88 protein-coding genes, 6 tRNA genes, 2 rRNA genes and 4 pseudogenes are annotated in these 115,343 nt (G+C 34.3%); 29 read left to right on the forward strand and 71 right to left on the reverse strand.

The features are described from left to right. The 3 genes and pseudogenes from OUY_RS06870 to serS form a co-directional block, all read right to left on the reverse strand. Nucleotides 1-547: pseudogene (locus tag OUY_RS06870) on the reverse strand (transposase); the annotation flags it as partial. Between the two features lie 295 nt (nt 548-842). After that, nucleotides 843-2,114 carry a phosphoribosylamine--glycine ligase gene (gene purD, locus OUY_RS02215; RefSeq protein ID WP_010402350.1) on the reverse strand — a complete coding sequence of 424 codons (1,272 nt, stop codon included), beginning with the start codon at nt 2,112-2,114 and terminating at the stop codon, nt 843-845. Between the two features lie 31 nt (nt 2,115-2,145). Further along, complete coding sequence (gene serS / locus OUY_RS02220) at nt 2,146-3,426, reverse strand: serine--tRNA ligase (protein ID WP_139686633.1); 1,281 nt, start codon at nt 3,424-3,426, stop codon at nt 2,146-2,148. A gap of 127 nt (nt 3,427-3,553) precedes the next feature. On the opposite strand from serS, the gene OUY_RS02225 reads away from it, so the two are divergent. Both OUY_RS02225 and dusB read left to right on the forward strand, forming a co-directional pair. After that, complete coding sequence (locus tag OUY_RS02225) at nt 3,554-5,008, forward strand: hypothetical protein (protein ID WP_179949518.1); 1,455 nt, start codon at nt 3,554-3,556, stop codon at nt 5,006-5,008. A 12-nt stretch (nt 5,009-5,020) separates the two neighbouring features. Then, on the forward strand, nt 5,021-5,971 hold the full coding sequence (dusB, locus tag OUY_RS02230; RefSeq protein ID WP_010402373.1) for a tRNA dihydrouridine synthase DusB: 951 nt from the start codon (nt 5,021-5,023) through the stop codon (nt 5,969-5,971). 34 nt (nt 5,972-6,005) lie between these two features. Here dusB and OUY_RS02235 read toward each other — a convergent pair whose 3' ends face one another. The 12 genes from OUY_RS02235 to carA form a co-directional block, all read right to left on the reverse strand. Then, the gene (locus OUY_RS02235; RefSeq protein WP_139686581.1) at nt 6,006-14,525 is read right to left on the reverse strand and encodes a DNA-directed RNA polymerase subunit beta/beta'; all 8,520 of its coding nucleotides are present in this window, start codon (nt 14,523-14,525) and stop codon (nt 6,006-6,008) included. 58 nt (nt 14,526-14,583) lie between these two features. Continuing rightward, nucleotides 14,584-14,985 (reverse strand): 50S ribosomal protein L7/L12, encoded by a 402-nt coding sequence (gene rplL, locus OUY_RS02240; RefSeq protein ID WP_007301986.1) that lies wholly within the window; start codon nt 14,983-14,985, stop codon nt 14,584-14,586. Nucleotides 14,986-15,011: 26 nt separating this feature from the next. Then, nucleotides 15,012-15,530, reverse strand: a complete 519-nt coding sequence (gene rplJ, locus OUY_RS02245) for a 50S ribosomal protein L10 (RefSeq protein ID WP_010406822.1) — start codon at nt 15,528-15,530, stop codon at nt 15,012-15,014. A 12-nt stretch (nt 15,531-15,542) separates the two neighbouring features. Further along, complete coding sequence (gene rplA / locus OUY_RS02250; protein WP_139686582.1) at nt 15,543-16,196, reverse strand: 50S ribosomal protein L1; 654 nt, start codon at nt 16,194-16,196, stop codon at nt 15,543-15,545. A 4-nt stretch (nt 16,197-16,200) separates the two neighbouring features. Next, on the reverse strand, nt 16,201-16,641 hold the full coding sequence (locus OUY_RS02255; protein ID WP_010406829.1) for a 50S ribosomal protein L11: 441 nt from the start codon (nt 16,639-16,641) through the stop codon (nt 16,201-16,203). Between the two features lie 2 nt (nt 16,642-16,643). Next, nucleotides 16,644-17,480, reverse strand: a complete 837-nt coding sequence (gene nusG, locus OUY_RS02260) for a transcription termination/antitermination protein NusG (protein WP_139686583.1) — start codon at nt 17,478-17,480, stop codon at nt 16,644-16,646. Further along, complete coding sequence (secE, locus tag OUY_RS02265; RefSeq protein WP_012481857.1) at nt 17,470-17,679, reverse strand: preprotein translocase subunit SecE; 210 nt, start codon at nt 17,677-17,679, stop codon at nt 17,470-17,472. Before secE ends, nusG begins: the two co-directional genes overlap by 11 nt. A 10-nt stretch (nt 17,680-17,689) precedes the next feature. After that, nucleotides 17,690-17,762, reverse strand: a tRNA-Trp gene (locus tag OUY_RS02270). Between the two features lie 12 nt (nt 17,763-17,774). Beyond that, nucleotides 17,775-18,947: an elongation factor Tu gene (gene tuf, locus OUY_RS02275; protein ID WP_010406834.1), complete on the reverse strand. Its 1,173-nt coding sequence runs from the start codon at nt 18,945-18,947 to the stop codon at nt 17,775-17,777. Between the two features lie 77 nt (nt 18,948-19,024). Next, nucleotides 19,025-19,095: transfer RNA gene (locus OUY_RS02280), tRNA-Gly, on the reverse strand. Nucleotides 19,096-19,099: 4 nt separating this feature from the next. After that, nucleotides 19,100-19,181: transfer RNA gene (locus OUY_RS02285), tRNA-Tyr, on the reverse strand. A 109-nt stretch (nt 19,182-19,290) separates the two neighbouring features. Further along, nucleotides 19,291-20,379 (reverse strand): glutamine-hydrolyzing carbamoyl-phosphate synthase small subunit, encoded by a 1,089-nt coding sequence (gene carA / locus OUY_RS02290; protein ID WP_139686584.1) that lies wholly within the window; start codon nt 20,377-20,379, stop codon nt 19,291-19,293. A 203-nt stretch (nt 20,380-20,582) separates the two neighbouring features. On the opposite strand from carA, the gene OUY_RS02295 reads away from it, so the two are divergent. Then, nucleotides 20,583-21,071, forward strand: coding sequence for an SDR family NAD(P)-dependent oxidoreductase (locus OUY_RS02295; RefSeq protein WP_246038621.1), 489 nt, complete (start codon nt 20,583-20,585; stop codon nt 21,069-21,071). A gap of 357 nt (nt 21,072-21,428) precedes the next feature. Next, entirely contained in the window at nt 21,429-21,896 is a 468-nt protein-coding gene (locus OUY_RS02300; RefSeq protein WP_139686585.1) for a hypothetical protein, read from the forward strand. A gap of 773 nt (nt 21,897-22,669) precedes the next feature. Here OUY_RS02300 and fsa read toward each other — a convergent pair. After that, nucleotides 22,670-23,314: a fructose-6-phosphate aldolase gene (gene fsa / locus OUY_RS02305; RefSeq protein ID WP_007302527.1), complete on the reverse strand. Its 645-nt coding sequence runs from the start codon at nt 23,312-23,314 to the stop codon at nt 22,670-22,672. A 365-nt stretch (nt 23,315-23,679) separates the two neighbouring features. Between fsa and OUY_RS02310 the strand changes: the two genes are divergently transcribed. After that, nucleotides 23,680-25,854: a coiled-coil domain-containing protein gene (locus tag OUY_RS02310; RefSeq protein WP_139686586.1), complete on the forward strand. Its 2,175-nt coding sequence runs from the start codon at nt 23,680-23,682 to the stop codon at nt 25,852-25,854. A 361-nt stretch (nt 25,855-26,215) separates the two neighbouring features. Here the strand turns inward: OUY_RS02310 and OUY_RS02315 are convergent, their stop codons facing one another. From OUY_RS02315 to pstC, 3 genes are all read right to left on the reverse strand, one after another. Continuing rightward, entirely contained in the window at nt 26,216-26,557 is a 342-nt protein-coding gene (locus OUY_RS02315; protein WP_010404622.1) for a F0F1 ATP synthase subunit epsilon, read from the reverse strand. A 5-nt stretch (nt 26,558-26,562) separates the two neighbouring features. Then, the gene (gene atpD, locus OUY_RS02320) at nt 26,563-27,999 is read right to left on the reverse strand and encodes a F0F1 ATP synthase subunit beta (RefSeq protein WP_179949519.1); all 1,437 of its coding nucleotides are present in this window, start codon (nt 27,997-27,999) and stop codon (nt 26,563-26,565) included. A 94-nt stretch (nt 28,000-28,093) separates the two neighbouring features. Further along, the gene (gene pstC / locus OUY_RS02325; protein WP_139686588.1) at nt 28,094-29,182 is read right to left on the reverse strand and encodes a phosphate ABC transporter permease subunit PstC; all 1,089 of its coding nucleotides are present in this window, start codon (nt 29,180-29,182) and stop codon (nt 28,094-28,096) included. Nucleotides 29,183-29,289: 107 nt separating this feature from the next. On the opposite strand from pstC, the gene rpmH reads away from it, so the two are divergent. The 3 genes from rpmH (at nt 29,290) to OUY_RS02340 (ending at nt 30,068) form a co-directional block, all read left to right on the forward strand. Beyond that, nucleotides 29,290-29,424, forward strand: coding sequence for a 50S ribosomal protein L34 (gene rpmH, locus OUY_RS02330; RefSeq protein WP_010404613.1), 135 nt, complete (start codon nt 29,290-29,292; stop codon nt 29,422-29,424). Beyond that, complete coding sequence (rnpA, locus tag OUY_RS02335) at nt 29,408-29,785, forward strand: ribonuclease P protein component (protein ID WP_080589533.1); 378 nt, start codon at nt 29,408-29,410, stop codon at nt 29,783-29,785. The genes rpmH and rnpA overlap by 17 nt, the downstream gene beginning before the upstream one ends. A gap of 73 nt (nt 29,786-29,858) precedes the next feature. After that, complete coding sequence (locus OUY_RS02340) at nt 29,859-30,068, forward strand: hypothetical protein (protein ID WP_139686589.1); 210 nt, start codon at nt 29,859-29,861, stop codon at nt 30,066-30,068. 32 nt (nt 30,069-30,100) lie between these two features. Here OUY_RS02340 and OUY_RS06810 read toward each other — a convergent pair. The 3 genes and pseudogenes from OUY_RS06810 to OUY_RS02350 all read right to left on the reverse strand — a co-directional run. Further along, nucleotides 30,101-30,911: pseudogene (locus OUY_RS06810) on the reverse strand (IS66 family transposase); the annotation flags it as partial. 191 nt (nt 30,912-31,102) lie between these two features. Next, nucleotides 31,103-31,209 (reverse strand): 5S ribosomal RNA (gene rrf / locus OUY_RS02345). Nucleotides 31,210-31,276: 67 nt separating this feature from the next. Then, nucleotides 31,277-34,041 (reverse strand): 23S ribosomal RNA (locus OUY_RS02350). A 331-nt stretch (nt 34,042-34,372) separates the two neighbouring features. Between OUY_RS02350 and OUY_RS02355 the strand changes: the two genes are divergently transcribed. Genes OUY_RS02355 through ruvX form a run of 3 tightly spaced genes read left to right on the forward strand, consistent with a single transcriptional unit; the run spans nt 34,373 to nt 37,801 of the window. Continuing rightward, nucleotides 34,373-35,443, forward strand: coding sequence for a methyltransferase domain-containing protein (locus tag OUY_RS02355; RefSeq protein WP_139686590.1), 1,071 nt, complete (start codon nt 34,373-34,375; stop codon nt 35,441-35,443). A 48-nt stretch (nt 35,444-35,491) separates the two neighbouring features. Beyond that, nucleotides 35,492-37,276 carry a ribonucleoside-diphosphate reductase subunit alpha gene (locus OUY_RS02360; RefSeq protein ID WP_010404591.1) on the forward strand — a complete coding sequence of 595 codons (1,785 nt, stop codon included), beginning with the start codon at nt 35,492-35,494 and terminating at the stop codon, nt 37,274-37,276. A gap of 57 nt (nt 37,277-37,333) precedes the next feature. Beyond that, complete coding sequence (gene ruvX / locus OUY_RS02365) at nt 37,334-37,801, forward strand: Holliday junction resolvase RuvX (RefSeq protein WP_010404588.1); 468 nt, start codon at nt 37,334-37,336, stop codon at nt 37,799-37,801. Nucleotides 37,802-37,826: 25 nt separating this feature from the next. Here ruvX and ruvC read toward each other — a convergent pair whose 3' ends face one another. From ruvC to pheS, 12 genes and pseudogenes are all read right to left on the reverse strand, one after another. Next, a complete protein-coding gene (ruvC, locus tag OUY_RS02370) occupies nt 37,827-38,315 on the reverse strand; it encodes a crossover junction endodeoxyribonuclease RuvC (RefSeq protein ID WP_010404586.1) in 489 nt (162 codons plus the stop codon). After that, a complete protein-coding gene (locus OUY_RS02375) occupies nt 38,316-39,143 on the reverse strand; it encodes a cytochrome c oxidase subunit 3 (protein ID WP_029237660.1) in 828 nt (275 codons plus the stop codon). It abuts the gene before it with no gap. Nucleotides 39,144-39,190: 47 nt separating this feature from the next. Further along, nucleotides 39,191-39,850 (reverse strand): TenA family protein, encoded by a 660-nt coding sequence (locus OUY_RS02380; RefSeq protein WP_139686591.1) that lies wholly within the window; start codon nt 39,848-39,850, stop codon nt 39,191-39,193. Nucleotides 39,851-39,865: 15 nt separating this feature from the next. Beyond that, entirely contained in the window at nt 39,866-40,324 is a 459-nt protein-coding gene (locus OUY_RS02385) for a thiaminase II/PqqC family protein (RefSeq protein WP_246038623.1), read from the reverse strand. A gap of 68 nt (nt 40,325-40,392) precedes the next feature. Then, a pseudogene (locus tag OUY_RS06755) lies at nt 40,393-40,566 on the reverse strand (thiaminase II/PqqC family protein); the annotation flags it as partial. Between the two features lie 93 nt (nt 40,567-40,659). Continuing rightward, entirely contained in the window at nt 40,660-41,832 is a 1,173-nt protein-coding gene (gene metK, locus OUY_RS02390) for a methionine adenosyltransferase (protein WP_139686592.1), read from the reverse strand. A gap of 39 nt (nt 41,833-41,871) precedes the next feature. Then, nucleotides 41,872-41,948 (reverse strand) — tRNA-Ile (locus tag OUY_RS02395). A gap of 8 nt (nt 41,949-41,956) precedes the next feature. Continuing rightward, on the reverse strand, nt 41,957-42,226 hold the full coding sequence (gene rpmA, locus OUY_RS02400) for a 50S ribosomal protein L27 (RefSeq protein WP_006012184.1): 270 nt from the start codon (nt 42,224-42,226) through the stop codon (nt 41,957-41,959). Nucleotides 42,227-42,236: 10 nt separating this feature from the next. Further along, nucleotides 42,237-42,539 (reverse strand): 50S ribosomal protein L21, encoded by a 303-nt coding sequence (gene rplU, locus OUY_RS02405; protein WP_007302510.1) that lies wholly within the window; start codon nt 42,537-42,539, stop codon nt 42,237-42,239. A 218-nt stretch (nt 42,540-42,757) separates the two neighbouring features. Next, nucleotides 42,758-43,234, reverse strand: a complete 477-nt coding sequence (locus tag OUY_RS02410) for a hypothetical protein (protein ID WP_139686593.1) — start codon at nt 43,232-43,234, stop codon at nt 42,758-42,760. 59 nt (nt 43,235-43,293) lie between these two features. After that, nucleotides 43,294-44,529 (reverse strand): NTP transferase domain-containing protein, encoded by a 1,236-nt coding sequence (locus OUY_RS02415; RefSeq protein ID WP_010404529.1) that lies wholly within the window; start codon nt 44,527-44,529, stop codon nt 43,294-43,296. Further along, nucleotides 44,530-45,573, reverse strand: a complete 1,044-nt coding sequence (pheS, locus tag OUY_RS02420) for a phenylalanine--tRNA ligase subunit alpha (RefSeq protein WP_010404527.1) — start codon at nt 45,571-45,573, stop codon at nt 44,530-44,532. A gap of 665 nt (nt 45,574-46,238) precedes the next feature. Here pheS and OUY_RS02425 point away from each other — a divergent pair. The 3 genes and pseudogenes from OUY_RS02425 to OUY_RS02435 all read left to right on the forward strand — a co-directional run bounded on the left by OUY_RS02425 (nt 46,239) and on the right by OUY_RS02435 (nt 49,239). Then, a pseudogene (locus OUY_RS02425) lies at nt 46,239-47,957 on the forward strand (hypothetical protein). A 40-nt stretch (nt 47,958-47,997) separates the two neighbouring features. Continuing rightward, complete coding sequence (locus OUY_RS02430) at nt 47,998-48,594, forward strand: riboflavin synthase (protein ID WP_139686594.1); 597 nt, start codon at nt 47,998-48,000, stop codon at nt 48,592-48,594. A gap of 57 nt (nt 48,595-48,651) precedes the next feature. Then, nucleotides 48,652-49,239, forward strand: coding sequence for a CvpA family protein (locus tag OUY_RS02435; RefSeq protein ID WP_029237697.1), 588 nt, complete (start codon nt 48,652-48,654; stop codon nt 49,237-49,239). 130 nt (nt 49,240-49,369) lie between these two features. Here OUY_RS02435 and OUY_RS02440 read toward each other — a convergent pair whose 3' ends face one another. After that, a complete protein-coding gene (locus OUY_RS02440; RefSeq protein WP_010407162.1) occupies nt 49,370-50,695 on the reverse strand; it encodes a phosphomannomutase/phosphoglucomutase in 1,326 nt (441 codons plus the stop codon). Nucleotides 50,696-50,824: 129 nt separating this feature from the next. On the opposite strand from OUY_RS02440, the gene OUY_RS02445 reads away from it, so the two are divergent. The 4 genes from OUY_RS02445 to OUY_RS02460 all read left to right on the forward strand — a co-directional run bounded on the left by OUY_RS02445 (nt 50,825) and on the right by OUY_RS02460 (nt 56,126). Then, nucleotides 50,825-52,702, forward strand: a complete 1,878-nt coding sequence (locus OUY_RS02445) for a coiled-coil domain-containing protein (RefSeq protein WP_139686595.1) — start codon at nt 50,825-50,827, stop codon at nt 52,700-52,702. Nucleotides 52,703-52,872: 170 nt separating this feature from the next. Next, nucleotides 52,873-54,402, forward strand: coding sequence for an actin-bundling T4SS effector WalE1 family protein (locus OUY_RS02450; protein ID WP_139686596.1), 1,530 nt, complete (start codon nt 52,873-52,875; stop codon nt 54,400-54,402). 234 nt (nt 54,403-54,636) lie between these two features. Then, entirely contained in the window at nt 54,637-55,344 is a 708-nt protein-coding gene (locus OUY_RS02455; protein WP_139686597.1) for a uroporphyrinogen-III synthase, read from the forward strand. After that, complete coding sequence (locus tag OUY_RS02460; RefSeq protein WP_010407149.1) at nt 55,344-56,126, forward strand: exodeoxyribonuclease III; 783 nt, start codon at nt 55,344-55,346, stop codon at nt 56,124-56,126. The genes OUY_RS02455 and OUY_RS02460 overlap by 1 nt, the downstream gene beginning before the upstream one ends. Here the strand turns inward: OUY_RS02460 and OUY_RS02465 are convergent. The 6 genes from OUY_RS02465 to OUY_RS02495 form a co-directional block, all read right to left on the reverse strand. Continuing rightward, nucleotides 56,113-57,042: a hypothetical protein gene (locus tag OUY_RS02465; RefSeq protein ID WP_139686598.1), complete on the reverse strand. Its 930-nt coding sequence runs from the start codon at nt 57,040-57,042 to the stop codon at nt 56,113-56,115. The two genes, OUY_RS02460 and OUY_RS02465, sit on opposite strands and share 14 nt — an antisense overlap. A gap of 883 nt (nt 57,043-57,925) precedes the next feature. Continuing rightward, on the reverse strand, nt 57,926-60,454 hold the full coding sequence (polA, locus tag OUY_RS02475; protein WP_139686599.1) for a DNA polymerase I: 2,529 nt from the start codon (nt 60,452-60,454) through the stop codon (nt 57,926-57,928). Between the two features lie 111 nt (nt 60,455-60,565). Then, nucleotides 60,566-62,032: an Asp-tRNA(Asn)/Glu-tRNA(Gln) amidotransferase subunit GatA gene (gene gatA / locus OUY_RS02480; protein ID WP_139686600.1), complete on the reverse strand. Its 1,467-nt coding sequence runs from the start codon at nt 62,030-62,032 to the stop codon at nt 60,566-60,568. Nucleotides 62,033-62,218: 186 nt separating this feature from the next. Next, on the reverse strand, nt 62,219-64,591 hold the full coding sequence (gene gyrB, locus OUY_RS02485; RefSeq protein WP_139686601.1) for a DNA topoisomerase (ATP-hydrolyzing) subunit B: 2,373 nt from the start codon (nt 64,589-64,591) through the stop codon (nt 62,219-62,221). Nucleotides 64,592-64,811: 220 nt separating this feature from the next. Next, nucleotides 64,812-66,044: a hypothetical protein gene (locus OUY_RS02490; RefSeq protein ID WP_010404437.1), complete on the reverse strand. Its 1,233-nt coding sequence runs from the start codon at nt 66,042-66,044 to the stop codon at nt 64,812-64,814. 70 nt (nt 66,045-66,114) lie between these two features. Continuing rightward, entirely contained in the window at nt 66,115-66,981 is an 867-nt protein-coding gene (locus tag OUY_RS02495) for an ankyrin repeat domain-containing protein (protein WP_139686602.1), read from the reverse strand. 218 nt (nt 66,982-67,199) lie between these two features. Here OUY_RS02495 and OUY_RS02500 point away from each other — a divergent pair, with 218 nt between their 5' ends. The 5 genes from OUY_RS02500 (at nt 67,200) to plsY (ending at nt 72,289) form a co-directional block, all read left to right on the forward strand. Next, a complete protein-coding gene (locus OUY_RS02500) occupies nt 67,200-67,883 on the forward strand; it encodes a phosphatidylserine decarboxylase (RefSeq protein ID WP_010404440.1) in 684 nt (227 codons plus the stop codon). Next, on the forward strand, nt 67,880-68,650 hold the full coding sequence (locus tag OUY_RS02505) for a CDP-alcohol phosphatidyltransferase family protein (protein ID WP_010404443.1): 771 nt from the start codon (nt 67,880-67,882) through the stop codon (nt 68,648-68,650). The genes OUY_RS02500 and OUY_RS02505 overlap by 4 nt, the downstream gene beginning before the upstream one ends. Before the next feature lie 22 nt (nt 68,651-68,672). Next, nucleotides 68,673-70,007: an alanine/glycine:cation symporter family protein gene (locus OUY_RS02510; RefSeq protein ID WP_010404445.1), complete on the forward strand. Its 1,335-nt coding sequence runs from the start codon at nt 68,673-68,675 to the stop codon at nt 70,005-70,007. A gap of 2 nt (nt 70,008-70,009) precedes the next feature. Beyond that, on the forward strand, nt 70,010-71,476 hold the full coding sequence (locus OUY_RS02515) for an alanine/glycine:cation symporter family protein (RefSeq protein WP_139686603.1): 1,467 nt from the start codon (nt 70,010-70,012) through the stop codon (nt 71,474-71,476). A gap of 237 nt (nt 71,477-71,713) precedes the next feature. Then, nucleotides 71,714-72,289, forward strand: a complete 576-nt coding sequence (plsY, locus tag OUY_RS02520) for a glycerol-3-phosphate 1-O-acyltransferase PlsY (protein ID WP_029237657.1) — start codon at nt 71,714-71,716, stop codon at nt 72,287-72,289. On the opposite strand, the gene OUY_RS02525 is transcribed toward plsY, so the two are convergent. From OUY_RS02525 to OUY_RS02535, 3 genes are all read right to left on the reverse strand, one after another. Beyond that, nucleotides 72,284-74,167 (reverse strand): hypothetical protein, encoded by a 1,884-nt coding sequence (locus OUY_RS02525; RefSeq protein ID WP_139686604.1) that lies wholly within the window; start codon nt 74,165-74,167, stop codon nt 72,284-72,286. The genes plsY and OUY_RS02525 overlap by 6 nt on opposite strands. Nucleotides 74,168-74,224: 57 nt before the next feature. Next, a complete protein-coding gene (locus OUY_RS02530; protein WP_010404467.1) occupies nt 74,225-75,121 on the reverse strand; it encodes a cation diffusion facilitator family transporter in 897 nt (298 codons plus the stop codon). 28 nt (nt 75,122-75,149) lie between these two features. Next, a tRNA-Val gene (locus OUY_RS02535) sits at nt 75,150-75,222 on the reverse strand. 511 nt (nt 75,223-75,733) lie between these two features. Here OUY_RS02535 and OUY_RS02545 point away from each other — a divergent pair. Then, nucleotides 75,734-79,240 carry a peptidase M2 gene (locus OUY_RS02545; protein WP_246038626.1) on the forward strand — a complete coding sequence of 1,169 codons (3,507 nt, stop codon included), beginning with the start codon at nt 75,734-75,736 and terminating at the stop codon, nt 79,238-79,240. Between the two features lie 299 nt (nt 79,241-79,539). Continuing rightward, nucleotides 79,540-80,292 (forward strand): hypothetical protein, encoded by a 753-nt coding sequence (locus tag OUY_RS02550; RefSeq protein WP_139686605.1) that lies wholly within the window; start codon nt 79,540-79,542, stop codon nt 80,290-80,292. A 90-nt stretch (nt 80,293-80,382) separates the two neighbouring features. Here OUY_RS02550 and rlmB read toward each other — a convergent pair whose 3' ends face one another. After that, on the reverse strand, nt 80,383-81,150 hold the full coding sequence (rlmB, locus tag OUY_RS02555) for a 23S rRNA (guanosine(2251)-2'-O)-methyltransferase RlmB (protein WP_010404482.1): 768 nt from the start codon (nt 81,148-81,150) through the stop codon (nt 80,383-80,385). A gap of 92 nt (nt 81,151-81,242) precedes the next feature. Between rlmB and OUY_RS02560 the strand changes: the two genes are divergently transcribed. After that, nucleotides 81,243-81,734 carry a Smr/MutS family protein gene (locus OUY_RS02560; protein WP_029237658.1) on the forward strand — a complete coding sequence of 164 codons (492 nt, stop codon included), beginning with the start codon at nt 81,243-81,245 and terminating at the stop codon, nt 81,732-81,734. Between the two features lie 11 nt (nt 81,735-81,745). Here the strand turns inward: OUY_RS02560 and uvrC are convergent, their stop codons facing one another. The 14 genes from uvrC to secB all read right to left on the reverse strand — a co-directional run bounded on the left by uvrC (nt 81,746) and on the right by secB (nt 101,722). Then, nucleotides 81,746-83,563 (reverse strand): excinuclease ABC subunit UvrC, encoded by a 1,818-nt coding sequence (gene uvrC / locus OUY_RS02565; RefSeq protein WP_139686606.1) that lies wholly within the window; start codon nt 83,561-83,563, stop codon nt 81,746-81,748. Beyond that, complete coding sequence (gene glyS / locus OUY_RS02570) at nt 83,547-85,655, reverse strand: glycine--tRNA ligase subunit beta (protein WP_139686607.1); 2,109 nt, start codon at nt 85,653-85,655, stop codon at nt 83,547-83,549. The genes uvrC and glyS overlap by 17 nt, the downstream gene beginning before the upstream one ends. Nucleotides 85,656-85,658: 3 nt before the next feature. After that, nucleotides 85,659-86,498 carry a glycine--tRNA ligase subunit alpha gene (locus tag OUY_RS02575; RefSeq protein WP_139686608.1) on the reverse strand — a complete coding sequence of 280 codons (840 nt, stop codon included), beginning with the start codon at nt 86,496-86,498 and terminating at the stop codon, nt 85,659-85,661. 44 nt (nt 86,499-86,542) lie between these two features. Next, complete coding sequence (locus tag OUY_RS02580; RefSeq protein WP_010404500.1) at nt 86,543-87,301, reverse strand: hypothetical protein; 759 nt, start codon at nt 87,299-87,301, stop codon at nt 86,543-86,545. Nucleotides 87,302-87,946: 645 nt separating this feature from the next. Continuing rightward, entirely contained in the window at nt 87,947-88,969 is a 1,023-nt protein-coding gene (gene hemB, locus OUY_RS02585) for a porphobilinogen synthase (RefSeq protein WP_139686609.1), read from the reverse strand. Next, nucleotides 88,962-89,987, reverse strand: a complete 1,026-nt coding sequence (nuoH, locus tag OUY_RS02590) for an NADH-quinone oxidoreductase subunit NuoH (RefSeq protein WP_139686610.1) — start codon at nt 89,985-89,987, stop codon at nt 88,962-88,964. The genes hemB and nuoH overlap by 8 nt, the downstream gene beginning before the upstream one ends. Then, entirely contained in the window at nt 89,971-90,330 is a 360-nt protein-coding gene (locus OUY_RS02595; protein ID WP_246038627.1) for a hypothetical protein, read from the reverse strand. Before OUY_RS02595 ends, nuoH begins: the two co-directional genes overlap by 17 nt. Nucleotides 90,331-90,403: 73 nt before the next feature. Next, the gene (nuoG, locus tag OUY_RS02600; protein ID WP_139686635.1) at nt 90,404-92,452 is read right to left on the reverse strand and encodes an NADH-quinone oxidoreductase subunit NuoG; all 2,049 of its coding nucleotides are present in this window, start codon (nt 92,450-92,452) and stop codon (nt 90,404-90,406) included. 5 nt (nt 92,453-92,457) lie between these two features. Continuing rightward, complete coding sequence (locus OUY_RS02605; RefSeq protein WP_006279675.1) at nt 92,458-92,670, reverse strand: hypothetical protein; 213 nt, start codon at nt 92,668-92,670, stop codon at nt 92,458-92,460. 257 nt (nt 92,671-92,927) lie between these two features. Then, nucleotides 92,928-94,424: a leucyl aminopeptidase gene (locus OUY_RS02610; protein WP_050780608.1), complete on the reverse strand. Its 1,497-nt coding sequence runs from the start codon at nt 94,422-94,424 to the stop codon at nt 92,928-92,930. 96 nt (nt 94,425-94,520) lie between these two features. Further along, on the reverse strand, nt 94,521-95,162 hold the full coding sequence (locus OUY_RS02615; RefSeq protein ID WP_139686636.1) for a protocatechuate 3,4-dioxygenase: 642 nt from the start codon (nt 95,160-95,162) through the stop codon (nt 94,521-94,523). A gap of 166 nt (nt 95,163-95,328) precedes the next feature. Further along, entirely contained in the window at nt 95,329-98,469 is a 3,141-nt protein-coding gene (gene putA, locus OUY_RS02620) for a bifunctional proline dehydrogenase/L-glutamate gamma-semialdehyde dehydrogenase PutA (RefSeq protein WP_139686611.1), read from the reverse strand. A 121-nt stretch (nt 98,470-98,590) separates the two neighbouring features. Beyond that, on the reverse strand, nt 98,591-101,212 hold the full coding sequence (gene acnA, locus OUY_RS02625) for an aconitate hydratase AcnA (RefSeq protein ID WP_139686612.1): 2,622 nt from the start codon (nt 101,210-101,212) through the stop codon (nt 98,591-98,593). Between the two features lie 6 nt (nt 101,213-101,218). Next, on the reverse strand, nt 101,219-101,722 hold the full coding sequence (secB, locus tag OUY_RS02630) for a protein-export chaperone SecB (RefSeq protein WP_139686613.1): 504 nt from the start codon (nt 101,720-101,722) through the stop codon (nt 101,219-101,221). A 133-nt stretch (nt 101,723-101,855) separates the two neighbouring features. Here secB and OUY_RS02635 point away from each other — a divergent pair, with 133 nt between their 5' ends. The 3 genes from OUY_RS02635 to OUY_RS02645 are packed head-to-tail and all read left to right on the forward strand — an operon-like array spanning nt 101,856 to nt 103,869. Then, complete coding sequence (locus OUY_RS02635) at nt 101,856-102,515, forward strand: Tim44/TimA family putative adaptor protein (RefSeq protein WP_139686614.1); 660 nt, start codon at nt 101,856-101,858, stop codon at nt 102,513-102,515. A gap of 14 nt (nt 102,516-102,529) precedes the next feature. Next, the gene (dnaQ, locus tag OUY_RS02640) at nt 102,530-103,234 is read left to right on the forward strand and encodes a DNA polymerase III subunit epsilon (RefSeq protein WP_010404360.1); all 705 of its coding nucleotides are present in this window, start codon (nt 102,530-102,532) and stop codon (nt 103,232-103,234) included. A 35-nt stretch (nt 103,235-103,269) separates the two neighbouring features. Continuing rightward, nucleotides 103,270-103,869: an SCO family protein gene (locus OUY_RS02645; RefSeq protein ID WP_139686615.1), complete on the forward strand. Its 600-nt coding sequence runs from the start codon at nt 103,270-103,272 to the stop codon at nt 103,867-103,869. A gap of 52 nt (nt 103,870-103,921) precedes the next feature. Here the strand turns inward: OUY_RS02645 and rnc are convergent, their stop codons facing one another. The 12 genes from rnc to atpG all read right to left on the reverse strand — a co-directional run bounded on the left by rnc (nt 103,922) and on the right by atpG (nt 115,326). Continuing rightward, the gene (gene rnc / locus OUY_RS02650; RefSeq protein WP_139686637.1) at nt 103,922-104,614 is read right to left on the reverse strand and encodes a ribonuclease III; all 693 of its coding nucleotides are present in this window, start codon (nt 104,612-104,614) and stop codon (nt 103,922-103,924) included. A 92-nt stretch (nt 104,615-104,706) separates the two neighbouring features. Next, on the reverse strand, nt 104,707-105,774 hold the full coding sequence (locus tag OUY_RS02655) for a quinone-dependent dihydroorotate dehydrogenase (protein WP_139686616.1): 1,068 nt from the start codon (nt 105,772-105,774) through the stop codon (nt 104,707-104,709). A gap of 558 nt (nt 105,775-106,332) precedes the next feature. Next, nucleotides 106,333-106,644, reverse strand: coding sequence for a hypothetical protein (locus OUY_RS06395; protein WP_246038633.1), 312 nt, complete (start codon nt 106,642-106,644; stop codon nt 106,333-106,335). A gap of 107 nt (nt 106,645-106,751) precedes the next feature. Then, nucleotides 106,752-106,823 (reverse strand) — tRNA-Cys (locus tag OUY_RS02665). 5 nt (nt 106,824-106,828) lie between these two features. After that, the gene (locus tag OUY_RS02670; RefSeq protein WP_139686617.1) at nt 106,829-107,725 is read right to left on the reverse strand and encodes a class I fructose-bisphosphate aldolase; all 897 of its coding nucleotides are present in this window, start codon (nt 107,723-107,725) and stop codon (nt 106,829-106,831) included. A 58-nt stretch (nt 107,726-107,783) separates the two neighbouring features. Beyond that, complete coding sequence (locus OUY_RS06400) at nt 107,784-108,419, reverse strand: hypothetical protein (protein WP_246038634.1); 636 nt, start codon at nt 108,417-108,419, stop codon at nt 107,784-107,786. A gap of 166 nt (nt 108,420-108,585) precedes the next feature. Then, complete coding sequence (locus OUY_RS06405; RefSeq protein ID WP_246038636.1) at nt 108,586-108,780, reverse strand: hypothetical protein; 195 nt, start codon at nt 108,778-108,780, stop codon at nt 108,586-108,588. 56 nt (nt 108,781-108,836) lie between these two features. Then, complete coding sequence (locus OUY_RS02680) at nt 108,837-111,116, reverse strand: AAA family ATPase (protein WP_139686618.1); 2,280 nt, start codon at nt 111,114-111,116, stop codon at nt 108,837-108,839. A 297-nt stretch (nt 111,117-111,413) separates the two neighbouring features. Next, nucleotides 111,414-112,640, reverse strand: coding sequence for a DEAD/DEAH box helicase (locus OUY_RS02685; protein ID WP_010404320.1), 1,227 nt, complete (start codon nt 112,638-112,640; stop codon nt 111,414-111,416). Between the two features lie 34 nt (nt 112,641-112,674). Further along, the gene (locus OUY_RS02690; protein ID WP_064085705.1) at nt 112,675-112,926 is read right to left on the reverse strand and encodes a cold-shock protein; all 252 of its coding nucleotides are present in this window, start codon (nt 112,924-112,926) and stop codon (nt 112,675-112,677) included. Between the two features lie 174 nt (nt 112,927-113,100). Further along, nucleotides 113,101-114,435 (reverse strand): TldD/PmbA family protein, encoded by a 1,335-nt coding sequence (locus OUY_RS02695; protein WP_139686619.1) that lies wholly within the window; start codon nt 114,433-114,435, stop codon nt 113,101-113,103. Between the two features lie 18 nt (nt 114,436-114,453). Continuing rightward, complete coding sequence (gene atpG, locus OUY_RS02700; protein ID WP_010404313.1) at nt 114,454-115,326, reverse strand: ATP synthase F1 subunit gamma; 873 nt, start codon at nt 115,324-115,326, stop codon at nt 114,454-114,456. Nucleotides 115,327-115,343: the final 17 nt, after the last annotated feature.

Consider the following 115,343-nt stretch of genomic DNA (forward strand, 5'->3'; position numbering starts at 1 on the left):
ATAAGATCACATGCTCCATAGTGGTCAGAATAAACTCCGCCACTGTATTTTGCTGCTATAACTTTTTTGCTACCTATCTCTAGCATTACATGCAGTTTTCTTGTTTGCTCATAGCGGCGATACTTTCTATCTGTACCATTTGCCTTGCTATGACCTGGAATATTATTGTAGATCAGTACTATCTATGGCAATCTCAATATCTTCTGTATTATTTTTATCATGTCTTCGATCATTAATTTTGATGTTAAGTTTTTTTAAGCCTTCTTGAGGCCTGGGAATAGCTAATAACTTGCAAGTTTTTCCTTACTTGCTCAAGGTACCCTGCTATAAATCCCGCTGTTTGTCTCAGACCTATTCTAAATAAATAAGTTATTATGTGAACCAGAATCACGACCTTATCGCTATAAATATAGTTGCCACCAGCCATTTTTGGACCTTTTTCGTACCAATTTTCTATGGCATCATTGACGTAATAAAAAATATTTCCCCTCTCTTGGAGAAATTTGTTATATTCATGGCAGTTACTGACTCTCATTTTTTGTGGCATATTTTTCTTTAGTAGGTTAAATGCTTGTCTTATAGTGAATTTTGTCAGTAACTGCCAGTTCTTTTTATTTGACCTATGCAACAAAGCCCGCTGGAATCCAGTTTTCCATATAATCTCATCGAAAACGTTGTAACCACTTTCTATGCTAGTGTGCTTTCATCAACCTGGATCCCAGTGTCAGCTACTTTCATGACAAGAAAAGAAGCACTGGTTTCACATGAATCTGAACAGATATCATGTTTTTCTTTAGTTTACTGCTTACAAAGTGACTTTTTTTGTTTCTGCATGAGCTAAATTAACTACCAATATCATACCTGAAGAACCCACCTGACCATTCTAGAAAATTTAACGCTGAGTACACTTTACTTTTAGCTTCTTCCACAGTATTTCCTTCTCCTACTATATTTAGCACCCTTCCGCCATCGGAAATCCAATTACCACTTTCATCCAACTTAGTACCAGCATGAAAAACTAGCACACCAGGAATGTTTTCAATTTTATCCAATCCTTTAATTACCTCTCCTTTTTGATAATCACCAGGATAGCCTTTACTTGCAACAACTACACAAACTGTAGTTTTGTGATTAAACTCCACCATTTTTGTATTTAACTTGCCTTCTGCAACTGACAACATCAACTTTAACAAATCACAATTTGGATCAAGTCTAGGTAAAATAGATTGTATTTCCGGATCCCCAAACCTAACATTATACTCAAGAAGCTTTGGACTATCTTTGCAAATCATTAAACCAGCAAAGAGTACGCCTTTATAGGATGTTCCCATGTTAGTCAGTGCTTGAATTGTAGGATATATTATTTTTTGGATAATTTTTTGCTCCATCTCCTTACTTATAATCGAAGGTGATGAGTATGACCCCATGCCTCCAGTATTTTGTCCCTCGTTATTTTCACCAACTCTCTTGTAATCTTTTGCACACCCAAGGGTTACTACCTTCAACCCATCAATAAGAGCAAAAAAACTTACTTCCTCTCCAATTAAAAACTCTTCTATGATTATTTCTTCACCTGACTCACCAAGATTTTTCTCCACTAGCATTGAATCTATTGCTGAAAAAGCTTCATTTTCTGTGTGGCATATTATGACGCCTTTCCCTGCTGCAATTCCATTTGCTTTAATTACAAGCGGAAATTTTATTTTATTACTACGGACAAAATTTTTAGCTAACCTTTCATCAATAAAACGTTCATACTTGGCGGTCGGTATACCATATTGTTTACATAGTTCCTTCGTAAAAGACTTTGATGCCTCAAGTTTTGCAGCTGCTTGACTTGGAGCAAAAACGTTTATCCCCTCCGCAGTTAAATCATCAGCAAGCCCATTAATTATCGGCTGCTCTGGACCAATAATCACTAGCTCTATATTTTCTTTCTTGCAAAATTGTGTAACATCCACTGAATCTTGAATATTTATATTCACAAGAACTCCAAAATTTTCCATGGCCGGGCGACCAGGAGTAACATATAACTTAGTCAAGGTAGGAGACTTCTTTAAAGCCCAAAGTAAAGCATGCTCACGCCCACCAGAACCTATAACCAGAACCTTCATCTTTATTTCCTCGCTTTTCTATATGTCAAAATTATTGTTTGCTTATAACAGTATCATTACTCATGTATCTTTGCAACACGTTTGGTATTGTAACTGACCCATCGGAATTTTGATAGTTCTCCATTATGGCAACAATTGTTCTTCCTATGGCTAAAGCTGAGCCGTTTAAAGTGTGAACGTATTTTTTTGTTTTTCTGTCAGTTTCTAAGAAGTATTTAGTGTTCATTCTTCTTGCCTGGAACGTACCGCAATTTGAGCAGCTTGATATTTCTCTGTACTTATTTTGCTCAGGTAACCATACCTCTATATCATAAGTCTTTTGTGCAGCAAAGCCCATATCACCACTACAAAGCAGCATTATTCTATACGGTAGTTCTAATTTTTTTAATATTTCCTCAGCAGCATTTGTCATGCGTTCAAGCTCATCATTTGACTGGTCTTCAGTTGTGATGCTTACCAACTCCACTTTACCAAATTGGTGTTGCCTTATCATACCTCTTGTATCTCGTCCTGTGCTACCAGCTTCTTTACGAAAACATTCTGAATATGCAGTAAAACGAATAGGCAGTTCTTTTTCTTCTATTATTTTGTCAGCAACTAAATTTGTTAAAACTACTTCACTTGTGGGAATTAATCTTAATTTATCGGTAGTTAAATATGAATCATCAAAAAATTTTGGTAGTTGACCAACATTATACATCGCCCTATCCTTTACTAAAACTGGATGATGCACTTCAGTATAACCAAATTCATTAACATGTGTTTCCAGCATAAAATTTATTAATGCTCGTCCAAGCTTAGCTAACTGTCCTTTTAGTATTGTAAACCTTGATCCAGAAATTTTTGCTGCTTGTTCAAAATCCATCAAGCCTAACCTTTCTCCGAGTTCATAATGAAATTTTGGCATAAAACTAAATTGCCTTTTTTCTCCATATTTTCTGATTTCTACGTTGGAGCTCTCATCTTCACCTATTGGCACGTTTTGTGCAGGGATATTTGGTAAGTTAGATAAGATCTTCATTAAGTTATCTTTCTCCGTTTGCTCGTTTAAGCTGATTGCTTTTATCTCATTTGTTATGTTTCTTGACACTTCTACATCATTTTCACAGGGGCTCTTGCTCATTTTAAGCTTCTTTATTTCCTCTGTGATTTCATTGCGCTGCCTATTTAAATCTTGCAATGTAGTAGTCAGTAATCTTCTTTCATCATCAACATCTAATATTTCTTTTGCAGTAAATTCTTTCACTCCTCTGCTTTTTATTGCTTTTTCAAATCCTTTAGGGTTTTTGCGTATATGTTCTATATCATGCATATGTTGTGCTATTACTAACATCATTACTCTACTTCAAAAGCTTTGAATGCTCAATATTTTTACATATAAATGCTAATATTGATTTTACCTTCATAATTTGCTAGAATTGATAAACGTGAAATATAATATGTTAGCCATCATAGAAAGATACAATAAATCTAAAGAGAGTACTCACTTCACTAAACTTAAGGCTAGTGGAAGATTTGCTGTCTACGCTTTTTGTATATATTTGGCGACTACATTTACCATTGGCTGTTTGGGATTGATAATGGGATCTTTCCTCTTAACCTTACCACTTGCTACGCTCATCTCCAACCCTATAGTTTGGATTTTAATGGGAATAGTGCTTACAGCAACATACAAGATGGTTATTGAACCTTTATTTTACTTGGTAAAAGATTATGTTGATGGAAAAGGAGTTTCAGAGGGAAAAGAAAGCGATGCTAAAACTGATGAGCTATTAAAATCACCAAAGCAAGAGCAAGCTGTAAATAATCAAGGAAATCCAAAAACCCCAGATGGGGATAGTGGTATTGTACCAGGAAGTGAACCTGCCTCAAGTAACAATAGTCGTAGAAATTCTAATGCTTCAGGAGATAGTGGTTTGGGTGGCAAAGAGTTTCATGAAGATTTACAAACTCTTATGCATCAGACAAATAGAGAAAATTACTATTACTGGCTACAAGAACATGATATTTCTCATATTGCAAGAGCTGTATATAACTATTCAGAAAATTCAAGTGGCAATGTACTTTTTTGTATTCCTGGTGATGTGAGTACTTTAAACTCAAAACTGAAAGAGTATAAAATAGAACAAGGGAACACAAAAAAAATCTTTGCCTCGATTATTAATTTAGGAGGAAATCACTGGGTAACACTGATAGTCACATGTAATGGTAACAGACAATTTAGAGCTTATTATTGTGACTCATTTGGTAATAAATTACCAAATGAGATTGAAGGAAAGGTAAAAGACGATATAAGTCTTGCTAATGAGATTGCTGAGAAGTGTCTAGTACCCTTAAATAATGAGGTGGGAAGTTTAATACGGAAAAGAGAAAATAATCCAGATAATGCTAGCCTTAAAGAGAAAAAAGATGATGTTGAAAAAACATTAGGTCATGCAAGAGAATATAGAAATAAGTTAGTTAGTAAGCCAATTGATACTAGTTATATAGTGGGCATATTGCAGGAAACCTTAGAGATAGGAAATGATAGCATAAAGAGTTCTGCGGTTGATCGGCAAAAAGATGGCTGTAATTGTGGAGTATTTGCTTTAGAAAATGCTCATAGGATTACGGAAATGCTCAACGAGGATAAATCATTTGATGAAATTGACAGAGAGTTATCAAAGTACAAGCCTAGGCCAGGACAATTGCACGAGAAGAGAAGAGAGTTCGCAAAAGCACTTATGGAGGATGAAGAGTGGAAAGAATCCATTGCTGAAGGTGGAATTTTACATGATACTATACAGCAGCTCATTTCTGAAGATAGTAAGAAAGAGGAGGCACAATCTACCATAAGTTCGATTATTCAAAATGTTATTACAACGTGTGCAAGACGTTTGGACTTAAGTAATTAATCTATAAAATCTATGTCCCTACAAATAGGAAGTTTGACGATTGATTCTCCAGTTATTTTAGCGCCAATGTCTGGAGTGACCGACTATCCATTTAGGAGTATTGTAAAGAAACTTGGTGCAAGTTTGCTAGTCTCAGAAATGATTGCAAGCAGAGCTATGATCATGCAAACTCGCCAGAGCATGCAAAAAGCAAAAGTCGATGAACTAACCGCTGTACAACTTGCTGGTTGTGAGCCTGATGTTATGGCGGAAGCTGCAAAGTTAAATGAGGGCATGGGTGCAAAAATCATAGATATAAATTTTGGTTGTCCAGTTAAAAAAGTTGTAAACGGTTACGCAGGGTCAGCACTTATGCGTGATGAAAAAAAGGCTGCTGAGATAATAGAAGCTGTAGTCAAGGCAGTGAGTGTGCCAGTTACAGTAAAAATGCGTACTGGATGGAATGACGAAAATCGTAATGCTCCGCGCTTGGCAAAAATTGCAGAAGATTTGGGAGCAAAGATGATTACTGTACATGGAAGGACAAGGGCACAGCTTTATAATGGTCAAGCAGATTGGAAATTCGTTAGAAATGTTAAAGAGCAGGTAAAAATTCCAGTTATAGTAAATGGAGATATTAAGAGTTTGAATGATGTTCAAAGTGCACTTAAAGAATCTGGGGCAGATGGAGTAATGATAGGTCGTGGTGCTTACGGCAAACCTTGGCTGATTAATCAAGCAATAAACTTTTTGAGTGGAAATAAAGTTTCTGAGCCAACAGCCTCAGAGAGATTAAGCATAATACTCAAGCATTATGACAGTATTCTTGAGTACTATGGAAGCGATACAGGAATAAAGATGGCCCGCAAACATATAGGATGGTACAGTAGCGGTCTTCAAAACTCATCTGAATTTCGTGTAAGAGTAAATAACATAATAGACAGCACAGAAGTGAAAGAAAATATAATTGATTTTTTTAGTTAAAAACAGATTAAACATACTACCTCATTAGCTATATTCAATTTGACTGATCATAGTGCGATGCCACCACACTCTCTTCTTCATCAGAATGTAATTGATAACTATTATCACTCAGCAATTTTTCGTCATAAGTCTCAATATCAAAATATTTTTCATATTTATCTATATTTTCACAAAGCGAAAGTGCTTTCACCTTATTCATAATCAGACCCGTACCAGCAGGAATTAACCTTCCTACTATAACATTTTCTTTTAACCCACTCAAAGGATCACTCTTTCCGCAAAATGCTGCTTCCGTAAGTACTTTTGTTGTTTCTTGGAAAGAGGCAGCAGAAATAAAGGAATTAGTTTCAAGGCTTGCTCTAGTAATTCCCTGCAGAATAGGAAGATAATGAGCAGGTCGTTTTCCAGAGTTATTCATAGCATCATTTTCTCTATCAATTTCCAGCCTGTCGATATTTTCTCCAATTAAGTACATAGTATCACCAGGATCGGTAATTTCTACTTTTTGTAGCATTTGCTTTAAGATCACTTCTAAATGCTTGTTATCTATGCGCACACCCTGCAATCTATAAACTTGCTGTATTTCAGAAATCATATAGTGTGCTAACGCTTCTAACCCAAGCACACGTAGAATATCATGAAGATCAGGATCGCCATCCATCAATAAATCACCTTTACGCACAAAATCACCTTCATTGACTATTACATGCTTACTTCTTGATACTAAATACTCAACTTGAGAAGCTTGCTCATCTACAGGTTTAATTACTACACTGCGTTTTCCTCTACGGTCTTTTTCAGAGAACGTTACATAGCCATCTATTTCACTAACGATAGCATGCTCTTTAGGACGACGTGCTTCAAATAATTCTATAACCTTAGGCAAGCCACCAGTAATATCACGAGTTCTAACTGACTCTCTCGGCGTTCTTGTGATAACATCACCTACATGAACCTTTTGGCCATCCTGTACATTAAGCACTGCACCAACTGGTATAAAGTAACATGCTTCCACACCACTTGAAAGTGTTATTACTTTTTCATTATCATCAAGCAGTGCAATACGAGGACGTAAATTAGCTACACCAGAGTGCAATTTCCAATCTTTTACTACTCTATTTGATATTCCTGTAGATTCATCCATCACTTCAGTGATTGAAATTCCATCTTTTAAATCCTGGTAAGATATTGTACCACTCTTTTCCGTAATAATAGGTAGTGTATACGGATCCCATTCCGCAACTTTATCACCAATTTTTACTAACTCACCCTCATTTACATAAAGTTTAGCACCATAAGGCACACTGTGCTTCAATTTTTCACTACCAAGGCTATCAATTAAAACGACTTCACAGGAACGGCTTATCACAATTTTATTTCCGTTTTTATCTATAATTATATTACTATTGTTTAGTTTTATTCTAGCATTAATAGAAGCTATAATATTTGAGGATTCAATACCTCTAGTCATTACCCCACCTATATGGAAAGTACGCATCGTTAACTGAGTACCTGGCTCTCCAACAGATTGAGCAGCGATAACACCAACTGCTTCACCTATTGAAACAATTTTACCAGTTGCAAGGTCTCTTCCATAACACAAAGAACACACACCAGGACTTATTTCACAAGTTAAAGGCGATCTAATTTTTATAGCATCAAGACCTGCAATGTTGATTTGCTTTACTTTACCTTCATCAATTAATTCCCCTGCTTTTAATAATAACTCTTTGGTTACTGGGTTATATATATCATTTGCAGCTGTTCTACCCAGTACAACACTCTCTAGAGATGCAACTATAGTACTACCTTCAACTATAGCTCTTACAATAAGGCCATTTTTCGTTTTACAGTCATGTTTTGTAACTATGCAATTTTGAGATACATCAACCAAGCGACGAGTTAAGTATCCAGAGTTTGCAGTTTTAAGTGCAGTATCAGCTAAACCTTTACGCGCACCGTGAGTAGAATTAAAGTATTCAAATACATTTAATCCTTCGCGAAAATTAGAAATTATAGGTGTTTCTATAATTTCACCAGAAGGTTTGGTCATTAACCCTCGCATTCCTGCTAACTGCTTCATCTGGGAAGTAGAACCTCTTGCACCTGAGCTAACCATCATATATATTGAATTGTACTTACTATTTTCATCATACACAGATATCGCTTTTAACATATCATTCGCTATTATATCTGTGCACTTAGACCACTCATCTATAACTTTGTTATACCTCTCACTTTTAGTGATTAGTCCGTCTTGATACTGTGCAGAAAATTTCTTAATTTCACCCCTTGTATAATCAACGTGTGTAGCTTTAGTTTCAGGTATGACCATATCGCAACGACTAAAAGAAGTACCAGAAAATGTAGCATACTCAAAGCCAAGTGTCATCAATTTATCAGAAAATACCACTGTAGCACTTTGACCGCAGCTACGATATACTAAATCAACAATACTAGTTATTTCCTTAACTGTTAATACCTGATTTATTAAATCGAAGCTTAGATTCTCATGTTTAGGAAAAATCTGCCATAATATTAAACGTCCAGGAGTTGTACAAATAGTTTTATACTGAATGTTTCCATCGCTATTGATGTGTTCCATTTTGTACTTTATATGAGAATGAATATGCAGAGTACCGTTGTTTAAGGAATGCTCAACTTCACAAAAAGCACAAAAAAGTGGTAAATCATCCTTCTTAAGTTGCTGTAAAGTTAGGTAGTATATACCAAGCACTATATCTTTACTAGGAACTATAATCGGTCTTCCATTAGAAGGACTTAAAACGTTATTAATTGACATCATCAACACTCTAGCTTCAAGTTGAGCTTCCAATGAAATTGGCACATGTACTGCCATTTGATCACCATCAAAGTCAGCGTTAAATGCTGTACAAACAAGTGGATGAAGCTGTATTGCTTTACCTTCAATAAGGACTGGCTCAAAAGCCTGAATACCAAGCCTGTGTAGCGTAGGCGCTCTATTTAGTAAAACAGGATGCTCTTTTATTACTTCTTCAAGCATATCCCAGACTTCTGGCTTTTCTGCTCTTATTAACTTACTAGCAAATTTAATAGTTGGAGCGGTTCCATATATTTTAAGCCTTGAGTAAACAAAAGGCTTGAATAACTCAAGAGCCATTCTTTTCGGTAATCCACACTGATTTAGTTTTAAAGTTGGACCAACAACTATTACAGAACGCCCAGAATAATCTACCCTTTTTCCTAAAAGATTCTGACGGAAACGACCTTGCTTTCCTTTCAGCATATCGCTAATAGACTTTTTATACCCAGTAGCGCCAGCTTTATTTACCAGAGCATTACGACGACTATTATCAAAAAGAGAATCAACTGCCTCTTGTAACATTCTTTTCTCATTACGAATCATAATCTCAGGAGGATTCAAACTTAACAATTTTCTCAATCTATTATTTCTATTAATAATAGTTCTATAATGATGATTTAAATCAGAAACTGCAGGTCGACCACTTTCAAGCGATACCAAGGGACGCAAGTCAGGTGGTAAAATAGGTATAGCTGTAAGTATCATCCACTCAGGTCTGTTTCCAGACTTGATAAAATTTTCAACAATACGTAATCTCTTTATAATTTTCTTTCTTCTCATTTCAGAAGCAACAGACTCTAACTCCTGTCTTAAATTCTTCCTAATTTCATGTAAATCAAGGCGTATTAGCAATTCTCTTATAGCTTCAACACCTTGCATAGCTATAAAGCTATCGACCCCATAGCTATCTTTAGCTTCATTATAAGCTTTCTCACTAATAATTTCACCTTTTTCAAAAGAGGAAACAAGAGGATCTATTACAACATAATTATCACTATATAAAATACTTTCGATATCTCTAAGAGACATATCTAATAATGCTCCAATTCTTGAAGGAAGTGACTTCAAAAACCATATATGAGCAACAGGAGATGCAAGCTCTATATGACCCATTCTTTCTCTTCTTACTTTAGAAGATGTAACTTCTACTCCACATTTTTCGCATATACGGCCCCTATGTCTTCTTTTTTTGTACTTTCCACATAAACATTCATCATCATTGACAGGACCAAAAATTTTAGGACAAAATAATCCACCTTTCTCAACTTTGAATGTACGGTAGTTTGCAGTTGAAACATCTGTTATCTCTCCATAAGACATACGTTTAATACTTTCAGGGCTAGCAATGGAAATGCTAACCTCATTAAAAGATTGTGCGATATTAGTGTGAGATATATCTTCAATTACTATGTCATTTTGCTTCAAATCCACATTAAAACACAAGGAACGCAACTCTTTTATCATGACATTAAAGGATTCAGGAATTCCACATTCAAAGTTACTGTCACCTTTTATTACCGATTCATAAATCTTAACCCTGCCATTAATGTCATCAGACTTCACAGTTAACATTTCCTGCAAAGTGTAAGCAGCACCGTAGGCTTGCAGTGCCCAACATTCCATTTCACCAAAACGCTGACCACCAAAATGAGACTTTCCTCCAAGAGGTTGTTGAGTAACCAAACTATAAGGTCCTACTGAACGCGCATGAATTTTACCATCTACTAAGTGATGCAACTTAAGCATGTACATGTAACCAACTGTAACTTTGCGATCAAACTTCTCACCCGAGCAACCATCATATAATACAACTTGCCCAGAGTTATCCAATCCAGCAAGTTCAAATAGCTTTACTATTTGTTCATCTTTTGGACCTTCAAATACAGGTGCAGTAACAGGAATGCCATCACGCAACTTATACGCAAATTCAATGAGGTGATTATCATTAATATCGCGAATGTTATTACAAATAGATAAATTACTGCCACAACTATAAACCTCAATCAGGAAGTGACGTAAACTACTGTGTGCATCTTTACAAGAGTTGAAATAATTCTCTACTAATGTAGTCAATTCATTATTTAATTCATCCTTATTAGGCGTATCTAAAATAGAAGCCGTTATTTCATCATCATTAATATCCTCAAATTTTTTATTATCAAGATATAATGCTGCAAATTTTTCAAAATCATCATCACTGAGAGATCTAATTGCCTCACAAAAAGCACGTTTGATTTTATTGATCTCATCAAGAATATTGCCTACTTTTTCTCCTAATTTTTTACAAGACCAACCTACATGCGTTTCCAATATTTGACCTACATTCATTCGCGAAGGAACGCCAAGAGGGTTAAGAATAATATCAATAGGAGTACCATCTTCTAAATAAGGCATATCTTCTACTGGAACAACTCGAGAAATCACACCTTTATTTCCATGTCTACCAGCCATTTTATCCCCTGGCTGCAAACTATGTTTTACAGCAATAAAAACTTTTACTGACATCGACACACCTTGAGGTAGATCATAGCCTTCATGCAATTTTTCTACTTTTCGCTTAAAGTTTGCTATCGCATGTGATACTTTTTCATCAAAATCTTTTTTTAAGCTCTCAACTTGCTTAGAAATAGATTGGTTTTTCAATCCTATATCCCACCATCCCTCACGTTCAATAAAATTAATACTTTCTCGATCTTGCGAGCCAGAATTAATAAGAATTTTTCTTAATTCATCATAGAAATATTGATTAATAACATTGATTATATGGTCCCGCTCTTTCTCAAAATCATTTACCTCTTTTTGCTTAATAAGAAACGCCCTTTCGTTTTCTTCTTCCCCTCTGCGTGTAAAGACCTGCACATCAATCACTATCCCTTCAATATCTGGAGATGTATATAAAGAGGAATCCACACAATCAAATGACTTTTCACCAAAAATTGTCATTAACAATTTTGTCTCAGGAGGCAATGAAAGAGAATGCTTAGGTGTAACTTTCCCCACCAAAATATAACCTGGACCAACTCTTGTACCAACCTTTACTATACCACTATCATCCAAGTGATAAAGATTTTCTTCATTAACACCGGGTATGGCACGAGTTATTTTTTCCGACCCTAAAGGAGTGTCATGTACAACACATTCAAATTCTTCTATATGAATAGAAGTAAATAGATCTTTTTTAACAACTTCACTAGAAATAATGATTGAGTCTTCAAAATTATAACCTTGCCAAGACATAAAAGCGACTAGCAAGTTTTGGCCAAGTGCCAATTCACCGTTATTAATAGCAGGACCATCAGCTATCACATCACCTTCCTTAACACAATCACCTACATGCACCAGTGGTTTCTGGTTAATACAAGTATTATGGTTAGAACGCTGAAATTTTCTTAGATGATAAATATCTACATCCAAGTAGTTAATTCCTCCTTTGTCAAAAGCACGTATAACTATAGAGTTACTATCTGAGCTGTCAACTATGCCACCACGTTTTGCTAAAACTACAGCACCAGAGCCAGAAGCTACGAAAGACTCCATGCCAGTAGCAACCAAAGGAGCAGTAGGCTTCAATAAAGGTACAGCTTGACGCTGCATATTTGAACCCATTAACGCTCTATTAGCATCATCATTTTCTAAAAATGGAATTAAAGAAGCAGCAACCGATATTACCTGCTTAGGAGATAAATCAATGTAACTTACTTGATTACTATTTACCATTACAAAGGTACCAGCATACCTACAGTATAACATATCATCAACAAAGCAGTTGTTCTCATCAAGCTTTGCGCTGGTATCGGCTATATAATATAAACCTTCATCTATAGCAGACAGATACTCAATTTGATCAGTAACAACCTTATTAACTACTTTCCTATAAGGACTTTCAATGAACCCATATTTATTAATACGAGCGTATATAGCTAAGCTATTAATTAAGCCTATATTCTGCCCCTCAGGAGTTTCAATAGGGCAAATTCTTCCGTAATGAGTTGGATGAACATCACGCACTTCAAATCCCGCCCTCTCTCTTGTTAAACCACCAGGACCTAACGCTGACAACCTTCTTTTATGTGTTATTTCAGATAATGGATTAGTCTGATCCATAAATTGAGATAATTGGGAAGAGTTGAAAAAATCTCTTAAGACATTGGTTAACACTTTTGGATTTATAAAATCAGATGGAGAGACTTTATCTAAACTAGAAGTAGACATAGAATCAACTACTGCCCGTCCCAATTTTAATAATCCAGTTCTAAATTGATTTTCTATAAACTCTCCAACTGAACGGACTCTTCTATTTGCTAAATGATCAATATCATCTACAGATCCTTGACCATCACGTAACAATACTATTTTTCTTATAATTTCAATAATGTCTTCATGTGTTAAAGTAGTTAAATTTTCCTCATAATTTAACCCAAGGCAAGAGTTAAGTTTTAATCTACCAATGTTAGACAAATCATAATATTCCGGACTGAAGAAAAGATTACGAAAAAACTCCTCTACTATCTTTAAAACAGGAACTTCACCAGGACGCAAAACCTTATATATTTCATATAGAGCGTTCTCATAAGACATGTTTTCATCTAAGAAAAGTGTGTTTAATATGTAAGGTCCAACAGAAACATTATCTATGTTCAACACTGATATTTTATCTATAGATAATAATTCAAGCTTTTTTATATCCTCTAATTTTATAGATTCACCAGCAGATAAGACTTTTGTAGAACTAGCACTATCTATTAAATCTTCTGCAAGAAATAAACCACATATAGAATCATAAGGAATTAGATACTCTTTCAATCCGTTATCATATAGATTTTTAGCTAATTTTGAAGTAATACGAACATTAGCTTTAAGTAACACATTGCCTTCAACATTCTTTAAATCAAAAGGAAGCCTCACTCCCTTGAATTTATCAGGGGAAAAAGGTACTCTCCAGCCACTTTTATGTTTTATATACTCTATTTTTTCATAAAATTTATTAAGTATGTCATTATTTGATAAGCCCAAAGCCTTTAATAAAACTGATATTGGCAACTTTCTCTTTCTATCAATACGAAAATACAAATGATCTTTAACATCAAACTCAATATCAAGCCAAGAACCTCTATAAGGAATAACTCTAGCAGAATAGATCAATTTGCCAGAATTGTAAGTTTTTCCCTTATCACTATCAAAAAAGACTCCAGGAGATCTATGCATTTGTGAAACGATAACTTTCTCTACGCCATTGATGATGAAAGTACCTTTATCAGTCATCATAGGCAGTTCACAAAAGCGAACCTCCCGCTCTTCAGCAGATTTTATAACAGTTGCAAGCTTAGAATGATCATCATCTTCTTTAATCTCTTGATATTTTTCAAGAGAAACACCATCCTGCATAATAACAAGACGTATAGAAGCAATAACCTGAGCAGAAAAAGTTATACCACGTTTTATACATTCAGACTCACTATACTTAAGATCATCTACCCTACAATTCAAAAATTCGATAGTAGCCCTATGCAAAGGATCAGATATTGGAAAAATTGTATGAAAGATAGCTTCAAGTCTTTCATTACTTTCATTATTAGGAGTAAAGGAATTATATGACCCCTTTTGGACTTTAACCAAATCCAACAAAGAATCTTTTAAATCAATCGACCTGGAATAAGAAACTCTAGGAACAAAAGCACTAGAAGCACACATATAAGAAGAATCAACCATTAAAATACCTTCACTAATTAAAAGAGCTATATCAACATAAAATTAATATACTAACATTTTATTCAAGCTCAACTTTAGTTGCTCCTGCTTCAATAAGTTTTTGCTTTATTTTTTCTGCTTCGTCTTTAGAAACATTAGCAGTCAAATCTTTGGGTAAAGACTCAACTAATTCTTTCGCTTCTTTTAAATTCAATGTAGAATTAACTTCTCTAATAGCTTTAATCACTCCTATTTTTTTGCTTGCATCAATCTCTTTGATTACAACTTTATATTCAGCTTTTTCTTGAGCAACAGGAGCATTAGCATTATCACTAATAGGCACCCCAGCACCAACAGCTCCACCAAGAAAAGAACCACTAGGCAACCCTATTTTTTCTTCTAGAACTTTTACAAGTTCAGAAGCTTCTAATAGATTTAAAGATAATATTTTATCAACCAAATCACTTGTTACATTATTCATACTGACCACCTTATTTAACAACAAATTTATTTTTTAGAACTATAGTAATCCAAAACTCTCATAAGCCTCATAGAAGATGAATTAACAGACAATGCTAACCGAGCAGGAATATCATAAGATATTAAACGCATAATTTTAATACGCAATTCATCCAGAGAGGGAAGCTTAGCCAATTTGTTAACATCTTCCACTGTTAACAATTCATTTATATGAGCCGCACAAATCACAGACATTTTTTCTTTGTTAGCATTAATAAAATCAACTATTAACTTTGCAGCTTCTACTATAGCACTAGAATATATAATAGCAACAGAACCAGAAAATTTACCTGATAAATAAGAAAATTTACCAGTCCTTTCCAAAGCCAAGCAAGCTAGAGTATTTTTAACTACTAACATCCCACCCATTACAGATTTTAGACTATTCCTAAGAATTAATGAATTGCTAACATTCATAGACTTGAAATTTACCAATATTAAGAAATCATTATTTACAAACACATTCATTATGTTTTGTATAAATTCATCCTTATCTTTACGCTTCACAATTTTGCTCCCTTAAATTATATCTTCTACTTTGTTTATTTTATGAGCTTTACCCATAGTTGAATTTAAAAAAACGCTTTTAAAGTAAACTCCTTTCACAGAAGCAGGTTTATTGTCTCTAATTACTTTAAGAAAGGCTTTTAAATTTTCCAGCAAATCATCAATATCAAATTTAATACTTCCTAATTTACCATGAATAACCCCATTTTTATCCGTCCTGAATTTTATTTGACCAGACTTAATGGTTTTAGTAGCTTCAGCAATATTAGAAGTCACAGTACCAAATTTAGGGTTAGGCATCAGCCCTTTAGCACCCAATACTTTTGCAATAGGAGTGATTTTTGCCATGAAATCAGGAGTAGTGATGCACCAATCAACATTCAACTTTCTACCTTTTTTTATCTCTTCAATTAAATCTTCCCCTCCTGTAATATCAGCACCAGCTTTTTCAGCTTCTAATAAATATTTATCTTGAGCAAAAACAGCTACTTTAATATTCTTCCCGATACCTTTAGGCAACACTACTGTACCACGCACCTGCTCTTCAGATTTACGTGAATCTACACCTAAATTGACTGCGATATCAACTGATTCATTAAATTTTGCTGAAGCAGACTCAACAATCTTCTCCAAACACTGCTTAAAATCATTATTATATGTACTCATTTACCTAACCTTCCACAACTTCTATACCCATAGATTTTGCAGTGCCTATAACCATCTTCACTGCTGAATCTTCATTATCCACTTTCATATCAACCATCTTACACTTTGCCACTTTAATGATAGCAGACATAGATAATTTAGCCACTAATTCTTTACCAGAATTACCAGAACCTTTACTTAATTTAGCTTCCTGCTTAAGCAAATAAGCCACAGGCGGACCGCTGACAGTAAAATCATGAGAGCGATCATCCTTTATGGAAATTCTCACTGTTACTAAATCACCTACTTTATAACTAGCGTTAGCAGCGCTAGTAGCTTTATTAAAAGCTTCACAAAATTTAGGAACAGGTATACCACGCGGGCCAAGTACTGAAGCAATTTTCGGTCCTGGAACTGCTTTTCCAGCTTCCATAAGCAAGTTAATCTTAGCAACTACATTACTCATAATTAATCCTCTATTTTCTCTACTTGAGCCAAATCAAGCTCTATTATTGTTGGCTTACCTAAGATTGATACTTCAATATTAATAATTTTTTTCTCATCATTTACCATATCTACCTTACCAGTAAAATTTTGAAAAAGACCATCATTAATTTTTACTTTTTCACCTTTCTCATAACCATAACTCAACTTTTTCGTTTCTTGAGCATTGTAAAGCGCACTACACATTGAGCGAATCTCATTATCCTCAATCACCTTTGGAACATTACCATTTTTCAAAAATCCATAAACCTTAAGAGATTTTGGTATATTATTAATAAAATTTAATACCTCATCGCATAAATTCATGTATAAAAAGACATAACCAGGAAAGGACTTCCTTCGTTTAGCATTTTTTTTAGATTTTAAATCCATCTCACTTAATTCTTCACAAGGAATAAAAACCCTATTAAAATAATTATTAATATTCAATCTCATAGAATTTTCTAATATATATTGGCGCACTTTCTCTTCATAATTAGAGGCAACTCTTAAAATGTACCACTTATATCTATTAAATTCCTTACGTTTTAAAATTACCCCATCATCTGAAATCATCTCAAAATGACCAGACTCATCACCACAAAACCCAGTCATTTGATTCAAAATATTTTTGCTTTCATCACACAGATGCATACATATATATACTTCACATAACTCTTTTATATCAGATTTTACATCACATACTGTCTGATAAGGAATAAACACCTCCTTAAAGTAAACAGTATTGGTTGCCAACTCGCATATATCCTTCTCATACCCGTAATCGACTTTAATGATATACCATTTATACTTATATTCCATAAATAATTCCAAATAAAGTCTTAATGACGTAAAGAGACATAAAATCTACGAAGCAAAAGAAAATCGAAAAGCATAATATAACAGTTATTACAATAAACAAAGATGACAATACCTGCTGTTTTTTTATCCAAGCAATTCTCCTTATTTCTTGCTTTATATCGCAAAAAAAAACATACAGGTTTTTTAACATTTCTACCATAATATTAATGCAGGAGCGATAGGAATTGAACCTACAACCTCTGGTTTTGGAGACCAGCGCTCTACCAATTGAGCTACACTCCTATAATTCAAAGTTTACTCTAAAATTTCCGAAACAACGCCAGAACCAACAGTTCTACCACCTTCTCTTATCGCAAAACGTAATCCTTTATCCATTGCTATTGGTACTTGCAACTCCACTTCTATACTTACATTGTCCCCTGGCATTACCATCTCCTTTCCATCTAGCAATTTTATGCTCCCAGTTACATCCGTTGTCCTTAAATAAAACTGTGGCTGATAATTTCCAAAAAATGGTGTATGCCTTCCTCCTTCTTCTTTCTTCAATATATACACCTCCGCATTAAATTTCTTATGCGGGGTTATTGTCCCTGGTTTTGCCAATACTTGCCCTCTCTCCACTTCTTCTCTCTTTGTTCCTCTTAGTAGTATTCCTACATTGAGTCCTGCACTTCCCTTATCTAGCAACTTCTTAAACATCTCAACACCAGTACATATCGTCTTTTGCGTCGCTTTCAGACCTATTATCTCTATCTCATCCCCTGCCTTTATCTCCCCCTTCTCTATTCTTCCTGTTACTACCGTCCCTCGGCCCGATATTGAAAATACATCTTCTATTGGCAACAAAAACGGCAAATCTACAGGCCTTGGAGGTACTGCCACATACTCATCTAACTTCTCCATCAATTTATCTATTGATTTCTTTCCATACTCACTACTATCATCCTCTAATGCTTTTAACGCAGACCCAACTATCACAGGCACTTCATCACCTGGAAATCCATACTTACTCAGCAACTCTCTCACTTCCATTTCTACCAAATCTATCATATCAGCATCAGCAACATCAGCTTTATTTATATATACCACGATATATCCAACACCCACCTGTTTTGCCAGCAATATATGCTCTCTCGTTTGTGGCATCGGCCCATCAACCCCCGACACTACCAATATCGCTGCATCCATCTGTGCTGCACCTACTATCATATTCTTTACATAATCAGCATGTCCAGGGCAATCAACGTGTGCATAGTGTCTCTTTTCTGTTTGATATTCAACATGTGCTGTTGCTATTGTTATACCTCTCTTTCTTTCTTCTGGCGCTTTATCTATTTGATCATATGCTACAAAATTACCATAATGCTTTGTTATCGCCGCTGTTAACGTTGTCTTCCCATGATCCACATGTCCTATCGTTCCCACGTTTACATGCGGCTTTCCAAATGCTTCTACTATCGCTGTCATAATCTTAACTCTTCTACCTAAAATACAAATACATCAATAAATAATATGTTGATTTTATATAAATACAACAAAAAAAGAGCGGATAGTGGGAATCGAACCCACGTCACTAGCTTGGAAGGCTAGAGCTCTACCATTGAGCTATACCCGCACAATGGAGGAGGTAGGATTCGAACCTACGTACGCAATGCGGACAGATTTACAGTCTGTTACCTTTAACCACTCGGTCACTCCTCCACAAAAATCTGTTAAGAGAACACTACCTTAACTTAAGTTTTATTATTCCTAATATTAAACATCCAAATCCAAAAGATCAAGTAATAAAAGCTAATCTAACTGAAATCAGTTAGATTTTACTTTTATATAACAAAATATTGTCAATAAAACGCCCAAATAAATAATGTGAATCATGCGTACCTGGCGCTTCTTCTGGATGGTATTGAGTAGAAAAGACTGGGTAATCCTTCATCATTATCCCCTCTACACTATTATCAAATAGAGAAATATGAGTAACTTCAACGTTACTTGGAAGAGAAGCTGAATCAACAACAAAACCATGATTTTGGCTAGTTATCTCAACTTTTTTACTCTCCAGATCATAAACTGGATGATTACTCCCTCGATGACCAATATCCATCTTGACAGTCTTTGCTCCCAAAGTAACTGCAAGTAATTGATGGCCCAGGCATATGCCAAAAACTGGTATTTTAGATTTCACAATAATTTCTATTTCTGAAATTACACTCTCTCCTATCTCTTGTGGATCACCAGGGCCATTTGAAAGCACTATACCATCTGGATTCATGCTTAATATTTTGTGAGCAAAACCTGTATCTGGTTTGACTAATTCAACCGTACAATCAAGCTCTACTAAGCGTGAGATTATACTATTTTTTATACCGAAATCAACAATTACAATCCTATATTTTGCATTAAGAGCGCTTTGAAAGTTATTACTTAAACTGACTTTCTTAGTTATTTCTATTCCATTTACAGATTTGTATTTCTTCAATTCATCTAATATATACGCCTCACTTGACGGACATATCATTCCATTTTGAGATCCATGTTTTCTCAAATATCTCGTCAAAGCTCTAGTATCAATTCCCGATATCCCAACTACATTATTTTTCTCCAACCAATCATTTAAACTAATATATGAAGAAGAGTGAGACATAGGAGAAAGTTCACGCATAACCACACCACTTGCAAAAACTTTTTCTCCTTCATTATCTTTGTGATTTATTCCAACATTACCAATATGAGGAAAAGTGAACGCTATTATTTGATCAGCAAAAGAAGGATCGGTTATAGTATGCTGATAACCTGTCATACCAGTGGTAAAACAAACTTCACCTATACATTTGCCTCTTTTACCTACCGATTTTCCTAAAAAGCACTTGCCATCTTGTAAAACTAAAGCTGCATCCTGCATTTAATTCTCTCAACTCATTTAAAATATTATATAAGAATTTTAAATTACAAGTAAGCAAATACTAAACTTCCCTTTAAGTTTATATAAAATTCAAAATTATAAGTAGCTTTCTTTTTTTTATTATTTAGCAAAATTATAGCAAACTTAACTTGTGTGAATAGGCAATAGTCATTACATTCATACTTCACGTTATGTAAATTCACATGGATAGAAAAACTTGTCTCATTACAGGAGCATCATCTGGCATTGGAGAAAGTCTAGCACGGTTGCTCATTAAAGATGGATGGTTTGTGGTTGGCATTGCAAGGCGCACTGAAAAACTGGAAAAATTAAAAGAAGAATTAGGTAGTAATTTTTTACCTATAACATGTGATGTAAGCAAAAGTGAAAATATTAAAAACTCGTCTGATTTTTTAAAAAAGCAAAATATTATACCAAATCTCTTTTTTCTTAATGCAGGATGTGGCGAAATAGAAGATAAGTTTCATACCAACATTCATAGAAAAACATTTGAAACCAATTATTTTGGCGTTATCAACTGGATTGAAGAATGGATTCATCATAATTCCTTGGCAACTTTTGCGGTTATATCTTCTCTTGTTGCTATGCATGCAACACCACATGCTTCTGCATACTGTGCCAGCAAAGCAGCACTAAAAAGTTGTTTTCAATCACTAAAACCAATATGCTAACAGTAGCACAAAGTTTATCATCATAATGCCAGGGCCAGTAAAAACAGATATGTTTAAGTCTAATAAACCACTTCCCTTCATATGGGAGCCAGAAAAAGCTGCAGCATATATTTTAAAAGTATATTTAAAGGAAAGAAAGTTATAGCGTTTCCAATTTTCTGGCGGTTATTTTTTCATATTTTACAAATTCTTCCCACTAAGATGACTGCAAGAATCTTACGATAATCACCAAATCTACCATCTTGTAAAGCTAAAGCTCTTCAAAACTCAATCGCAAGCTTCTCCACACAAAAACATCTTGACTATCGCATGTTTCATATTATATGAATAAACTGTTAATGAAAGTGGAGGGTTGCAATGCCTAATAATACAGATCAGTCTAAAAAAATAAATGAGAAATGGTTATTTATAGGAGGTGCTTCACTGTTTCTTGTAATAATGCTACCATCAATTTTTCTCTTAGCAAAAGTAGCTATGATGTTTGTTATAATCTCAACTACAGCAATAGCAATAAAAATTGCCTCAAAAGCAATATCAAACGTTTTAGAGGATAAAGAGAATCAATCAACACAAAATAAAATTATAAACCTAGCTATTGGAGCAGTGTCCATACTTGCAGGTGGGATATCATTACTTATTACAGCAAAAGTTGATTTCATCGCAATATGTTCAACTATAGCTATTTTAGCTCTGTATGAATATATTAAAGATGAAAAAATAGGTAAGGATATAAATGATAAATTCGATGAAATAGCTAATAATACAACTGAGTTTTGCGTCAACAGCATTGAAAAACTTATTCCATCACAAAGTTGTGAAGTGTAATCTTTTGTTTATAAATTTTTAGATGCATGGCTAACATATAAACACTGAAATCAGCACTTCCTTTCTTGTTATCCTAGTAATGGCTTCCATCATCAAAAATGTTGTATTACTTTTATACTCGCAAATCTAACTGGATTCCAATGCTGGAATGACATTACCTTGAATGGAAATCGGTGCGTGATGTACATCTGTATAGAGATAAATATGTCATTCAGTTTGTTATCATTCTAGTACTGCCATTCTATAGGTAACAGCTGTACCTGGAGCTCCTCTCTTGTCATTCCAGCACTGGAATCCAGAAAACTTAATTTCAAACCAGTACTTTCCCTCTTTTCATCCCAATTTCCAAAATGTTACTCCAGTACTGAAATCCAGCTTTTTTATAACTATCGAAAACACTGTATTACTTTACAAATTTAACTGGATATAATTACTGGCATGGCAAGTTTGTAAAATTACGATAAAAAATTACTTGACAAACTCTAATAGTTTTGTTACCATGCACAGTGAAGGTGTTCTAGAGCTCGGAATCTATCTTCGTCTGCAGACTTTTCAATTCAATTAATTTATAATCTTCAGTTAAAATATATTTTAGCTATACTTCGGTCGTAGCTGTATACATTTTTCTCAATCTTTTTTATTAGTGGAGGACTATCATGTTTAAAACACTGAATTACGCATATCATTGACCTACATGTCTTTAAAGGACAGATGGTACCTATGTCCTTTTTATATAAATTATTGTGTTTTTATGTCTTTTTTAGCAATGTCATTTATTGTTTTACGCCCCAGTCTTTTTCAAATATTGCGAGCCCTTGATCAGTAAGTGGATGATTAATTAACTGTCTAAGTATTTTTGCTGGCACAGTAATTGAATGAGCACCGAGCCGTGCAGCTTCTATTACATGTGCTGGACTTCTTACTGATGCAACAAGAACTTTTGTCTTAAAATTATAATTAGAATATATAGTGCATATATCTTCTATTAGCGATAAGCCATCATAGCTTATATCATCAAGGCGACCAACAAAGGGAGAAATAAAACAAGCACCGGCCTTAGCGGCAAACAGTGCTTGTCCAGGAGAAAAACATAATGTGATATTAGCAGGTATTTTATGTTCTGTCCACAACTTTTTACAAGAAATTAATCCTTCATGTGTAAGAGGTAACTTTACTACGATATTACTAGCGATTTTCGCTAACTTAAGGCCTTCCTTAACCATATCTTCATGGCTATCTGCAACAACTTCAACACTAACAGGTCCTTTTATAATAGAACATATTTCGCTTACTAAATCTTCGTACTTATCTTTATGTCCAGATTTTGCTATTAAAGAAGGATTAGTTGTTATACCATCAATGAACTCTTTTAGCTCCTTAATTTCATTCAAATCAACACTATCAAGAAAAATTTCCATATTATTGTCCTATTAAAAACCTATTTTTACAAAATATTGTCATCTTTGAAAAGTATTAAATAAAATCGGATTTTTAACTCAACTCAATTTTCAGTCCGTTAGGAAAGAAAATATTGCACTGAGACACAGTATAGCGCTTTCCTTAATTGGTTGCATTTTATTAACAAAATTAGCATAACCAATTTCTGAAGTTTACTAGCTTTACGTTCAATAGAAATTCTTGCATAGCCTAAAACTTAGTGCTACTATTAGTATAGTAACACAAATAGGTAGTGAGGAACAATAAACAAAAAGGTTAATATAAAAGGAGTTAATCACTCCTAAAGTAAATATATTATCAGAACAATAATAATAAGGGGTATACTATGTCAACAAATTTCCCGACATTAAAAAACATATTAGCAGAGCTGAAAAGAAAAAATAGCATTACTGTTTTAGAAGAACATTGTCAGAAAAAATGGGAGGTTTATGACTTGCTCATGGATTTAACAAATGATGAAAATTTTAAGCAAGCATATATAGATCTATCTTTCAACAAGAGCTTTAAAAAAAACTTTATAGAATTAGCAAATCAGGCAAAAAAAGCTGTAAGTAAGTATTTTAGAGACAAAGACATAGACCTTCGAGCTTTTTATGTAAAAACTAACAATTCTGATAAAGTGTTAAACATTAATCTTATTAATTACAATAGAAGTGAGCCAATAAGAATTAGTGATATCTTACAGCAAGAAAGGGATATTAGCACATTGAATATCTATTGCGATAAAAAGCATGACATATACGCTTACCGAAAAGGTAAGGAAAGACATTATGAATTTAAAGAGGGTGCATATTATGAAATGACAAGCACTTGGCCTGTGCAGGACAAGGATGGGAAAACTTTTACCTGTGCTATGGTTATGAATGTAAGTAATTCTGGTATAACTAAAGTACTACAGTTTAATGGTAAAGATTTTGAATCGCCACCTGAGGAGTTTTTGGAATTAATAAGACAAAGTGAAGAATTATATATTCAAGGTCTCTCTCTACATGACGCTGTAAAAGCATTATTGAAAAAGAACAAAAATGCTAACATTGCACCGGCTGTTAGTAATCTGCAAAATAACGAACATATCGTAATCAATCAAGACGAAAAGATGAAAGATCTTGAAAATGATGCTAAAAGCAATCCTATTCTTTCTTTCACTAGCAACAATGTATCAGAGGTTAATCCACAGCAGATTGCAACTCAGGCAATTGCAACTCAAACAGAAGTTAATTCACAACAACTAGATCAAAAGCTTACAAAAGCTGAGCAAGAAATTAGAGAATTAAATGAACTGAGGAACAATTTACATCATAGGCTCGAAGAGGCCAAGCAAGAATTTGAAAAGCATAATAGTGATTTACAGAATGAACTTGGAGAAGAAAAGCAAAAAAATGCAAAATTGCAAGCTGAACTAACACAAAAAAATGAAAAGCTAGCAAATATGTCAACAGAGCTGCAAGAAAGAGCGCAAGAACTTGAAGGTGCATATGAAGAAAAGAAAGACCTGAAGAAAAAGCTGGAAGTTGCTAATGCAGAAAAAGAAGAGTTGACAAGTGAGGTAAGAAAATTGCAAGAGGAATTAGACCAGCTGTTAAGTAATTGCATAATAAAGCAAAAAAAATCAGAACAGGAACTCATGGAGGCTAAACAAGAAATTGAAGAATTAGAGAAGTGCAATAGTGATTTACAGAATAAACTTGAAGAAGAAAAGCAAAAAAACGTAAAATTGCAAATTGGACTAACACAAAAAGATGAGAAGCTAGAAAATATATCAACAGAGCTGCAAGAGAAAATACAAGAACTTGAAAGTGCACATGAAGGAAAGAAAGATCTAGAGAAAAAGTTAACAATTGCTAATACAAAAAATAAAGAACTGGAAAATAAATTGAAACAGTTTAAAAAAGCGGAAGAGGAAACAGAAGATATATTAAATGAAAATTGGAAAAATATACAGGATTTAAAATGTACAATTCTACTCTCATATGATGAGCACAACACAAATCTGAAATCTTATAAACAAGAGGTAGATCAGCTAAAGCAGGAATATGAAGAGTTAAAGAACAAGGTAGAGCTTAAAGATGAGCAAATTAAGAAGTATAAGCAACAGTTGTCGCAGAAGAGAGAAGAAACAAAAGAGAATCAATTACTGACAAAGATTAAAGAATTGGAAGAATGTAATGAGCACTTGACAGAAATAATTGGAAATAAAGCTCTGGAAATTGAAAGAATAACTGGAGAAAGAAAAGAGCTAAAAGGTACAGTGCAATACTTAAATAGCCAAGTAGAACTGTTAAGTCCAGTAGTTGATCAAGTACTTGTTAATAAAAAGGAAGTTTTTGATAATAATTCAAAAATGTTTTACCAGCTTACAGAGAAAATTGATGATTCAGAAAAAAAATCTAGGTCTTTAAGCCTTGATAGCGCATTTCATAGCGATCACTGTAATTCACTTCTAGACTTAACCAGCAGTCCCTTAAAGGTGTGTAGCCAAAGTCAGCGTGGAAATGTTTAAAGATGCACATGAAACCAGCGGCTTCTTTATTCAAGTAGCCCCTCTTGTCATCCGAGTAGTGTAACACATAGCTGTACGAACATTGCAATACGGCACATAATAAACAATGTCATGCCAGTGCGTGACACTGGGATCTAGTTTTTGGACATTGTTTTTGACATATGTCCTTAAGAACTATTGTTTACTGCATAATTTGCAAATACTTTTTATATCTGGATCCCAGTGTCACGCACTGGGATGACAAGAAGGAAGATACTGGAATGACATCTTCCCTGAACCATAATGTTCGTACAGTTGTGTGTCAGCTACTTGAAGTGGGAATGACAAGAGTAAACTCATTTCTTGAACACAAAAAGAGCCCCTAAAGAGATTTGACATCAAGATAACTTAAATATATACCAACTCTCTTATTTTTTAATGATTCCTCATCATGAGTCAAATGATCAAAAACCTGAATTTGATTCGTTATAATGCTACAATTATTATTTGCAACCTCTAATATACCATTATCAATTACAACTTTTTCCTTTGTCTGGTTACTCATTTGAACAGTAATTATACCAGGCAATAAATAAATTAAGTAAGGAGAATGGTAAGCTAAAATCACTAGCTCTCCTTCAAGCCCATTCACTGAAAGCGAAACCACTTCATCGAATGAAATTCGATTATCAGGAGAAAAAAATTGCACCTTAAAAGTGTTCATAATCTTTAATGTCCGGCTCCAACTTCAGCTTTTATTGATTCAGCCTTTTCTATTGCTTCACTTATACTTCCCACCATATAAAAAGCAGCTTCTGGCAGGTGATCATATTTACCTTCAATAATTCCTTTAAAACTAGAAATAGTATCAGAAAGTGAAACAAATTTGCCAGACATGCCAGTAAATACCTCCGCAACATGAAAAGGTTGAGAAAGAAACTTCTGAATTTTACGAGCTCTATCAACAATAATTTTATCTTCATCAGATAGTTCATCCATACCAAGTATTGCGATAATATCTTGCAGCGACTTATAAGTTTGCAATATACGTTTCACTTCAGAAGCCACATTATAATGCTCTTCACCAATGATTTCAGCAGATAAAGACTGAGAAGTTGAGTCAAGTGGATCAACAGCAGGATATATACCCATTTCAGCTATCTGCCTTGACAACACTGTGGTTGCATCAAGATGAGAGAATGTCGTTGCTGGAGCTGGATCGGTCAAATCGTCTGCAGGAACATATATAGCCTGTACAGAAGTAATAGAACCAGCAGTAGTTGAGGCTATTCTCTCTTGCATAGCGCCCATATCAGTCGCAAGAGTTGGCTGATAACCAACAGCCGACGGTATTCTTCCAAGCAAAGCAGAAATTTCAGAGCCAGCTTGAGTAAAACGGAAGATATTATCTACAAAAAATAGAACATCTTGATCTTCATGATCACGAAAATGCTCCGCCATAGTTAGTGCTGTTAAAGCAATCCTAGCCCTTGCTCCAGGAGGTTCATTCATTTGACCATAAACCAAAACGGCTTGAGATTTTTCGTGCTCATTTATATCTATTACATTCGAAGTAATCATCTCGTTATAAAGATCATTACCTTCACGCGTTCTCTCTCCTACTCCAGCAAACACAGAAAATCCTTTATGAGCTTTTGCTATGTTGTTAATCAGCTCCATTATCAGAACTGTTTTACCAACACCAGCTCCACCAAATAAGCCAATTTTTCCTCCTTTAAGATAAGGAGCAAGAAGATCTATAACCTTTATTCCTGTAACTAAAACCTCTTCCTGTATCTTCTGCTCGGTAAAACTTGGAGGTGATCTATGTATAGGTTCTAAATTATACTTTCCTTTTAAAGGACCACACTCATCTATAAGCTCTCCTACAACATTAAAAATCCTTCCTAAAGTTGAGCGCCCAACCGGAACTGATATTGGTGCACCTGTATCAACAAACTCATCACCTCTTGACATACCATCTGTGCTATCCATAGCAATGCAACGAACTATATTGTCACCCATATGCTGTGAAACCTCTAAAACTAGCTCCTTGCCCTTACATTTTAGTTTGCTTTTCAAAGCATTAAATATCTTAGGTAACTCGCCTTCAAATTTTAGATCAACAACTACTTGAGTTATCTTAACCGTTCTACCTATATTCATCTCTTTCATCACCTAACACTATAATTCTATAAAAGAACTTCTAAAAAATAAATCTTATATTATTAACAGAAATTTTGCAATATTAAAACACTTACTAGTTACGTTTCATTATAAATAGTGCAAATGCATTCAATAGCCAAGTAATAACAAACAGCACCAAACTAAGCGCATAAGCAGCAAGAGTTTGCACACTATTGAAATCCTGATCTCCGGTAAGTAATGTAGCAATTTGTACAGTGATAGTAGTAACTGAATTGAGAGGATTAAAGGTCAAATTTGCATTGATTCCCACAGCCATTAGTACAATCATTGTTTCACCTATCACCCTTGAAATTGATAATAAAACTGCACTTAAAATTGTAGGCATTGCATAAGGTATTGTTATATGCCATATAGTTTCCGCTGGTGTTGCACCAAGCGCCATAAAACCATAACGTAAACTTTTTGGAACAGATCTTATAGCATCTTCAAGCAAAGAAATAATAAAAGGAAGAATCATTATTCCAATCGATAAACCAGCAATCAAAGCACTTTCTGAGTGTATACTTAGATTAAAAAAATTCGCTACCTGCTTTATAAAAAAAGACAAAAATACAACTGAGAAGTATCCATATACAACAGTAGGAATAGCAGACAAAACCTGTAAGGCTGTATTAATAACATAACGCACTTTTTCACTCGCATACTCACTAATATATATTGCAGAAAATAAACCAAGCGGCACCGCAACTAACATTGCTACAATAGTTATAAGTAATGTCCCCACTAAAAGTGGCGCTATACCAAAACACCCCACCTCTCCTTCACCAATAATAGCTACATTATACTTCCATTTTAAGCAAAATAAGAATTCTGAAATAGCTACTTTATTAAAAAAAGAAATGGACTGAACAAAAATAGATAGCATTATAAATAAAGTGATAAAAAGTGATATTGCTAAAGCCATAAATAACAAAAATTTTACCATCTTATTTCTTTTACCTTTAAAGATAAAAATCAGCATAAAAAAAAGTAACGCTATAGAAATAGAAGTTATAAAATAACCATCATAGAATGCTAACAAACAAGGTAGCATCCACATACAACTCAAATATATATAAGACTTAACTTTACTTACTGCTTGAAACTTACTCAAACAAAATAAAAGGATTAGTAAAACAGGTACGCCTATAATTAAATTCATTTTTCCATATATCAAATTTTATTCAACAAGAATGCCATAGAAGTTGACCATTATTTGACAATAGAGAAAAATAATTTAAAATAAATAGTTATATTAATATAAAAACAATGAAAAGAACATTTCAACCAAAAAATTTAAAAAAAAAGCACAAACATGGATTTCGTTCACGTATGTCAACAAAAGCTGGAAGAAAAATTCTTAATAAGCGTCGCTCATTAGGGTGTAATAAATTATGCGCATAGTAAGCATAAAAAAAAAGAGTTTTCCTTTGCTTTTAAAAACAGATTAGCACCTGACAGTCTTTTTTATCGGGGGGTATATATATCACTATATGCTATAAAAGAAAGAGAACCTGAAAAGTATATTCATGTTATTAGAGTAGGTCTGGCTATCAGTAAAAAAGTCGGAAAAGCAGCAAAAAGAAATAAAATAAAAAGGCAATTACGAATGCTAGCTAAAGTTAGCATTTCTAATATAAGTAATGTAGGATACTATTACATAATACTAACCCATAAAAACATTATGCAAGCAGGCTATAAAAATTTACAAAAAGACCTCAATATTTGCTTAAAGAAAGATAAAATAAGAAGAAATTTTCACTAAAGTATTTACAGATATATTTTTTATGATAAGATAAATAAACTTTTTAAAATAAATTAATAGATGTGGGTGCTTGATGGTAGAGAGTATAAGAAAAGAAGATAAAAAGCTCGATACAAATAATGCTGAAGAGAGTTTTTATGAATATAGAAAGTCTAGCTATCGTACACAATGGGGAATGGCATTTGAACAAAGCCAATACTTAGAACAAAATAAGGATAATCCTAGAGGGAAGTTGCTAAATTTAAATATAGAAGCAACTTATTACAATAAGGGAATAGTTTGATAAAAGTAAAAGTACCCGTTCAAGGGAGTGGTTCAAGAAACGATAGGCAGGGGATTGTATAGTTCTCTTTGTTTCCATGTTAAGTATAATGAAATTATCCTTTCAAATTCCTAGCTCTGATTACGTAAAATATGAGCTTTTACAGTAAATGATATAATGCCTAATTTGCTGTTCAGCGCGATAGTGGAATACTTTCTGGTTTACTTAAAAAATTTCACATCATTCTTTCAGATTTTAAAATATTTTTCGCAACTTGAAAAGCTCCAGTTGCTTCAGATAGGTAGCTTCAAGTAATACCTTATACGTTTTGCAACTTTCTTACACTTCTGTTTCATTTTTTAATAAAGCTTTTTTTAGCATAAATAATTCAGTGGATGCGTTTTTTAAGTAACAGCCCAGAATTTTAACTTCAATAGTCCAGCTATGTTTCAAAGTACCTGTCAGCGACTATTACAATTGCAACATACACTGTCTTTTAAATCTTCTTTCCCTTTAAAACTTGCAGTATTGCTTCAGCACTAACCAAGTTTACCTTTATTATAACACGTTGATGCGCAAAACCTCACTTTTCTTATTCGATTTGCTCATACACCTTTTTGCATTTTGAGGGAATTCTATATTCACTATTTGATACGCTTTCAATTCACATTAAAAACATCACTTATAATTTTCACGTTTTGAATTTTTATAAAATCCACTGAGTGCTACAATTATCACCTAACTATTGGACCAAATGTATCTGCTTTTTGGTAGTTTGCTACTTCTTCTTTCTCCTCATCTCCAACAACCTAATTAATATTCAATTATATAAAGTTTGATTTTCGGAAGATCAATTGTTTGATGATTTGTTAAATGTTGCTATCTCTCCTCCTCATTTGCAAATAGGTGACAAATTCTACTTTTAAATTTTCTACTTTTATTTTAAAGTTTTCGCAAAATTCTAAAAGATCAGTTATATTACCTCACAGCTACTCTATGTTTACCTTGTTTCATCGCTCTACTGAACAGATATAAATAAAAAGAAATTTTTATAAACTTGGCAACGACCTACTTTCCCTTTTTAAGTATCATCGGCGCTAAAAAGTTTCACTTCCGAGTTCGAAATGAGATCGGGTGGTTCATTTTTGCTATAGTCACCAAGTCAATAAAAATTTCTGACTTAACAAATTTCAATTTAATATTTAACACTGCATATACACATATAGAAAGGAAATAAATCAATCAGGCTATTAGTACTAGTTAGCTTCACATGTTACCATGCTTCCACACCTAGCCTATCAACGTGGTAGTCTTCCACGGCCTTAATTGGGAAATCTTTTTGAAGAGGGTTTCTTGCTTATATGCTTTCAGCAATTATCCCATCTATACATAGCTACCCAGCGATGCTATTGGCATAACAGCTGGTACACCAGAGGTATATCCATCTCGGTCCTCTCGTACTAGAGTCAGATCTTCTCAAATTTCCTTCACCCACGGCAGATAGAAACCGAACTGTCTCACGACGTTCTAAACCCAACTCACGTAACACTTTAATCGGCGAACAGCCGAACCCTTGGGACCTTCTCCAGCCCCAGGATGTGATGAGTCGACATCGAGGTGCCAAACGGTGTCGTCGATATGAACTCTCGAACACCATCAGCCTGTTATCCCCGGCGTACCTTTTATCCGTTGAGCGATGACCCTTCCATACAGAATCACCGGATCACTATGACCGACTTTCGTCTCTGCTTGGCTTGTCAGCCTCGCAGTCAGGCAAGCTTATGCCATTGTACTATCAAGCTGATTTCCGACCAGCTCTAGCTTACCTTCGCACGCCTCCGTTACTTTTTAGGAGGCGACCGCCCCAGTCAAACTACCCACCATACAATGTCCTAGTTCCAGATAATGAAACATAGTTAGATATCAAAAGTGTAAAGGGTGGTATCTCAAGGTTGACTCCATTATAGCTAGCGCCATAACTTCAAAGTCTCCCACCTATCCTGCACATCACACTTTTAATAGCAATGTAAAGCTATAGTAAAGGTGCACGGGGTCTCTTCGTCTAACCGCGGGTACCCCGCATCTGCACGGGGAATTCAATTTCGCTGAAGTGATGTTGGAGACAGTGGAGAAATCGTTACGCCATTCGTGCGGGTCGGAACTTACCCGACAAGGAATTTCGCTACCTTAGGACCGTCAGTGTTACGGCCGCCGTTTACTGGGGCTTCAATTCAGAGCTTGCACCCCTCCTATTAACCTTCCAGCACCGGGCAGGCGTCAGACCCTATACTTCCACTTACGTGTTTGCAGAGTCCTGTGTTTTTAGTAAACAGTCGCTACTCCCTATTTTGTGCCACCTACCCATAGTTGCCTAAAAGCAGGTTACCCTTCTTCCGAAGTTACAGGTATAATTTGCCGAGTTCCTTCAACATCATTCTTTCAACACCTTAGTATACTCTACTCATCCACCAGTGTCGGTTTACGGTACGGCCTCATAAATATAAGTGCTATTTCCTGGAGCTTCTTTTAAGCATAGATCAATCCAATAAGACCTATACAAATACAAAACCCGTCACACTTAAGAGGTTTAGGAATATTAACCTAATTGCCATCGACTACTCCTTTACGGACTCGCCTTAGGAACCGACTAACCCTACGCAGATTAACTTAACGTAGGAACCCTTAGATTTTTGGTGAGAGTGTTTTTCACACTCTTTTACGCTACTTATGTCAGCATTCTCACTTCCGATATCTCCAGCAGTTTTCACAAACCGCCTTCACAGACTTACGGAACGCTCCGCTACCGCGCCTATTAATCGAAATTAATAAGCACCCACATCTTCGGTATACAGCTTTAGCCCCGGTACATTTTCGGTGCAGAAAAACTTATTTAGACAAGTGAGCTGTTACGCTTTCTTTAAAGGATGGCTGCTTCCAAGCCAACCTCCTAGCTGTAATGGTTTTTCCACTTCCTTCCCCACTTAGCTGTAATTTTGGGACCTTAGATAGTGATCTGGGCTGTTTCCCTTTCCACCACGGACTTAGCACCCGTAGTGTGTCTGCTGTATAATTAATTGTTGGTATTCGGAGTTTGGTTAGATTTGGTAAGATGATGAATCCCCCTAGTCTATCCAGTGCTCTACCCCCAACAACATACATACAACGCTCTACCTAAATAGATTTCGCGGAGAACCAGCTATTTCCAAGTTTGATTGGCCTTTCACCCCTAATCACAACTCATCCAATAATGTTGCAACATTAACTGGTTCGATCCTTCAGTATGTTTTACCATACCTTCAATCTGGTCATGACTAGATCACTTGGTTTCGGGTCTAATCCATAAAACTAAACGCCCTATTCAGACTTGCTTTCGCTACGCCTACACCTACCGGCTTAAGCTTGCTTCATAGATTAACTCGCTGACCCATTATGCAAAAGGTACGCTGTCACTCTAAATATCAATAAATTGATATAGAGCTCCAACTGTTTGTAAGCACTTGATTTCAGATTCTATTTCACTCCCCTCCCGGGGTTCTTTTCACCTTTCCCTCACGGTACTTGTTCACTATCGGTCGTTAAGGAGTATTTAGGCTTGGAGGATGGTCCCCCCATATTCAAACAGGATTTCACGTGCCCCGCTCTACTCAAGGATTTAAAAACTTTCTATTTATACAGGACTATCACCTTCTATGGTTACCATTTCCAGAGTATTCTAATTCTTATTTTTAAATCACTAGCCTTTTCCGCTTTCGCTCGTCACTACTAACAGAATCTCGGTTGATTTCTTTTCCTTTGGCTACTTAGATATTTCAGTTCACCAAGTTTGCTTTATATACTTAGTATATAATAACTAGCTAAGCTAGTTGGGTTTCCCCATTCGGAAATCTGCGGATCAAAATTTGTTGACAATTTCCCACAGCTTATCGCAGCCTGCCACGTCCTTCATCGCCTCTTAACGCCAAGGCATCCATCAAGTGCTCTTAATAATTTATTTATCTGACTATATGTAGAATATGCAGAGTTAAATATTAACTTACAATTGAATTGAGATTAAATAATCTCTACCATAAAACTTTTCAAACATCTAAAAACTAATCTTTTATATGTTACAATCTGATAAATCATATGTCAACGCCTTTTTACACAAAACATTTACCTATTATTATCAACAACAATATACCAGCAATCTTAAACAGTACAATCTGAGAAATATTCGACAAATTGATATGTACAGAAAAATTAATGAAAAAGATATTTTGTAAGATAAAATGTGTTAAAATTAGTTACCTAAAAATGAAAATGAACATTTGGAGTATTTCTAATGTATGAAAAGTAATCTATCTTTTATAAAAAACTTTGCTTTAAATTGTATATCTAAGCTCACTGGCTTATTAAATATTAAAAAAGTAAAAAATTTCATTATGGATAAATATAATACTCTCCATAAAGAAATTGTAGTGTTTCTTGAAAAATCTAAAAACCTGTTAAATACCAACATTGAAATCGGGTTATATCACTTCTATAAAGGTAATATATCAGATGCAAAGTTAAGATTTTTGTTAATTAGCATATTCTACCCCAATTTACCTCTAGTCTGTTATAATATTGGAAGATGTCATTTTGCAGTAGGAAATACTAATAAAGCTTATAATTATTTAACAAAGACACTAAAATTAGATAGTAGTCACAAAGAAGCTTCTTACTACTTAAAAAAAATAACAAACACATCAGATATCGTAGAATTGCCTGAAAATCTCATAAAACAATATTTTGATTACACAGGTGAATATTTTGTTGAGCATTGGCTAATTGCCAAACAATACAGAGGGCATGAACTAGTACACATGATAATTACAAAAGTCTTTAACAACTCCACTTCTAAACTGAATATACTCGACCTTGGTTGCGGTACTGGAATATGTGGTCACTTCCTAAAAATAAGTAATATTAGAAGTCGCATAACAGGAATTGACATCTCAAATAGAATGCTCAATATTGCAAGAGGATGCCTTATAAAAGGTAAACCTGTTTACGATGAGTTAATACATACAGAAATGAAAGAGTTTCTTAAACAAGAGAAGAACCAGCAGTATGATGTAATTATCTTTGCTGAAGTGCTACACTATCTACATGATTTTCTAGCAGAATTGGAACTAGCAAAAGGATTGACAAACAAAAAAGGGGTTATTGTATGTTTAGTAAGAAGAAAGGAAGGTAAAGGTATTGACTTTGTAAACAAAGGAGATTATTTTCGTCATTCAGAAGATTATATTCAGCATGTTGCAAAAGAAACAAATATGCAAATAAGTCAAATGAGTTACTGTAAAATATATGGCAGTCAGGTTGATGGTATCTTATTTGCATTACAACATCCACAAACAAATTCAACAACTTAATCGAGAAATCGCTCAAATAAATTTCTATATTATCATAAAAGGAGCCTTATGAATTACATTACTATTAATTACGCAAAAGATAGTAAATTAACCGATTTTGGAAAAGCAGTTCTATTGGATAGGTATTTAATAGAAAATGAAAGTTATCAAGATCTCTTTATACGTATTGCTAATTACTATTCTGATGATAGAAAACATGCACAACGTCTTTATGATTACATGAGCAACTTGTGGTTCATGCCTTCAACACCAATACTTAGTAACGGCGGTACCAAAAGAGGATTGCCTATTTCCTGCTTTCTTAATGAAACTGAAGATAGCTTGAAGGGAATAGTTGATCTATGGAATGAAAATGTTTGGCTCGCTGCACGTGGTGGTGGAATAGGTAGTTATTGGGGAAATTTACGTTCAATTGGTGAAAGTGTCAAAGGTAGCGGTAAAACATCAGGAATTGTGCCATTTATCGTAGTACAAAACGCTCTGACGCTTGCAATCAGCCAAGGATCCTTAAGAAGAGGAAGCTCAGCAGTTTATCTTCCTGTATGGCATCCAGAAATAGAAGAGTTTCTAGATTTACGTAAGCCAACTGGTGGTGACCCAAATCGCAAAGCATTAAATATACATCATGCTGTAATAGTAACAGATAAGTTTATGCAAGCTGTTGAAGATGATCAAGAATGGGATTTAATAAGCCCTCATAACAATAAAGTTATTTCAACAGTAAAAGCACGGGATATATGGATTAAAATATTAACAGCAAGAATTGAAACTGGAGAACCTTATATTATCTTTCTTAATGCAACAAATAACAATAAACCAGAACCTTACAAAAAGCTCAATTTAGATATCAAAATGTCAAACCTATGCAGTGAAATAACTTTAACTACAGGTTACGATCACCTGAACAAGTCGCGCACTGCTGTATGTTGTTTATCATCCGTAAATCTTGAATACTACGAAGAATGGAAAGATAATGAGCTTTTCATAGAAGATATAATGCGTTTTCTTGATAATGTATTAGAGGATTTCATAAACCAAGCACCAAATGAAATACAGCGAGCAAAATATTCCGCAATAAGAGAGCGTAGTATCGGTCTTGGCGTGATGGGTTTTCATTCATTTTTACAAAGTAAAATGGTTCCTTTTGAATCAGTAACAGCCCAACAATGGAATAAAAAAGTATTTAAGCATTTGCGCGAGCAAGCAGATGTAGTTTCTAAAAAATTAGCAGAAGAAAAAGGGCCATGTCTTGACGCTAAAGAAATCGATCTAATGGAAAGGTTTACACATAAGCTCGCTATTGCTCCAACTGCCTCAATTTCGATTATCGCAGGCAACACTTCTCCTGGAATAGAGCCGTATGCAGCAAACGTATTTATACAGAAGACACTTACAGGTTCATTTGTAGTACGAAATAAATTCTTGCAAAAACTACTAGCAGAAAAAAATCAAGACAATGATGAAACATGGTCCTCAATTTCAACAAATGAGGGTTCTGTTCAGCATTTAGATTTTCTTAGCAAGCATGAAAAACTGACATTTAAAACAGCATACGAACTTGATCAACAATGGATCATAGAACATGCAAGTGATAGAACTCCTTATATTTGTCAATCTCAATCAGTAAATCTGTTCTTACCTGCCAATGTGCATAAACGTTACTTACACAAAATACATATGCTTGCTTGGAAAAAAGGATTAAAAAGCTTGTATTATTGCAGATCACAATCAATGCAGAGAGCTGACAAGGTCTCACATGACATATTCAAAAAAAGTGAAATATTGCAACAAAAAACAGATATTAATTATGATGAATGTCTATCATGCCAGTAGACTGTACATAACTTACTGTCACAAAAATACAATTGTACAAAAGTTATGTTTTCATAGATGCTACATAGAAATCCAGATGAATTTCTAAAGTCTATTCCAAGAGATAAACGTATAATGTGCCTTGATATGGGAGAAAAACAAATAGGCATAGCATTTAGTGATAAAACACAGCTTATAGCTACAGCTCATAGTATATATTATAGAAGAAATATGAGCAAAGATTTAGGTTATCTAAATAGAGTGCTTAAAGAAAATGAAGCTGGATCAATGGTAATAGGACTACCATTCACAATAGATGAACAAGAGACCGAATGGTGCAAAGTAATAATCCAGTTTGCAAATAAAATAATAAAAAAATGCAAAGTACACATATACCTACAAGACGAAAGTCTATCAACATCTCTTGCAACTCACGCACTAAAAATTACTGGAATATCAATCACAAAATCAAAAAAAATAGATGATAAAATTGCTGCATGTATTATTCTACAACAAACATTAGATAAGATAAACGCCATCAAATAGTTTTTTAAACTGAATTCATGTAAAACTACTCAATAAAACAAAAATTTCTCGTATAAGCATGACAAATTGCTGTAGCAAGAGCATCAGCAGTATGGTGACATTTTATATTTGAGCTTTTAACTATTTGCTTGACCATAAATATAATCTGACCCTTATCAGCATGACCATTTCCAGTAATGCTCTTTTTTATATAGTTTGCATCATATTCATTCATGGGTAAATCCGTCATTCGTAATATTAAAATTGCAATTGCTCTTGCATATCCTAAAGTTAGCGAAGATTTTGGATTCTTATTAATAAAAATTTTTTCCACAGCAGCTTCATTTGGAGAGTATAGGAAAATTACTTTCTTTAATTGTTCAAAAATTATATGTAGACGTTCACCTACACCCAATTTACCATCAGTTGATATGGTACCGCCACCTAAAAATTTAATATTATTCTTTTCTTCCAGTCTAATAATGGCCCAACCAGTCTTACTCATCCCTGGATCTAGGCCTATTATTTTAATCACTTAATAAAGGCTTAACCAATAAATAAACAGAAATAAAAATATCCAGACTAGATCGACAAAGTGCCAATACCAAGAAGCAAACTCAAAGCATAAGTGATCTTGAGGTGTAAATTGATCTTTTCGAGCTCTAAATAAACATACTGACAAAAATATTATACCTATTATAACATGCACACAATGAAAACCAGTAATCATGTAAAAGTTGGATGTATAGATAAGTTTCTCTCCCGCTTCTTGTAGAGAAAAACTTGCTTCATAATACTCAATTGCTTGCACTATTATAAAGAACATCCCAAGCAATATAGTTATAGACAGCATTTTAATCATGCTTTTTTTATCATTTTCAAGTAAAAAATGATGTGCTGAAGTAATTGTTGTACCAGAAAGCAATAATATTAGTGTATTCATAAATGGTAACGACCACGGATCCGGTGGTAAAATCCCTTCAGGGGGCCATTCAACTTTTTTTGTAGGAGAAAACGCTTCAAATAAAAAAACCGGATCAAGCCAGGCTTTAAAGAATGAACAAAAGAACGCTATAAAAAACACAACTTCCGAGAGGATAAATAAGTACATTGCAAGCTTGAGTCCATGTTTTACAATGGCAGTATGGCATTTATCATAAATTGCTTCTCTTATTACATCTCTCCACCAATAAAACAGTACACCTGATACTGCAGAGATTCCTAAAACTAAACCAAATATTCCAGAAGTTTGTTTATGAAATACACCAACTAACCCAAGTGCAAGAACAAGAATTGCTACTGATATAGCAATTGGCCAGGGACTTGGGTCTACTAAATGAAAATCATGTCCTTTACTTTTCATATCATCTTCAAAAATACGTACCAAGCATACAAATTAGCTTAAAATTGTCAATATTTCTTAAAATCTCGATCAAATTCTGAAAAATTATATGCGCTATTCCAAAAATCTAACTCAAATTGTGCGCTTATCCTAAATAACTCAAGCATTCTACTTCTTTCTTTTTCTCCTACTTTTTGGCAATACTCATCAACAATATGTTCTAAAGTAGTGCACCCATACTCCATTAAACTACCACTATAAAAATCAAACCAATCCTTATACCTGTTATTTTCCTTGAACCCACTTTTCATACTATCAGTAACAGTTTTGTATATAAACATGCAAGAATATAAAACTGTTACAGTTTCATAGATATCACTATATGAGACAGATAAAAGAAAATTGGTAAAATTAAAACATACAGGAGATTTTTTTCCGCGTCTCACACCGTATATAGTAAAGTAGTGATCACACAAGAACTTATTAACAGCTATTGACCCTTGCGCTACTTTGGCAAGTGGAATTACATTACTACAATCTTCTATTCTGGACGCAATAATCAATATGGTACGAATGTAATCGTCTAAAAACAACGTGTCTTGCTGGATATAGAATTTAAAGTTCTCTATATTTAAAGTACCTTCCATCAACTCAACATTAAAAGGATGATTAGTTAAATCTCTTAAAAGATTTGATCCATAGCAATTCTTAATTATATTACTAAACATGCAAAACACTCAAAATCAAGGTTCTGACACGAGTAACTCTATATTAGATTCTAAGTCGCGACCTGCATTATAATATATCTCATTCCAAAATTCCATTTCAAGCTGCATCCCACTACGAAAGAATTCTAACATATTCCTTTGCTCATTATCATTGGATTTTTTATATAGACTGTTCATAATGTTAGTTACATCATCAATCATGGTATTTGCTGCATCAGAGTTAAAAAAATCTATCCATTTTTGATATTTGTTATCAGCAACAGTTTTACCTTTCGCAATATGACGTACAACTATTTGATATATACAAAAGCACGGGTAAGAAGCTGCTAAACCTTCAGCAACAGAATTGTGATGTGCAACACGTACAAAGAAGTTAGTAAAAGCTGAGCAAGACTTCGACTTTTTGTGGCTATCAGACAAATCGCAATCTGCAAAATGTTCTCTATAGTAATCTCGTGTGGCAAAAGTACCCACAGTACACAAACTAGTTTATTCATTATTTCAACGTCATTAAATTTAGCTGCAATAATCAATAAAGCACGAGTGCAGTCTACTACATACAAAAAATCCTGCTGAAGATAAAATTTGAACTTTTCATAATCTAGCGTATTATTCATCAACTCAACATTGAAAGGATGTCCTTTTATTTTTTCAATAAGATCGGATGATTCTCTTATAGCAATATCGTAAAACTCTTCTTTCGGTTTGTTAGACATTGTATAAACCTCATAAATATAAAAGCTGCTAGAATTAGTATAAAAAGCTACTTACACTAATAATAAGTTATTATATCAGTATCGAGCTATAAATCAAAACTTTAAAGCAGCTTTACTTTTATCTTCTATATTAAATTCTCTACAAAAATCTGTAGATAGTTCCACACCTTCCCAAGAAAATCCACCATCATTTTCTAGCTTTTTACCGAAATGTCCATAGCAGGCTGTACGTTTATATATAGGACGATTAAGTGATAAATGTCTGATTATGCCTTTAGTTGATAAATCTATGTTACCTTCAATAAATCCTTTAATCCTCTCTTCATCTACTGTATTTGTGCCAAATGTATCAATGTAAAATGAAGTAGGTTTTGAAACACCAATTGCATAAGAAAGCTGTACAAGGCAACGTTTAGCCAAGCCGGCAAAAACAATATTTTTAGCAAGGTATCTCGCCATATAAGCTGCGGATCTATCAACTTTTGTTGCATCTTTTCCAGAAAATGCCCCTCCACCATGTGGAATATAGCCTCCATAACTATCAACCATAATTTTTCGTCCGGTTAAACCACAATCACCAACTGGTCCACCGATAACAAATCTACCTGTTGGATTGACTAAGAGATTTTCTTTAGGGCACATCCACCCTTCAGGTAAAGATGAAGCTATGTAAGGATAAATTATTTCCTTCACTTTCGATTGACTCAGATCCTCAAGATGCTGTATTGAAACAACAATACTTTCAGCACGCACTGGAAGGTTATTCTCATACGCCAAAGTGATTTGCGATTTTGCATCCGGACCAAGCTTTACCTCTTTGACCATACTCATGATATTTCTCAGAATCGAGTGTGCATAAAAAATGGGTGCTGGCATGAGGCTTTCTGTCTCTATTGTTGCATAGCCATACATTATGCCCTGATCCCCAGCACCTTGATCCACACCTATTGCAATGTCATTTGATTGTTCATGTAGTAATATATTTACTTTCACTGTTTCCCAGTGGAAACCATCATGCTCATAACCAATATCTTTTATTGTATTCCGTACAATACTTTCAATCTTGCTATTTTCAATGTTCGGCCCAAATACTTCCCCAGCTATAATAACATTATCTTTAGTAACTAAAGTCTCTATTGCAGTACGAGAGGAAGAGTCATTAAAAAGGTATTCGTCAAGTATTGCATCTGAAATCTGGTCTGCTACTTTGTCTGGATGACCGGCTGCTACTGATTCACTGGTTACTGAATTCTTATGTAAAACCATCGCTTAGTTACACGATATCAAAACTATTGCAAATTTAAATGGTGGGTCTGGGAAGAGTTGAACCTCCGACCTCACGCTTATCAGGCGTGCGCTCTAACCACCTGAGCTACAGACCCGTATCTATTCAAGCCAAGGCTTGCATATCATCTGTAGGCACAACATCAATAAACGTCTTTTTATTTGCTGATTTTCTAAAACTCACCCAGCCTTTCGTTTTAGCAAAAATCGTATGATCTTTACCCATACCAACATTCTTTCCAGGATGAAATTTTGTACCTCTTTGACGTACAATTATGTTACCTGGAATAACCTCACCATTCTTCTTTATCCCGAGCCGACGCCCTGCCGAATCTCTACCATTACAGGAACTACCACCTGATTTTTTAGTTGCCATATCTTACCTCTTACTTTTGAAGACTAATTTCATTGATACGAAGAACAGTAATATACTGCCTATGACCATTTTTCCTACGGTAATTTTTTCTTCTCTTTTTCTTAAAGATTATAATTTTTTTATCTCTACACTGCTCCAGTACTTCAGCTTTAACAACAGCATTAGATGAACAAGATAAGCCATTGTTTGAAACACAAATCACTTTATTGATTTCCACTTCCTCTTTTTCTTCAGCTTGTAATCTTTCTACTTTAATTATGCTGCCTTTTTTTACTAAATACTGCTTTCCACCAGTTTCGATTACTGCAAACATGACAAATATCAATTATTGTTATTAACACTAATCGTAAATGATGTTACACATACTGTCAATATAAATAAAAACATGAAATACTTCTACCTTTATCTGCTTTTCCTCGTGGAGAGTAGTCAAGTTTTAAAACTTGACTACTCTCAAATTCTCTTAGTCTCATGAAAACTTTACGACGTTAACAAAAACTCAAGCTTTCACTAAAAACATTCAATCGGAGCTTACAAATTAAAACTCATTCCAAATTCAACCCCATGCAAAAGTTCACGGAACTTTTGCAGCTTGTAGCCAACAAAAAGATTCGTTACCTCAGAAAGTGGAAGATTAATACCAGCATCTATCTGGTAGGAAAAAAACTTTTCTACGTCTGTCTGTTGACCTCGCGGCATTAGTAGAGATGCTTTAATGCCACCTCCTGCACCAAAAGTAACATAAGGAGTAATATCCGTACTTTCAAATTTATAATGATAACGAAGCTTTGCCGCAAGTACCACGTCTAAAACCCATTCACTTATAACAGGCTTAGCTACAAAACCAAATAAAATTTTAATGCTATCTGTATAATGATAACCAAGATCATAATTAATACCAAGCATGCCATACGACGGAGAGATGTAGGTTCTATCTTTAATCCAATCAACTCCAAAAGATGGTACTGAAAGAGAACAACAAACCAACAAGGTAAATAATTTTTTCATTTTTATCTAAGATCTCAGCATATGCATATATAAGCATAACCATCAAGAAAAAATTGGAATTATTTTATTTTTTTAGTTACTTGCCTTTCTCTTGCAATTGCAAGACTTCCCTTTGGCACATCTTTCACTATAACGCTACCTGCTGCAATGACAGAGTCATCATGCACATTAAGCGGTGCAATTAATGAACTATTGGCACCAATAAAACAATTGCTTCCAATATTTGTTTTACGTTTCTTTTTACCATCATAATTACAAACAACAGTACCTGCACCTATGTTACTCCCCTGCCCTACCTGAGTATTTCCTATATAACTTAAATGCTTTATCTTAGTATTTATACCTATATCACTTGCTTTTGTTTCAACAAAATTACCTATGATTGCACCATCACCTATTGTTGTATTTTCACATTTGGCAAATGGACCAACCCTAACACCAGATCCTATTTTTACTCCAGGACCAAAAAAAACGTATGGGTAAACAATCGAATCCATACCAATTTGCGTATCAAGAGAGAAGAAAACAGTTTCTGGAGCAACAAGCGTTACTCCAGAGTTAGTGAAAAACTTTCTTTTTTCTTCTTGAAAGTAAAACTCGGCCGTTGCAAGGTCATTCCTATTATTTATGCCAGTTGCCTCCTCCTCATCAGCAATAACATAGCCGACATTTAAATTACTCTTTACTGCAATGGCAACGATATCGGTCAAGTAATATTCATGAGCTTGGTTATTACACTCTATTTTCTCCACCAATTCACGTAGATTCTTTTCATGTGCAACCATTATTCCGGCATTAGCAAGAAATTCCTCATCATTATTTCTACCATTTTGTGCTTCTACGATTTCTCTTAGGGAACCGTTCTCAATAATTAGTCTACCGTATCCTTTATTATTAGTTTTAAACCCAAGACAAACTAAAGCATTGCTCTCTCCTAAGCAGCTTATCATTTTAGTTATTGTGCTGCTTTTTATTAGTGGAGTATCCCCATACTGCACAACAACTATATCTGACAATTCTTTCAGGTTTCTCATTGCAATTTTGACTGCATCCCCTGTACCGAGCGTTGACTCTTGTGTAATTAGTTTTATACCCTCAAAGCATTTCAGCCTTTGAGTTAAAGGCAAATCGACTACAATAACTATTTTTTCAGGATTCAGCTGCTTTGCATTGTAAATGACATGCTCAAGCATGGAGAAATTACCTATTTTGTGCAGAACCTTAGGCAAGCTTGAATTCATTCGTTTACCATGCCCAGCAGCAAGTACAACAAATGTATAAGATTTATTTGTCACCTATCTTAAAGACGAAAAATGAAAACCATAATGGTTGAGCCAACTAACTCTATTGTCGTAAAAGCTCCTTAGATCACTAATTTGATATTTCAGCATTGCTAGCCTTTCTATACCAATCCCAAATGCAAAGCCACTATATTTAGTATGGTCTATTCCAACATTTTTAAAGACATTTGGATGCACCATACCACATCCAAGTACTTCAATCCATTTACTACCTTTATAACTTATGTCCACTTCTGCAGAAGGCTCAGTAAAAGGAAAAAAACTATTACGAAAGCGTATTTTTAGACCTTTATCTCCGAAAAATTTACTAAGGAAGCGATGAATAGTAAATTTTAATTGGCCCATATTGACATTTTCATTAACATAAAGCCCTTCTATCTGATGAAACATAGGAGTGTGAGTTGCATCAAAGTCATTTCTGTATACCCTGCCTGCAGCCACTATTTTAATTGGAAAAGCTTTTGTCTTTTCCATAGTTCTAATCTGCACAGATGAGGTATGAGTGCGCAGCACCATTCTTTTATCGTTTATTTTATTCTTTAAGTAGAAGGTATCTTGCTCCTCTCGCGCAGGATGATGACTTGGAGTATTTAGCGCATCAAACACGTGAAATTCATCTTCAATATCAGGACCATCAACTGCTTTGAAGCCCATATGTGCAAAAATGAGCTTTACTTCACTTATAACTTTGCTCAGTGGATGAATCTTGCCAATTCTTTCTGGTCTGACAGGCAGTGTGATATCAACTGCTTCATTTTGCAGTTTTAACTTAACTTCTTTATCTTTTAGTTCATTTTCTTTGCTTGTTATAAGCTGGTCTATCTTATTGCGTAAAACATTAATCACTGCACCTAGGTCGCGTTTTTCTCCTGCATCATCTATATTCTTTAAGTCATCGAAATAAGCCTTTATTAGACCCTTTCTCCCCAAGTATGACAACCTAACTTTTTCTAAATCTTGCAAAGAAGCAGCATTTTCAATCTCAGAAACTGCCTTATCTTCAAGTAAAGGTATTTCACTTATTAGCTCTTTATTCACCTTAAAAACGCTAGCTTAAACTTTCATTATAGTGAAATCTTTAATATCATCAATAAAACTATTCGCATAAAAAGTTGTCATCAGAGTAGCTGATCTCTATGATGGTATCATTAAAATTGCCCCTATCCGAGTGTTTCCTTCTCCTGTCATTCCAGTGCTCCGACACTGGAATCCAGCCTTTACTTAACAATAAAAACTTAGCATAACTTTCGTGCTCAAAAAATTCCTGAATTCCAGCATCAAGTGCTGGAATGACATCTCTATAGGACTCCTAACAAATCCAAAATATTAAGAAATTCACCAAGCAAAAAAAAGGCAAAAGAATCTCCCAGTAGTGAGTTTTATAATGTAAATTGATAATGTGCTAACAAGCGTGTTTTGGCTGAAGTAGAAAAAATTTAAAAAACATGCAGCCGCTATAATTTTATGTAATTTGCCAATAAATATCTGAGTTTTTTTACTGAATTTTGTCATTGAATCTGCGCAGATCAAAAACAAGGATAAATACTCTTATTGTCATGATAAGGAAACTGATGAGGTTTGTAAAGTAACTTCTTCTGCTCTTATTGAATCTAACGCGCCGCTGTTATGCAAGGGTGCTATAATTATTAATTTATTGACTAATTATGTTTTTTTTATTTCACTCTACATTAAAAAATTTACTCATGCATAGTAGTAACATAGAAACTAAGAAAAAATACGAAATTGAGGGTTTACCTAAGTTTTTTAAGGATAGATCTAAAAAAATAAGTAAGGCATTTTCTAATGAAGTACTGGAGATTAGCACCATTCGCTCAAGAAGTGTTGTAAGTGATACACAAGAGTTTTCATTTAAGCTCAAGCTGCTAACAGAGGTAAACCCTAATACAATATTACCTCAAATAAAACATTTAATTGACTTTTTTAAATCTGCCTTTCTCAGGAGAAAAACTTCACAGCCAATATAAAAGTACCAAAAGAAAGTGAAGAACTATACAACAACCACCATAAAGCGAATAAAACTGTAGAAGAATTCATAAGTAATGCTTCAATTCAAATCCTTCTGCAGGGCATAACGATAACGCTAAAAACAGACAAAACATCAATCTAGATAGCTTGCAACAAATCGAGGCACTCTTAAATGAGAAGCTAAAACATGTAGAAAAAGCTAAAAGCGAGGAGCAAAGTCAAGATACGTTACAAGCAGAAGAAACTGAAAATAAAAACGAAAATGTGGTTGAAAAAGGGAACACGCAAGGCAACCAAATTGTGCAAGGTTCGTTTGGCTACAATATAGTAAGTAACAGAAAGCAAATTACACGCGCACCAGTAATTGTTGCTGCAATGCATGAAAATATTTCCTGGTTTAGGTCTCTTTTTCAGCCATTCAATTTTTTTAATACGGCACAATTCTTTTTCCCACAACTGCCCAAATTTTCTATACAGAGTAACAATATGCCACCTGGTGTTATTCCAGCACTTGACCAAAAAGAAAAAGAACCAGTGTTAGACACTCGGATAACAGAGGGTAGTATAGGAAATTTAGTCCCTCAAGAAACAGAGCGGGATATAGGTCAAATTAGGTCACACACAGATTATTTTAAGGCTAATAGAAAAAAGAAGTCAAAAAAGCAGGCTAAAGAATTATTGCAAGAAGAAAAACAATCAATCATAAAACAAGCTCAAATTGATGCTAGAGTAGCTATGATAGATAATTTGGCTGAGCATAAGGGAAAAAAACTCGATGAAATATTTATTGAAGTGATGAATGGATACAAAAATCAAGATCCAGAAATATTTCACAATATTTCCAACTCAGTGTTTAATATTGTTTACTTTCAAGATAAACAATTACATGAAGTATTAGAACCAGATGAGATATCAGAAGTGCTAGAGGTACTCAAAAGGCCACAAACCCCTAATAATTCACTTTTAGGTAAAGAATATTTACAAAAGCAAGTATATAGAAAAAAAGAGCAGTTGATTAAATTAGTTTCAGGCCAACCTTCTCCACAGCCTAAAAATGTTTCTCATGAAATTTTACCAAGCAAAGCTGTAGACCATTTACCAAAACAAATGAAGCTAAAACTCGATTGCCTACTAATATTAGGCTCAAATCACCATTAAAAGCTATGTTTTCTTCGAAAGAGACTTATTTTTGTCTATTTTTAGTAGCAGCTTCTATATCAGCACTCTGCCTATGGCACTTGCCGCTGGGAAAAGTGTCAATTTTAAAGGAATTGGTGCCAACAGAAAAAAGGGAAAGTATCGGTCTAACATTAAACATAGGGTTACCAATATTAATTACACTGTGCGTTTTGAACCTGGCTTACTTTCTATATTCTGAATATTCTGTAGAATCTATTGAGCAGATAAGTAAAAAAGATCTTCCTTTGCGCACCTAACAAATAAGATCTTTTGTGATATAATTATTTATTTTATTGCATGTTTAAAGGAATTATCAAAGATATTGGCACTATAACTGATATCACTATCCACCCTAACTCTGATCAAATCTTCCATATTGAGACACAAAATTTATCCTCTATAAACAAAGGAGATTCAATATCCTGCTCCGGAGTGTGTTTAACTGTTGTCAACATAATGAGCAATGTATTCACAGTTCAAGTATCTCAAGAAACCATGAAGGTTTCTAACTTAAATACGTGGAAAACAGGGAAAAAAATAAACCTAGAACAAGCAATGAAACTGAGTGACAGAATTGACGGCCACTTGGTTCAGGGTCATGTGGATGACACAACAGAAATTTTAACAATCAATCAAAATTTAGAATCTCATGAAATCAGACTATCATGCCCACAAGAATTAATTAAATTTGTTGCAAAAAAAGGTTCTGTAACGCTAGATGGAGTTTCCCTTACAGTAAATTCAGTTGTCGATCAAGAATTCACTGTGAATATCATTCCCTATACATGGAAAAACACAACTTTTCAGCATAATAAAATAGGTAATTACCTAAATTTAGAAGTTGATATGATTGCTCGGTACTTAGACCAGCTGATAAAATATCAACACAATTAATTTTACAACTTTGTTATTTACAACTATTATATCTTGAAAATCATATAGATACAAAATATGTTTTTCGATAGCCTAATTATCTTTATTATTGTCTTGTGTGTAATAATATCGATAACTAGAGGTTTTATAAAAGAGCTATGTGCATTAATGTTCTTGCTCTTATCAGTCTTTTTGACAGCTAGTTACTATGATTTTTTTATTATAAATTATAGTAAGTATTTTGACTCTAAAGTTACACAAAACATACTTTCTACAATCTCTGTATTTATCATACTTAATCTTACATTCATGACAATGAATAACTGGCTAATGTACATATTATCACCTATAAGGTTGGGATTAATGGATAGAGTTACTGGAATCTTTGTCGGAGCACTCAGAGGAATATTGCTTTCTTATGTACTATTTTTTGCTGTGCACTTATATTGCCACACAGTATATGATAAAAAAGAGGGAGAGTCTAAAATAGACGCAGAAGACATATTGCCCAATTGGATAATAAATTCACACTCTTATCAGGCTTTATTTGTGACAACAGAAGAAGTAATTAACATGTATGTACCAGAGTCATTGATACTAAAAATAAAAGAGATCGGTGAGGAAATGATTGATCAAGAAAAACCTCAAAACAATAAAGAAAAGTGAGTGTTGATTTTCTATAGCTAAACTATCCTAGACAGCTATTATCCACAGCAATTCGCTATAGGTTACCAATTCCTATTACTAATCAAACAAAACTGCAAACATTGACGAATAAGTAAATCATCAAAAAAATTTAAATGTATAATTTTAGTTCATCAATGTAATACAACAAAACTTTTTTAGTGAATTCAAAATCTTCTAAGGTATTTCCTTCACATCTTGCTGTTATGCAGTTTTGCGTATTTGATACTCTAAGAAGCCACCAACCTTTATCATCAGTTACCTTTATTCCATCAAGCTCTGAAAATACAATGTTTTGCTGCTTTAGTGTCTCCTTTATTGATTCAATTATTTGAAATTTTTTCTCATCCTTCACTACAATTTTCACTTCATGAGTGATATATAACTTTGGTAAATCTTTAATCATCTCAGATAGGCTTTGGTTTTTCTTAAGTAAAATGTCAATGGCTTTAATAGCAGAATATAGTCCATCATCAAAACCTAGCTCAGAAAAGAAAAAATGTCCACTCAGTTCGCCGGCAAACTTTGCTCCTTCTTCTACCATCTTTTTCTTAACTAGTGAGTGTCCAGTGGCACAGGTAATTATTTGCCCTCCTAATTTGCTAACGAAATCATGCACTTTCATACTCATTTTTACGTTGGCAATAACCTTGCTTTTTGGGTGTTCCGCCAATACTTCACGTGAAAAAATCATAAACAAGTGATCATTGGAAACAACATTACCTTTATTATCAATCAAGCGTACCCTATCACCATCACCATCAAGTGCAATACCAAGATCACATTTATCTTTCTTGACAATATCTATTAACTGAGCAAGATTTTTCTCTTCTATGGGATCTGGGTCATGCAGTGGAAACGTTCCATCTATAAAGCTATTGGTTACGATGTGTATATGATCTGGTAAAATCTTTTCAATATACCTTACAATTGTTGGGCTATTGCCAAAATCCCAAGCTATTTTTAGTTTTTGTGTAGCGTTATTCTTGAGCGCATTTTTTAATATGTTAACGTACTCACTATATATATTCGTGTTAATTAAGCTTCCAATTTTCGTGCTGTTTTTAATTGTATTGCCTATAATTTCCTTCATTTCTTGATCTGAGTAAACTTTTTTACTACTGAAAAATTTAAAGCCGTTATATTCTCTGGGATTATGAGAAGCAGTGATCATAATCCCAAGATCTGCCTGCATTGTTGCAGCGTAGAGCATAGGTGAAGAACAGAGCCCAACGCGTATAACATTCGCACCGGATAAAATCAAGCCTCTGATTAATTCTTTTTCTATGCTTGGTGAATCTATCCTGCTGTCATAGCCTACACAAACGTTAGCTGCAGTTTGACCAAATTTTCTGCCTATTTCATACCCATCACTGATCTGCAGGTCTCTGCCTACCACACCTCTAATATCGTATTTTCTTATAATAGTATTGTCCATACTGCACTTCTTGGAGTGGTTAATATATAACATTCCCGCCAAATACTCAAGTTTATTTAACTATAAGATTAGTTGATTTTTTAAAAAAATACGCTAATATTATAATATAGTTCTCTAAAAATAGAAATTATGCTAAAAGAAAACTTATTTATAGCTGAAAATCAAGGTTTAGATGTAGATGAGCAAAAGAAAAATGATATTTTAAGTTTCATTAAATCTTGCAAAAATTTTCAGGATTTTATCAGAAAACTAGAAGAAGAAAATTTAATCTGGTACTTTATTGGTCCTTTACACAAAGATGAGAACATTAAAGAACAGGTAAGTTCAAAGTGGAAAGAGGAGTTTCAAAAGTTTGAGCAATCAATAAATGCAACACATAAAAAATTCGCAGAATCTCTACCAAGTGAAAATTTCTTAGTATATACAACACAAGATAATGAATTTAAAATTAGATTTGAAAATAAAGAAAAACCAATAGAGATTAGCACCCTTTTAAGAGCCAGTGACGAAGGCAAGGTTTATAACCTATCTTTAGGGAAAGATAGTCAAATAACTGCAACCAAAAAAGGCAGCGAAAGGCACTATGATTTTACTGGTTCAAGCTCATGTGAGATGACCATTAACTGGCAAGCTAAGGATTCTAAAGGCAATAGCATAGATTGTAGCATGACTGTAGAAGTAAGTTCTAAGGGCATAAAAAGAGTGATTGATGAACCAAAATTTGGAGAAATAACTGACCCAGAAGAGGTATTAAAATTAGTTGAGCAGAATAAAGAAGTTTTTATCAACGGAAAAACTCTGCATCAAGCTTTTACTGACATGGGCAAAAGTGTGAACGAGCAGCAAACACCAGCAGAGGAAACATTTACAAAAGATTCACCACAGTCAGCTACACCAAGTAGCAGTGGATATTCTGCTCTTAATACACCTTCTTCACGCAGAAGTTCTTTGTCTATTAGTAGTGAATTTAATGGTGAAGATGAAATATTTGAGAGTGATACGTTTAGTGATGAAGAAGAGAACAAACAAGAAGGAAATGAGTTAGAGGAAGAAAACACATATCTCAAGAAGGAAAACGCGGAGTTAAAAAGCCGTAATACGAAGATAACAGAAGAAGGTGAAGCAAAAGCAAGTCAATTAATCGAGGGAAAGCAAGATCTGGAAAAAGAAGTCACAAGACTTAAAGATGAATTGAAAAGAAAGGAAAAAGAGTTAGCTGAAAAGGATAAAGACATAGAGCGATTAGCACAAAAAGTAACCGTACTAGAACAAAGTCAAAAAGATAAAAATGCTAGAATAACAGATTTAATTAATCAATTGAAAGATAAAGAAAGTGAGATTCAGTCAACAAATAGAATAAATGAAGAGCAGCAGGAAAAATTAGAGCAAAGTGAAGCTAAGTTAAGTACACTAGAAAAAAAGAATACAAATTTTGAAAATGATCTCAAGAAAACATTGGCAGAAGGTTTAAAGGATAATCACGAAAAGCAGTTGTTAGAAGAATTGACGGAAGAAAAAGGGAAAAACAATACATTGGCTAAAGAGATGAAACAATTGTCTCAAGAATTCAGTGAACTACAAAGAAAAAATGAAGATTTAGAGAGGAAAATTCGACAACTTGAACCCGGAAGATCACTTGCGGATGAGTTCAGTGAAGTAAATGCGAAAGTAGCTACTTCAACTGAAGCTGAATATGAAAGTAGACGAATCCAGGCAAGTAATCACGAAACTACAGTTCCTAAAACACAAGACCAAGGTACAAATGCAGGTATTGATGCATCATCTTCAACAGATCAAAAAAAGACCAAGGAAGAAGAAGCTCGAACAAACATACCAAAAAACATTATGGATTGGCCTATTCCAATTCCGAATGATAAACCAGAAGAGCAGGAAACTCCATTAGAGCCAACTAAGGTAAATACAGAATTATCAGATCCAAAATCAACCCCTGCTGAGATTCCTAAAAATCCACCCCTTCAAAAGGATGAGTTTTTACTTCAACTATAGCTAATCCAAACGAAACATCATACCGCAACAATCACTAATTTTCTGTGCTTTCAAAAAAACACATCAAGCAAAATCATTTGAGAGTAAGTGGACATTGTTAGATGAATTAACCCTAACTTAAGAATCAGATATATACAATATTAGTATGTTTAATTAATAGAAGGTTTAAAATGTCACCTAATGAAAAAAACTCTTCAAATTTTGTTGAAACTAAGCAAGATGATCTTAAAATGATTCAAGATTCTTCATTAAATTCAGATATCATTCACGATCCCAAGAAGCTAAAAGACAGAATTATGGATCTGTTAAAAGGAGATACAGAATTCTCCAAGATGAAGCAAGGAGATAAGGCCCTTGTAGTAGGTGCAGCAAGTGGATTATTTGCAGCAGTGTTACCATTTTTGGCAGTTGGTGCAACACTTGCTATACCAAGTGCTATAGTTGGTCTTACTCTATTTTTCGCTGCGAAAGTTGCTGTAAAAGCAGTTCAATCTGGATATAAAGGGCTCAAATGGTCAGCAGAAAAAACAGTTGAAGGAGCGAAGCATATTGGCGGAAAAATCAAAGATGGTGCTGTATATGCCAAGAATTCGGTAAAAGAAACTGCAAGTTCTGTAAAACAGTCAACACAAGAGAGATCTAGCTCTACATTAAGAAAAATGGGGGATAACATTCAAAACCTTGGAAGGAAGATGAGTGATAGTGGTGCAAGCATGTCTAGTTTAGATGGCATCGCATATTCAATAGGTAATGAAGATCAAACTGTTATTTTGAAAACAAAAGAAAAAACGAGAAGTTTTAATAGTGTAAAGGAAATGTTTGTCAAGGAAGTTTTTGAAGACAAAGGTGTGAATAGCTCTGCTTTAACTAGGAAAATATTTTCTAAGCTGGGGGAAAAAATATTAGAGAAAGCTTATTCTGTTGATGGTCAACACAGTGCCAAAAAGAACCTGTTGATCAACCGATTGAAGCAGCAAATAGATTTTATCAATAAATTAGATGCTAAGAAGTTGCAACATTCGTTAGCTAAAGATAATAGCAGCCTATATGAAATTTTTTCTGAACATCATGATGAGATTAAGGAAGTTATTAAAGAATGCAAGGAAGAGCATACTCGTTTTAGTACTTTAGAAAGGCTTAATAAGTCAGCAAAAAGGCATAAAGCAAGTTCTATGAATTCACTGGAAAATAGCTTATCAGGTAGTAGTTCAACGAGTTCTATAAGTACTGTTAGCAGCAAAGCAGAATTATTAAATCCTAATGAGCATAAGGAAGTAAAAGCACCTACTTCACTTTTGAGCAAGTTTTCATCATCACTAAAAGGTGGCAAAAAGCCAGAGGAAGCTACTTATATAAGATATCAAGATTATGAGTTGGATCAGATACAATCTGCGGAGATAGGAAATAGCCTTTTTTATGTTGCTCCGGAGAAACCGCCAAGAAGCAATTCAATGGGTTCTTTAAGCACTGACAGTACTGCTACAACTTCTAGCTTTGCCAGTTACCGTCGTAGTTCTGATAGTGGGTTCAATTCACCAAGTTCTTCTCCGCAACATGGTATGTTCACTGAGAAAAATGGCAAGTTAAAAATCCAAGCTGACTTAAGAAAGACAGGTTCTTTGGACAAATTGGTGGGACCTTCTTCAACAGTAACTGCTGAAGTCGATGTAGAGCATCAAGCTCCAAAAATGAAGATATAGAGAGTAAACAAAACTATCTATCTTCTTAAAAAAGATGTTACTCAGTGAGTAACATCTTTTTTTCATTTGATCAAAAACATTCGCTTATTTAAGATCAGTTTTCTAGCACTGGGCCAATTATGGAGTTTCTCTTGCCTTTTTTTCTAGGTTATGCAAGAAACTTGAAAAATAAAATTTTTATTCAATAATTTGTGTATAAGGGATATCATTTTACTGCTAGCGAAATAAACCAGAATGAAGTCTATTTTATTGACAAGGCCTTTATTAGATTCGTTGAGCACAAGAAGCATGCTAAAAAAATATGGATACAAAGTTTTTATAGAGCCAGTATTCACAATAAAGTACTTAAATCCTGATATATCTACGTATGAATTTGACGTTGTGATATCTACAAGTAAAAACAGTGTAAAGGCTTTCAGTCAAATATGCAAAGAGGATAACTTTTCGATTATTACAGTTGGTAATTCAACTATGCAGGCTGCAAAAAATTTGGGATTTTCCGATATAATCTCAGCAGACAGCAACGTTGATGGTCTGATATCATTCATAAAATCTCATTATTCAAATGCAATAAAGTTCTTATATATAAGGGGACAAGAAGTATCATGTGACCTAAAAAAAAGATTATCTGAAGAAGGTTTTAACGCAAGAGAAGTTGTACTCTATAAAACAATTACTAAAAGGAGTCTAAGTAATAGGTGTAAAAATTTACTATTGGACGCTAAAATTGATAGCGTTGCTTTTTTTTCCTCACAAACTGCAAGGGTATTTTGTTCATTAGTTCTAAAAAGTGGGCTATCTCCTGTGATGAATAATACAGTTGCATATACCATGAGTAAAAACATTGCTGATAGTTTAAAGTTAATCAAGTGGAAAAAAATTATAACATCGAGGTTGCCTACAGGGGAGAGTTTAATTGATATAATTAATAAGGATTGTTGATGCTAAAGATTGCAACTTGGAATGTAAACTCCATACGTAAAAGAATTAACCAACTTTGTAGTTTTATAGTTGATAGTCAGATAGATATAGTTTTGCTGCAAGAGATAAAATGTACAGAAGAGCAATTTCCTTATGCAGAGATAGAAGAATTAGGATATGAATATGCTGTCTATGGACAGGTTGCAAGAAATGGTGTTTGTGTTTTATCTAAATATCCAATACTGGAGAAGTTTAAAATTGATATTGTAGAGAGTCATCAAGAAGCACGTTATATAGAGTGTGTGATAAAACACACCAATAATAAGGTAAGGGTAGGAAGTGTATACGTTCCAAACGGTCAAAGCCCAGACTCTCATACTTTTGAGTATAAACTCAAGTTTTTTGATAACCTATATGAAAGGATGGGCACTTTGTTGAAAAATGAAGAGTTAACTATTATAGCTGGCGATTATAACGTTGCACTGGATGAAATTGATGTTTTTGATTCAAATTTATTAAATGGCCAAGTGTGCTTTCATATAAAAGAGCGTGAGAAATTAAGAGCGATCTTGAATCTTGGTTTTAAAGATGCATTTAGAATATCTCACCTCAACTTACAACAATTCACTTGGTGGAATTATCAAGGCAATTCACTCAGAAACAATCAAGGAATGCGAATAGATCATATGCTGCTATCGCCACAAGCTGCAGATAAATTGGAAACATGTTACATAGATGATAGGTTGCGTAAACTAGAAAACCCATCTGATCATACTCCTGTTGTATGTGTTATAAAACAATAAAAGACCTCTTCATATTTGGTAAATCTGTTTGCTGTCCTGTACTTTTAGCTGGCTGATCTAAAGTAGGTTGTTTAAGGGTAGCAGGTGTTTCTTTTCGTGGACTGCAAACTCGCTCAGAAGTAAAATGCTGTTTATTCTCTCCGTCTCCCTGAGAAATTTGTTCAGTAATCTCTTTGATTTCGGTTTTTAAAATATCATCAATGCCATTGCGAATTTTTTCATTCAATTTTTCTCTCTTTTCTGTATCATCTTTATCTGGTGAGCTAGGGTCATATAAAGTACCTGGCCTATTATTTGAAAAAAGAACCTCAACTCCTCCCTTTACGGCAAATATTGTACCAATAACAGCAGCAACTATTGCAAGTGTAGTAGGACCAAAAATTAATATTGAAGCAATGGAAAAAAGAATAGGAAGAAAAACTTTACGTAAGAACTTTGTTACCATCTCTTCATCACTAAGTGGTGGTTCATCATCCTCTTTTTTACCACCGCCTAAGAATGGTATTTTCTCTTTTAGCCCACTCATACAAGAATCAGAAATATTTTTCGGGTCTATTTTTATTCCCAATGGTAACCCAACAAGTTTTATTAGTGAATCCTTAGCTTCTGTACCACGTATATCAGCTACACAATCATCTACTAATTTCTTTATTTCAACATTCTTGACATTCTCTTTGTTCGCTAATTTTTTCTCTCTAACTTCTTTAAATACAGAAAGTAAAAACTGACAAAAATTCTCTTCACTGAGTGGTCTTATCTCTTCTGGATTGACATTAGTTAGTAGTATCTTCTTATAAGCTAATATAAAATAATCAGTTATTCCTTCGCTCTCCCTTAATTTGGCTTTACCTTCTAATACTTTCACAAAGTAATCGTAAATTTCCTTATGTTCCTTCTTGAAAAGTATCTCATTCATAATGATCTATTCGTACTAACCTATGCTTTAATTATAGCATATTTTTCGCATTAGTTCAAATTTCCTAAAACCTGTATCGAAAGGGGAAAAAGAAAAGAATAAAGCAAAAAATAGAAGAGTAACAAATGATATAAGTGATAAGGGAATGTAAAAAATTGCTTCCATATATTTTAAATCTGATTATAATTACAGTTAGAGATATTTTAAGAGCTCAAAATCTATCTTTGTCTGCAGACTTTTCAGTCAAATTTTTAATCAAAAAGCGTAGCGTATCTTCTTTAGTGCATGTAAATATGCTTAATCTCTGTTGTATGTGCGCTGCACTTTTTTCTAATCTTTTTTTTACACAGGGGGATTTTATGTCTAGAATTCCAGATATTTGACCTTTACTTTAGCTAAAAACCAATAGGCGCCTACTGTTTAACGCTAATTAAAATAAAAATTTTTCTAATATATAGAAAAATCACTGTTTACTGAAAGCGGGGCAAGAAAGCTGCTAATGTCACAGATTTTAGGTAAATGTTGTTTGCTTGACGTATGAGTGTACTCTCCTTACTTCAAGAACTCTTTAATATGACTACTATTATACTTACGAAATTAACCACTCAAGGCATCCGTTCAGGGGTGTGGCAAAATAAGGTAAAAGTGAATTTACAACAATAAGGTGTCATCCCAGTGCTTGACACTGGAATCCAGCCTTTTGTAGTCTCATTGAAAGCGTTGCTTTTAATATCTATGATTAGGTTGCTTGTGAGCAATTTGGATCCCAGTGTCAAGCACTGGGATGACATTACTTTTGCTTCAATATTTACACATTAGCCATGCATCTGAACAGATACTACTTAAGTCCTTTCAAGACAGGTTCTTAGGATCTACGGTATAATTAAGAAAAGCCCCAGTTGTCGCTAATTTTTATTTCTACTTCAAGTGGTATAGAAATTTCTACTGCATTTTCCATTATATCTTTCATAAGTTTTGCTGTTTCTTGCACTCTGCTCTCTTCCACTTCTACAAGTAATTCATCATGAACCTGGAGGATTATTTTACCTGACTTTAACTGATCAAAAAGCCGAATCATCGCGCGTTTTATTATATCAGCAGCAGTTCCCTGCAGTGGTGCATTTATTGCTGCCCTTTCTGCAAATTGTCTTAGATAAGGAATTTTATTGTTGATGTCTCTTACAAAACATCTTCTACCAAACAAAGTCTCTACATAACCATGATTTCTCGCGATAGATACTGCTTTTTCCATATAGACCTTTATTTCTGGGTAACAAGAAAAATAGTAATTAATGTATTCAGCAGCCTCTTGAAAGGTAATGCCAAGTCGCTTTGCAAGGCCAAATGGACTAATGCCATATATAATGCCAAAATTAATGGTTTTTGCTTTGCGTCTTAATTGCTCATCTATTTCTTGCACTCCAAAAACTTGTCTTGCAGTGATATCATGAATATCTTGCCTGTTTGCAAAAGCTTCTTTAAATGCGGTAACATTTGCAACGTGTGCCAGGATTTTTAATTCTATTTGTGAATAGTCAGCAGAAATTATCTTGCAACCTTTTGGCACAATAAAGGCTTTCCTGATAAGACTACCTTCTTCGCTTCTGATAGGAATATTTTGTAAATTAGGATTGCTAGAGCTCAGCCTTCCAGTTGCAGTCACAGTGATTGAAAAGCTTGTATGTATCCTACCATCAAGCGGATCAACCTGTTTTATTAACGCGTCAGTATAGGTACCCTTTAATTTACTTGAATGTCGCCAACTTAAAATTTTACCTGCGATTTCTGTCCCCTCCTCTTCAAGTGCCTCTAGAACTTCAGAGTTTGTGCTATAAGACCCAGATTTTGACTTTTTCTTTTTACTTAGCTCCATTTTATTAAACAAAACATCACTTAATTGTTTTGGCGATGCAATGTTGAATTTTTCTCCTGCTAAATTATGTATATCGTTTTCAAGTACAGCAATTAGCTGCTCAAACTTATCAGACAATTCCTGTAGTTTTTGAATATTGAGCAGTATTCCATTTTGCTCCATATCAAATATTACTTTCATGAGAGGTCTATCAAAGCGCTCGTAAATCGCAAAAAGTTTTTCCTGAAATAATCTTTGTGTCAGTTTCTCATGGATCGCTATTAAAATTTTTGCCGAGAAAGTTTCTACATTTTTACTTAAATTGTGTGCAATTATGTTTGGAATGCTGTGATCATGCTTACCTGTGTCAAGGCTGTATGACATGATCATCAGGTCATCAATTGAGTCTAGCACTCTCTCTATTGTAGGAAATATTTCTCTGATCTTTCTAATATCATGTACTATTTTAAGCACCCCATTTGAAAATAAAGTTGAATTTATTATAGTAAGTGCATCTTGTAGGCAGCTTTGATCTATGTAGAAAATATTATCCTCACTACAAGATAAGGAGATTTTGTTCAATCTATTGTTTTCAAAGTGGCAATGAATTGCAATTTTACCTTCATATCTGCAATGCTCCAAAAATTTTTCTAATTCTTCACTACTATATTCTATTTTCTCTTTTGTGCTAGATCCACTATAAGAAAAGAGCTTTTCTACTTTTCCTATCAATGAATTAAATTCATATTTCTTCAAAAAGGATAACAATTTTTCCATATTTGGAGGATGGACTTCATATTTTACAATATCATGTTGAAGATCTACTTTTTTGCATAGTGACAAAAGTTCTCTTGAAATTAGTGCTTTTTCCTTATGCTCAGTAAGAATATTACGAACTCTTGTTTGCTCAATGTTATTGATGTTTTCTATAATGTTATCCAACGAATCAAATTTATCCAGCAATTTAGCTGCAGTTTTTGGGCCTATTCCTGGAACGCCTGGAATGTTATCAGATGCATCTCCAGTTAGAGAAAATAAATCAAGAAGCTTATTTGAATTTACACCAAATTTTTCTATCACTTGTTTTTCATCTATGTATATATTTTTAATAGGATCAAATATTAGAATGTTGTAATTCAAAAGTTGAAATAAGTCTTTATCTGATGAGACTACTACTACTTTAAAGTCTTCGTGGTTGGCATATTTTGCAGCTAGTGTTGCAATTATGTCATCTGCTTCATAGCCTTCAATCTCTTCATAGCTGAAGTTAAAAGCTTCTACCGCTTCTCTCAGTATTGTAAATTGTGGAATTAGATCCTCAGGAGGTGTTACTCTGTTTGCTTTGTACTCAGAATATAAACTGTGCCTGAAATTTTTTTTGCCAGAATCAAGTGCTATAGTTAAGTAGTCCGAATGGGAAATATACTTCAGAACCATATTAAGAAAACCGTACACAGCACCTACTGGAATACCAGCTGTGGTAGTCAAATGATGCAAAACGTAATAAGCTCTGAAAAGAAAACCATAACCATCAATGATTGTGAAAGTTTTTTCTTTCATTGTAGATATTTATGTGTGCCTTTGATGGTCTTTTATTTAGCTATAAAAATCAAGCTCTTGTTTCCTATAGCCAAAATAATCATAATGCTATAGTTACTATAAGAAAACATATTACGTAAGGGAATTAACTATTCTGCCACAATTTTGCTCTATCACACTTGCCATATTTAATATTCCAGCTTCATCGTAATAATTTCCAATTACTTGCAAAGCAAGTGGTAAGCCTTCATTGGAAAGTCCAACAGGAACAGAAATAGCAGGTAACCCCGCTAAGCTTGCCGGCACGGTAAACACATCATTGATGCACATAATTAGCGGGTCTGGCTTTTCATTTAAGCCAAAAGCTTCTGTTGGAGCAGATGGCACAAGTATGTAATCTATTTTTTCAAACGCTTTTATAAAATCATTTCTAATTAATGCCCTAATGCACTGTGCTTTTTCATAATACTCATTGTAATGACCTGAAGAAAGCGCATAAGCACCAATTAAAATTCTCCTTTTCACTTCTTTACCAAAACCTTCTGCTCTTGTTAGCGAATACATTTCTTCAAGGATATCAGCATCAACCCTGAATCCGTAACGTACACCATCATAGCGAGCAAGGTTAGATGAAGTTTCAGCAGAACAAATTAGATAGTAAACCGGTATCGCATATTTAGTATGAGGCAGAGTAATGTCAACAACTTCAGCACCATTTTCTTTTAAATTGGAAGAAACTTTTTCCCAATGATGAACGATTTCTTCTGAAATTCCATCCATTCTATATTCTTTTGGTATACCAATGCGCTTACCCTTGATATCACCATTTATAAGATTAGAGAATTTAGGCACTGGCCTTTTGCTCGATGTTGAATCTTTTTCATCATAGCCACAAATTGTTTCCAGTATTAACGCTGAATCAGAAACGGAACGAGTAATTACTCCTGCTTGATCAAGAGAGCTCGCAAATGCAATCATACCAAAACGCGAACACCTTCCATAAGTTGGCTTTATTCCCACTACTCCGCAATAAGCTGCTGGTTGACGTACAGACCCACCAGTATCGCTTCCTAATGCTCCAGCGCATAAAAACCCAGCAACTGATGCTGCAGATCCACCAGATGATCCACCAGGAACAACTTTTTCTCCGTCACTTTTTCTAATCCATACATTTTTAACAGGACCAAAATAGCTATTTGTGTTCGCAGAACCCATAGCAAACTCATCCATGTTAAGTTTACCAAGCATGGCTGCTCCATTTTTTAAAAGCAAGTTAGATACCGTAGATTCATAAGTCGGGATGAAATTTTCCAGCATTTTTGAGCATGCCGTTGTTTTTATTCCTTTTGTACAAAATAAATCTTTAACACCAACTGGTATGCCCATAAGTGATGAAATATTATCTTTTTGTTTCAAAAAGTATTCATCTGCTATTTTAGCAGCTTTTATCGCGATTTCTGGGGTTTTTGTTACAAATGCATTCAGTTGCTCATTTTCAACTGCATTAACATGCGTCTCTACAAGCTCAACAGCAGAAAAATCTCTCCGCCTAAGTCCATCATGCATCTCTGTAATAGTGAGCCTTCTCAATTCATTCATTAATATTCAATTTTAGCGAGGGATTAATTATAACAATAATAGGACAGAAAATCTATATATTTATGATCGAAAACGGGAATACAACCGAGATCAATTCAGATTTCTGAAATGGATTGGTTAGTAGTACGTTTTAAATAGCCGGTTTGGCACACAATGCTAAGCCATAAGGGTTTAGCGTTTCTAAAATCAAATATCAACATCATGCACGTTAAGTGCATTGTTATTTATAAAGTCACGACGTGGTTCAACTATATCACCCATTAGCACCGAGAATATGCTATCTGCTTCTTCACAATCTTTTATTTCAACTTTTAGCAGAGTTCTAGTTTCTGGATTGAGTGTAGTTTCCCAAAGCTGATCAGCATTCATTTCACCAAGGCCTTTAAATCTCTGCAGAGTTAAACCTTTTTTACCATAATCCATCACTATTTTTGCGAGTGCACTTGGAGACTTTATTTTTATTTCAGTTTCTTGCGACTGTAAAAATGAATCACCATTAAATAAGTCAATTATGTTATCAAGAGAACTCAATATATTCCGTATTTCTTTACTTTCAAGCATACTAAGCGAGAATACATATTTGTCTGCTAACCCTTGAAACAATTTAGCAATGTGAATTTCCTCATCTTTTACTTCTACTTCCCAATTATATTCACTATACATCAATTTTAAATATTTTAATATCTCATCAGCAGACAATAGAGCATTCTTTTTGCTTAAAATTAGCAATGATTCTAAGAGATCTTTTGGTATTTCCCTATCATAATTTTTGCTAATGTTTGAAATACTGAGGCACTTATTCAAAACGAAACGCAAATCTTTGCCTACACCATTTAATGTTAATCTTTTAATCGCTGAATTTACTATATACTCTTCAAAAGTTTCATCATCTTTGATATAAGTATCTTTAGCATTTTTTGTAACTTTATAGAGCGGTGGCTGCGCTATGTATAAATATCCTTTCTCAATTACTTCACGCATATGTCTAAAAAAGAAAGTTAGAATCAAAGTTCTTATATGCGAGCCATCAACGTCTGCGTCTGTCATAATGATAATTTTATGATACCTAGTTTTTTCAATATCGAAGTGCTCACTCCCTATTCCAGCCCCAATTGCCGTGATCAGAGAGCCAATTTCTGCAGATGAAAAAATACGATCCAGCCCTGCACGTTCTACGTTTAGAATTTTCCCTCTTAAAGCAAGTACCGCCTGTGTTTTACGATTACGTCCCTGCTTTGCAGTACCACCTGCGGAATTACCCTCTACTATAAACAATTCCGATAACTCAGGAACTTTTTCCTGACAATCGGCAAGCTTTCCAGGTAGAGTTGCAATATTAATATTGTTTTTATTTTTAACTAACTCTCGTGCTTTTCTTGCGGCTTCTCTTCCTTTTGCTGACCTAATCGCTCTTTCTACTATACTTGCTGCTAACTTGGGGTCAGTTTCAAGTATTGTACTCAACTTGTCAAAAACTATGCTCTCTACAACTGCCCGCGCTTCAGAACTGACCAATTTATCTTTTGTCTGTGAAGAAAATTTAGGATCAGGCATCTTGAGAGATAAAACACAAGTTAAGCCTTCTCTAACATCTTCTCCAGTCAAATTCACTTTTGCCTTCTTCAAAAAACCTTCATTGTTTGCATAGTTATTGATACATCTGGTTAGTGCAGATCTAAACCCCGCCAAATGCGTACCACCATCCCGTTGTCTTATATTATTTGTGAAGCATAGCATATTCTCATAGTAGGAATCATTCCACTCCATTGATATTTCTACACTGGTACCTAGATCTTTTACATTATCTCTAATGCTGGCAATTTTAGTAACATGTGTCTTATTCTTGTCTAAGTACCGTACAAAATTAGCTGTACCAAAATTATCTTCAGACTCTTTACTATCGTTAAAATGAGACTTTACATGTGGTTTATTACGGAGATCACACAAAATGATCTCAATATTTGAGTTTAAAAATGCCAATTCTCTGATGCGACTCTCAAGAGTGGAGTAACTAAAATCAATACTACTAAAAGTCCCCGTTGATGGCATAAACGTTACTCTAGTTCCTCTTTTATTTTTGTTTTCATTAATTACCTTTAAAGATTCAACAGACTCACCATCTTCAAAGCGTATGAAATATTCCTTCTTATTGCGCCATATGGTTAATTCCAGCCAACTCGATAACGCATTAACAACTGAAATTCCAACACCATGTAATCCTCCAGAAACCTTATAGGTATTGCTGTCAAATTTACCTCCTGCATGCAATTGGGTCATTATTACTTCTGCTGCTGATATTCCTTCCTCTGCATGAATATCAGTTGGAATGCCACGACCATTATCGGTTACAGAAACTGAACCATCTTCATTTATGCTAACTTCAATCTTACTACAATAACCAGCTAAAGACTCATCTATCGCATTGTCAACAACCTCGTACACCATATGGTGCAGACCAGATCCATCATCAGTATCACCAATGTACATACCTGGACGCTTTCTTACAGCATCAAGACCTCTTAGGATTTTTATTGCGTCAGCGTTGTAGTTACTTTCCATGGAATTGCTTTATTTATAAATATTAATTAATATTACATTTGTATGTGCTGATTAGCAACATCTTTAAGTTGAAAGAAGGATCCTTGACATGTAGATAAAATATAATACATCACCTACACGAAGTGGTTTTACATGTTATTTCAATACATAAACTTAGGTTCAAATAATCATACAAACTCTGCTTCATATTTCAAGATAAATGGCTACAATCAAATACAATTTACCTTTTCCTTCCACTTAGATTTTCCAATTTAACATAGGATAAGTTGCTCATACACTCTTCTAATATTTCATTCTTTTTATCATTGTTTAATCTATTGCTGAACTCTTGACACCTTCTCTCAAGAGCTGAATGCGTAGTCATAATATACCTTACTGTTTCAGATGATAACTCTGGCAACTCGCTACGGATCCTTTCTTGTTCTGTTCCAGAGAAATTGGTGAAATTGGCTCTGGCCATTTCGGGGAATTTTTGTGTGATCGTTTCTTTTATCATTTCTCTAGCCTCTTCTCCGTCGAGTGTAATAACCACTGATGGATGTAAGCCAGATAAAGACTCAAATAATTTATTGTATGTTCCACCTACACAACTTTGACCTTGATTACCATAAGTTGTTGCAGCGTCTACAAGACCCTTTACAAACATATCCTTTCTATTTTTTATGCCTGCATCACTCAAAGGAATTCTTTGATTTTCTGTCCCTGTATTTCTATCATTGCAGGCTTTCCAACATAAAATAGCTGCTTGCTTTAGTGTTAACTCACTATGATTGTCTTTAAAATTATCTCCCGTTCTATTGATAAATCTTAAGCATTCAAGTGCATGAGATTTATCGTCTTCTGTAAATTCATTTGACTGTTTGATGTACTCTTCAATGTCGGTTGTGTTGCCTCTATTTAGCTGTACATAGAATTCATCTTTGCTTAAATTCTCTTTATACTTTTCTATGAGTCTATCAACACTCAAGTTTATACTAGCAACTGCACTTGGGTCATGAGTAGTTTGTGCCATAAAAGGAATGGCTGCTAAATCTTGAAAGAAAATAGGCCTTTCTTCCTCTGGAATTTGTTGTATTAAATCGTTAAACTGCTGTATTTCTTCAATGAGTGATTTGTTTAGCAACCATAAGCACAATATAGGCAGTACCAAAAGCACACAGGAATTAATAATGTGTATAATTAAAAAAATGCTTAATGTTATTCTAATAACATTTTTTGGCCACGCTGATAATCTTTTTTCATTTTCCCTTGGTTTGAAAAAATAATTTACTAATGATAAATACAAAGAGAGCTGTACAAGAAGAAAAAATGAAGGAATCATACTTACTAATAAAACTATATTAATGAATCTTTTAATTTTATTAGTGTTGTTGTAAGCATTTTGCACTCTTTCTATTAAAGCCTGTACTCTATTTCTATTTTGCTGTTGATTATTATTTTGACCTGCAAACATACCCTATTCTAACATTAATATATTATACTATAGAAAGAATGTAAATAAAGCAAGGAATTTAGAGCTGCTTTTATTTTTGTTTGATTGGGGATACCACTTCTATACTTTCCGCTCCATCTAAGGTACTATTTGGTTTTTCTACAGTAATCTTGGGAGTTACTTTATTCTCGATATCTGCTCCATATGAACTAAGTACTTCAATGGCCTTTTCATTTCCACTATTGAGTGCAATATCCAAGGCATCCATTCCAGCTTTATTTTTGTGGTTGATAAAATTCTTCAACCGATCTCTACCAAAGCTTTCTATATATTGTTTAATGATGAGTTCCACTACTTTTCCAGAACAATTATTAGCAGCAGGAAAAAGTATTGTGTTGTTATTATTATCTTTTTTCGTTATGTCTGCTTTGAGTTTATTTATCAAATACTCGATAACTTCTACTCTGCTATCATCCTTTGCTTCAGTGCATTGTCTAATAGCTAAAAATAAAGCTGTCCGCCCATTATCATCAATATCTTCAATATTCTGTCCCTTGTCAACTAAGGCTTGTATTACACTTTTATTTCCATATAAAGTAGCAAGGTGAAAAGGTGTATGTCCTTCAGTGCTTTCCCTTTCATTAATTAACGCACCATTGCTAGCTAGCAATTCTATAAACTCTGGCGTGTTTGCAAAAATTGCAAGGTGCATTGGTGTTAAGTCATCTTTGCCATGATTTCCAGTTTTTGCGTTAACGTTTGCTCCGTTATTTATCAGCAATTTCGCTATTTCAAACTGCTTATACCCGATAGCAACATGCAGTGGCGTACGATTACGTTCATAATTATCATTGACATTTGCACCAAACTTTATTAGCAGCTCTGTAGCTTCAATATCACCCATCCGAATTGCAGAGTATAAGGAAGGAGATTCATCTTTTTCTATTTCCCTTGTCATACGAAATTACGAACATAATAATTCATACATTATTAAGAATTATTGTTAATTTTTTATTAAAATAATATTAACAACAGCTAAAAATCTTTAATTTTTATTAAAGATTTAATATCCATCAATGCTTATATAAGCATTCCAAAAGTGAAGAAGTGAAAAAAAGCTTTTCATGAGAAATTATAAATGATAGATTGTTAATCATGAGTTATCGAAAATAAGTTATGTGTTTTGGTCTGCCTAATATAAACAAGGAAGGTTATTTATTTATAATTGTCTCCTTTATTGTAACGTGTATAGCATTCTCTATATCTTGGGGAACTGGAATTACCTGCTTATTTCCAACGTTATTATGTACTTATTTTTTTCGTGATCCAGCAAGAGCTGTACCAAGCAATAAGGATTTTATATTAAGCCCCGCTGATGGTGTGATTTCAAAGATAGAAGAAGTTAGTTACCCTTTATCAGAAGAGAATGAAGAAGAAAAGAAATTTACACTTGTCAGCATATTTCTAAGCATTTTGAATGTCCATGTGAATCGTATACCAATATCTGGTACGATAAAGGAAATGAGCTACAAGAAAGGCAAGTTTGTTTCTGCAATGAGTAATAGGTCCAGTAATGAAAATGAAAAGCAGATTATTGTGATTGAATATGAAAAGGGAAAAGAAATCATTGTGGAACAAATAGCTGGATTTATTGCACGCCGCATTGTTTGTAATTTGAGGACATCTCAGAGCGTAAAAGCAGGTGAAAGATTTGGAATTATAAGATTTGGTAGCAGAGTAAATATTTATATTCCTATTGGTATAGAAGTAAGAGTTTCAGAAGGACAAACTGTTATTGGTGGTGAGACAGTTATAGCAGATTTAAATAAACAAGAGAAGCTTACCTTTGACATTGTATGAATAACGATGAAAGTAACGGTAAATCCTTACCTATTACCAAGTTATTTCCAAATTTTATAACTTTACTGGGTTTATGTGCTGGCCTTACTTCACTTAAATTCACATTTAATGAACAATGGGAATTTTCAGCAATTTTTATTATCATTGCAGCAATAATAGATGGAATGGATGGCAGAATAGCAAGAATTCTAAAATCAACTAGCGATTTTGGAGCACAGCTTGATTCTTTTGCAGATTTTCTAAATTTTGGTTCAGCACCTGCTTTTCTTTTATATTTTTGGAAATTAAAGGAAATTAAAGTTGTAGGATGGATTTTAGTAATGATATATGTAATCTGCATATCAATAAGACTTGCAAGATTCAATGTTTCGCTACATTTAGAGCAATTATACTGGAAAAAATTTTTCTTTTCCGGCGTTCCAGCTCCTGTATGCGCTTTACTTGCTCTGTTACCAATAATTATTACCTTTCAATCTCATGAGAGTGAATACTTACTTCTTATAGAGCAATTTTTTAACGTAAAGAATACAGCTTGTTACTTTTTGGCCATTTCATTTTTTTCGATAAGTCATATTCCAACTTTCTCTGCAAAGTACATTTATGTTCCTAGAAGCCTATCCTATATATTTGTGTCGTTTTTTGGAATATTGATCATACTGTTTATAAGCAAGCCCTGGATAACACTACCAATTTTAGGCGCATTGTATATACTTACTATTCCAATAAGCACTGGACTTTATATATACTACACATATAAAACTCATTAGCTATATAAAAGTAGTGAGCAGCATGATTGTAAAAGCAACTGATCTATTAAACTCTTTTTTATATATAAAGATATTCAACATACCATTTATAATTATTTGGGTAATTGCAACTGGGGTTTTTTGTACGATTCGATTCAAATTCATTAACTTTAGGTTGTTCAAATATGGGATACAAACACTATTCAACCTAGAGAGCCATAATAATAACGGCATAATCACCCACATTCAGGCATTTGCAACGGTAATTTCAGGAACAGTTGGTCTTGGAACAATATCAGGAGTTGCAATAGCTATTACAATAGGGGGGCCAAGTGCAGTTTTTTGGATGATAATTACCGGAGTACTTGGCATGTCAATAAAATTTGCTGAAGTAGTGCTTGCATTTACTCATCGCTCTGAAAACACAACTGGTGGGGCTTTTTATTATATGGAACATGGACTTGCAAAGATTGGATTTATGAAGACTGGCAAATTCCTTGCATTTATCTACGCAGTTATGCTGCTTGTTGCAATGATTCTAGGCGGCATACCATTTCAGGCAAATCAAATTGCAGCGTTGTCAAGTAACTTATTTGAATACAACACATCTGTTATTATCTCGCTATTTGTATTAATTGTAATACTGGGAGGAATAAAGCGAATTGCTTTAGTTGCAACAGGTTTAGGGCCGATCATGATAATGTTATATATAGGCATGTGTATATATTTAATCTGTGTAAACGGAAATAATCTACTGAATGCTCTATCTATAATATTTCAAGATATCTTTAACAAATCAGCTATAGGAGGTGGAGTATTGAGTGGATTAATAGCAGGGGTAAGAAGGTCAGTGTTTGCTAATGAAGCAGGTACTGGAACAGCAGCTATAGCACATTCGATTGTAAAAGAGAAAGACCCAGTTAAAGTTGGAAGTGTTGCAATGATTGCACCATTTGTAGACACAATATTAGTCTCATTTTTGACTGGTATTGTGATAATTATCACCGATATGCATATCACTAATACCGTAGGTGATATTACGTTAGTTAGCTCAGCATTTTCAACAGCCTTACCTTTATTTAGCAAGCTAGCTCTTCCGCTGATAATGTTTTCCTTTGCATTTTCCACAATAATAGCTTACTATTACTACTGTGAAGTTGCCCTAGTGTACTTATTTGGTAACAAAAAAGTACTGATATTGTTTCAGTTTTTTATAGTGGGTTCAGTGTATATCAGCTGTATATCAAAAAATATAGAATTTATATCTTATTTAGGTGATAGCCTGTTTATGTGCCTTATGATTCCAAATGCTGTTGCGATATATCTACTGAGAAGGGAAGTCTTAAATACAATAGATTCTTATTACAAAAGGTATTAAACATGATTTATAGAATGCTTTATATAGTGTTATTTTGCCTACCATTTAATGATGTATACGCTGCTTCAGTTTTTCATAAAAGTTATGACACTGCATTAAATGGAGTAAGCAACTTCATGAATGAAGTGTTGTTTTTCAAGATCTTTCACGTACCATTTATAATTCTTTTATTGGCCTTTGGTTATATATTTCTAACACTACGTTTTAGATTTCTCAACATAAGGATGTTTAAGCATGCGTTCGCTATTTTATGTGGAAAATATGACACAGATCATCATGATGGTCACATTACGCATTTTCAGGCATTTGTAACCGCGCTATCAAGCACAGTAGGTCTTGGAACTGTTGCTGGTGTTGCAATTGCAATTTCAATGGGAGGGCCAGGAGCGGTACCTTGGATGATGATCACAGGCTTTTTTGGTATGTCTGCAAAGTTTGCTGAAGTAACTTTAGCATTCAGACACAGAACAGAAGGCCAGGAGCAGTTATTCAGTGGTCCCTTTCAATATATAAGAAATGGACTAGAGGAATTTGGATTTAAGAAGCTTGGTATTGTGATAGCTGCAATATATGCAGTGTTTTTTGTATTGTCAGGTCTTGGTGGAAGTGTAGCATTTCAGACTAATCAAATGGTTTCAATATTATCTGGCTATTCAAGCTGGATAGATAGTCATCCTTGGGTTCTTTCCTTCATAATTTCTACATTACTTGCTCTAGTGATTATCGGTGGAATCAGGAGAATAGCTAAAGTCTCTTCTGCGCTGGTGCCTATTATGTCACTCATATATATTTTGAGTTGTTTCACGATTATTGCATTCAATATTCACAATTTTAGCAATACATTAAAAATATTGTTTTCCAGTATGATAGACTTCAATGCTGTTGGTGGTGGAGTAGTAGGAGCATTTGTCGCTGGGATTCAAAGGGCAATTTTTGCCAGTGAAGCAGGTGTTGGTTCTGCTGCAATTACTCACGCTGTAGCTAAAGATGAGGAGCCGGTTAGGACTGGTCTAGTTGCTATGATAGAACCATGCTTTGATACAATGTTAATTTGTTGTTTGACAGGAATAACAATAGTAATAACAGGCGCATACCAGACTGGCATTGGCGAGGGAATATTGATCACCCAAAAAGCATTTGAAACAGTTTCTTCTTGGTTTCCTATACTTTTAACCATCGCTGCGCCTTTGTTTGCGTTTTCCTCAGTAATTTCATTTGTATATTGTTGTGAAATGGGATGGCTGTATTTGTTTGGTGTAAAAAGTGTAGTAATATATCGTATAGCGGTGGTGGTAGTTGCATTTTTGTCAGGTTTGTCTAAAGATATAATGGCTATTGCTAATATTGGTGGGGCTTTATTCTCTTGTTTAGCACTCATCAATATGATAGCACTTATACTGTTTAGCAATCAGATTAACAATGAAGTCCAATGTTATCTAAAAAGGCTAAGGAATAATAAAATTAATTAAATTCTGGTATATGAAGGTACAACAACAGATGTCATTCCAGCGCCATCTTCTTTTCATAGCAAAATTCCCTTTTGTCATCCCAGTGCGTGACACTGGGATCTATTTTGCATATAGTTCCACCGTAGTGTTATATTTTAATGTAAAATTTTATATTTATCTACTAGATTCGTTTGCGAATAAAGTTCGCTGGATCCCAGTGTCACGCACTGGGATGACAAGAGAGAGGATGATAGAATAATGGAGAAATATATAATTCTTATATTATCCTACATACTAGGTTCAATACCGTTTAGCTTAATTATTGCAAAAATAAATGGTATAAATTTAAGAGAAGTAGGTTCAGGAAACATTGGTGCTACAAATGTTGCAAGAACAGGAAATAAGAGACTTGCTGTCCTCGCATTATTTTTAGACTCTTTGAAAGGATTTGTCGGGGTTTATACAGCACAACAATTTTGTGATAATAACGATTTTTATATATATGTATCTGCAATTTTAGCAGTTCTAGGGCATATGTTTCCTATTTGGCTAAGGTTCAATGGAGGAAAGGGGGTTGCAACAACTTTGGGAGTTTTAGTAGCACTTAACATTTCTATAGCATTAGCATTTGTATTTGTCTGGCTAATAGTATTTTTTATCTTTCGGTACTCCTCTCTTGCTTCCTTGGCTGCTAATGCAGCAGCTGTTATAGCATCTTTCTTTTTTCAAAAGGAGTTATTCCTTATACTACTCACTGTAGCGATATTAATTTTCTTGAAGCATTACAAAAATATTGCAAATCTTCTGCAAGGCAGAGAGCATAAGTTTCTATAAGCAATGAGATGTTAAATCACTGACACTTAAACTACGAGATAAACTGCTTGATGGTATTATTTTATCTTCTTTATTTAAGATTGTAATTTTTACTCTTGTTATACTCTCTACTTTTTGAGGTATTAAAAATTCATCTTCAATGAATCTTTGCTTCACTTCTTGTATTTTTTCATAAAGTGTGGTTACATTGCGCTTATTTTGATTATAAATATCTTCAATCTCTATCTCTAGCCTGTGTGAAGCTTCTTTTTTTAACATGTTATTTATCGCTGCTTCTGTGATTGCTAGTTTTTCTTGCAGAATTTTCTTTATTTCTTCTTTATCGTCTCTGCTATTTTTACTCAGTTCCGTGTATACCCTATAACACCTTTTCTCTAGTGGTAACATTCTTAAACTATCTAACATTCTGTCTACTTGACCCTTAATAGTCTTCTTGGCTTTCAATTTTAATTCTTTTACTTCTTCTTTTATTATTTTGCTAGCTATTCTCTTAGCTTCAGTTAAAGATGAGTCCTTGAGAAAAAAATCTGTTCTAAGTAAATTTTGGTTTAAAAGCTCCAAAAAGACTTTTCCTTTGATGTTTTCGAGTTGATCGTCTAAACCATCCCCCTGTAGTTTATTTGTTATGTGCTGAGACAGCGCAAAGTGCTCTAATTTATTTAACTTTACAGAGTTAATATTTTTCATTAACGTCAGCACAATTTGTTCACTATATTGAGAAGTAAAACTCAGTAAATTTCTCATTAAGGAAATACTTACTTCTGCAATAAAATCATCAACTATTTTTTGACTTTTATCATCTTCATAATTATTTTGGGCGTTATGCCAAGCCCTAAGAATTTCTTTACTGTTCTTCTTATTTTTTAGCCTGTCTAACATAAACTTACGTGCTTCATTTTCTGCTTCTGTAAGGAGCATTTGTCTAGGTGGTGTAAATTTAATCTCTGGATCGGAATGAATACCCTCTAATGTACTTAACATTCTGTAGATAACACCAGTAAAACATGTGTTAGGAATTCGTTCTTTTCTAGAGAAAGTTTGGCTATCTAGTAAATTTGCAATCAACGCGTCTTTTTTATTTTTTACAGCTTCTCTATCTCCATCATTGCAGGCTCTAAGAACTAACAGAAGAATTTGTCCACCAGTGAAACCAGAGCTATGTTTCTCATTACCTTTGCAAAAATCTTGCAAAAACATTACTAATTTTCCCTTATTCTCATTACTAAATGGTTGGCCATCAAGCATATGTAAGTGATTTATATATTCAATAAACTCTTTAAATCCCTCATTATTAATAGTGTCTTCAGATACTTGTTCAGTATATTTATCTTTTAATTTGTCAATATTTTTAATGATATCATTATTTAATTGATGGGGTAGTAAATGTTCAAGCTTAATATCAAAGCTATTGACTAGCCCACGTGAGTTTTCTTTTATGCCTTCTAAAAAGAAACTAATAGCAGCTTTGAGTAACGTAAATGGATTAAAATCCTTTGGCCTTAATTCACTTTGTAATAGAATTAAAATCATTGCAAGTGGTATTGTTGCAAGTAACGAAACAAGCAGGAAAGTAGTTGTAAAAGTTATATATGTTATAGAGGCAAAAAATAAAAGGAAAGATTCTATCTTAATTTTATTATCCTTAAAAAATATTTCCCAATATTCCTTTTTACTTATTTTTTCCTGCTTTGCAGCTTTTATGTCTTTATAAACGTAAAAAGTTTTTATTTCAGATCTAAAAAACAATGTGGCAAAAGATAAAAAGACATTGGCAGGATTAACTAAAATGCTTAAAGAAACAAAAGCTGCGAAGTAACTTGCTGTCTTTAATCTGTAAGAATCCTTTCCAGGAAATTGTATTTGGGAAACACCTATCATAGCCTACTCTCTATATAATATTATGATATTGTAGTAATAACAAATAGCCTATAGATGTCAATGCTTAAGTATTTTACTGTCTACGCACTCATCGTATTCAATTTCAACTGTAGAGTGCGCAATTTCGAACCTATTTAATAGTATTTTTTTTATCTCATACAAAATATTAGTGTGTTGTCCATTTTGCTTTATCTTGGCATGCATAGTAAGTATAAAATAATTATCAGATAGTGACCATGCATGTATATGATGCACATCTATCACTTCAGGTAACTTAGATACAATCTCACTTTTTATCTCCTCAGCAGATACACTCTCAGGTGTACCTTCAAGGAGTATATGGCAAGAATTCTTGAGAATTTTATAGCCACTGTTTAAGATTATTACACTGACAAATACTGACAAAATAGGGTCCACTATTTGCCATCCGGTAAACATGATAATTATGGATGCAAGTATAGCAGCTACAGAACCTAAAATATCTCCTATAACGTGCAATACAGCACTTTTTATGTTTATATTATTTTCGCATTTACTATGTAATATAAAAAAGACTATAATGTTAGATATTAGGCCAAGTGTAGAAATTATTAGCATTACTTTCCATTCAACATCAACTGGAAAAATAAATCTCTTTATTGACTCAATGATAATGACCACTGCGATGAAAAATAGAGTTAAACCATTAACAAATGCTGCGATTATCTGTAATCTGTGATACCCATATGACCTCTGTAAATCAGATTTCTTAGCTGAAAATTTGTGTGCTATCCAGCTTAAAACCAAGGCAAAAAGATCAGTGAGCATATGTCCTGCATCTGATAACAGAGCAAGTGAGTGTGAAATTATTCCACCTGCTATTTCCATAAGCATTGTTATTGCAACTATTATTATAGAATAAATTAAGCGCTTGGACTCTGCTATTGAGTGTTTGCCATTGTGCACTGCTGTCATATAAAATCTTTTTATGAGCAAAAAAACGTGGGTAACACTGGGCTCGAACCAGCGACCCCTTGCACGTCAAGCAAGTGCTCTACCAACTGAGCTAATTACCCATCTTAACCTTAGTATAGTGCTTCAGTGAAATGAAAGTCAATTTGCTTTTGACTTCTTGCTGAATGAAACTCCTTGACAAACCTTCCCACTTTCCTTATCATACCAATAAGAGTACTTATCCTTGTTTTTGATCCTCGCAGGTTCAACAACAAAAATTCAGTAAAAAACTCAGATATTTATTGGCAAATTACATAAAAATTATAGCGGCTGCATGTCTTTTTTATTTTTTCTACATTCAGCCAAATCGCGCTTGTTAGCATATTATTACAACGCCAATTTACATTGTTATAGGGTCAAAACTCGCTACATAGGGATTTTTTTGCCTTTTTTAAAATTGATAAATTTCTTAATATTTATAATTCCGTTACTTGTTAGCAGCCACCTAAGGTTAGCTATAGAATTTTAGCCACATTCTAAATGTTACATATTAAGTTCACTATCTATACTTTTTTATTAAGATATAAATTATACTAATATGAGAATTTACGTTTTTTTCAGATGAGTCACTTTATGCTTGATATTGTAAAGACTAATAAACTAGGGGTTAAAGTAATGACAATCAATCGACAAGTAAATAAAAATATATCTAAAGATGAATATTTTAACAACAAGCATATCATAGAAGTTAAAGATTTAAATATTAAAGTAGAAGTTTATTCTCATAATTTAAGAGCAAGTAAAGTTGCTCACATTGAAAGTGAGATAAGAGAAACAGCTACTAATTTTAAAGATGCATTTAAGCTGGAGCCTGGTAGCTCAAAACAAACATTCAAAATTTATGTGTTTGATGATAAGGCTGATTACACTCACCTTGGTGGAAGCGAACGTTTTGGTTCTTACCTTGGAGATGAAGGTGGTAAATGTTACTACAAAGGAGAAGCTGATATTTTTGCTGAGATGTATGTCTATCAGCAAGGTGGCGTTCATAACCTTCAGCATGAATTTGCACATGGTTTAACTTACTTGGCTACAGGAGGAAAATCTCTACCTACAGTATTAATGGAGGGAATTGCAGATTACTTTGAACATCATTCAGATCACAAGTTCAATGCTCAAGGGTCAAGCATTGATAAAACTGAAGCCGCAAATTTGGATCTAGGTGGAATTTTAAATTTACAATACTCAGCCAATGGTGAAGAAAACAGTTTAGTGTATAAAACTGGTCATGCGTTGATAATGTACTTACAGGAAAAAGATCCTAGTTTATTAAGAGACTACCTAGATGCTTTACGTCAAGGTAACTCAGATGAATCAAAAAGTTTCTTGAAAGACATAAAAGGACATGATGCTGACTTCAAAAGTTGGCTTGCTGAGAATGATACAGAAACTGCAATGGAACATCTCAACGCTTTGCAAGTTACAAAAGGAGATTTTATAGCAACTGGTCAAGAAATAGTGGGTGGAGAAATTAAAGATGTATCGTATTATAAAGCAAATATAGAAAAAATAGATGGAGAAAACGTTGGAAGTTTCTCTGCTGTAGAGCATGTGTCATTTTACGATTATGCTCGTGCTGTTAATAGGGCAACAAATGATACCCTCGATATATCAAAGGAATATCATTTCTTAAAGGCAGTAAAAACTACTGATGGGCAGGTTAAGCTGACTTACTCTGATCAACAAGGTAATGAATATCAAAACAGTCAAGAGTATAAAATGCAAGCTTTGAGGATATTATCAAAACATGGTGAAGATCTTAGAAAATCTTACTATGATGGGAAAGAAGACTTAGATAAGCAGAAGGATATAAAATATAATGATGTGTTGAAAAGCCTGCGTGAACAGGAAGAAACACAGCGTCATGATGCATACGAGCAATACAAAAGAGGAGAGATCTCTTATGAGAAATTTGTAGAAAAATGCAATTCAGCCAGCACTAATTATCATAATGAAGATAAGAGATTATATAATGCTACACAGGACAAATATACACAACTGAAAGATGATTTGCTTGATAAAACCATAAACGCTGGCTTGAAACAAGTAAAAGAAACTCAGAACATTGACGTAGAAAAGATGTTAGAAGAGATGGTTAATATCGATCCAAACCTAATCAGAGGTGCTCATATTAATCTACAAGAAGGTAAAGTTTTCTCTATCAAAGCTCTTGGTCACGGAGATATGGGTGCACTATCTATATATGATGGGAATACAAAGCTTGGAGAGTTGTCGAGCGAATCGGGCTTTTTTAAGCAAGTTGAAGGTCAAACTAAAGAAACTTTTGTTTTTGAGGACATATTGCACAACTTGAATACTCAATATGACGGTGGTGCTTATATGGCTATTACAAAAGAAAATGGTCATTATAAAGCTTCTCTGATAGATGGCAGAACAGTTGAACGTGATGAATACTTTGATGAAGCACATTTACATGAAAATGAATTGTTGCATCCTAGCACTGGACACATTCAAAAAGATTTAGATTCTCTGCTTCTTAGAGGGACCAAAATTCTAAATCATCAGGATTCAAAGCATGCTCAATATTCTGATGAGCAAAGAGAAAGCGGCGTAATCGTAGAAAAAGGAACATTATTGGATGATAAAGGGACTGATAGAACAGACGACGATGTATACGAAGCGGTTGTAAAGCAAGGAGGCGAAAATCTACATGCATTCAAAAATATGGGCTTCTATATCACTGAAGAGATGAAAAATGAAAGAGGTGAAGTTATAAATGAAAGTAACTTGTTCATTCATGATCATGGAAAAAACGTAAGGTTTCAATTGCCAGGCAATGTTACTCACCTAAAATTGGTGGAAAAAGATGGACAATATAAATTAGCACCATCTGATTTTGAAGGAAGAGAATACAGTAGCATACCAGACGAATACAAATATATTGATCCAGTATTTGCACATGAATATGAAAAGAGAGATTATTCTCATAAACATATAAATGTGGGCCTTATAAACTTAGAAAAATATGCCCCTGGTAAACTTTTTACAATTAAACATGATCCAAATGATTATCAGATACAAAGAAACTCGAGTGGTCAAATAGTTAGAATAAAAGATCAAACATATTTCACTAAAGTAAAACTATTTGATGGTGATACTGATGAAGAAATTGGAATGTTATCTAATAATTTCCATAACTTCAAAGGAAAAATATTCTTTTCTGCTGATTATAACTACAGCTATAATGATTTCCTCGCATCTGTTTCTCCTCAAGTTGAAATTGAGAATATGGGAAATGGAAGCAAAAAAATAACTTTCGATCAAGGCAGTGGCGATATCGGCGATACTAACAGAGGCTACACGGACTATCAGAGAATATTCACAAAAGAGAAACAAACCGAAAGTCCAAAAGGGCAAGTAAGTGAAACTAAGACAGAAGTTCATAGTACTACTAATGTTGTTGCTGAAGAGAGAACTGTATCAAACGACAATAGTGAAATACAGTCTGATCAACCACAAATTCCAACAAGGGCAAAAAGGTCAGCTTCAGTGGAGGAGAAAGAGCAGGTAGTGTTGAAAGACACAATCTTGAAAATAGAAAAGAGCTATGATCGAGATGTAGAAGGAAAGCATAAGGCAAATGTAATCATAGATTATAATGATGTGAAAGCCTTGTATAATAGAGCAGAAGGAGCAGATAAGCAATCTGTGTTAGATTTTTGGAACAAACTGCATACATCGGATTATAAGATTGGTGCTTTGCCGGAAGACAAGTATTACTTTAAAGATGGCAAATTTCTAATTCACGATAGTGACACGAAAAAGCTTATAGTGTTACCTGAAGATAAGGTATCCATCAAAATAATGAAGGATGGTGATAGTTATAGTTTGGCTATATCAAATGGTAATGGCAAAGTAATAAGCAGCATTAGTAAAATAGATAATCCAAATTACGAATTGCTATCAGATTCAAGTCACTTCAGCTTAGAAACACAAGATAACTTTGAGTTATTAGATCAACATCATGAATATAATCTCTATCTAGAGAATGGTTTTGTGAAAATGTTCGACTGCGCAAGCGATCACGTTTATCACGATCATAACTCAGCCTATATCTAATATACAAGGAGGGCCCTGCCCTCTTTTTGTTATTCCAATGCCCAGACACTGGCATCCAGTTAAATTTGCTAGTATAAAAGTAATCAACGTTTCTTATGATGGAAAAATGGATTCCAGTGTCAAGCACTGTAATGACACCAAAGGGGCTACTAGGATGACATCGTCTGCTACATACTTAGATCACAAGAGAAGAATTCTGAAGCGAAAAGCCTAAAGGGAATTTTATGCAAAATCTAGTATTTACGGAATTTATATTATTTTCATGCACATTATGGTTTTTATAATTAACGGAAAGTGATATGGCTAGTTTAACTTTTAAAGACAGTGCTGGAGCAAATATAGTATCCCCTACCATTAAAAGCATAATTTATGAAGATGCTGCACAGAATAAGTATACCTTTGGTGTAGATAATACTAGTGTTTTCAACACTTTTAGGTATGAACCTAATGGTGCTGCTGAAATAGATTACAGTGCTACAGCAACAAACTTCATGACTGGAGGTGCAATTGCTACATTATTAGGTATTGGAACTAACGTAGGTGCAATAAAAACTAAGACTGATTCTATTCCAGCTGACTTAAGCGCTGACTTAGTTACCATAAAAACTCAAGTCGGAACAGATCTGATATCAGGAATAAAGGCTAAGACTGATAAGATTACAGATACCTTAGGAGCTGATGTCATTGCTATAAAGGCTAAAACTGATACTATTCCAGCTGACTTAACAGCTAAAGTAACTTCTATAGAAACTGCTACAAATGCTGCTAATTTAGGAAATAAGGTTACTGCAATACAAACTAAGACTGATAAGATACCTGCTGACTTAAACGCTGAGTTAATTAAGTTAACTACAATAGCAAAAACTCTAAATGGTGCTCCTCAGGCAGCTGCAGCTGCTAAAGCTGTACTAGAGAGCAGTTTCAAGAAAGCTATTGAAGAAGCTGGAGAAGATGGTAGCGAATGGCTTAAAAATGAGATAAAAGAGATAGTGTCACAGCCATCCTTCGAGATTCCAACAGATTCAAGTTCACCTCTTTCTTGGGATTGGTAATGTAAGTGCTAGTGAATGACATCGCAAGATGTCATTCACTGTTGTCATTCCAGTATCACATACTGGAATGACATCCTTGTTTTATTGCAACTAATTTGCAGTGATTTTTGTTTTAATGTAGATGGAATATAGTCCTATTGCTGCTGCGTTTGAAACATTTAGACTGTTAATTACGTTTGACATTGGGATTTTTAAAAGATAATCACAATTTTCTTTAACTAGTCTCCGCATTCCTTTCTCTTCAGAACCAAAAACAATTACTCTTTTTTGCCCAAAATTCTTTATTTCATCTATATTTTCCTTTGCATTGCAATCAAACCCATAACACCAGTAGCCTATCTTTTTTAAAGACTCCATCGTCTTTACTATGTTTGTAACGTATATTAGAGGGACAATATCCAGTGCTCCACTTGCTGCTTTTGCGATAGATGCATTTTCGCTTGGTGAATGGTGATACGGTAAAACCAATGCATCAATGTTGAAACAAGCTGAGGTTCTTAAAATCGAACCTATATTGTGTGTATCAGTAATTTGATCTAAAATGACTATAGTAGAGTTTTCACCTGATCTTTCAGCTATTTCTTCAATATTTAAGCTGTGAAAAATAGGAGTAACTTTTAAAGCAATTCCTTGGTGATTTACACCTTTGGGTAAAACATCATTGAACATTTTGTTCTCTACCAGTCGAGCTTTAATGCCCTTACTATCTGCACATTGTTTAATTTCTTTCTCAAATTCTCTGTAGAAATTTTCTGTTACTAACAGTTCTATACACCGCCTATTTTTGTTTCTTAATGCTGAAATACAAGTGTGCTTTCCATATATCCAACAGTTTTCATTAGCTTTTGATGATTTCATCTCATTATTAAAAATCAGATTTTTATAGAGTAAGCAATATTTTACTGTGTTTATATATTGTTGTAAAATTATGCAGTTCAATTAATGAATTTATGTCAGATGATGAGTTAGATTGGCAAAAAAATGTTAAGCCAATAGAATGTGGAAAAGTTACTTTGAAAGTTGATCACAAAGTAAATATAAAATCTATGATTGATAAAGGTATCTCTGGCTTACAAGAAAATTTTCTTAATACTGATAATGGTGATTCATCATTTTGTCTTGACTACAATACAAAATTAAAGATCGATAGGGGCAAATATTTTATAAGCGATAAACTCGATTTGCATGGCTATAGTATAGATGATGCTTATTGTAAATTGATAGATTTTATTATCAAAAATTATCAAGCAAGGAATAGGTGCTTATTGGTAATTACGGGGCATGGTAATAGTACAGATAAAATAGACACTATAAAGAATAGCTTAAATAAGTGGTTGAATGATACAAAAGTTCGAAATATGATCTTATACTATCAGCAAGCCATAAAAAAACATGGTGGCAAAGGAGCTTTTTATGTCTTATTAAGAAGAAATAAAGGTTAATTTTAGAGTACCTATTTAGGAGTACCTTTCTTAGAATTCACGTGTTGAAGAATGATTTCTGCTAAACCTTTACTAATTCCAGGTACGTTTTGAATTTCAGCTAGAGAAGCTTTGCTTATGTTTTCTACCGAACCAAAATGAGACATGAGTGCCTTCTTTCTTTTACTGCCAACACCAGATATTTTGCTTAATTGTGAAGCAAAAAACTGTTTATCGCGTTTTTTTCTGTGCGAAGTTATTGCAAAACGGTGAGCTTCATTACGCAGCAATTGTAAATAAAGCATGACCTTGCTGTCACTTGCTAGAGTAAATTCTTCTCTGCTCGGCACATAAAATCTTTCATTTCCTGCGTTACGATCATGACCTTTTGCCATACAAGCAAAAGGAACGTTTATATTCAATATCTCCAACACATTCTGCACTATGGAAACATGTCCTGGCCCACCATCTATCAGTAAAAAATCAGGAATGATGTCTTTTATATTGCCAGAGAAACGTCTAGTCAGCACTTCTCTCATCATTTTATAGTCATCACCTGAAATTTCTTCTTTTATAGTAAATTTTTTGTATTCACTTTTTAAAAAACCTTCCTGCCCTGCAACAACCATCACACCAATCTGTTGATTTCCAGATATATGGCTATTGTCATAAACTTCGATACGCTTTGGAATATTTGGTAACAAAAAGATTTTGCTAAGCTCTTCGAGCTTTTCTAGGTTATTTCTATAATCAGTAAGCTTCTGCTCTAGGCTATGCTTAGAATTATTGTAAATAAAATTCAACAAATCACGCTCTTTACTATTTTTCGCATACAAAACTTTTATTGATTTTTGAGTAAGAGCATAAAGTGCTTGTTCTATAATTTCCTTATCCTTAATAAAATCGGGAACGTAAATTTGCGCTGGTGGTGTATTAACTGGATTATACAAATTGACCAAAAAGGTGGATAAAATTTCATCATTTGGATGATCACTACAATTCTCAATGAAGTAAGGAATGCTTCCATAGTTACATTTATCTCTGAAAGATAGTACACCAATGCATGCTAAGTCTGCCTCACGTACAATGCTGAAGAAATCTGCATCTTCTTCAAAAGAAAAATCCATTGGCTGCATTTGAATTTGCTGAAGAAATTTCAATCGATCCCTATAGACAGCAGCAAGCTCGTAGTTCATTTCCCTACTGCACTTTTCCATTGTAGAAAATAGCTGTCTTTGCACTTCTTTATTCCTTCCTAGCAGAGTATCTTGTGCTTGTTTTACTGATTTGCAGTAATCATCTTTTGTAATTTTATCTACGCATGGTGCTGAACAGCGCTTAACTTGATACTCAAGACATGGTCTTTTTGTTGAAGAGAAATATTGATCTGAACATACTCTTAAGAGAAAAGCTTTTTGCAATGATAATATAGTGTTCTTAACAGCAGCAGCAGATGGAAAAGGGCCGTAGTAATGAAACTCATTCTTCTTAAACTTACCTCTATATTTCGCTATTCTTGGATAATCATGCTTAGAAATTGTTATATAAGGATAAGATTTTCCATCCCTAAGCAAAATATTATAAGATGGTTTTAACGATTTTATTAACTGTGCTTCAAGAAGCAATGCTTCGATTTCATTCTCAGTGATGAATATTTCAACCTTAATAACCTGTGAGATCATTACTCTGATTCGTTCAGAAAGGTTTTCGAATTGAAGGTAGTCGGATAATCTCGACTTCAAGTTTTTTGCTTTACCAATGTATAAAACCTTACTCTTATCTCCAATCATCTTATAAACGCCACAGGATTGTGGAGATGATTTGATTTGTTCCTTATATTGCCTGAGCATTTATCAATTGTTTAACCTGTATAAGGTTAAACTCTGCTACTAAATGAAAGGTAGAAACAACATTTGCAAGCAAAGATAACCTGTTTATTCTAAGCTCATTAGAATCACAGTTAATCTTTACACTGTCCATAAATTGATTGATAAACGGAGCAAAACGAGCAAGTTCATCAAGCGCTGTATTAAAGTCGTTATTTTCTATCGCTTGTTTGATGTTTTTACAAGCAGCTATAGCACAATTTGATAGCGCAATCTCCTCATCTTCAATCAAAAACTTCTTACTGTAAGATGCATTATAAGTAGTGCCATCACTTTTTCTCACTTTGCTCATCATGTTACTGGCTCTTTTATAAGTGCTTAGAACCTGTTCACCTTCTTTTGTACTAAGATAACGATCCAATATCACAGTTTGCTTTTCCGCTTTCAGCAGATCATTAATATCGACTTTATATAGTATTGAATCTACAACATCTTGCCTTATATTTCTATTTTTTAAAATAATCTTGAACCTTTCTAAGCAGAATTTAAATACTAGTTCTAAAATTTGTTTTTCACTTGGCTTATCAACTGGAGTTATATTTTTATTCAATAGAAGCCTTGAACATAAAGATACTGACTTATCTATCAGCAATCTAATTGGAATATGCAAATTATTTTCAAGTATTGTTCTAATTATACCAATTGTCATTCTCCGCAAACCAAACTGATCATACGAACCAGAGATTTTCTCACCTGCTGCAATTAAGCCAACCAAACTATCCATTTTGTCTGCAATAGCTACAGCAATCGCAGTAGGAGATTTAGGGCATTCTTGGTCCGATCCAATTGGCTTATAGTGCTCAGTTATAGCTTCCACTACTTCTTTATCCTCTTGAAAATAAGAAGCGTAGTATCCACTCATTACTCCTTGCAATCCCGGAAATTCTTTCACTATCAACGTTGCAAGATCTGCCTTTGCTAAATATGCAGCACGTTCAACTTTAATTAATGAAGCATGTGGAATAAATATCGCTATATACTTTGAAAGAGCGATAATACGCTTCACTTTTTCTTCTACGCTACCGAGCGAAGCATGAAATGAAATAGAGCTCAATTTTTTGACATAGTAATCTAGGTTTTCCTTCTTGTCTTGAGATATCAAAAACTGGGCATCAGCAAGACGTGCTTCTAATATTCTTTCATGGCCTTTGACAACTTCATTGTTGTTAACATTTACAACAGTAACAAAATGTGATATTTTCTGTCCATCACTTAAAGCAAGATACTTTTGCTGCGTATTAATTATACTAAGTATTACTTTCTTCGGTAATTCTGATGATTTTACTTTACCAAATAATACTATTGGCCACTCTATAAGCCCTGCCAATTCATTAAGTAAATAATCATTTTTTTCAAGTTGTAAGTTCTCCTCTTTTGTAAACTTATTAATCTGATCTAGTATAAATTGCTTTCTTTTGTCCAACTGGAGAATGACATTATTTTTTTCTAACAATTCAAAATAGTCTTTGGGTGTTTTAACAGTAAGTACTGCATCACCTGAAAGAAACCTATGACCATACGTCACGTTCCATGCTGTAACCCCTGCAAAAGATATAGGTATTATTTCGTCATTTAAAATACATAGAATATTTTTAATTGGCCTAACCCATCTCTCTTTTCTTTCACTCCATCTCATACTCTTTGGCCAAGAAAAGTTTTTTAGCATTTCCTCCAGTTGATTTTTGAGAAACCCGTTGATGTTAAATAAGCAGCTTTCTCTCTTAATGAAGTAAAAATCTTCATCGTTTACTTTGCGAATGAGTAAATCTTCTTCACCTTTCCGATTTTTTCTCAAAAAACCTTCGATAGCACTTTTCGGTGCATTAACTCTTGGTCCTTTAATCTCATTGTTAGAATCTTTTAGCTCCAAAGCACTTATGCCATCAATAAAAAGAGCAATGCGACGTGCAGTCACATAAACTTCTATAGATGCAAATTTCACATTATTTTTACTAAAAGCATTAGTGATATAGCTCTTAACCTGAGCTGCAGATGAATTCTGCATTCTTGATGGAATTTCTTCTGAAAGACATTCAAACAATAATTGTGACAACATATTCTACTTTGCTCTATATAATTCACAGCATTTTTTTGTTAACTCTCTCACTCTACCAATATAGGCTGTACGTTCATTCACACCAAGCACACCTCTTGCATCAAGTAGATTAAGTAGATGGCTCGTTTTAATACATTGGTCATAAGCTGCTATCGGCAATTCTTTTTCAACAAGGAATTTACACAGTTTTTCTGTATCCTCAAACTGCTGTTGTACTACTTTAGTATCATAATAATCAAGTGCCAGGTAAGAAAACTCTCGCTCTCTTTGTTTAAAAATATCTCCATAAATTGCACCGCTACCGTTCCACATTATGTCGTAAACATTATCTACACCCTGTATGCACATTGCTAAACGCTCTAACCCATATGCTACTTCACCAGGAATTATTCTGCAGTCAATACCTCCCACTTGCTGTATATAAGTAAGTTGTGTTACTTCCATTCCGTTGCATGTAACCTCCCAACCAAGACCGGATGCACCAACACTTGGGTTTTCCCAATCATCTTCAATAAACTTAATATCATATTCTTTTGTCGATACACCAAGAGCTTTTAAGCTATTTAAGTAAATATCTTGCAAATTGCTGCCAGATGGTTTTATTATAACTTGGTATTGATGATGCTGATATAAACGATTAGGGTTGTCGCCATAGCGTCCGTCTGCAGGTCTGATTACTGGTTGTAGATACGCAATTTTTGTTGATTTTTCGTCAATCGCTGACATGATTGTTGCGGGATGTAGTGTTCCAGCTCCAACTTCAGACGTATATGGATGAAGTATAGTACACCCTTCATCTGCCCAAAAATCTTGTAATCCCTTTATTATATCCTGTAGATTCACGCAAACTGTATATCTTTTAAACTGAATACATAAGCAAATAAGTACTATTCTATACTTATTTTTTTAATAGTGCCATGAAAATAGTCACTCAAGGCTATTGAACTTTCTTTTACATACTCAAATATGCTTTTGTTTAAAACAATCGCATCATGCATAGTCAGATCGCAGAATATAAATGCAGTCAAGTACAATAAAATCACTGCATAAAACACATGAAAAATCCCTTCAAATGTGATTGATATTGCATTGTTATAACTAAGCTGTATCGTACTTATCGGCCATGGTTTTATTACTTCTACAATATTAAAAAATAAATAAGGTATTATAAAGAAAAAGAACAAATGCATAAGATCATTAAACCAAAATGGACATTGAAGTATTGCCTTGCATATACTTAAATAGAATTTACTTACAATATAATAAATTGACATTATTGCCGGCATCGAAAACGCAACAGTCATCACCTGTCCTGATGCTATTTGTATTACTATATTCTCATCACTGCTGGCTGAAGGATCTTGAGTATGAAAAATAGATATGCCAACTAATTGCAGCACTAACATAACTATTGCTAGCTTGGTAAAAATAGCAGCTACAACTATGCCTGAATTCGGCATTTTATATAGTATAAAATCACCTCCGTATGTAAGCATTAATATAATGTCGGTAATAAATAATATTAGAAAAGAAGACCAATAATGCTGCCAACCCGGTAAATATCCTACTCCTAAAAAAGAGCTTACTATTTTGGCAGGAAAAACCTTGCCTAGCACCTTACCCAAAAATTGAAAAAAAATCCCCATGTCCTAACTAATACTTGACTTATATTTTTCACAATACTGAATTGTAATGGACTTATCAATACACTTCTTGCATAGAAAAAAGGCAAATAGTTAAAAACGATCTAAATTTACCAATAACCGTTATCCCTTCTTTTTTCATATTAGTGCCTCTATCCCAGTGCTCCTTTTCCTGTCATTCAAGTAGCCCCTTTGCGTCATTAGATCTCTTGCATAACTGGAATTCAAAAGTTGATGTCATTCCAGCTCATGACGCTGGAATCTAGTCTTTATTATGATTCAATTTGCGGTTAGTTTTTCTGGATCACAGTGTCACGCACTGTGATATGATGTCAGTATGTATAGCTAATTCAAAATATTAAAAAATTTACTAAATAAAAAAAGGCAAAAGAACCACCTTATAGCGAGTTTTATAATTTAAATTGGCGTTGTAATAATGTGCTAACGCTTATTTTAAGCGCGATTTGGCTGAACGTAGAAAAAATAAAAAAGACATGCAGCCGCTATAATTTTATGTAATTTGCCAATAAATACCTGAGTTTTTTACTGAATTTTTGTTGTTAAATCTGCAGAGATTAAAAACAAGGATAAATACTTTTATTGATATGATAAGGAAAGTGGGAAGGTTTGTCAAGTCACTTCGGCCAGCTACCTACTTAGATGTTCCACACTGCTAAGTAGATACCAAATTTTTGCAACATCAAGTGCAGCATAGGTAAATATTGCACTTGCACCTGCACGTTTAAAACCAATTAAGGACTCATAAATCACTCTGTTATAATCCAGCCAGCCATTATTTGCTGCAGCTTTTATCATTGCGTATTCACCGCTTACTTGGTAAGCAAAAATCGGAAAATTAAACTTTTCACTTGCTGTTTTTATTACATCTAAGTATGGCATACCCGGCTTTATCATAATAAAATCTGCACCTTCATCTATATCCATTTCGATTTCGCAGATTGCTTCACGTGCATTTCTATAATCCATTTGATAACCACTTTTGTCGATGAAATTTGATGATGCGCACGAACCGACAACTTGCCTGAACGGCGCATAGAAGCTAGAACAGTACTTTACTGCATAGGACAATATTGACACATTCTGAAAGTTATTATCATCCAATGTTTTTCTTATTTTTCCTATCCTGCCATCCATCATATCAGAAGGAGCAACTATATCGCATCCTGCTTTTGCTAAAACAAGTGCTTGCTTACATAATGCTGACACAGTCTCGTCATTTTCTACATCTATCCTACTGCTTTTTAAAATGCCATCATGACCGTGAGTAGTGTATGGGTCTAGTGCAATGTCTGCAATAATGCCAATATCCAGTACATTTGATTTTACAGCACAAATTGCTTTACAGATTAAATTGTCAGGATTGTACGCTTCCTCGGCGTTTTCAGATTTTAGTTTACTATCAACTACAGGAAAAATTGCAACAGCATTAATCCCCGAGTCCTTAGCTTTCTGAATTATAGAAATTAATCCATCTATTGAATAACATTTGATATCAGGTAAGCCAGAAATTGGCTCAATTGTTTCTTCTCCGTCATGAACAAATAAGGGAAAAATCAAATCATTTACTGATAAAGTGCTTTCACTTGTTAAATTGCGAATCCACTTGCCTGAGCGCCTACGCCTTAACCTTGTATTTGGGAAATTAAACATTGGATCCAGGCAAATTCCCAGTAAAAAGCAACACTCCTGAAATGAGTATTACCCAAAGTACCGATATTGGCAAAAATACTTTCCAACCAAGACGCATTAATTGATCATAACGATAACGAGGTATTGTAGCTCTAATCCAAACAAATATAAACAAAAGTACAACTATCTTCAAAACAAACCAGATTAAACTAGGAATTTTATACAGCAAACTAAGCTCTAATGGAGGATACCACCCTCCTAGAAAGAATATTGTCATCATAGCGCTTGCTAAAATCATATTTGCATATTCTCCCAAGAAAAAGAGAGCAAAAGGCATTGATGAATACTCGACGTTATACCCAGAGACGAGCTCTGCTTCAGCTTCTGGTAAGTCAAATGGGTGACGATTAGTTTCGGCAAGCAAAGAAATAAAAAATATTATTCCTATAGGCATTAGTAATAAATCAATCCAAAATGGCATATTATGTTTCGCTACCACCATCTCTCCAAGATTTAATGTGCCAGTTGTAATAACAACTGTAGCAACTATTAGACCTATTGAAACTTCATATGAAATCATTTGAGCAGCTGACCTTATAGCGCCAAGAAATGCATAATTAGAATTACTAGACCAGCCTGCAATAATAATGCCATATATTCCCAAAGAGGATATAGCTAGCACATAAAGCACTCCAACATTAACATTTGATATTACCTTAGGGATTATTACCTGCTGTCCATTTTCTGTAATTATTTCAGCTCCAAATGGTATAACTGCCCAGGAAATTAATGCTAAAATAAAGGTGAGCATTGGAGCCATAATAAACAGTATGGTGTTTGCTCTAAATGGTATTATCGGCTCTTTAATTATCAATTTGATAGCATCTGCAAATGGCTGTAGTAGCCCAAATGGCCCTACTACACTTGGACCATGCCTTAGTTGAATTGCACCAATAACTTTACGCTCAAAGTACACTAAATATGCTACTGAAAGCAAAAGTGGAATAAGAAGAAAAAGAATATCAAATATCAAGTACATGCAACCCTAAATCAAAAAAATAGTTCATAATTGTGGCAATAAAAAATACAGCAAATGCTCTAGACACAAAAGACAACGTCCCTATTGAAATCAATAGGACAACACTTTTCTGTACAGCATTTAGCTTAATAGAATAGTAAAATGATATGCATATGAATGACACTAGTGACATCATAATTAAGATCATTGTGAGAGGCAAATAATTCCCTCTTCCCTCGGTAACTATAATAAATGTTATTGCCATCCATACATATCCTTCCGTAAATAGTGCAATAATATCATTGATAAAATCAACTAGCTTATAAACGAACTGTTTTTCTAATGTATTTTGTTCTTTACACAAAAATATAGAGTTTAATTTTCGTTGAAAATATACCAGAGTTATTAGTAATAATGGTGTTAGAATAAATAAAATATTAAGTAGAGTGTTCATAAAAATCCTTAGTACAATCTGCCATTATTTTTGAAGCGCGACCTATTGAGTCTGTCATATAAAAATTACACTCCTTTAAAGTAAAAGGCGTATTACTTAAATTTATTTTACCATTGCTGATTGGTACCCATGTATTTTTTACCACTTGATCAACACTTCTAAACTGTGGACCGATAGTATCTAATTTTTTTCTCACATCAAATAAACTATCATATAACAAGGAAAGGCTCAAATATTGGGATAAATTTTTAATAATCAACCAATCTTCCTTTGCTTCACCAGGAGGAAAAACAGCTAAATTTGTTCTCTGTACTCGCCCTTCAGTATTTACATAAGTTGCATATTTTTCTGTGTATGCAGCTCCAGGTAGAATGACATCTGCTATATGCGCTCCCCTATCACCATGGTGGCCTTGATAAATTACAAATGTATTTTCTAATTTTGATGTATCAATTTCATCTGCACCAAGAAGATAAACAACTTCCACCTCGCCACTTTCTGCTTGCTTTAGTATTTGACTAACATCTTTTCCATCTTTTTTAGGAACAAATCCAATATCGAGTCCACCAACTCTTGCTGCAGCCTTATGCAGTACGTTAAAGCCATTCCAGTTATCTCTGATCATGTTAAATTTTTCTGCAATTTTGCCAGTTAGCGCTAAAATTGATTCAGAATCATCTCTTACTAATGCATCTTGACCGATGATGAGCATAGGATTTGAGGCAACACTCAGCAGCTTGCAAAATTTATGATTTCCTTTTGCTATTTCGTCTAAGATATTTGGGTTATTGCCTAACCTCTCAACATGGTATAAATACTCAACGTTAGGGCCAATGCTTGCAATAGGAAAATTGCCTTGTAAATATCTCTTTCTCAATCTTGCATTAATGATTGGTGCTTCTATCCTTGGATTCGTATTGATTAGCAAGCATAAATCTGCACTTTCTATACCCTGAATAGTGGTATTGAACACATAAGATCCACGATTACTTGATATAAGATTTGCACCATCTTGCCTGCAGTCTATATTCCCCGAATCAAGCTTCTGCATCACTTCTTTGAGTAGAAGCATAGACTCACAATCTGCTAAATCACCTGCAATTGCAGCTATTTTGTTTGATTTCGCACTCTTTAGTTTCTTTGCAGCAAAAGCCAATGCTTCATTCCAATCAACTGGAATTAATTTGCCCTCTTTTTTTATATAAGGTCGATCGAGGCGTTGTACTTTGAGTCCATCGTAAGCAAAACGAGTTTTGTCTGATATCCATTCTTCGTTCACTTCTTCATTGAGTCTTGGCAATATTCGCATAACTTCAGGACCACGACAATCAACTCTAATATTACTTCCCACAGCATCTAGCACATCTATAGTTTCACAATGTGATAGCTCCCATGGACGTGCTGTAAAAGAATAGGGCTTTGAAGTTAAAGCTCCCACCGGGCAAAGATCTATAATATTCCCAGATAATTCAGAGCTAATATGCCTTTTTATGTAAGTACTAATCTCTATATTTTCTCCCCTTCCAATTCCTCCAAGTTCATTTGTACCTGCAACATCAGACAAAAATCTAACACACCGAGTGCAATGAATACACCTGTTCATTGCAGTTTCAATCAGCGGACCAAAATGTTTTTTTGGCACAGCCCTCTTATATTCATCAAGTCTGCTGATTCCTTTACCATAAGCCATCGTGATATCTTGCAAATTGCATTCACCACCTTGATCGCAAATTGGGCAATCAAGCGGGTGGTTAATTAGCAAAAACTCAAGCACACCTTCACGTGCTTTTTTAACCTTAGGGGTATCAGTGTGAATAACCATCCCTTCTGCAACTGGCATTGCACAAGAGGCTACTGGTTTTGGAGGGCCACCCTCAACTTCAACCAAACACATTCTGCAGTTACCAGCAATTGCTAAACGCTCATGATAACAAAACCGTGGAACTTCAACGCCCACAACTTCACAAGCTTGAATTATAGTGAGCCCATGCTCTACTTCACATTCCTTAGAATTAATAGTAACTTTAACCACAGCTACTATACAGCTTCCCACTTTATAGGATTGCCGCTTACCTCATCTTCAACTAGATTGCCGTTATCGTATTGAGCAGACATATAGTTCATACGTGAATCACGGTCTATATATCTAACCGGCTTTACCGGTTTATCCTTATACATTTTTTGTTCTGCTTTCTTACGCTGAGTAGGGTTATTTTTACTAGCTGTTTTCGCTTTTCCGCCTGCTGCCATATAAACTCCTAAAAACTTCCTATTTTATTCTAACACTTAAGTATATACCGTCAATACCAAATAGCTTTAAAGTTTTAATAGTCCATCATTACAATCATCATTTGAACAAAATACTTTCTCTTGATGCTGCTCAAGTGTGTAACTTTAGAATCCCCAAAAAAGAAAATGTAAGTTACTTTGATGATATCATTTTCTACGTCTTATAAATAGACATTCATGTAGTCGTAAATTAAGCTATAAACTCAATACAAAGATCCTTAATTATTAATCTCATAGTACTTCTCAACCAACTTATTTAGCAACCTTACACCGAAACCTACTGCCCCTCTTGGAGAAATATCAGTGCCTTTTTCGTGCCAAGCAGTGCCTGCAATGTCTAAATGTGCCCAACAAGTGTCGTTTACAAAACGCTGTAGAAACTGTGCAGCCATTATACTATCTCCACCAGAACCTGCAGGAGCTATATTTTGCACATCAGCAATCGGCGAATCAATAATTTTGTTATAAGTTTCATTCATAGGAAAGCGCCATAATTTCTCATTTACTTCATTTCCCGCATCAATCAGATGATTCGCTAATTCATCGTTATTTGAAAAAAGACCAGCATATTCATTATTTCCCAGTGCAACCACTATAGCACCAGTTAAAGTTGCAAGGTCGATCATAAATTTCGGTGCAAATCTATCTTGTGTATACCATAAAGCATCCGCAAGTATTAGTCTTCCCTCTGCATCGGTATTTAATATTTCTATTGTTTGTCCAGACATTGAAGTGACTACATCGCTCGGTCTTTGAGCATTACCATCCACTGCATTTTCTGCAAGTGCAACCACACCAATTGCATTTACTTTTGCTTTTCGCCCAGCTAGAGTACGCATCACTCCAACTACAGTAGCAGAACCTGCCATGTCATATTTCATTGACTCCATACCGCGTGAGGGTTTAAGTGACACTCCACCAGTGTCAAACGTTATACCCTTGCCTATAAAAGCTATTGGTTTTTGTTCTTGAGAAGCCCCATTCCATTTTATCACCACTAACTTTGGCTCTTTACTACTTCCTTGTGCTACTCCAAGCAGGGCTCCCATTTTTTTCTCTTCCATTTGCTTTTTATCAAGCACTTCAACCTCAAGACCAAGTTTAGTAAGTTCAGCTTTTATACGATTAGCGTAAGACTCTGGATATAAAATATTAGGTGGCTCAGTAGTAAAAGCACGTGCAAGAAAGATACCTTCACCTTCGTGTTTTAAACGCTCAAATGATTTTTCAATGCTACTTAACTGTTCATCTTTTACTAATAATGTAATTTCCTCTACTTCTGTAATTTTTTCATCCTTTTTAGTTTTATACTTATTAAACTTGAAACTGCGCAGAAATGCTCCATATGCAACATTTGCTGTACTGCCCTCGATTGAAATAGCTGCTCGCTTGATTCTTAATCTGCTTAGCTCACAATATATTTTACCACCAATATTTAATCCTTTGCTTTCATCCCATTCATCTCTCATTCCAAGACCAGCAACTATAATATTTTTTCCCTCTGATGAAGTAACGGAGAAAAATTCACCAAAACCTCCATTAAAACCACTAAATTTCTTGATGTTATCTATAGCTTGCTTATCTTGTAGAACATTAGTTATGAGCTTATCACCCTCAAACAAACCTACCACTAGCGTCTCAAAATCGGGTAAAGCTTTAGAAATTGTTATCTTCATCGTTGACATCTCCGTTGCAAATAATTGTAAGCTGCACATAAAACATAGTAAAAACATTAGTAAGATATTTTTCATATACATTTTAAGTACAATAGCGCTTAAGACTACTATGAACTCCCCTGATATGCAAGGGCTTTATCTTTTATCAGAAAATTTGTTATGCCCACCTAGGGTTATATTAAATGTGTAGGTCTTCATGGCCTGATTGTTATAAGTAAATGGTGCTATCAGAAGGCTTGTAAGTCCACTCTCAATAAGATTACCAAGAAGAAGATCATCACAGTTATCGCAATTATGATCAGCAAAAAACATTTGTGTTGTGAATTCTGGAAAATCTGGATGTTGGACCAAAAAGTTGATGTGTGGAGCCCTATCACCAATTTTACCTGGTATTATTGTAATAAAATTATAATAGCCAAGGTTGTTTACTACAAATCTTCCTGATCCAGCAAAATTTGGATCAAGCTCCACATTTTCATCATAATAGCTCATGCCAAGTGAGTCTGCGTGCCATATAGAAACCACAGCATTTTGTATCGGTAAGCAATTTACATCAGTAACTCTACCAACTACATTTATTAATTCTCCTGCTGCATTATTTGGAGAGCCAGGTTTTCTTCTTAAATTATTTGAAGAGTTAAAGCTTTTTGGCCTTGTTTCAAGATCATAAATCCCTGGAGTTTCAATACAATTAAGCAAAATAGGATCAGCCGCAAATAATGACAAATCGAATATAAATTGTACTAAAAACGCTAATAAGATATTTTTTACATTCATTTTGTTTATAGTGCTTTTATCAGAATTATAGCAACCTTTTTCTTTTATTAAAGACAAGACTTTCTTTGAAGCCTCCTTAGAATCACAACTATCCTTTCAGTGTATGAGTTTTAGGTTTTAGTACTGCATACACAACTGCACGGACTTCCAATTTAGAAATTGCAAATCAATCCAAACACGCAAGTGTAATGTTACCGCCACATGCTGTAGTGTTGACACTTACAACCTTTTCTATAGAAAAACGTTGCAGATAATTAGGACCACCAGCTTTTGGTCCGGTACCCGACAGTCCTCTACCGCCAAATGGTTGCATTCCAACTGCTGCACCTATTTGATTGCGATTGATGTATACATTTCCAACTGATATTTTCTTGCTTATTAAATCGATCTTACTTTGTACACGGCTTTGCAAAGAAAACGTAAGTCCATATCCTATATTGTTTATATCACTTATAACTTCATTTAACTGCGACTTATTAAAACGTATGATATGTAAAATAGGCCCAAACACTTCTTGCTTTAATTGCGAAATTTTTTGTATCTCATAAATGTACGGAGGAAAGAAATAACCATTATAAGAATTTGTATCCATGGGTACCTTGGATAAAAGGTTTGAATCTTCATCCCTTGATATTTTTTCCGTATGTTTAGTGAGCATATCAATAGATGCTTTGTCAATTATTGGACCAATATCTGTGCTCAGTTGTATTGGGTCACCTATCTTTAGTTCTTGAGCTGCATTGTATATCATTTTTATCTGTTTTTCTGCTATATCTTCTTGAATAAATAGCACTCTGAGAGCAGAACAACGTTGACCGCCACTGCGAAATGCAGAAATTAAAACATCCTTAGTTACCTGCTCTAAAAGAGCAGAACTATCAACAATCATAGCATTTAATCCACCAGTTTCAGCGATAAGTGGCACAATAGGACCATCTCTGCTGGCAAGCATTCTATTAATTATTTGAGCGGTCTGTGTTGAGCCGGTAAAAGCTACACCGGAAATTCTATTATCTGGCACTAATATTTTACCTAAATATCGACCATCTCCTGGAACAAGATGTAATACATTTTTTGGTATTCCAGCTTCGTGTAGTATCTTAACGGCTTCATAGGCAATAATCGGCGTTTGCTCTGCCGGTTTTGCCAGCACTGCATTACCTGCTACAAGTGCAGCTGAAACCTGCCCAATGAAGATAGCAAGTGGAAAATTCCACGGTGATATGCATAAGAAAACTCCTCTGCCCTCAAAAAAGATGAAGTTATCTTCACCTGTTGGACCTGGCAATTTTTTCCAGTCATTCAGTTCGTTTTTTGCTATCATTGCATAATAGCGCAAAAAGTCGATTGCCTCTCTTACTTCTGCTATTGCATCGGATAAAATTTTTCCTGCTTCCAAGATCAGAATGTAAACCAACTCTTTCATCCTTTCCTCAAGCAAATCTGCAGCTTTTTCAAGGCATTTAGCGCGCTCTTCTGCTGAAATATTCTGCCACTTAGTAAAAGCACTATGTGCTATTTCAAGAGCATTTAAAGCCTGAGCGCTTGTTGTACTTGACACTTCTCCAATTACATTTTCCAAATGCGCAGGATTCACTACTTCGATAAATTCAGCACTATCAAGTAGTGCCTTTCCATCAATTATTGGCCCAACTTGCCATTTCTTTTCACTAAATTTTTTTATATCATTTGCAAATTGCGAAACTGTAATTGAATCACTAATATCCATCCCCAAGGAGTTTTTTCTTTCCTCTCCAAAAATATCTTGTGGCAATGGAACGTTTTGATGAGGTTCATATTCTAAACTTTTAGCTTTTTCTAATGGATCCGAGACTAATTCTTCAATTTTAACGTTAGGATCATTTATTTTATTGACGAACGAACTATTAGCTCCATTTTCAAGAAGACGCTTAACAAGATATGGTAATAAATCACTACGTTTACCAACTGGTGCATATATACGACAGCTGATGCTTGTTGCAAGTTCTGACATTGCATAATCATATAAATCCTCACCCATTCCGTGTAAACGCTGAAACTCAAATCCAGGATGATCTTTGTCAGCAAGCTCTATTATAGTAGCAAAAGTATAGGCATTATGAGTTCCAAAGCATGGGTAAAAGTGATTTACTTTGCTTAAAAGCTTCTGTGCACACGCAAGGTAGCATACATCAGTATAGCTTTTTCTTGTAAATATTGAATAACCACTTAACCCTAGCTCTTGTGCACACTTGATTTCTGAGTCCCAATATGCACCTTTCACAAGCCTTACCATAATTTTATGCTTTGATCGGATAGCAACATCCTCAACAAAATCAAGCACAGATAAAGCACGTTTTTGATATGCTTGTACAGCCAAGCCAAGCCCTCCCCACTGAGAAAGTGACTCATCAAGACGCAGTTGCTCGAATAAAACTAATGACATCTCAAGTCTTTCTGATTCTTCTGCATCTATGCATAGTGAAATGTTGTATTTTTTTGCTTCACGACAGAGCTCTAAAACCCTAGTAAATATCTCACCAGCAATTCGGTCAAATTGACCAAATTCATAACGTGGGTGCAAAGCAGAAAGTTTTATTGAAATTCCATGGGATTTAAAACAATCATTCACTTCAGTAGTTGCACCTATAGCTTTTATTGAGTGCATGTATGAATCAAAACACTCTTCTGCATCTTCAGCTGTGTGAGCAGCTTCGCCAAGCATATCAAAAGAGTATAAAAACTTACTATTGTCATCTAGTTTTGCATATCTTAAAGCTTCTTCTATGGTTTCTCCAACAACAAAATGATTACCAAGCATAGACATTGCTTGTTTTACTGCTTTGCGAATGATCGGTTCTCCTAAATTCTTAAGTAACTTAGAAATTGCGTAATAGAACTTCGAATCGCCTTCATTATCTCTCAATATACTGCTACCTATCATCAAGCTCCATGTGGAAGCATTAACAAACAATGAAGAGGAACGCCCCAAGTGTTTATTCCATTCTTGGTTGGTAATTTTATCTTTGATCAATTCGTCTATTGTGTAATCATCTGGTATTCTAAGTAGCGATTCAGCAAGGCACATCAATGCTATTCCTTCATCATTGGAAAGCGAATATTGCTGCATAAAGGAATCTACAATACTTAATTTATTGTGTTTGATTTTTTCAATAACTTGTTTTGCAATATTGTAAATTCTGTTTTTCGAATCAACCGAAAGTTCTACTTTTTCTACAAGATAACGTACACAGCTTTTTTCATCAGTACGATAAAATCCTTGTAAACGTTTTCTGAGTTCATTAGGTTCTTGTATAGAGCTAATCATAATTATCTATAAAACACCTTTACTATATGTAAGGTAAAATTATATCATAACTTCGCATAGAACAAATCATTATTTAAAAGGACCAGGGCTGGAGCTAAAAGAAGTCTAGTACTTACTTTTACTAAGTCGAAAGAAGTATGTAGCTTAACACTCCACCACTCATTAAGTATTTAATCTCAGTTGCGGTTTGTACACAGCATTTGAGTTGTATTGATTGCTTTGAATTATCCTGTCTTTTAATGATACATTCTAGATTTCCATTTGATACTATTTCACCTTTTATGCTTATTATCTCACTACCATCAAATATCTTTCCGGTTATTCCATTTTGGAATATAAGTGGAAGAACACCCATGCCGACCAAGTTGGACCTATGTATGCGTTCAAAACTTTCTGCAATCACAGCTTTAATTCCCAGTAATGCAGTACCCTTTGCTGCCCAATCCCTACTTGAACCTGTACCATATTCTTTTCCTGCAATGACAACTAATGGAACAGCTTCTCTTTTATATTGCATTGCTGCATCAAAAATTGACATAGTTTCTTGAGAAGGAATATGTTTTGTATAGCCACCCTCAGCGCTCACCATTTTATTTCTTATTCTGATATTAGCAAAGGTTCCACGCATCATTACGTTGTGGTTACCGCGGCGAGATCCATATGAATTGAAATCTTGCGGTTCAACTCCAAGACCTTTTAAATATATGCCTGCAGGACTATTTGAGGCAATATTTCCAGCAGGGGAAATGTGGTCGGTAGTGACGCTATCGCCAAACATCGCTAGTATTTGCGCATTCTTTATATCAACTATGTTGCTTCCATTGTTCTTAGTCGATAAATTATCAAAATAGGGAGGGTTTTGTATATAAGTGCTTTTCGCGTCCCAATCATAGATTTCACCTTTCTCACACTTTATCTTTTGCCAATGCTCATCACCAGAAAAAACATCCTTATACTTTTGTATGAACATTTCACGCGTCACAACACTTTTAACACAGCTCTCAACTTCATTATTTGTTGGCCATATATCTTTGAGATAGACATCATTGCCATTCTTATCTTTGCATACTGAATCTTTTGTCAAATCAATTTGCACAGTGCCTGCAAGTGCATATGCAACAATAAGTGGCGGAGATGCCAAGTAATTAGCTTTGACTAACGGATGAATTCTTCCTTCAAAGTTACGATTGCCAGACAAAACTGCAGCAACAGTTAAGTTTTTGTTTTTTATATCATCCTCTATATCCTTATTAAGTGGACCAGAATTTCCAATGCAAGTTGTGCAGCCATATCCAACTAGATTAAAACCCAAAGCATTTAGATCTACCTGCAATCCAGACTTTTCTAAATATTCTGTCACAACTTGTGACCCTGGAGCAAGAGAAGTTTTAACCCAAGGCTTTGATTTTAATCCAAGTTTAATTGCATTACGAGCTACAAGACCCGCAGCAATCATCACACTTGGATTTGAGGTGTTAGTGCAGCTTGTTATTGCTGCAATCACTACGCTGCCACTCTGGAGCTGATCGCCATAGATAGGTTCCAACGGAGGTCTGTTTGTCTCATTAATAGGAAAAGATGTAGAAAAAGATTCCGCTACTTCTGAAAGGAAAATCTTATCCTGTGGTCTTTTAGGACCAGCCATCACTGGCTTTACGCTTGATAAATCAAGCTCTAGTGTGTCAAAAAATGCTAACTCATTACTGCTACGCCACAATCCCTGCTCTTTTGAATAGACTTCAACTAATTTGATCAGCTCTTCTGGTCGCCCTGTTAAATGTAAATAATCGAGTGTTTTCTGATCAATTGGAAAAAACCCACAAGTTGCACCATACTCTGGGGCCATGTTAGCTATAGTGGCCCTGTCTGCTAGAGATAAATAATCTAAACCATCACCATAAAATTCTACAAATTTACCAACAACACCTTTTGTTCTTAGGATACTGGTAACCGTCAGCACTAAATCAGTCGCAGTTACTCCTTCCGGTAGTCTGCCAATTAATTTAAATCCAACTACTTCTGGAATCACCATACTAATTGGTTGACCAAGCATCACAGACTCAGCTTCTATGCCTCCAACACCCCAACCAAGGACTGATAACCCGTTAATCATTGTAGTGTGACTGTCAGTACCAACTAAAGTGTCAGGATATATGACCCCATCATTATTACACACAACTTGCGCTAAATACTCAAGGTTTACTTGATGGCAAATTCCAGTACCTGGTGGTACTACTCTAAAATTTGTGAAGGACGACTCTCCCCACTTTAAAAATTGATATCTCTCCAAATTTCTTTTTACTTCTAGCTCAACATTTTTACTGAATGCGGAAGTGCTTCCATAACTATCTACTTGAACAGAGTGATCGATCACAAGATCAACAGTTACAGATGGATTTATTTTGCTTGGGTTACCTCCGTTTTTCTTCACATAATTACGCATTGAAGCTAAGTCAACGACAGCAGGAACTCCTGTGAAATCCTGCATCAAAACCCTTGCTGGCTTGTAGCTAATTTCGTGATTAATGTGTTTCTTGACGCAATTTGCTAATATCTTTATGTCATCTAATTTAACGCTTACTCCATCTTCGTTGCGCAATAAATTTTCAAGCAATACCTTGAGTGAACAAGGCAATTTGGTTAAATTTACTCCTAAGAATTTACCAGCGTTACTTAGGTTAAAGTAGTTATATAACCTTCCATCAATATTTAAAGTCGTCTTTGCATTTAAAGAATTGTTCATCCTGTATTAGTTAAAATTGGAATTACTAGCGCTACTTTTTTGTTGTTGACTTTGCTGCTGATACATAGTTTCAAAATCTATAGGATCTAGCATAAGTGGAGGAAACCCACCACTACTTGTAGTTCTTGCAATTACTTCTCTTGCAAAAGGAAAAAGAAAAGTAGGCCCGCCAATAAACAAAGCTTGTCTTACTTCCTCTTCACTCAACTCTTTCAAATTTTCTATTGAAAAAATACCACAATACTTTATCTCACAAATGAAAGCTATACCATTTTTTATATCTTCATCTTTTACCGTCGCTTTGACTTCTATATGCAAAGTAATTTCATGAAAAGGTTTTTCTTCATTTATTCCTTCTTTGCTTTCCGTTCCTTCTAATTTTGCTGAATTAATATTAACCTTTACATTAATATCGGGAGCTTTACTAGAAGGAAGGAATGGCAAATTTGGATTCTCAAACGAAAGATCTTTGACATACTGACCATGAATTTTCATTTTGTGTTGTAACATTTCTTACTTCTCCTTTAATTAATGAGATATTTAATACTTTCTTATATAATATATTCATTTATAATAGGCTAATGTGCAAAACATATTTTTATCAATAATTAATAATATTTAGATACCAAGGGGTTAAGTTACCATGATAGAGCTTGTAATATATGCTTTACTAGCGGCGTTTGTTTTTTCACGCTTATACAATTCTTTAGGAAGATCAGCCAGTCTCAACCTAAAAAAGCTAACAGTTGTATTGGATGCAAGTCAAAGTAAAGAGGATGTGGTAGAAAATATCGAAGATTATATTTATAGCAACGACAAAAGTTCAATAGAAGCTACTTATAAACAAATATTACAAAAAAACAGAGAGTTCTCTATTTCCAATTTTATAGAAGGTTCAAGCATAGCTTTTGAATTAATAATTAAATATTTTAACCAAGGGAATTTACCTCAATTAAAATCCCTTCTGGACAAAGATTTGTATAACAGCTTTGTGGATAAGATTAAGCATCGTAAAGAGATACACGAGTCTATAATTGTTTCTATCGTTTCACAAAAGATCTTAGAAATAAAGCTAGTAAAAAACGTAATATTTATTGCAGTATATTTCCTTTCAGAGCAAATTAACTTCGTTAAGAATAATGAAGGAGATATCATATCAGGTAGTATGTCTACTATTAACAAAGTTGAGGATGTATGGCAATTCAAAAAAAATATTAATTCATCAGATCCAACATGGTTGCTTGTTTCCATTAACTACAAGAAGGCAAGTACCGATAAAAATTTAACAGCAAATGACAAGTAAGATTAGTTACACCGATGGAAAGTAGGCTACGAGAAATAGTACTTGATACTGAAACTACAGGTCTTGACACTGAGTCTGGCCATCGAATTATTGAGATAGGATGTGTAGAACTAATTAACCGTATTCCAACAGGTAAAACATTTCATCGATATCTTAATCCAGAGAGAGATATACCTTACCACTCATTTAAGATTCATGGTATTAGTGAGGAGTTTTTGGAAGATAAGCCACTATTTTCAGATGTTGCACTTGAATTTCTTGACTTCATATCTAATGACATCTTGGTAATTCATAATGCTGAGTTTGATATTAAGTTCCTTAATATGGAGTTAAACAAGTTGAATGCCGGGTTAATTTCCTCAGATAGAGTGCTAGATACATTACCACTTGCAAGAAAAAAGTTTGTAGGATCACCTGCTTCTTTAAATGCATTATGCAAGCGTTTTGATATATCGCTAGAAGGTAGAGAGTTACACGGAGCATTAGTTGATGCTCAATTGCTTGCAAAGGTCTATGTTGAGCTTACAGGAGGATTGCAAACCTTTTTATTTAATAATGAATGTGCTCAGGACAATAACTCTACGTTTATTCAGCATAAAGTGCGTAATTTAGCTCGCAGAGAACATTCACCAAGTATTAAAGAAATTGATGAGCATAAGAAATTGTTAGATAAAATTAACAACCCACTTTGGAAGGAATATATTGAATCAATCAACTAATCAATATATGATTTAACTTTATTGGAAACGCTTTAATGATAAAGTTTATAAGGTTATTGTCTAGTTTGCTAATAACAGTAGCAGCTATCTTCTTAGGTTATTGTTATTTTACCAAGCAAGGCATATTTGTTTCACAAAATACAGAAATTAAGGTAGGTGGAGATTTTTCTTTGATCAATCAAGACGGACAAACAGTACGCAGTAGTGATTTTAAAAATAAGTATATGATGATTTTTTTCGGATTTTCCTCATGCAAAAGAATTTGCCCTATGAATCTCGGCATAATTTCAGAAACACTTGCAAAGTTAGATAAGAAAACTGACAATAAGCTACAAACATTTTTTATCACAGTTGATCCTGAGCGCGATAACACAGAAAGGCTTAAAGAATTTCAGCAGCAATTTGACCATAGAATACAAATGCTAACTGGTGAAAGACAAAAAATAGATGAAGTAGTTGCAAAGTATAAAGTATATGAAAGTAAAGTAGATGGAGAAGAGGAAATTAACCATTCTTCAATGATATACCTTATTAGCCCTGAAGGAAAATATGTCACACACTTTGTAGCTGATTTAAATTCAGATGAAAGTCAATCTGATAAGATTCTGGCTGAGATAAAAAAATATGTAAGCTGAACTAAAGAGCTTAGCTTACTTTAAATTTATGCTAACAGCTATTTAGATTAAACTAAGTCGTTTTTTTAATTTTTTCTAGGATCAACTCAGCAGCTTTTTGTTCAGCAATTTTCTTACTAGAAGCGCATGCAGAAACTTTGCCATAATTCTCTATGAAAATTGATATAGTAAACTCAGGATTGTGTGCTGGTCCAGTTTGTTTTACAAGTTCATACTCTGGTAAAGGTAATTTGTTTTTCTGAGTCCACTCTTGCAGTGAAGTTTTAGGATCTTGAGGAGGATCGAGGATGTCTTTAGCTAGCTTTTCCCAATGTCGGATAATAAATTTTTCAACACTCTCAAGTCCACCGTCAATATAAATTGCACCTATTAGTGCCTCAAGCGAATTTTCTAAATTTTTTAAGTTACATTTCCCTCCGTTGCAACGTTCACTATTATTCATGATGATAAAGTTACCTAACTCTATTTCTTTAGCAACATTAGCAATGGTACTGCCACAAACTAGATCCGTTTTTCTTTTTGCCAATGCTCCTTCTTTTTCTTCAGGAAACATTTTAAACAGCATAGCAGATACAACCATGTTCAAAATACCATCGCCCAAAAACTCTAGCCTTTCGTAGCTTACGATCTGGTCTTCGCTATTCCTTTTATTTACGCTTGGATGGGTTAATGCCTCTTCTAATATTGCATGATCTGTAAATTTATAATTAATAACTTTAGATATTATATCGTTCAAAACTTTCATGTTCATCATTCAAAAGAAAAGCACTCCCTATCATACCTTTACACTAAAAAGTTAGCTCTACTTTACTAAAACAATATCAATAACTTCCAAAATTAATGTATACAACCCACTGCTTCAGTAATGTTACTAAATCCATCTCTTTTTACCAATTCTGCAAGCTCCAGATTGATTTTATTCACAACTTGATGCCCCTGATATACGAGAGCAGTGTACAGTTGTACTAAAGAGGCTCCTGCCTTTATTTTTTCATATGCGTCAATACCACTTGAAACTCCCCCACATCCTATCAATAGAATCCTGCTCTTAGTAAGCTTGTACATATCACTCAATAACTCGGTTGAAAGTTGAAACAATGGTCTGCCGCTCAACCCACCACTCTCATTATAGTAAGAATCTCGACTTATCGTAGTGTTGCTTACTATTAAGCCGTCAATTTTATATTCTAGTGTAAGCTCAGCGATATTTTCTTTTGTTTGCTGATCTATATCTGGAGAAATTTTTAATATTATCGGTATGGATTCAGAGCTATCGATTGATTTCCGGGTTAGAGTGATAGATTTCAACAATTTGGATAATTCTTGTTTATTGTGCAAATCGCGCAAGTTAGGTGTGTTTGGGGATGAGATGTTCAGTACTATATAATTGCTCTTTCCATATACTATCTTTATTAAGTCAACATAATCGCTGATTTGCTCCTTTGATGTACTGTTTCTTCCTATATTTATACCAAAAATACAATCACCAAGTTTAGTTTCACTTATCTGTTTAAGAAAATAGTCTACTCCTTTATTATTAAATCCCAATCTATTAATTATTCCTTCATCTTTAATTAATCGAAAAATTCTCGGTTTTTTGTTTCCATATTGGGGATGTTTAGTTACAGTACCAGCCTCAATAAATCCAAAACCAAATGAGAGCATCGGCTTTACAACTTCCGCATTTTTATCAAAACCTGCAGCAAGACCTACAGGACTCCTAATTTTATTACCAAAAAAGTTTACATTTAAAGACTTAGGTAGTTCTATAGGTTTCCTACAGGGCATCTTTTTTAACGCCGTTATTACCAAGGAGTGAGCAATTTCAGGCGGCAGTAAAAACAATAAATTACGTAATATCATTTTGTAAAACACTTTGCTTATTTTTAGTTTATTTTTTACCATGCAACAAGAATAACTTAGAAAGCTTGAGGTTTATCAAAATAGTAAGTATATAGTTTCTATGAGTAGTAAAAACTAATTTTTCTGAAGGGAAACCAGAACTTGATCAGTATTTTTATCTACTAATTCGAGGTAGCCAAATTTGTTAATTTGAGATTTTATTAGTATAGGAATCTTATTTCGATTTAAATAAAATCCCTGTTTTGATTGTTTATTAATTCGCAACCTTACATCCCCATTTTTCCAAGCAAGCATCTTATTTATTCCAGATTTTTCTTTACAATTATCTTCATTTACAAATCCTAAGTATTCATCTTCTGAAGAAGATATTGCAATCTTGCATATTCTATACCCTACCCAATTCCCTAGATATGGATCAGTATCGTCTTTTTCGTGAAGCTTGAACTCTCCTTTGACATATTCCCATGGAGCTTTTGCATCACCTACCTTTTTTAGAAAGAGTACGTCCTGATCAAAGTTTATAATGGTCCTTGTATGAAATGTTGTTAAGCTTGTGTCCCATAATAGTTTTTCTGTGATGCTAAAATGCTCTTTATCCTTTTACATATTTTGAAATGATACGATTATCACATCTGCTCCAACTTCTCTTCCATAATTAACATATTGACTAGCACGCCCATGTTTGGCTGTGAATGATGACTTACCTATTAACAGAAAGTCATTAAATAACGCATTATATATAGTCTGTGCACTGTAAGCTGTACCGACGTAAACCGGCTGTTTGTTGGATGAAGGGTACTTTTCTGGTGCAAGATGAGTATACGAGCTCTTTAATAAATAGTGAAAAGTGCAACTGGTAAGCAAGAAGGGCAAACCAATCAATAATAAAACTTCTGTTAATCTCTTTGGCATTTTACTGCTTATATTTTGAATATAGTATCTTATTTTTTTAAATATTTCATTAAAAGCCACACTCCTTGTTAAAATTTCAGAAGAAAAAACGATCTAATTGGAGTAAGAGGCCGGGACCGGAATTGAACCGGTATAAAAGGATTTGCAGTCCTCCGCATAAGCCATTCTGCCACCCAGCCGTTTTTTATGCATAGATATCCATTATATCTTTTAGCATAGATAAAGCATCCTCTCTTTTTCTTTGAAAAGTGTTACGCCCGATAATTGAACCATTACCACCGCCTTGCTTAATTTCTTTCGCTTCATTGCATATGTCATTCACTGATTTCGACTCGCCACCAGAAAAAACTACTATTCTCTTCCCTGCAAAACAAGATCTTTTAACATATTCAATTCTTTTAGATAATGACTCAATATTTTCTGTTTCTATTTTCTCCCTTTCCAAAGAGTTAATTGGAAGTTTTACTTTGATTATATTAGCGCCAAGTAAAGATGCTATGTGCGCAGCATAGGCAATAACATCAACTGCTGTTTCGCCTTCTTTGGAAATTCCTTCACCGCGTGGATAAGACCATAGCACTACGGCAAGGCCGCAAGACTTAGCCTCAGCTATAATTTCGCGAGCTTCTTCCATCATATCGAAGCACTTAGCAGAACCAGGATATATAGTAAACCCAACAGCTACGCAACCCAAACGCAGCGCATCTTTTACAGAAGCAGTTATTGCTTGATCAGAAGTTAAGTTTTTCGAGTGCAAGGAGTTAGCACTATTAAGCTTCAAAATAAGTGGTAGCATTCCAGCATAAGTTGAAGCACCAGCTTCGATCATACCAAGCGGAGCAGCATATGCGCTTACTCCCGAATCAACTGCAAGCTGAAAATGATAATGCGGATCGTAAGCATCAGGATTAACTTCAAAACTTTTTATTGGCCCATGCTCAAATCCTTGATCTACAGGAAGAATTACTAACTTGCCAATTCCACTAAGTTTTCCATGCATAAGAATACGAGCAAGATTTGCTTTTACTCCAGGATTTTCACTTTCGTAATAACTTAGGATTTGTTTTACTTCTTCACTCATTAATATCTTCAAATTTACTTAAAGTGTAGCAAAAACTATAGTTGAAGCAAAGACCTTTTTATACTCTTGCTCCTACACCTATATTTAAAGGTGTAACTTTAGGATCGGTGGTATGCTGTTGTGGTTTTTCTTGAATTAAATCTTCAAAATACATTTTAACAATAGGAAGAATGAGCGACATAAGCACTAATTTATAGTCATACCATGCAAACTTTTCCTTGTAGCTAAATTCTGCATCTTCTTCGTATAAACGCTGGATGCAGTGCTCACTACATAATTCAGAAGCTTTCGTAAAAGTTCTAAGTAAAGCAATCAATAATAAATCCAATGCCAAATTAACTATCAGCATTGTTCCATATTGAACAGGCCAGCCATTTTGTGCAATTTCCGATGCTAAACTGCACACAGCAAACGCTACTGCAATACATATCACATAATTATCAGCAGCAATAAGTAAATTAAACCTTCGGTTGAATCTATCCATATTTCCTTCTTGTGAGCCTCTTTGTTTACTTGCTGCATAGATAATACTACAAAAGGATATAATAAATAACCATGGCCAAACTCCGATGCTGAATGCATAAAATTTATAAGCAATATTTTGCACTTTGCCACTGTTAGCAAGTTGTGATAAGCAATATTTGACTTGAGGCGACGGACCAAGTACCACATTTGCTAATATAAAAATAAACATGCTCTATTCACAGCTTTCTCTCTACGCAATAGAATCTAATTGATTCTCCTTTGTTTTTCCTGCACTTCTCGCTGTAATGTTATAGATATGCCAGCTGCTTTTAAGTCGTTAAGATATTTCTCTAGCTTATCTTTATCTGCACTAAGTTTTTTAAACTTTTCTTCAGCTATTTTTTCTCTTTCTCTCCTACTACTTTATCAGGGTGACATTTTAATGAAGCTCTTCTAAAGTGCCGCTCAACTAACTTAAGTACATCATCAAACTCCTGGCTTATTACTTCTTCTGCTTTTATTCCCAGCCTTGAAAATAAGTTCTGTAAATCTTGATTACTGTAATATTGATTTCTGGTTAAACTTGCCACTATAGCCTCATTAAAAAATAGTGACTATACTACAAATTTAATACTCAAGCAAGAATTTAAACTATATCAAAAGCAATTCCGTGTTTACCAATATAAATCCTTAATTTCTTTCCTTTAATTAATCGACGATTTAGTATTTCTTCAGCCAAATGACTTTTTATCTCTTTTTCAATCAGCCTCTCTATTGGGCGTGCTCCCATTTCTTTGCTATAACCTGTTTGCGCAAGATAAGACTTTACTTCTTCTTCCACTGAGCAGCTTATACCCTTTTGCACAAGTTGTTTTTTTAATTCCTGAATAAATTTATCCACAATGTGCAAAATGACATCCTCATCCAAATCAGAAAAGGAAATGACTGCATCAAGACGATTACGAAATTCAGGGCTAAAAACCCGTTCCATTGCTTTTTCGCTGTCACTGATGTTAAAGTTTTTATACCCAAAGCCAATAGAACTTTTGTTACGTTCAAATGCCCCTGCATTGGTTGTCATAATTAAAATCGTATTGGAAAAATTAACCTTACGTCCGTAAGTGTCTGTAACACAACCATAATCCATGATTTGTAGTAATATATTATAAATATCACTATGAGCTTTCTCAATTTCATCAAGAAGTACTACGCTATATTGATTATTAGATACAGATTCTGTAAGCAATCCACCTTGGTCGTAACCCACATATCCAGGAGGGGAACCAATCATTCTAGATATTGCGTGAGGTTCCATATACTCAGACATATCAAACCGAATAAGGTTCATACCCATATTTTGTGCTAGTTGCTTCGCAAGCTCAGTCTTACCTACACCAGTTGGCCCTGCAAAAAGATACTTTGCCAAGGGTTTATTGTAACTTCTCAGACCAGATTTAGCAATTTTAATAGAATTAACGAGAAACTCTATCGCTTGCTCTTGACCAAAAATGGCCCTATTGAGATTTTCTTTCAAAGATTTTACTCTTTGCATATCATCAAACCCGCAAGGTACGTTTGTAATCCTAGCGATAGTACTCTTAATGTCTCTACTGTTTATAATTTTTCGCCTGCTTTTTTGTAACTTACAATATGCCCCTGCTTCATCTATAACATCAACTGCTTTATCAGGTAATATTCGCCCAGTAATATACTTGTGTGAAAGTTCAGCTGCAGATTTAATGGCATGTTTCGTGTAATATACTCCATGATACCTTTCATAGTAATGCTTTATACCATCTAGTATCTTTACTGTATCATTAATAGAAGACTCTTTTACATTAATTTTTTGAAACCTCCTTGCTAATGCTTTATCCTTTTCAAAGCTATTGCTATATTCTCTATATGTAGTTGCACCTATACAACGCAACGCACCTCTTGCAAGTGCAGGTTTGAGCAGATTGCCAGCATCAAGAAAGCTGCCACTTGTTGAACCTGCTCCAATAATAGTGTGTATTTCATCAATGAAAAGAATAGCGCCAGGTTTTGCCTCAATTACTTTTATTATAGATTTTATTCTCTCTTCGAAGTCACCTCTATAGCGTGTTCCTGCAAGAAGTGATCCTAAATCCAAAGCATAAATTATGCTGGATCTCAGTGCACTCGGAACACTACCTTCAATAATTTTCAATACCAAGCCTTCAACTATTGTTGTTTTACCAACACCTGGTTCTCCGACATATAAAAGGTTATTTTTTCTGCGTCTTAGCAAGATTTCTATAGTGCGATTTAATTCATAATCACGACCAATGACATAATCTATTTTTTTGCTTCTTGCATAATCATTTAAATTTCTACAATAATTTTGTAGAACTTCTTCATCTTTTAATAATTCACCTTTATTTGCTACAGTAGAGATATCGTTATTCTTATCAAGTTTTATCTTGCGATTAGTTACATATTCTTCTATATCACCTGAATATTTTATATTGGATATGTTATAAATCAAATTAGAATCCTTTGCATTCTGTTTGCGTAATAGCTCTTCAATGTATAAATCTTGCTCAGACAGAATCTCTAATAGAATACTTGCTCCATTTATTTCTTTTCTTCCCAGACGATGAGCTCGTATCATGGCTTTATGTATTATGCGTTGAAATAGCACATCAGGCTCAACTTTATTGACAGTTAATTCGGAGTTGTCTTGTAAAAAACCTTTTGTATTATTACCACGATCATTCCTTAATATAATATTATCTATATTTATGATTTCACCAGCTCTGATGTTACATCTTGATAAAACATAATTTACATCCACATCTTTGGTTAATGCTAGCAACAAATGTTCCACTTTTGCATATTTAAGCTTACAATCAGAAGCAATCTGTAACGCTCTATTTAAACTTGCCTCTAAATTTTTAGAAATCATCTATTCTCTTTAAAAGTGTAAATTTATATATAATTAGTAGCACACAATTATTAAAAAAACTGAAATCTAGCAGCTCGTTGTAGCCAAATTGAATTAAGCTACAGATTATAGTCCACACAGCCTAACATTATACCGTTGTGATAATCTCAAAACGTTATAAGCAGCAGAATTAAGATTATCAAATTGTAGGTAAATCTAATTTGGGCTAGCTATATATTCTTTCTACCATCCTCCAATCACTTCACTTTGCAGCAATTTTACTGGAGCTTTTAAAGAATAGAAGAATAGTTAAGTACATTAATACGCTTTTTCTAGTACTCTGCTTTTCTTCTTAAATACATTGATCTTTTTTCTACCGTATTTAGCCTTTAACGTACTTGGCCTTTTAAAGATCTTTTTGCTGTTACGTTTTTGAGATTGCATACTACAATCAAAATTTGGCTCTCCTTCTTTATCTGCTAGTGCAGGCAGTCTTCTCTTATCTTGAGGTGTAACAAAAGATAATGCAAATCCTTCAGCTCCCGCACGTGCAGTTCTACCTATACGATGAACATAATCAGCTTGCGATTGTGGTACATCATAATTGATAACATGTTGAATGTGCGGAATATCAAGGCCGCGAGAAGCAACATCTGTTGCAACCATGATTTGATTGCGGCCACGACGAAAAGAATCAATGACTCTTTCACGCTTGTGCTGCCTTAAATCACCATGAATTGCCAAAGCGCTATAGTCATCTTTGTGCAATTTGTCAGCTAGCTGATCCGCTCCTCGCTTTGTTTTAACAAAAATAATGATCGATCCTTTGCGCTGACATAATTGTGTAACAAGCTTGCCATATTTTTCTGATTCTGATGCATAAACAACTTCTTGTTTAATTTTTACAGAAGTTGTAGCCTGGCAATCAACAGAAACACGCTCTGGTTGATTAAGATATTTTTCAGTAAGTTTTACTATTTCCCCAGGAAGAGTTGCAGAAAACATAAGATTTTGCCTTATTTTAGGCAAATGCTTCATAATTTCTTCAATCTGAATTCCAAAGCCCATATCAAACATACGATCCGTCTCATCAAGCACAAGAATACCAACATTCCGAGTAACTAAAGTTTTACGCTCAATATGGTCTATAATACGACCAGGAGTACCTATTATAATTTGTGGTTTTTTCTGAAGCTGATTTAGCTGCCTAAAAATAGGCTCGCCTCCGATCAACAAAGCAACTCTTAGTAAAGAACTTTGAGATAAGAGTTTTCTTATCTCACTTGTTACCTGATGAGCAAGCTCTCTGGTTGGCACGATGACTAAAGCTGAACCAATGCTTGGCTCATTCATCAATTTAGCAACCAGTGGAATAGCAAACGCTAAGGTTTTTCCAGTTCCCGTTTGAGCAGACCCAAGAATATCTTTGCCCTGAAGAGCTAGAGGAATCGCTTGCACCTGAATCGGGGTTGGAACACAAAGATTATTTTTACTTAGAGCTTGCCTAAGCAAAGTTGGAAGCCCCATTTCATGAAAATTACTCACAATACATTACCCTATTAAAAAGCTTCACGATAGACTAATCTTCCAATCTTAAATTTATTGCAGACTTTTTATTTTCTCCGTTCCTACCACGCTCTTCTTTAAGCTCATAACTTACTCTTTCCCCTTTCATTCCTCCCTTTTTATCCTCTCCTCGAAGTGCATCAGGTCTTATTCCTGAACGTTCTAATGTACTAACATGTAAAAAAACGTCCTCACCTTTACCTTCTGGCTTGATGAAACCATAGCCTTTTTCAACATTAAACCATTTTATATTACCAAATTCCATATGGATAACTCCTAAACTACTAACTAATATTATTAATGTGATGAAAAACTTTGAAATTACGATTTAGAATGCTTTAAGCTTAGTTACTGCAACTAAACTTCTATACTCCATAGTCTATTCTTAACATTACATAGTAATAGTACACAATTATTGTACTTAATGCAACTAAAATTTTTAATCACTAAGTGAACCTGCTACTGTCATTTCGCTAACTTTAATCGTTGGTGAATTAAACTGCCCACAGAAAGTTAGGTCATTTGCAACAACTAAATTGCTAAACATATTTTTCAAATTGTCGGCAACAGTAATCTCGTGTATTGGATACGTTATTTTACCATTTTCTATAAAAAATCCGCATGCACCTTGACTATAATCGCCATTGATTAAATTAACACCAAAACCAAATAAATCAGTTACATATATTCCTTCTTTTACTTCGTCAATTAATTCCTTAAACGATCTATTACCATTTTTGAAATAGAAATTACTAGCTGAAGGAATAATTGCAGCATTACTTGCACGAGTTGCATTTGCGGTCGTTTCCAAGTTTAATTTCCTAGCCGAATATAGATCTAAAATCCAGTTTTGCAGTACTCCATTTTTTACAAATTCATTTCTTCTGCTCATTATTCCTTCCCCGTCAAACGGTCTTGATGTTATACCCCTTGGTAACAATGGGTCATCAATAATGCTAATCTCAGTATTAAAAATTTGATTATTTAAACTATTTCTCAAAAAAGAGCTATTATTTACAATATTGCTACCATTTATGGCAGAAGCAAAGCTCTTTACTAGCTCTTTTGCTGCTCTTTTTTCAAAAACAACCGGAAATTTGCCCGTCCTGATTGTACATGAACCCAATTGATCTATTGCTCTTTTTGCTGCTCCTTTCCCTATTGACTCAGGTGTTTTTAAATCACTGAAGTTGCATGCTACATCGTAATCGTAGCCTATTTTCATTTCACTCTTTTCTCCAGCAACAACAGAAACCTGATTAACAAAAGTTGACTTACTAAATGAACCAACAAAACCAGAAACGGTTGATAATACTGTATTTACTGAAGTATGTGAAGATGAAGCTCCTTCGGAATTAATAATATTTTTATGTGCAAGAGCTGAATTTTCTGTAGCTTCAGTAATTTCTTTTAATTTATCAATTGTTACAACATTATTATCTGAGATATTTAAATCTGCAGAAGAGATATAATTACTGCCATCTACAGCAAAACTAATATAAGGATCTTCCTGGGCATTCTTTGCCATTTCCACCACTTGGCTCACTGCACTACTAAGATTATTCAAATCGTTTGTGGAAATATACGCAGCTTTGTTCTTACCTGCTATAGCTCTAATTCCGACAGTACAGTTTCTAGATTGTGATATTTGTTCAATTTTTGATAGACGCTGAGAAACCGAGGTCTTATTAGTTTCATATATTGTAACTTCTGCGTCTTGATTCTGCTTTTTTATTAGTTTAGTGATATCTGCTGCAATATTTAATATATTCATTTTTCATTCCTTGAGTTTCTATAAAGATTCTGCACCACCTATAACTTCAATCAAATCAGTTGTAATTGCTGCTTGACGAGAACGATTATAAAGTAATGCTAGTTTATTTAGCATTTCTTTTGTATTTCTGTTTGCTGATTCCATAGCAACCATCCTAGCACTATTTTCACTTGCTGCACTTTCAAGTAAAGCAGAATAAAGAGCAGCTGTAACATAATCTTGAGTCAAAGATTTTAAAATAAACTCAATATTTTGTGGTTCATACTCATAGCTGTAATCTGTTAGAGGACTAACTACAGAATTATCAATTAATAATGAGTCTTTACTCCATGGTTTTATTGTTTCTAATATTGGCTTTTGCATGAAGGTATTATAGAATTTACTGTAAAAAACCTTAACTTTATTGTATTTACTTAGATCTATATCACTAACCAAGGCTTCCACACGCTTTAGTGTGATTCCCTTACTATTTTCAACCTTCAAGATATTTTTAGAATTAAATCTATTTTTGCCTGTCTCAAAAGCTTTCTTACCAAAAAAAACAATGTCTACTTTCTTATCATTTGCAATTAATTTGTTTATATGCTCCTGACTGAATTTAACAACAGAGGAGTTAAAGCTGCCACATAAACCACGATCAGATACAATAATAAATACTAGGAAAGAATCTTCATTATTGATATTTAGAATTCTTGCTAGTAACTCTTGATCCGCTGATAGCGCTAGTGAAGAAATAATGCTATGCAGCTTAGATATATGCAATTTTGAATTTGATAATTTCTTTTGGCTTTGTAATAATTTTGCCGCAGAAACCATTTGCATTATTTTCGTGGTTTTCTGCACAGACTTAATATTTTTAATTCTTAAGGATAATTCCTTTAAGCTCTTCATTTTGTATATAATTCTAA

It is taken from the genome of Wolbachia endosymbiont of Leptopilina clavipes (assembly GCF_006334525.1).
GTDB lineage: Bacteria > Pseudomonadota > Alphaproteobacteria > Rickettsiales > Anaplasmataceae > Wolbachia.

What these genes read in the sequence shown, in the direction of transcription:
- purD (WP_010402350.1), bottom strand. Translation starts at nt 2,114, where the DNA reads ATGAAGGTTCTGGTTATAGGTTCTGGTGGGCGTGAGCATGCTTTACTT.
- serS (WP_139686633.1), bottom strand. Translation starts at nt 3,426, where the DNA reads ATGCATGATATAGAACATATACGCAAAAACCCTAAAGGATTTGAAAAA.
- OUY_RS02225 (WP_179949518.1), top strand. Translation starts at nt 3,554, where the DNA reads ATGTTAGCCATCATAGAAAGATACAATAAATCTAAAGAGAGTACTCAC.
- dusB (WP_010402373.1), top strand. Translation starts at nt 5,021, where the DNA reads ATGTCCCTACAAATAGGAAGTTTGACGATTGATTCTCCAGTTATTTTA.
- OUY_RS02235 (WP_139686581.1), bottom strand. Translation starts at nt 14,525, where the DNA reads ATGGTTGATTCTTCTTATATGTGTGCTTCTAGTGCTTTTGTTCCTAGA.
- rplL (WP_007301986.1), bottom strand. Translation starts at nt 14,985, where the DNA reads ATGAATAATGTAACAAGTGATTTGGTTGATAAAATATTATCTTTAAAT.
- rplA (WP_139686582.1), bottom strand. Translation starts at nt 16,196, where the DNA reads ATGAGTACATATAATAATGATTTTAAGCAGTGTTTGGAGAAGATTGTT.
- OUY_RS02255 (WP_010406829.1), bottom strand. Translation starts at nt 16,641, where the DNA reads ATGAGTAATGTAGTTGCTAAGATTAACTTGCTTATGGAAGCTGGAAAA.
- nusG (WP_139686583.1), bottom strand. Translation starts at nt 17,480, where the DNA reads ATGGAATATAAGTATAAATGGTATATCATTAAAGTCGATTACGGGTAT.
- secE (WP_012481857.1), bottom strand. Translation starts at nt 17,679, where the DNA reads ATGGTAGAAATGTTAAAAAACCTGTATGTTTTTTTTTGCGATATAAAG.
- tuf (WP_010406834.1), bottom strand. Translation starts at nt 18,947, where the DNA reads ATGACAGCGATAGTAGAAGCATTTGGAAAGCCGCATGTAAACGTGGGA.
- carA (WP_139686584.1), bottom strand. Translation starts at nt 20,379, where the DNA reads ATGCAGGATGCAGCTTTAGTTTTACAAGATGGCAAGTGCTTTTTAGGA.
- OUY_RS02295 (WP_246038621.1), top strand. Translation starts at nt 20,583, where the DNA reads ATGGATAGAAAAACTTGTCTCATTACAGGAGCATCATCTGGCATTGGA.
- OUY_RS02300 (WP_139686585.1), top strand. Translation starts at nt 21,429, where the DNA reads ATGCCTAATAATACAGATCAGTCTAAAAAAATAAATGAGAAATGGTTA.
- fsa (WP_007302527.1), bottom strand. Translation starts at nt 23,314, where the DNA reads ATGGAAATTTTTCTTGATAGTGTTGATTTGAATGAAATTAAGGAGCTA.
- OUY_RS02310 (WP_139686586.1), top strand. Translation starts at nt 23,680, where the DNA reads ATGTCAACAAATTTCCCGACATTAAAAAACATATTAGCAGAGCTGAAA.
- OUY_RS02315 (WP_010404622.1), bottom strand. Translation starts at nt 26,557, where the DNA reads ATGAACACTTTTAAGGTGCAATTTTTTTCTCCTGATAATCGAATTTCA.
- atpD (WP_179949519.1), bottom strand. Translation starts at nt 27,999, where the DNA reads ATGAATATAGGTAGAACGGTTAAGATAACTCAAGTAGTTGTTGATCTA.
- pstC (WP_139686588.1), bottom strand. Translation starts at nt 29,182, where the DNA reads ATGAATTTAATTATAGGCGTACCTGTTTTACTAATCCTTTTATTTTGT.
- rpmH (WP_010404613.1), top strand. Translation starts at nt 29,290, where the DNA reads ATGAAAAGAACATTTCAACCAAAAAATTTAAAAAAAAAGCACAAACAT.
- OUY_RS02340 (WP_139686589.1), top strand. Translation starts at nt 29,859, where the DNA reads ATGGTAGAGAGTATAAGAAAAGAAGATAAAAAGCTCGATACAAATAAT.
- OUY_RS02355 (WP_139686590.1), top strand. Translation starts at nt 34,373, where the DNA reads ATGAAAAGTAATCTATCTTTTATAAAAAACTTTGCTTTAAATTGTATA.
- OUY_RS02360 (WP_010404591.1), top strand. Translation starts at nt 35,492, where the DNA reads ATGAATTACATTACTATTAATTACGCAAAAGATAGTAAATTAACCGAT.
- ruvX (WP_010404588.1), top strand. Translation starts at nt 37,334, where the DNA reads ATGCTACATAGAAATCCAGATGAATTTCTAAAGTCTATTCCAAGAGAT.
- OUY_RS02375 (WP_029237660.1), bottom strand. Translation starts at nt 39,143, where the DNA reads ATGAAAAGTAAAGGACATGATTTTCATTTAGTAGACCCAAGTCCCTGG.
- OUY_RS02380 (WP_139686591.1), bottom strand. Translation starts at nt 39,850, where the DNA reads ATGTTTAGTAATATAATTAAGAATTGCTATGGATCAAATCTTTTAAGA.
- metK (WP_139686592.1), bottom strand. Translation starts at nt 41,832, where the DNA reads ATGGTTTTACATAAGAATTCAGTAACCAGTGAATCAGTAGCAGCCGGT.
- rpmA (WP_006012184.1), bottom strand. Translation starts at nt 42,226, where the DNA reads ATGGCAACTAAAAAATCAGGTGGTAGTTCCTGTAATGGTAGAGATTCG.
- rplU (WP_007302510.1), bottom strand. Translation starts at nt 42,539, where the DNA reads ATGTTTGCAGTAATCGAAACTGGTGGAAAGCAGTATTTAGTAAAAAAA.
- OUY_RS02410 (WP_139686593.1), bottom strand. Translation starts at nt 43,234, where the DNA reads ATGAAAAAATTATTTACCTTGTTGGTTTGTTGTTCTCTTTCAGTACCA.
- OUY_RS02430 (WP_139686594.1), top strand. Translation starts at nt 47,998, where the DNA reads ATGTTTAAAGGAATTATCAAAGATATTGGCACTATAACTGATATCACT.
- OUY_RS02435 (WP_029237697.1), top strand. Translation starts at nt 48,652, where the DNA reads ATGTTTTTCGATAGCCTAATTATCTTTATTATTGTCTTGTGTGTAATA.
- OUY_RS02440 (WP_010407162.1), bottom strand. Translation starts at nt 50,695, where the DNA reads ATGGACAATACTATTATAAGAAAATACGATATTAGAGGTGTGGTAGGC.
- OUY_RS02445 (WP_139686595.1), top strand. Translation starts at nt 50,825, where the DNA reads ATGCTAAAAGAAAACTTATTTATAGCTGAAAATCAAGGTTTAGATGTA.
- OUY_RS02450 (WP_139686596.1), top strand. Translation starts at nt 52,873, where the DNA reads ATGTCACCTAATGAAAAAAACTCTTCAAATTTTGTTGAAACTAAGCAA.
- OUY_RS02455 (WP_139686597.1), top strand. Translation starts at nt 54,637, where the DNA reads ATGAAGTCTATTTTATTGACAAGGCCTTTATTAGATTCGTTGAGCACA.
- OUY_RS02460 (WP_010407149.1), top strand. Translation starts at nt 55,344, where the DNA reads ATGCTAAAGATTGCAACTTGGAATGTAAACTCCATACGTAAAAGAATT.
- OUY_RS02465 (WP_139686598.1), bottom strand. Translation starts at nt 57,042, where the DNA reads ATGAATGAGATACTTTTCAAGAAGGAACATAAGGAAATTTACGATTAC.
- polA (WP_139686599.1), bottom strand. Translation starts at nt 60,454, where the DNA reads ATGAAAGAAAAAACTTTCACAATCATTGATGGTTATGGTTTTCTTTTC.
- gatA (WP_139686600.1), bottom strand. Translation starts at nt 62,032, where the DNA reads ATGAATGAATTGAGAAGGCTCACTATTACAGAGATGCATGATGGACTT.
- gyrB (WP_139686601.1), bottom strand. Translation starts at nt 64,591, where the DNA reads ATGGAAAGTAACTACAACGCTGACGCAATAAAAATCCTAAGAGGTCTT.
- OUY_RS02490 (WP_010404437.1), bottom strand. Translation starts at nt 66,044, where the DNA reads ATGTTTGCAGGTCAAAATAATAATCAACAGCAAAATAGAAATAGAGTA.
- OUY_RS02495 (WP_139686602.1), bottom strand. Translation starts at nt 66,981, where the DNA reads ATGACAAGGGAAATAGAAAAAGATGAATCTCCTTCCTTATACTCTGCA.
- OUY_RS02500 (WP_010404440.1), top strand. Translation starts at nt 67,200, where the DNA reads ATGTGTTTTGGTCTGCCTAATATAAACAAGGAAGGTTATTTATTTATA.
- OUY_RS02505 (WP_010404443.1), top strand. Translation starts at nt 67,880, where the DNA reads ATGAATAACGATGAAAGTAACGGTAAATCCTTACCTATTACCAAGTTA.
- OUY_RS02510 (WP_010404445.1), top strand. Translation starts at nt 68,673, where the DNA reads ATGATTGTAAAAGCAACTGATCTATTAAACTCTTTTTTATATATAAAG.
- OUY_RS02515 (WP_139686603.1), top strand. Translation starts at nt 70,010, where the DNA reads ATGATTTATAGAATGCTTTATATAGTGTTATTTTGCCTACCATTTAAT.
- plsY (WP_029237657.1), top strand. Translation starts at nt 71,714, where the DNA reads ATGGAGAAATATATAATTCTTATATTATCCTACATACTAGGTTCAATA.
- OUY_RS02525 (WP_139686604.1), bottom strand. Translation starts at nt 74,167, where the DNA reads ATGATAGGTGTTTCCCAAATACAATTTCCTGGAAAGGATTCTTACAGA.
- OUY_RS02530 (WP_010404467.1), bottom strand. Translation starts at nt 75,121, where the DNA reads ATGACAGCAGTGCACAATGGCAAACACTCAATAGCAGAGTCCAAGCGC.
- OUY_RS02545 (WP_246038626.1), top strand. Translation starts at nt 75,734, where the DNA reads ATGCTTGATATTGTAAAGACTAATAAACTAGGGGTTAAAGTAATGACA.
- OUY_RS02550 (WP_139686605.1), top strand. Translation starts at nt 79,540, where the DNA reads ATGGCTAGTTTAACTTTTAAAGACAGTGCTGGAGCAAATATAGTATCC.
- rlmB (WP_010404482.1), bottom strand. Translation starts at nt 81,150, where the DNA reads ATGAAATCATCAAAAGCTAATGAAAACTGTTGGATATATGGAAAGCAC.
- OUY_RS02560 (WP_029237658.1), top strand. Translation starts at nt 81,243, where the DNA reads ATGTCAGATGATGAGTTAGATTGGCAAAAAAATGTTAAGCCAATAGAA.
- uvrC (WP_139686606.1), bottom strand. Translation starts at nt 83,563, where the DNA reads ATGCTCAGGCAATATAAGGAACAAATCAAATCATCTCCACAATCCTGT.
- glyS (WP_139686607.1), bottom strand. Translation starts at nt 85,655, where the DNA reads ATGTTGTCACAATTATTGTTTGAATGTCTTTCAGAAGAAATTCCATCA.
- OUY_RS02580 (WP_010404500.1), bottom strand. Translation starts at nt 87,301, where the DNA reads ATGGGGATTTTTTTTCAATTTTTGGGTAAGGTGCTAGGCAAGGTTTTT.
- hemB (WP_139686609.1), bottom strand. Translation starts at nt 88,969, where the DNA reads ATGTTTAATTTCCCAAATACAAGGTTAAGGCGTAGGCGCTCAGGCAAG.
- nuoH (WP_139686610.1), bottom strand. Translation starts at nt 89,987, where the DNA reads ATGTACTTGATATTTGATATTCTTTTTCTTCTTATTCCACTTTTGCTT.
- OUY_RS02605 (WP_006279675.1), bottom strand. Translation starts at nt 92,670, where the DNA reads ATGGCAGCAGGCGGAAAAGCGAAAACAGCTAGTAAAAATAACCCTACT.
- OUY_RS02610 (WP_050780608.1), bottom strand. Translation starts at nt 94,424, where the DNA reads ATGTGCAGCTTACAATTATTTGCAACGGAGATGTCAACGATGAAGATA.
- OUY_RS02615 (WP_139686636.1), bottom strand. Translation starts at nt 95,162, where the DNA reads ATGAATGTAAAAAATATCTTATTAGCGTTTTTAGTACAATTTATATTC.
- putA (WP_139686611.1), bottom strand. Translation starts at nt 98,469, where the DNA reads ATGATTAGCTCTATACAAGAACCTAATGAACTCAGAAAACGTTTACAA.
- acnA (WP_139686612.1), bottom strand. Translation starts at nt 101,212, where the DNA reads ATGAACAATTCTTTAAATGCAAAGACGACTTTAAATATTGATGGAAGG.
- secB (WP_139686613.1), bottom strand. Translation starts at nt 101,722, where the DNA reads ATGTTACAACACAAAATGAAAATTCATGGTCAGTATGTCAAAGATCTT.
- OUY_RS02635 (WP_139686614.1), top strand. Translation starts at nt 101,856, where the DNA reads ATGATAGAGCTTGTAATATATGCTTTACTAGCGGCGTTTGTTTTTTCA.
- dnaQ (WP_010404360.1), top strand. Translation starts at nt 102,530, where the DNA reads ATGGAAAGTAGGCTACGAGAAATAGTACTTGATACTGAAACTACAGGT.
- OUY_RS02645 (WP_139686615.1), top strand. Translation starts at nt 103,270, where the DNA reads ATGATAAAGTTTATAAGGTTATTGTCTAGTTTGCTAATAACAGTAGCA.
- rnc (WP_139686637.1), bottom strand. Translation starts at nt 104,614, where the DNA reads ATGAAAGTTTTGAACGATATAATATCTAAAGTTATTAATTATAAATTT.
- OUY_RS02655 (WP_139686616.1), bottom strand. Translation starts at nt 105,774, where the DNA reads ATGGTAAAAAATAAACTAAAAATAAGCAAAGTGTTTTACAAAATGATA.
- OUY_RS06395 (WP_246038633.1), bottom strand. Translation starts at nt 106,644, where the DNA reads ATGCCAAAGAGATTAACAGAAGTTTTATTATTGATTGGTTTGCCCTTC.
- OUY_RS02670 (WP_139686617.1), bottom strand. Translation starts at nt 107,725, where the DNA reads ATGAGTGAAGAAGTAAAACAAATCCTAAGTTATTACGAAAGTGAAAAT.
- OUY_RS06400 (WP_246038634.1), bottom strand. Translation starts at nt 108,419, where the DNA reads ATGTTTATTTTTATATTAGCAAATGTGGTACTTGGTCCGTCGCCTCAA.
- OUY_RS02680 (WP_139686618.1), bottom strand. Translation starts at nt 111,116, where the DNA reads ATGATTTCTAAAAATTTAGAGGCAAGTTTAAATAGAGCGTTACAGATT.
- OUY_RS02690 (WP_064085705.1), bottom strand. Translation starts at nt 112,926, where the DNA reads ATGGAATTTGGTAATATAAAATGGTTTAATGTTGAAAAAGGCTATGGT.
- OUY_RS02695 (WP_139686619.1), bottom strand. Translation starts at nt 114,435, where the DNA reads ATGAATATATTAAATATTGCAGCAGATATCACTAAACTAATAAAAAAG.
- atpG (WP_010404313.1), bottom strand. Translation starts at nt 115,326, where the DNA reads ATGAAGAGCTTAAAGGAATTATCCTTAAGAATTAAAAATATTAAGTCT.